The 115,343-nt window shown below is 47.4% G+C and carries 105 protein-coding genes (2 of these 105 running past the window's edge); 43 read left to right on the top strand and 62 right to left on the bottom strand.

What is annotated here, in order from left to right; genetic code table 11:
• The 5 genes from H7F15_RS00720 to H7F15_RS00740 form a co-directional block, all read left to right on the top strand.
• Positions 1–991 carry the 3' portion of a DNA replication/repair protein RecF gene (locus H7F15_RS00720; protein WP_185195030.1) on the top strand. The gene continues 116 nt to the left of window position 1, outside the view, so only the last 991 of its 1,107 coding nucleotides appear in the window; its start codon lies beyond the left edge, outside the window; the stop codon is at positions 989–991.
• 56 nt (positions 992–1,047) lie between these two features.
• Positions 1,048–1,326, top strand: a complete 279-nt coding sequence (locus H7F15_RS00725; RefSeq protein ID WP_185195031.1) for a hypothetical protein — start codon at positions 1,048–1,050, stop codon at positions 1,324–1,326.
• A 142-nt stretch (positions 1,327–1,468) separates the two neighbouring features.
• The gene (locus H7F15_RS00730) at positions 1,469–1,792 is read left to right on the top strand and encodes a DUF721 domain-containing protein (protein WP_185195032.1); all 324 of its coding nucleotides are present in this window, start codon (positions 1,469–1,471) and stop codon (positions 1,790–1,792) included.
• A 49-nt stretch (positions 1,793–1,841) separates the two neighbouring features.
• On the top strand, positions 1,842–2,405 hold the full coding sequence (locus tag H7F15_RS00735) for an acyl-CoA thioesterase (protein WP_185195033.1): 564 nt from the start codon (positions 1,842–1,844) through the stop codon (positions 2,403–2,405).
• A 151-nt stretch (positions 2,406–2,556) separates the two neighbouring features.
• A complete protein-coding gene (locus H7F15_RS00740) occupies positions 2,557–3,939 on the top strand; it encodes a M20/M25/M40 family metallo-hydrolase (protein WP_185195034.1) in 1,383 nt (460 codons plus the stop codon).
• Positions 3,940–4,086: 147 nt separating this feature from the next.
• Here the strand turns inward: H7F15_RS00740 and H7F15_RS00745 are convergent, their stop codons facing one another.
• The 6 genes from H7F15_RS00745 to H7F15_RS00770 all read right to left on the bottom strand — a co-directional run bounded on the left by H7F15_RS00745 (position 4,087) and on the right by H7F15_RS00770 (position 10,370).
• Positions 4,087–4,806: a head GIN domain-containing protein gene (locus H7F15_RS00745; protein WP_185195035.1), complete on the bottom strand. Its 720-nt coding sequence runs from the start codon at positions 4,804–4,806 to the stop codon at positions 4,087–4,089.
• A 387-nt stretch (positions 4,807–5,193) separates the two neighbouring features.
• Positions 5,194–5,562 carry a hypothetical protein gene (locus H7F15_RS00750; protein WP_185195036.1) on the bottom strand — a complete coding sequence of 123 codons (369 nt, stop codon included), beginning with the start codon at positions 5,560–5,562 and terminating at the stop codon, positions 5,194–5,196.
• 4 nt (positions 5,563–5,566) lie between these two features.
• Positions 5,567–5,761 (bottom strand): zinc-ribbon domain-containing protein, encoded by a 195-nt coding sequence (locus H7F15_RS00755; protein ID WP_185195037.1) that lies wholly within the window; start codon positions 5,759–5,761, stop codon positions 5,567–5,569.
• A gap of 605 nt (positions 5,762–6,366) precedes the next feature.
• Positions 6,367–6,879, bottom strand: coding sequence for a hypothetical protein (locus tag H7F15_RS00760; protein WP_185195038.1), 513 nt, complete (start codon positions 6,877–6,879; stop codon positions 6,367–6,369).
• A gap of 16 nt (positions 6,880–6,895) precedes the next feature.
• On the bottom strand, positions 6,896–7,738 hold the full coding sequence (locus H7F15_RS00765; RefSeq protein WP_185195039.1) for an energy transducer TonB: 843 nt from the start codon (positions 7,736–7,738) through the stop codon (positions 6,896–6,898).
• Between the two features lie 10 nt (positions 7,739–7,748).
• Positions 7,749–10,370 (bottom strand): DUF3857 domain-containing protein, encoded by a 2,622-nt coding sequence (locus H7F15_RS00770; RefSeq protein ID WP_185195040.1) that lies wholly within the window; start codon positions 10,368–10,370, stop codon positions 7,749–7,751.
• A gap of 157 nt (positions 10,371–10,527) precedes the next feature.
• Between H7F15_RS00770 and H7F15_RS00775 the strand changes: the two genes are divergently transcribed.
• Positions 10,528–12,381 carry an ABC transporter ATP-binding protein gene (locus H7F15_RS00775; protein WP_185195041.1) on the top strand — a complete coding sequence of 618 codons (1,854 nt, stop codon included), beginning with the start codon at positions 10,528–10,530 and terminating at the stop codon, positions 12,379–12,381.
• Between the two features lie 174 nt (positions 12,382–12,555).
• On the opposite strand, the gene H7F15_RS00780 is transcribed toward H7F15_RS00775, so the two are convergent.
• The 13 genes from H7F15_RS00780 to H7F15_RS00840 form a co-directional block, all read right to left on the bottom strand.
• Positions 12,556–13,005 carry a hypothetical protein gene (locus H7F15_RS00780; protein WP_185195042.1) on the bottom strand — a complete coding sequence of 150 codons (450 nt, stop codon included), beginning with the start codon at positions 13,003–13,005 and terminating at the stop codon, positions 12,556–12,558.
• 40 nt (positions 13,006–13,045) lie between these two features.
• On the bottom strand, positions 13,046–13,900 hold the full coding sequence (locus H7F15_RS00785; protein ID WP_185195043.1) for a glycerophosphodiester phosphodiesterase family protein: 855 nt from the start codon (positions 13,898–13,900) through the stop codon (positions 13,046–13,048).
• 3 nt (positions 13,901–13,903) lie between these two features.
• Positions 13,904–14,374, bottom strand: a complete 471-nt coding sequence (locus H7F15_RS00790) for a fasciclin domain-containing protein (RefSeq protein WP_185195044.1) — start codon at positions 14,372–14,374, stop codon at positions 13,904–13,906.
• Positions 14,375–14,461: 87 nt separating this feature from the next.
• Positions 14,462–15,088, bottom strand: coding sequence for a rhomboid family intramembrane serine protease (locus H7F15_RS00795; RefSeq protein ID WP_185195045.1), 627 nt, complete (start codon positions 15,086–15,088; stop codon positions 14,462–14,464).
• Between the two features lie 126 nt (positions 15,089–15,214).
• Positions 15,215–16,189 carry a polyprenyl synthetase family protein gene (locus H7F15_RS00800; protein WP_185195046.1) on the bottom strand — a complete coding sequence of 325 codons (975 nt, stop codon included), beginning with the start codon at positions 16,187–16,189 and terminating at the stop codon, positions 15,215–15,217.
• An 8-nt stretch (positions 16,190–16,197) separates the two neighbouring features.
• The gene (rnr, locus tag H7F15_RS00805) at positions 16,198–18,501 is read right to left on the bottom strand and encodes a ribonuclease R (RefSeq protein WP_185195047.1); all 2,304 of its coding nucleotides are present in this window, start codon (positions 18,499–18,501) and stop codon (positions 16,198–16,200) included.
• Between the two features lie 972 nt (positions 18,502–19,473).
• Entirely contained in the window at positions 19,474–21,303 is a 1,830-nt protein-coding gene (locus H7F15_RS00810) for an ABC transporter ATP-binding protein (protein ID WP_185195048.1), read from the bottom strand.
• A gap of 50 nt (positions 21,304–21,353) precedes the next feature.
• Entirely contained in the window at positions 21,354–22,118 is a 765-nt protein-coding gene (locus H7F15_RS00815) for a hypothetical protein (protein ID WP_185195049.1), read from the bottom strand.
• Positions 22,119–22,272: 154 nt separating this feature from the next.
• A complete protein-coding gene (locus H7F15_RS00820; protein ID WP_185195050.1) occupies positions 22,273–22,890 on the bottom strand; it encodes a lipoprotein signal peptidase in 618 nt (205 codons plus the stop codon).
• 153 nt (positions 22,891–23,043) lie between these two features.
• Positions 23,044–26,394 (bottom strand): isoleucine--tRNA ligase, encoded by a 3,351-nt coding sequence (ileS, locus tag H7F15_RS00825; protein WP_185195051.1) that lies wholly within the window; start codon positions 26,392–26,394, stop codon positions 23,044–23,046.
• A gap of 231 nt (positions 26,395–26,625) precedes the next feature.
• Positions 26,626–26,781 (bottom strand): hypothetical protein, encoded by a 156-nt coding sequence (locus H7F15_RS00830; protein WP_185195052.1) that lies wholly within the window; start codon positions 26,779–26,781, stop codon positions 26,626–26,628.
• 155 nt (positions 26,782–26,936) lie between these two features.
• Positions 26,937–28,043: a sorbosone dehydrogenase family protein gene (locus H7F15_RS00835; RefSeq protein WP_185195053.1), complete on the bottom strand. Its 1,107-nt coding sequence runs from the start codon at positions 28,041–28,043 to the stop codon at positions 26,937–26,939.
• Positions 28,044–28,628: 585 nt separating this feature from the next.
• Positions 28,629–30,131, bottom strand: coding sequence for a glycine--tRNA ligase (locus H7F15_RS00840; RefSeq protein WP_185195054.1), 1,503 nt, complete (start codon positions 30,129–30,131; stop codon positions 28,629–28,631).
• A 199-nt stretch (positions 30,132–30,330) separates the two neighbouring features.
• Here H7F15_RS00840 and H7F15_RS00845 point away from each other — a divergent pair, with 199 nt between their 5' ends.
• The gene (locus H7F15_RS00845) at positions 30,331–31,467 is read left to right on the top strand and encodes a hypothetical protein (RefSeq protein ID WP_185195055.1); all 1,137 of its coding nucleotides are present in this window, start codon (positions 30,331–30,333) and stop codon (positions 31,465–31,467) included.
• Between the two features lie 80 nt (positions 31,468–31,547).
• On the opposite strand, the gene H7F15_RS00850 is transcribed toward H7F15_RS00845, so the two are convergent.
• The 12 genes from H7F15_RS00850 to H7F15_RS00905 all read right to left on the bottom strand — a co-directional run bounded on the left by H7F15_RS00850 (position 31,548) and on the right by H7F15_RS00905 (position 45,768).
• Entirely contained in the window at positions 31,548–32,006 is a 459-nt protein-coding gene (locus H7F15_RS00850; RefSeq protein ID WP_185195056.1) for a hypothetical protein, read from the bottom strand.
• Between the two features lie 75 nt (positions 32,007–32,081).
• Positions 32,082–32,585 carry a DUF4385 domain-containing protein gene (locus H7F15_RS00855; protein ID WP_185195439.1) on the bottom strand — a complete coding sequence of 168 codons (504 nt, stop codon included), beginning with the start codon at positions 32,583–32,585 and terminating at the stop codon, positions 32,082–32,084.
• Positions 32,578–34,638 carry a cation:proton antiporter gene (locus H7F15_RS00860; RefSeq protein ID WP_185195057.1) on the bottom strand — a complete coding sequence of 687 codons (2,061 nt, stop codon included), beginning with the start codon at positions 34,636–34,638 and terminating at the stop codon, positions 32,578–32,580. Before H7F15_RS00860 ends, H7F15_RS00855 begins: the two co-directional genes overlap by 8 nt.
• A gap of 664 nt (positions 34,639–35,302) precedes the next feature.
• A complete protein-coding gene (locus tag H7F15_RS00865) occupies positions 35,303–36,913 on the bottom strand; it encodes an Ig-like domain-containing domain (protein ID WP_185195058.1) in 1,611 nt (536 codons plus the stop codon).
• Positions 36,914–36,989: 76 nt separating this feature from the next.
• The gene (locus H7F15_RS00870; protein WP_185195059.1) at positions 36,990–37,877 is read right to left on the bottom strand and encodes a class I SAM-dependent methyltransferase; all 888 of its coding nucleotides are present in this window, start codon (positions 37,875–37,877) and stop codon (positions 36,990–36,992) included.
• A complete protein-coding gene (mnmG, locus tag H7F15_RS00875) occupies positions 37,878–39,740 on the bottom strand; it encodes a tRNA uridine-5-carboxymethylaminomethyl(34) synthesis enzyme MnmG (RefSeq protein ID WP_185195060.1) in 1,863 nt (620 codons plus the stop codon). It abuts the gene before it with no gap.
• A 65-nt stretch (positions 39,741–39,805) separates the two neighbouring features.
• The gene (ybeY, locus tag H7F15_RS00880; RefSeq protein WP_185195061.1) at positions 39,806–40,234 is read right to left on the bottom strand and encodes an rRNA maturation RNase YbeY; all 429 of its coding nucleotides are present in this window, start codon (positions 40,232–40,234) and stop codon (positions 39,806–39,808) included.
• A complete protein-coding gene (locus H7F15_RS00885) occupies positions 40,218–40,643 on the bottom strand; it encodes an ATP-binding protein (protein ID WP_185195062.1) in 426 nt (141 codons plus the stop codon). The genes ybeY and H7F15_RS00885 overlap by 17 nt, the downstream gene beginning before the upstream one ends.
• 33 nt (positions 40,644–40,676) lie before the next feature.
• Positions 40,677–43,988, bottom strand: coding sequence for a DUF4175 family protein (locus tag H7F15_RS00890; protein ID WP_185195063.1), 3,312 nt, complete (start codon positions 43,986–43,988; stop codon positions 40,677–40,679).
• 146 nt (positions 43,989–44,134) lie between these two features.
• Positions 44,135–44,896 carry an exodeoxyribonuclease III gene (locus tag H7F15_RS00895; protein ID WP_185195064.1) on the bottom strand — a complete coding sequence of 254 codons (762 nt, stop codon included), beginning with the start codon at positions 44,894–44,896 and terminating at the stop codon, positions 44,135–44,137.
• Positions 44,897–44,993: 97 nt separating this feature from the next.
• Positions 44,994–45,338 carry a hypothetical protein gene (locus H7F15_RS00900; protein WP_185195065.1) on the bottom strand — a complete coding sequence of 115 codons (345 nt, stop codon included), beginning with the start codon at positions 45,336–45,338 and terminating at the stop codon, positions 44,994–44,996.
• A gap of 82 nt (positions 45,339–45,420) precedes the next feature.
• Positions 45,421–45,768 (bottom strand): carboxymuconolactone decarboxylase family protein, encoded by a 348-nt coding sequence (locus tag H7F15_RS00905; protein WP_185195066.1) that lies wholly within the window; start codon positions 45,766–45,768, stop codon positions 45,421–45,423.
• 78 nt (positions 45,769–45,846) lie between these two features.
• On the opposite strand from H7F15_RS00905, the gene H7F15_RS00910 reads away from it, so the two are divergent.
• Positions 45,847–46,533 (top strand): ComF family protein, encoded by a 687-nt coding sequence (locus H7F15_RS00910; RefSeq protein WP_255481017.1) that lies wholly within the window; start codon positions 45,847–45,849, stop codon positions 46,531–46,533.
• 485 nt (positions 46,534–47,018) lie between these two features.
• Here the strand turns inward: H7F15_RS00910 and H7F15_RS00915 are convergent, their stop codons facing one another.
• The 3 genes from H7F15_RS00915 to H7F15_RS00925 form a co-directional block, all read right to left on the bottom strand.
• Complete coding sequence (locus H7F15_RS00915; protein ID WP_185195067.1) at positions 47,019–47,498, bottom strand: DUF4265 domain-containing protein; 480 nt, start codon at positions 47,496–47,498, stop codon at positions 47,019–47,021.
• Positions 47,499–47,563: 65 nt separating this feature from the next.
• Entirely contained in the window at positions 47,564–48,805 is a 1,242-nt protein-coding gene (gldJ, locus tag H7F15_RS00920) for a gliding motility lipoprotein GldJ (RefSeq protein ID WP_185195068.1), read from the bottom strand.
• A gap of 63 nt (positions 48,806–48,868) precedes the next feature.
• A complete protein-coding gene (locus H7F15_RS00925) occupies positions 48,869–49,882 on the bottom strand; it encodes a PorP/SprF family type IX secretion system membrane protein (protein WP_185195069.1) in 1,014 nt (337 codons plus the stop codon).
• 181 nt (positions 49,883–50,063) lie between these two features.
• Between H7F15_RS00925 and H7F15_RS00930 the strand changes: the two genes are divergently transcribed.
• Positions 50,064–53,087, top strand: coding sequence for an AsmA-like C-terminal region-containing protein (locus tag H7F15_RS00930; RefSeq protein ID WP_185195070.1), 3,024 nt, complete (start codon positions 50,064–50,066; stop codon positions 53,085–53,087).
• A gap of 254 nt (positions 53,088–53,341) precedes the next feature.
• On the top strand, positions 53,342–54,142 hold the full coding sequence (locus tag H7F15_RS00935; RefSeq protein ID WP_185195071.1) for a DUF4382 domain-containing protein: 801 nt from the start codon (positions 53,342–53,344) through the stop codon (positions 54,140–54,142).
• Between the two features lie 339 nt (positions 54,143–54,481).
• On the opposite strand, the gene H7F15_RS00940 is transcribed toward H7F15_RS00935, so the two are convergent.
• From H7F15_RS00940 to H7F15_RS00965, 6 genes are all read right to left on the bottom strand, one after another.
• The gene (locus H7F15_RS00940; RefSeq protein WP_185195072.1) at positions 54,482–54,958 is read right to left on the bottom strand and encodes a DinB family protein; all 477 of its coding nucleotides are present in this window, start codon (positions 54,956–54,958) and stop codon (positions 54,482–54,484) included.
• A gap of 7 nt (positions 54,959–54,965) precedes the next feature.
• On the bottom strand, positions 54,966–55,334 hold the full coding sequence (locus tag H7F15_RS00945) for a hypothetical protein (RefSeq protein WP_185195073.1): 369 nt from the start codon (positions 55,332–55,334) through the stop codon (positions 54,966–54,968).
• Between the two features lie 97 nt (positions 55,335–55,431).
• Positions 55,432–55,809 (bottom strand): diacylglycerol kinase, encoded by a 378-nt coding sequence (locus H7F15_RS00950; protein ID WP_185195074.1) that lies wholly within the window; start codon positions 55,807–55,809, stop codon positions 55,432–55,434.
• A 248-nt stretch (positions 55,810–56,057) separates the two neighbouring features.
• On the bottom strand, positions 56,058–56,597 hold the full coding sequence (msrA, locus tag H7F15_RS00955) for a peptide-methionine (S)-S-oxide reductase MsrA (RefSeq protein ID WP_185195075.1): 540 nt from the start codon (positions 56,595–56,597) through the stop codon (positions 56,058–56,060).
• 20 nt (positions 56,598–56,617) lie between these two features.
• Entirely contained in the window at positions 56,618–56,926 is a 309-nt protein-coding gene (locus tag H7F15_RS00960) for a peptide-methionine (R)-S-oxide reductase (RefSeq protein WP_185195076.1), read from the bottom strand.
• 6 nt (positions 56,927–56,932) lie between these two features.
• Positions 56,933–57,334, bottom strand: coding sequence for a methionine-R-sulfoxide reductase (locus H7F15_RS00965; RefSeq protein WP_185195077.1), 402 nt, complete (start codon positions 57,332–57,334; stop codon positions 56,933–56,935).
• A 213-nt stretch (positions 57,335–57,547) separates the two neighbouring features.
• On the opposite strand from H7F15_RS00965, the gene H7F15_RS00970 reads away from it, so the two are divergent.
• The gene (locus H7F15_RS00970; RefSeq protein WP_185195078.1) at positions 57,548–58,411 is read left to right on the top strand and encodes an SDR family oxidoreductase; all 864 of its coding nucleotides are present in this window, start codon (positions 57,548–57,550) and stop codon (positions 58,409–58,411) included.
• 355 nt (positions 58,412–58,766) lie between these two features.
• On the opposite strand, the gene H7F15_RS00975 is transcribed toward H7F15_RS00970, so the two are convergent.
• The 7 genes from H7F15_RS00975 to H7F15_RS01005 form a co-directional block, all read right to left on the bottom strand.
• Complete coding sequence (locus tag H7F15_RS00975) at positions 58,767–59,714, bottom strand: TerC family protein (protein ID WP_185195079.1); 948 nt, start codon at positions 59,712–59,714, stop codon at positions 58,767–58,769.
• Positions 59,715–59,985: 271 nt separating this feature from the next.
• The gene (locus tag H7F15_RS00980; protein WP_255481020.1) at positions 59,986–60,780 is read right to left on the bottom strand and encodes a glucose 1-dehydrogenase; all 795 of its coding nucleotides are present in this window, start codon (positions 60,778–60,780) and stop codon (positions 59,986–59,988) included.
• Between the two features lie 224 nt (positions 60,781–61,004).
• Positions 61,005–62,009: a helix-turn-helix domain-containing protein gene (locus H7F15_RS00985; protein WP_185195080.1), complete on the bottom strand. Its 1,005-nt coding sequence runs from the start codon at positions 62,007–62,009 to the stop codon at positions 61,005–61,007.
• Between the two features lie 110 nt (positions 62,010–62,119).
• Positions 62,120–63,517 (bottom strand): class II fumarate hydratase, encoded by a 1,398-nt coding sequence (gene fumC, locus H7F15_RS00990; protein ID WP_185195081.1) that lies wholly within the window; start codon positions 63,515–63,517, stop codon positions 62,120–62,122.
• A gap of 226 nt (positions 63,518–63,743) precedes the next feature.
• On the bottom strand, positions 63,744–64,790 hold the full coding sequence (locus H7F15_RS00995; RefSeq protein ID WP_185195082.1) for a hypothetical protein: 1,047 nt from the start codon (positions 64,788–64,790) through the stop codon (positions 63,744–63,746).
• A 779-nt stretch (positions 64,791–65,569) separates the two neighbouring features.
• Positions 65,570–66,286 carry a hypothetical protein gene (locus H7F15_RS01000; protein WP_185195083.1) on the bottom strand — a complete coding sequence of 239 codons (717 nt, stop codon included), beginning with the start codon at positions 66,284–66,286 and terminating at the stop codon, positions 65,570–65,572.
• 21 nt (positions 66,287–66,307) lie between these two features.
• Positions 66,308–66,790, bottom strand: a complete 483-nt coding sequence (locus H7F15_RS01005) for a DUF962 domain-containing protein (protein ID WP_185195084.1) — start codon at positions 66,788–66,790, stop codon at positions 66,308–66,310.
• 219 nt (positions 66,791–67,009) lie between these two features.
• Here H7F15_RS01005 and H7F15_RS01010 point away from each other — a divergent pair, with 219 nt between their 5' ends.
• The 6 genes from H7F15_RS01010 to H7F15_RS01035 all read left to right on the top strand — a co-directional run bounded on the left by H7F15_RS01010 (position 67,010) and on the right by H7F15_RS01035 (position 77,115).
• Positions 67,010–69,931: a CHASE domain-containing protein gene (locus H7F15_RS01010; RefSeq protein WP_185195085.1), complete on the top strand. Its 2,922-nt coding sequence runs from the start codon at positions 67,010–67,012 to the stop codon at positions 69,929–69,931.
• A gap of 151 nt (positions 69,932–70,082) precedes the next feature.
• Positions 70,083–71,462 (top strand): DNA repair protein RadA, encoded by a 1,380-nt coding sequence (gene radA, locus H7F15_RS01015; RefSeq protein ID WP_185195086.1) that lies wholly within the window; start codon positions 70,083–70,085, stop codon positions 71,460–71,462.
• A 145-nt stretch (positions 71,463–71,607) separates the two neighbouring features.
• A complete protein-coding gene (locus H7F15_RS01020; protein WP_185195087.1) occupies positions 71,608–73,029 on the top strand; it encodes a TlpA disulfide reductase family protein in 1,422 nt (473 codons plus the stop codon).
• An 803-nt stretch (positions 73,030–73,832) separates the two neighbouring features.
• Positions 73,833–75,023, top strand: coding sequence for a hypothetical protein (locus H7F15_RS01025; RefSeq protein ID WP_185195088.1), 1,191 nt, complete (start codon positions 73,833–73,835; stop codon positions 75,021–75,023).
• 97 nt (positions 75,024–75,120) lie between these two features.
• Positions 75,121–76,143, top strand: a complete 1,023-nt coding sequence (locus tag H7F15_RS01030; RefSeq protein ID WP_185195089.1) for an SPASM domain-containing protein — start codon at positions 75,121–75,123, stop codon at positions 76,141–76,143.
• A gap of 39 nt (positions 76,144–76,182) precedes the next feature.
• Complete coding sequence (locus H7F15_RS01035) at positions 76,183–77,115, top strand: mechanosensitive ion channel family protein (RefSeq protein ID WP_185195090.1); 933 nt, start codon at positions 76,183–76,185, stop codon at positions 77,113–77,115.
• A 57-nt stretch (positions 77,116–77,172) separates the two neighbouring features.
• On the opposite strand, the gene H7F15_RS01040 is transcribed toward H7F15_RS01035, so the two are convergent.
• From H7F15_RS01040 to H7F15_RS01065, 6 genes are all read right to left on the bottom strand, one after another.
• Positions 77,173–77,511, bottom strand: coding sequence for a hypothetical protein (locus tag H7F15_RS01040; RefSeq protein ID WP_185195091.1), 339 nt, complete (start codon positions 77,509–77,511; stop codon positions 77,173–77,175).
• Positions 77,512–77,710: 199 nt separating this feature from the next.
• Positions 77,711–77,902: a FeoB-associated Cys-rich membrane protein gene (locus H7F15_RS01045; RefSeq protein WP_185195092.1), complete on the bottom strand. Its 192-nt coding sequence runs from the start codon at positions 77,900–77,902 to the stop codon at positions 77,711–77,713.
• A 34-nt stretch (positions 77,903–77,936) separates the two neighbouring features.
• Positions 77,937–78,740 carry an inositol monophosphatase family protein gene (locus H7F15_RS01050; protein WP_185195093.1) on the bottom strand — a complete coding sequence of 268 codons (804 nt, stop codon included), beginning with the start codon at positions 78,738–78,740 and terminating at the stop codon, positions 77,937–77,939.
• Between the two features lie 38 nt (positions 78,741–78,778).
• The gene (lnt, locus tag H7F15_RS01055; RefSeq protein ID WP_370523356.1) at positions 78,779–80,461 is read right to left on the bottom strand and encodes an apolipoprotein N-acyltransferase; all 1,683 of its coding nucleotides are present in this window, start codon (positions 80,459–80,461) and stop codon (positions 78,779–78,781) included.
• The gene (rsmI, locus tag H7F15_RS01060) at positions 80,427–81,113 is read right to left on the bottom strand and encodes a 16S rRNA (cytidine(1402)-2'-O)-methyltransferase (protein WP_185195094.1); all 687 of its coding nucleotides are present in this window, start codon (positions 81,111–81,113) and stop codon (positions 80,427–80,429) included. The genes lnt and rsmI overlap by 35 nt, the downstream gene beginning before the upstream one ends.
• A 121-nt stretch (positions 81,114–81,234) precedes the next feature.
• Positions 81,235–81,489, bottom strand: a complete 255-nt coding sequence (locus H7F15_RS01065) for a 4a-hydroxytetrahydrobiopterin dehydratase (RefSeq protein ID WP_185195095.1) — start codon at positions 81,487–81,489, stop codon at positions 81,235–81,237.
• A gap of 130 nt (positions 81,490–81,619) precedes the next feature.
• On the opposite strand from H7F15_RS01065, the gene H7F15_RS01070 reads away from it, so the two are divergent.
• The 8 genes from H7F15_RS01070 (at position 81,620) to rpiB (ending at position 90,628) form a co-directional block, all read left to right on the top strand.
• Complete coding sequence (locus H7F15_RS01070) at positions 81,620–82,480, top strand: SDR family oxidoreductase (protein WP_185195096.1); 861 nt, start codon at positions 81,620–81,622, stop codon at positions 82,478–82,480.
• Between the two features lie 80 nt (positions 82,481–82,560).
• Positions 82,561–82,863 (top strand): hypothetical protein, encoded by a 303-nt coding sequence (locus H7F15_RS01075; RefSeq protein WP_185195097.1) that lies wholly within the window; start codon positions 82,561–82,563, stop codon positions 82,861–82,863.
• Between the two features lie 71 nt (positions 82,864–82,934).
• Positions 82,935–83,162, top strand: coding sequence for a hypothetical protein (locus H7F15_RS01080; RefSeq protein WP_185195098.1), 228 nt, complete (start codon positions 82,935–82,937; stop codon positions 83,160–83,162).
• 90 nt (positions 83,163–83,252) lie between these two features.
• Entirely contained in the window at positions 83,253–83,948 is a 696-nt protein-coding gene (locus H7F15_RS01085; RefSeq protein WP_185195099.1) for a metallophosphoesterase family protein, read from the top strand.
• Positions 83,949–84,467: 519 nt separating this feature from the next.
• Positions 84,468–87,893 (top strand): IPT/TIG domain-containing protein, encoded by a 3,426-nt coding sequence (locus H7F15_RS01090; protein WP_185195100.1) that lies wholly within the window; start codon positions 84,468–84,470, stop codon positions 87,891–87,893.
• Between the two features lie 166 nt (positions 87,894–88,059).
• Entirely contained in the window at positions 88,060–89,334 is a 1,275-nt protein-coding gene (gene glyA / locus H7F15_RS01095) for a serine hydroxymethyltransferase (RefSeq protein WP_185195101.1), read from the top strand.
• Positions 89,335–89,351: 17 nt separating this feature from the next.
• Complete coding sequence (gene tatC, locus H7F15_RS01100; protein WP_185195102.1) at positions 89,352–90,191, top strand: twin-arginine translocase subunit TatC; 840 nt, start codon at positions 89,352–89,354, stop codon at positions 90,189–90,191.
• Positions 90,191–90,628 carry a ribose 5-phosphate isomerase B gene (gene rpiB / locus H7F15_RS01105; RefSeq protein WP_185195103.1) on the top strand — a complete coding sequence of 146 codons (438 nt, stop codon included), beginning with the start codon at positions 90,191–90,193 and terminating at the stop codon, positions 90,626–90,628. The genes tatC and rpiB overlap by 1 nt, the downstream gene beginning before the upstream one ends.
• A 12-nt stretch (positions 90,629–90,640) precedes the next feature.
• Here rpiB and H7F15_RS01110 read toward each other — a convergent pair whose 3' ends face one another.
• Positions 90,641–92,023, bottom strand: coding sequence for a hypothetical protein (locus H7F15_RS01110; RefSeq protein ID WP_185195104.1), 1,383 nt, complete (start codon positions 92,021–92,023; stop codon positions 90,641–90,643).
• Positions 92,024–92,126: 103 nt separating this feature from the next.
• Here H7F15_RS01110 and rbfA point away from each other — a divergent pair, with 103 nt between their 5' ends.
• The 8 genes from rbfA (at position 92,127) to H7F15_RS01150 (ending at position 101,445) form a co-directional block, all read left to right on the top strand.
• Complete coding sequence (gene rbfA / locus H7F15_RS01115) at positions 92,127–92,540, top strand: 30S ribosome-binding factor RbfA (RefSeq protein WP_185195105.1); 414 nt, start codon at positions 92,127–92,129, stop codon at positions 92,538–92,540.
• Between the two features lie 21 nt (positions 92,541–92,561).
• Positions 92,562–93,371 (top strand): bifunctional 2-polyprenyl-6-hydroxyphenol methylase/3-demethylubiquinol 3-O-methyltransferase UbiG, encoded by an 810-nt coding sequence (locus tag H7F15_RS01120; RefSeq protein WP_185195106.1) that lies wholly within the window; start codon positions 92,562–92,564, stop codon positions 93,369–93,371.
• A 104-nt stretch (positions 93,372–93,475) separates the two neighbouring features.
• Complete coding sequence (locus H7F15_RS01125; protein ID WP_185195107.1) at positions 93,476–94,699, top strand: ABC transporter permease; 1,224 nt, start codon at positions 93,476–93,478, stop codon at positions 94,697–94,699.
• Positions 94,700–94,884: 185 nt separating this feature from the next.
• Positions 94,885–97,809: a DEAD/DEAH box helicase gene (locus tag H7F15_RS01130; RefSeq protein WP_185195108.1), complete on the top strand. Its 2,925-nt coding sequence runs from the start codon at positions 94,885–94,887 to the stop codon at positions 97,807–97,809.
• 240 nt (positions 97,810–98,049) lie between these two features.
• On the top strand, positions 98,050–98,490 hold the full coding sequence (locus H7F15_RS01135; RefSeq protein ID WP_185195109.1) for a hypothetical protein: 441 nt from the start codon (positions 98,050–98,052) through the stop codon (positions 98,488–98,490).
• 64 nt (positions 98,491–98,554) lie between these two features.
• Positions 98,555–100,027, top strand: coding sequence for a 1-hydroxycarotenoid 3,4-desaturase CrtD (crtD, locus tag H7F15_RS01140; protein WP_185195110.1), 1,473 nt, complete (start codon positions 98,555–98,557; stop codon positions 100,025–100,027).
• A 3-nt stretch (positions 100,028–100,030) separates the two neighbouring features.
• Complete coding sequence (locus H7F15_RS01145) at positions 100,031–100,714, top strand: carotenoid biosynthesis protein (RefSeq protein WP_255481022.1); 684 nt, start codon at positions 100,031–100,033, stop codon at positions 100,712–100,714.
• Between the two features lie 122 nt (positions 100,715–100,836).
• Positions 100,837–101,445, top strand: a complete 609-nt coding sequence (locus H7F15_RS01150; protein ID WP_185195111.1) for a TetR/AcrR family transcriptional regulator — start codon at positions 100,837–100,839, stop codon at positions 101,443–101,445.
• Between the two features lie 67 nt (positions 101,446–101,512).
• Here the strand turns inward: H7F15_RS01150 and H7F15_RS01155 are convergent, their stop codons facing one another.
• On the bottom strand, positions 101,513–101,755 hold the full coding sequence (locus tag H7F15_RS01155) for a hypothetical protein (RefSeq protein WP_185195112.1): 243 nt from the start codon (positions 101,753–101,755) through the stop codon (positions 101,513–101,515).
• Positions 101,756–101,757: 2 nt separating this feature from the next.
• Positions 101,758–102,078: a thioredoxin domain-containing protein gene (locus tag H7F15_RS01160; protein ID WP_185195113.1), complete on the bottom strand. Its 321-nt coding sequence runs from the start codon at positions 102,076–102,078 to the stop codon at positions 101,758–101,760.
• Between the two features lie 298 nt (positions 102,079–102,376).
• Between H7F15_RS01160 and prfA the strand changes: the two genes are divergently transcribed.
• From prfA to H7F15_RS01175, 3 genes are all read left to right on the top strand, one after another.
• Complete coding sequence (prfA, locus tag H7F15_RS01165) at positions 102,377–103,453, top strand: peptide chain release factor 1 (protein WP_185195114.1); 1,077 nt, start codon at positions 102,377–102,379, stop codon at positions 103,451–103,453.
• A 189-nt stretch (positions 103,454–103,642) separates the two neighbouring features.
• Positions 103,643–105,019 carry a right-handed parallel beta-helix repeat-containing protein gene (locus H7F15_RS01170; RefSeq protein ID WP_185195115.1) on the top strand — a complete coding sequence of 459 codons (1,377 nt, stop codon included), beginning with the start codon at positions 103,643–103,645 and terminating at the stop codon, positions 105,017–105,019.
• Between the two features lie 249 nt (positions 105,020–105,268).
• Complete coding sequence (locus H7F15_RS01175) at positions 105,269–105,691, top strand: secondary thiamine-phosphate synthase enzyme YjbQ (RefSeq protein WP_221626955.1); 423 nt, start codon at positions 105,269–105,271, stop codon at positions 105,689–105,691.
• Between the two features lie 8 nt (positions 105,692–105,699).
• On the opposite strand, the gene H7F15_RS01180 is transcribed toward H7F15_RS01175, so the two are convergent.
• From H7F15_RS01180 to gpmI, 3 genes are all read right to left on the bottom strand, one after another.
• Positions 105,700–107,211 carry a M43 family zinc metalloprotease gene (locus H7F15_RS01180; RefSeq protein WP_185195116.1) on the bottom strand — a complete coding sequence of 504 codons (1,512 nt, stop codon included), beginning with the start codon at positions 107,209–107,211 and terminating at the stop codon, positions 105,700–105,702.
• Between the two features lie 112 nt (positions 107,212–107,323).
• Positions 107,324–107,896 (bottom strand): hypothetical protein, encoded by a 573-nt coding sequence (locus H7F15_RS01185; protein WP_185195117.1) that lies wholly within the window; start codon positions 107,894–107,896, stop codon positions 107,324–107,326.
• Positions 107,897–107,901: 5 nt separating this feature from the next.
• Positions 107,902–109,428 carry a 2,3-bisphosphoglycerate-independent phosphoglycerate mutase gene (gene gpmI / locus H7F15_RS01190; protein ID WP_185195118.1) on the bottom strand — a complete coding sequence of 509 codons (1,527 nt, stop codon included), beginning with the start codon at positions 109,426–109,428 and terminating at the stop codon, positions 107,902–107,904.
• Positions 109,429–109,642: 214 nt separating this feature from the next.
• Between gpmI and H7F15_RS01195 the strand changes: the two genes are divergently transcribed.
• The 7 genes from H7F15_RS01195 to H7F15_RS01225 all read left to right on the top strand — a co-directional run bounded on the left by H7F15_RS01195 (position 109,643) and on the right by H7F15_RS01225 (position 114,139).
• Positions 109,643–110,044, top strand: coding sequence for a DUF4783 domain-containing protein (locus H7F15_RS01195; RefSeq protein ID WP_185195119.1), 402 nt, complete (start codon positions 109,643–109,645; stop codon positions 110,042–110,044).
• Positions 110,045–110,107: 63 nt separating this feature from the next.
• The gene (gene nadC / locus H7F15_RS01200; protein ID WP_185195120.1) at positions 110,108–110,971 is read left to right on the top strand and encodes a carboxylating nicotinate-nucleotide diphosphorylase; all 864 of its coding nucleotides are present in this window, start codon (positions 110,108–110,110) and stop codon (positions 110,969–110,971) included.
• A gap of 76 nt (positions 110,972–111,047) precedes the next feature.
• Entirely contained in the window at positions 111,048–111,632 is a 585-nt protein-coding gene (locus tag H7F15_RS01205) for a hypothetical protein (RefSeq protein WP_185195121.1), read from the top strand.
• A 110-nt stretch (positions 111,633–111,742) separates the two neighbouring features.
• Positions 111,743–112,066: a hypothetical protein gene (locus H7F15_RS01210; protein ID WP_185195122.1), complete on the top strand. Its 324-nt coding sequence runs from the start codon at positions 111,743–111,745 to the stop codon at positions 112,064–112,066.
• Between the two features lie 175 nt (positions 112,067–112,241).
• Positions 112,242–112,979, top strand: coding sequence for a cyclopropane-fatty-acyl-phospholipid synthase family protein (locus H7F15_RS01215; RefSeq protein WP_185195123.1), 738 nt, complete (start codon positions 112,242–112,244; stop codon positions 112,977–112,979).
• 8 nt (positions 112,980–112,987) lie between these two features.
• Entirely contained in the window at positions 112,988–113,740 is a 753-nt protein-coding gene (locus tag H7F15_RS01220; protein WP_185195124.1) for a ZIP family metal transporter, read from the top strand.
• 66 nt (positions 113,741–113,806) lie between these two features.
• Positions 113,807–114,139, top strand: coding sequence for a DUF962 domain-containing protein (locus tag H7F15_RS01225; protein ID WP_185195125.1), 333 nt, complete (start codon positions 113,807–113,809; stop codon positions 114,137–114,139).
• A gap of 5 nt (positions 114,140–114,144) precedes the next feature.
• On the opposite strand, the gene H7F15_RS01230 is transcribed toward H7F15_RS01225, so the two are convergent.
• From H7F15_RS01230 to H7F15_RS01240, 3 genes are all read right to left on the bottom strand, one after another.
• Positions 114,145–114,504, bottom strand: coding sequence for a hypothetical protein (locus H7F15_RS01230; protein ID WP_185195126.1), 360 nt, complete (start codon positions 114,502–114,504; stop codon positions 114,145–114,147).
• Between the two features lie 118 nt (positions 114,505–114,622).
• Positions 114,623–115,042 carry a septal ring lytic transglycosylase RlpA family protein gene (locus H7F15_RS01235; RefSeq protein WP_185195127.1) on the bottom strand — a complete coding sequence of 140 codons (420 nt, stop codon included), beginning with the start codon at positions 115,040–115,042 and terminating at the stop codon, positions 114,623–114,625.
• 11 nt (positions 115,043–115,053) lie between these two features.
• On the bottom strand, positions 115,054–115,343 hold the end of the coding sequence (locus tag H7F15_RS01240) for an alpha/beta fold hydrolase (protein WP_185195128.1). Its footprint extends 424 nt past the window's final position; 290 of the gene's 714 nt are visible here — the last part of the coding sequence; its start codon lies off the right edge, out of view — the gene reads right to left on this strand; it ends in the stop codon at positions 115,054–115,056.

The following is a 115,343-nucleotide window of genomic DNA, read 5'->3' on the forward strand; positions in this document are numbered from 1 at the left end:
GCTCGATGCCATACATTACCTTTCGCTTACCAAAAGCGCTTTTAACAGCTCCGATGCGCAAAGCATAAAGCAGGGCGAGGAGTTTTTTATGGTAAAAGGCCGCTTTATAGTTGATGATACCAAACATACCGTGCAGGTAAGCCTGAAGCAAGGCCAGAAGAAGACCGTAACGCATAATAAAGTGCTGTATGAGAAGATGAGCGAGCATATAGGCCGTTTCCCGGTGGTGCTTATTTCGCCTTACGATACCGACCTGATCCGCGAAGGCAGCGAAGAACGCCGAAAGTACTTTGACAGCCTGATCTCGCAGCTGGACCATAGTTACCTGGAAACGCTGATACAGTTCAACTATATTCTGAAGCAGCGCAACTCGCTTTTAAAGCAGTTTGCCGACCGCAACTACTACGACCGCGATTACCTGCACATCCTGAATGAGCAACTGGTGCCACTGGGCCAGCAACTGGCGCGGGAGCGCGAGAGGTTCCTGGAAATGTTTGTCCCGGTCTTTCAGAAGCATTACCGCCACATCTCCGACAGCTCCGAAACAGTTACGCTAACTTATAAGAGCCAATTGTTAGGTTCTGATTTTGCCCAGCAATTACTACAGCACGAGCGCAAGGATATGGCGCTGCAACGCACAACTATAGGCCCGCACAAAGACGATTTTGTGTTTCTGATGGATGGTAACCCGGTGAAGCATTTTGGCTCGCAGGGGCAGCAGAAAAGCTATGTAATAGCCCTGAAACTGGCGCATTTTGAAGTAATGGCCGAACGACAGCACCACAAGCCCCTGCTCCTACTCGACGATATCTTCGACCGCCTGGACGAGAAGCGCATCACCAAACTCATGCAAATGGTAGCCGCCCACACTTTCGGACAGATTTTTTTAACAGACACCCACTTAGATAGAACCGACAAAATACTCGAAGGCCTCTCCGAAAGTATCCGTAGATTTGATGTGAAGGATGGGGTGGTGAAGGTGATTGGGTAATTGTTGATGGTTAAATTGTTGATCGGGTAATTGTATATCATTCGTAGCGGAAATAAATGCCAATAAATATCTATAATAAGGTAGATTTTGAAAGTATAGTTTATCTATGTGATGATGTTTGGGACTTGCCTAGCCTGATTGATTCACTTGAGAATTGGCTTAGAAAAAAGGGTAAGAATTTACCAAAAGGATCTTATGTAGCAGATATTGGATTTGATATCAGGAAGGATGCATCTGGAGGCGGTGGAGTAATCAATTCTGAATCTATGAGAATAATGGGAGAAATCGGCATGGAAGTTTACTTCTCAGAGTACCCGGGTACCATGACAAAATAAAGTCAGAGAATCATGTAATTATGTTCTTTAGGATTTGCAATCCGAAAGAACGACAAAGAACAACGAACTATAAGAACCTAATTATTAAATTCATTCAATCACCTATTCATAATTCATCATTACTAATTCATAATTACAAACTGTGCGCTACTACAAGAAGAAGGAAGAGATCGCGAGACGAAAAGCGGACACCCAGCCGATCGGGGATAGTATAAAAGCGCTGCTACAAGCTTACCGCCTCGAAGGCAAACTGAACGAAGTTAACCTGATTCAGCGCTGGGAGGAATTTATGGGCAAACCCATCGCCCTTAAAACGCAGGAACTGTTCTTTAGGGACGGAAAACTGTTTGTACGCTTAACCTCTGCCCCACTCAAGCACGAACTCAACATGAGCAAAAGCAAGGTGGTAGAGCTGCTGAACCGAGCAGCCGGCCATGAGGTAGTAAAGGATGTGGTGTTCCTATAGTTTAAACATGGTGCTATAGTTACCGTATCTTTTTCGAAAAATATAAACTATGACCACCACCCCCGCTTACCGGCCTGTCTCCTACTCCCGCACTACCCTGACGGAGCTTATGATCCCGAGCTATGCCAATTTTGGCGGTAAAATACATGGTGGCATTCTACTTTCTTTAATGGACAAGGTGGCTTATGCCTGTGCAGCCAAGCATGCTGGTAATTATTGCGTTACGGTTACGGTGGATGGTGTGCACTTTTTACAACCCGTAGAAGTACAGGAACTGGTGTCGCTGATGGCCTCGGTAAACTATGTGGGCAATACATCGCTGATGGTTGGCATAAAAGTGATTGCTGAGAACGTGAAAACCGGCTTGGTAAAGCATACCAATACCTGCTATTTTACCATGGTAGCCAAAGGCGAAGACGACAAGCCAACCCAGGTGCCCGGCCTCCTGCTGGAAAACCATGACGATACCCGCCGTTTTCTGGAAGCCATTAAGCGTCGCGAACTGGCGAAACGCTACCAAACAGAGTTCGCCGAAGCCAAAACGATACTCTCTGTAGAACAGGAACTATACAAACTACAAGGCGAACGCTGCAAACTGGCCTACCAACTATAGTTGCCCGATACCACTCGCGCGAGCCTTCCGCTTATGGTTAAGCTATAGTTTGAGCTCTTACCAAACAGCAGCATAAACTATAGCCTACCAAACCAGATAATGCTTTTCTGATATTCTTATTTATATTTAAGGTCTACACCTATTACACATCATGACCTTAAAACTTAACCTCACCCGCTTACTGGCTTTGCTAACCATAGCCGCCTTATACCTTACAACTATACCCGCCACTTTTGCGCAAACTATAGTTCGCCAGGACGACGAAATTAAAAAGATGGTAGATGAAATATCTGCCCAAAACCTGGAAGCCCTAGTTCGCAAACTGGCTTCTTTTGACACCCGTCACTCGCTGAGCACCATTAAAGACAAGAAAAAGGGCGTTGGCGCTGCCCGCGAATGGGTAAAATCAGAGTTTGAAAAATATGCGCAGGCATCGGACGGGCGCATGACAGTGGAGCTTGACAAATACCAGGTAAAAGCCAATGGGCAGCGCATTCCGCAGGATGTGGAACTGGCTAATGTAATGGCTACGCTTAAAGGCACCGACCCGAACGACGACCGCGTACTGATCATCAGCGGGCACATGGACTCGCGCAACACCGATGTGATGGATGTAAAAGGCAGGGCGCCGGGCGCTAACGACGATGGCTCTGGCGTAGCAGCCGTGATGGAACTTGCCCGTATCATGGCTTCACGTCAGTTTCCGGCAACTATAATTTTTGTAGCTGTTACCGGCGAGGAGCAGGGGTTATTAGGTGCCCGCCACCTGGCCGAAAAAGCCAAAGCCCAGAACTGGAACCTGATCGCGATGCTGAACAACGACATGATCGGCAACTCCTCATCCGACGAAACAGAACTGCGCAACAACATGCAGGTACGCATTTTTAGTGAAGGTGTGCCCGCCCTTGAAACCGAAGACCAGGCCCGTATGCGCCGCTCTACCAACCGCGAAAACGACAGCGAAAGCCGCCAGCTGGCCCGTTACATGAAAGAGACCGGCGAGCGCTATGTGGACCAGCTGGAAGTAAAACTGGTATACCGCAACGACCGTTTCCTGCGTGGTGGCGACCACACGCCGTTCAGCCAGAATGGTTTCCCGGCTATCCGTGTTTGCGAAATGAACGAGAACTACAGATACCAGCACCAGGACGTGCGCGTAGAAAACGGCATCCAGTACGGCGACCTGCCCGAGTTTATAGACTATGAGTACATGCGCAAAAATGCGGCGCTTAATCTGGCTTCGCTGGCAAACCTGGCCTGGGCACCGTATGCACCAACCAAAGTAGGCGTAAACATCAAAAACCTGACAAACAAAACCGACCTGCAGTGGGAAGCGCCGACAAAAGGCAAAAAACCAGCCGGCTATTATGTACTGATGCGCGAAACCAGCAGCCCTTTATGGGAAAAGAAATTCTTTGTGAAGGACACAAAAGTTACCCTGCCTTACTCTAAAGACAACTACTTTTTTGCTGTGCAGTCTGTAGATGCCGAAGGCCACGAAAGCATCCCGGTTTTCCCGGTGCCGGTGCGCTAACTATAGCTAAACTATAGCCAGAAGGCAGAGACTAAACTATAGTTTCTGCCTTTTTGCTTTTTATGCTACCCGCCGCCAAAACTATAGTTGAAACAAAAAAAGCAGCCATAACAGGCTGCTCTTTCCAAGGTGTGTAATTGTATTCTCTTAAAGTTTCGATATACGGCTGGCTGCCGTTGTTTCTGCTTCTATTTTAGGAGAGCCGGCATACGCCACATGCGATGCGCCCGATGCATTTACCACCAGGTTATCGGTAGCGTGCACTTTTACACTGCTGGCGCCACTGGTACTTACTTTCACCCGCTTAGCTATTAAATCCTGCGTATTTACCGATGATGCTCCGGACATATCCAGCTTTAATTCGTCGGCACGGCCTGTCAATACCACTTTGCTGGCGCCGCTCATATTCGAAAATATTTTCTTAGCCTCTATATCCAGCTTCACATTAGAGCCACCGCTCATATCCAGCTGAAAATCACCAGCCTTTAATTTAGATAAGCCCGTCACTTTAACACCACCGCTAATATCGATCTTGTTCAGATCCTTTACAGTTATATAAGCCTTCATTCCTTTTCTGGAGTTAATGCTTCCTTCAGTGTAAATGTGCAGCACGCCATTCTTTACCTGGGTTTTGATGTTATCCATCAGGTTCTCTTCGGCTTCAATTTTAAGGCTTTCGGTGTTGCCCTGCTCTATTTCTACAGCAAAGCCGCCGCTAACTTTTATACCGTTAAAATCAGACACCTTGCGGGTTTGGGTCTGCAGGTTACCGTTTCCTTTTACCTGGGCTATTGCAGCGCCATTCAGTAATACAAAGGCCAGCAGCAGGGCAAAGATCGTAAGAGGGCGTTTGGTAGAGTTGTCCATAGTTTTATTCTGTTAGTTTATCTTTAATTCAGTTTCTTCCTGTCTGATTCTGACTAATAGATGCCCGAAATCCGGAAAGGTTGCTTCGGGCAGAAAAAATTTTTCTGTTTTTTTTGATGCATGATCTTTAAGCAGCTTCTCTGTTGATGTCAGAAATCGGATCATTGGTCCGGCAGGACTTGCTGTCTATCTAACAGGCAAAACTATAGCGGCTAAACTGGTATTTATAGTATAATTTTGTAGCACAAAAGGGCATACTAAAGTACGTCGCACCGGCGTTCTGACATTGTAGACAACGCCTTATAGTTAAGAGTTAAAGTTTAGTGAACGAGTGTTGTTTGTTGTTTGCAGCGGCAGGTGTTTAAGGCAGCACCTGCCGCTTTGCGTTTACGGCTGCACAGCCCGGTTCAGCGGCTTATTTACAGTAACCTGAAATATCAGGGCTCCCAAACTATAGAAGACCATATCCAGCGCATCGGCGGTGTATTTACTTGAAAAAGCGGGCAATACTAACTCGAAGCAGATACTGAACAGCACCACAGCTACCACACTATAGACAGGCGCAAATACAAAAGCAGGATTCCGGAAGTACAACCGCTCGGCTGTTAGTGCAATGGTCAGCACTACCGGCATACACAGCAGGTCGTCGAGGTAATGGGCGAGCAGTTTAATGTGCACCTGCTGTAGTTCGAGCACCTGGTTGAGCAGAAAAAGCAGCAGGCTGCCTATAAATACCGGATGAGTCAGCGTTCGCAAGGTGTTATACTGCTACCAGCCCTACCAGCAGCATCATTCCCCCTAATATCATCAGGAAGATCTCTGCCGCATTCAGGCCCTTTAAACTATACCATTTGTTCTTTTTTACTGGCGCTCCGCAGTTAGGGCATAAAGCAGCACCGGCAGGCAGCACAGCATGGCAGGAAGCGCATTGGGCGGTCGTTTCTGTTTGTGTCAATTTAAATCTGGTTTGTACTCTAACAGCGTTGCAGCAACTATAGTTTGCTTTCCGGTTTTAAGGCTATAGTTGGCGGCGCCGGCACAAAGGTAGCCCCTGTTGGTACAGTCTCAAAAAACGGGCACGGGCTATAGTTTAGCCAAGCTATGTGGTGTTATGAAGAAAAGGCGAGTACAGATGCAGAGCAAATGCAGGTTTTTACACCAAACCACCCGGATTTAGCTGCCAATCTGGGATGAGGAATAAAAAAATTCAGGGATAAAAAGTGGCTTTGCAGGCTGTAAACGGGCTTTTCAAAAAAAACAAAAAAATATCTGCCTGTTTCCTTGCTTTTAGAAAACAGTACTCATAATTTTGCACCCGAATTGAGAGGGATATATGTTTGGAAAGCTAATATTGAGATAAAAATTTAGAGTTCCAAATCCTGATACATTTTTTTCGTGCCCGGTAATTTATTTTCTGCCGGCCACCAGCTTTTAAGATAGAAAAATACCCTTTGCGGGTTAAAGATAAGGTTAGTTAAAGTTAGATTAGTTTAGTTTGTTTTAAGGTGAGAGAAAGCCCAGTCATTTTGACGGGGCTTTTCTCATTTCAGGGGGTTTGGTTTACTTCAGATACGCTGCCGGTATGGGTTGTTTTTCCGTTTCCGGGGTAAACAGCAGGCTGGCTATCCACCAGCGGCCTTTGTCATACACCAGCTGGTATGTGTTTACGCCACGTGCTTCTACCTTGCCATCTTTGCCATAACGGGTCTCATAGGTCTGGAAGGCAGTGGCCAGGTTACCGAAGCGCTCGATGCGCAGCCCCAGTACATTTTCATAAAAGCCCAACGCTGTATAAGCCGGTCCGTTGCGCTCCGCAAATTTTGCAACGGTAGTTATCCGCACAAAGCTGCTGTCGCCTTTATAAAACACGCCGCCCATCTGCGCCTCCGGTAAAAACAGCGCCTTAAATTTCTCCATGTCGCGCTGCTGCCCTTTCGGCCCCGAGATGATCTTTAAGCCGGTAGCCGTAATGGCTTCGATCGTCCCTACCTCGGCAGGTGTAAGTTTAGTTTGCGCCTGGGCAGCTATAGTTACCGTTGCGCCAAGCAGGAGTGTTAACAAAAGTTTTCTCATAGTTATAGTTAAGGAGCTATAGTTTATTATTCCATTTGGTACTGGCATGGAACCGGAACGGCAGGGTAAAGGCCATGTCTTCGGGTTCGCCTTCTATAAGGGCCGGGTTCCAGGCTGGCAAGGTTTGTACCACACGCACAGCTTCAGCATCCAGTTCCGGATCAACGGGCTGTACTACTTCTATATATTTAATAACGCCGGTCTTGCTTACTACAAAGGCCACCATCACAATACCGCCAACGCCTCTTTTGTAGGCCGACTTAGGGTAAACCGTATTCTGGGCGAGGTGCCTCATTAATTGCCGTTCGCCGCCTTTAAACTCGGGCATTTCCACCATCCTGAAAAACTCCAGCTCCTTGCCATCCCTATCAAACAGTTTCCCTGAGACCAATTCGTTCTGGTTATAAACTTCTATGCGACGCAGCTCACCGGTTTCGTACCAGGCTTTCAGGGTATCCTGTAGTTTATAGTTCTGGTAGTGCTGGATATAATGCAGCTGACCGCTTTGGTACCAGGTTTTAGACGGCCCGTGCAGCTCGCCTTTCACATAAACAGCTTCTGTTTGCAGCTTCCCGTTCGGGTACCACTCATAATACATGCCTTCCAGCACGCCCCGTCCTAAGAGGCCTCCGTTTAAATTGCTATAGTTAGCCAGGCTTACTTTTGAACTGTCAGACACAAGATAGCGCGTCCGGGTGCCTCCCCAACCCTCCTTGTTTTTCTCTTCCACTTCAAAATAGTGCGCTTCCGTAGCAGGCACTTCCGAGCGGCCACTTTTGCTTAGGTATTTTATAGTTTGTGCAGAGCTGTAACTAAGTGTAAAAAGGATAACTAAGGCGGTAAGTAAACTTGATCTCATGGATGATAGGCTATGCTATTACGATCTCTTCAACTTCCTCTGCTTCGGGCTGGTAACGCCAGGCCGGATGCAGCCGCTCCACAAAAGTAGCTTTTACCCTGTGCGACAGATTGAAGTAAGGCACCCAGATAGCAGCTGCTATAAATGCCTGCGCAATTTCTTTTGCTGTGTCGGCTCCGGTTCCTGTTCCCAGCCCCATCAGGCTGATCAGGGCATAATCGAGTACTATAAACGCAAAGTTGGCGGCGTAAAAAATTACCATAAGTCTTGGCACACTGCTACGGCGCTGAAAGAAAAGGTAAATCAATAGTAAACTGAACACCAGGTATGCTACGTTCACCACCAGTTCCATAGTTAGTATGCCCGCCAGCGCTGGGGAATAAACCCCGGAAGAAGTATCCAGTATGTTTTCCCACACGGCAGCATCAAAGTAACGTTCGCTGAGTATGCCAAAAACCAACCTGAAAGGGGTACCTACCAAACCAATAGCAACCAGAACCAGCCAGCCGCCAATGCTTCTGCTATCTCCCATAGTATAGTTTTCCGGCAGTTGCGGATCCCAGTGGTATAGTTTGTAAGCCCCAAACCCTGCAGCCAGCAGTGCTATAAGCGCAAAACCAGCCACAGGCCAGGCCGTACCGCCTTTGGACCCTATGCCTTTATGGTAAGTAAGGCCATACGAAAGCGCATCGAGCATGCTTTTCTGTTTGCGCACATATTGGCTGGTAGCTTCGGCCGGTACGTGGTCCTGTTTGGTTTTGTAGGTATAGGTTAGCTCCAGCTCTGTGCCCGAATTGCTATACTTCTCTGATTTTGTGAAAAGAAAAGCGTCATCTTCTACCGTCAGTTCATCGTTGCTCACGTTCCAGGTTTCCGGCAGGAGTATGTTTATAGTTTGCTCTACGTGCACCGGGTAACCAATGGCCAGTGGCATGGTACGCTTGCTGGTTTTTGGCTGGCTGATGTAGCTACGCAGCACCTGTGGTGTAAACCAGGCTTCTATCACCTGCTCGTTACCGGCCTGATCGGTCCAGAAATTCGGGATGGTGTATTTCTCAAAAACTGTAAAGCTGTTTCTGTATATATCGTCCTCGTAGCTGATCTCCACATCAGATTCTATTTCAGGATAGGTGTTGGCGTAAAAGTTAAGGTAGGTTTTTCCAATATCTTTTATGCTGGTAGTTGAGAAGTGCCGACGCTGGTAATCTGCCTCTGAGCCGCTATATTCTGTCCGGACCTCTAACTCCACATCGCCTGAGAAATCATTGATATAGTAGGTCTCCTTTACCTTTACTTCCGGCTTGTCGGCGGCAGTGCCTGTTACAGTAGCCAGTGCTTTGGTGTTGGGTTTAATCAGAAGGGCTTTGCCATAGTTAGGCAGGTAAATGTTTTTATAGTTACCGCGCTGCTTGCTGATGGTGGCATCATACCAGTAAGTTTTACCGCCCAGTAACTCTACCTGCACAATGCAATGGTTAAAAGCATAAGGCGATGGCAGCAGCTCTGAAATGTGCCCTTGTGTGTTTGAGTTTACCAACGCCGGGTAAGCTTTTATATCCATCTGGCGCAGCATGGCACACAGCAACTGCGCTTTATCTTTACAATCTCCGAAACGGTTGGCATACACCTCTGATGGCGGACGGGGCTTGAAACCACCTATACCAGCCTCAAAACCCAGGTAACGTACTTCGTCCTGCACAAAGCGCAGTGCTGCTGTCATACGGTCTTCGTCGCTGCCGTAGGTGTTCTTTATACTGTCTATGCTGGCTAAAAGCGGTTTGCTTAGCTTCTGGTTAATTTCGTAAAGCGGCAGCGCCCAGTCTACTACTTCGGCCCACGAATTAAACTCCGACAGATACACACCGGGATAAGGATCGTACCACGATGGGGTGCCATCGTCTACTACCGTGCCCGGCAGGTTTTTCAGGTGCCAGGTGTAAGTTGTGCTGCCGTTAGCAGTTGTAATGGCTGGTTTTTTGTCGGTCAGGTAGAGTTTATAGTTTAGTTTGCGGCTTTCGGGCATTACAATGCGCAGCAGGCGCTCATCCATAGGGTCGTAGCCCTGCAGGTTAAACGAGTTAAAGAAGCGGCCGCCAAACACCGGGTTACTCCCTTTTATGGTACAGGCATATTCCACCACATCGCCCACCCTGATATCATCCAGCACCAATACCGCCGTAAGGCTTTCATCATAAATGCCCTTGTCCATGCCGCTTTCGCGCTGCAGCACTTTCACTTTGTTCAGGTTCAGCTTATCAATGGGTTTGCCGTTGCGCCACACAATTACTTTATGGAACTGCAGCTGCTCGTGGTGCGGATCAAAAGAAAGGCGGATTTCCGATGAGTTCTGTACGCCTTCTTCGGTAGTAATTTTATAAATGCTATGCGAATACACTTCCTGGCGGGCCACCTCGTACTGTTGGTCCATGAGCAGGAAATGGTAGCCGCCGTTTACCTCATTAATGTTGATGTTGGTCTCGGTACGGTGCGGAAGTTTTTTGATCCAGGCAGGTTCGGGTGCCTGCGACACATTGCGCCGGGCAGCTATAGTTGCGTGTTGCCAGATAAGGGCTAAAAAAAGCAAGGCAACAGAAAGACTTCTAAGTTTGTTTTCAGGGTAAAAATGTTTCATACTATCTACTTAATAAACTTTTAAATATAGTACATTTTGTGTTATAGTTTATATATCTGCCTGCTGCTGAAAAATTTGTGCAATTTTCACCTTGTTGCTGGCGCCTGAACATTCTGCCTTATCAGTGGTATAGTTATTGTTGAGTTTGAATTAATAGATGAAGATTTTCCGAGATAAACCTGCTGCTGCTCCCAAAGCAGCTGATGATAAAAAAACCCTGAAAGAACAGGTAGGCGCGCTAAAGAACCTGCCAAAGTTTTTCCGGCTGATCTGGGAAACCAGTCCGGCCATGACGATCGGTAACCTGGTACTGCGCCTGGTAAAGTCGGCCCTGCCCCTCTCGATGCTGTATATCGGCAAACTGATCATTGATGAAGTGATCCGGCTGATAGACGTAACCGGCGAGAAAGACCTCTCTTTTCTGTGGATGCTGATAGCAGCAGAACTGGGCCTGGCTATAGTTTCAGACCTGATAAGCCGCGGCATTACTTTGCTGGATAGTTTGCTGGGCGACCTGTTCTCCAATAAAACATCGGTACAACTGATAGAACACGCAGCCACCCTGGACCTGACCCAGTTTGAGGATGCCACCTTTTACGATAAGTTGGAACGGGCTCGCCGGCAAACGGTAACACGTGTGGTGCTCATGTCGCAGGTGCTGTCGCAGTTGCAGGATATTGTAACCATAGGCTTTCTGGCGGTTGGTCTGATCGCGTTTAACCCGTGGCTTATTCTGATACTGCTGATCGCGGTTATCCCTTCGTTTCTGGGCGAGACGCATTTTAACGAACGTACTTACTCCCTTTCCCGCTCCTGGACTCCAGAGCGCCGCGAACTGGACTACCTCCGTTACATTGGCGCTTCCGACGAAACAGCCAAAGAGATCAAAACCTTTAACCTGTCCGGCTTTCTGGCTGATCGGTTCAGGGTACTTTCAGATAAATACTACCTACTCAATAAAAGCCTGATCGTGAGAAGGGCTGTATGGGGAAGTGCTTTGTCTGGTTTGGGTACGCTGGCCTACTATGGCGCTTATGTGTTTATACTGGTGCAAACGGTGGCCGGTGCCATCACTGTGGGTAGCCTTACCTTTCTGGCGGGCTCGTTCAGCAACATGCGCGGTCTGCTGCAGGGCATCATGACCCGTTTCTCGCAGATAGCGGAAAGTGCTTTATACTTACAGGACCTGTTCGACTTTCTGGAACTTAAACCACAGATAACGCCGCCGGTTAATCCACTGCCCATACCACGACCCATACAACACGGCTTTACGTTTGAAGGTGTAGGCTTTAAGTACCAGAACAGCGAAAAATGGGCTGTGCGTAACCTGAGCTTCCACTTAAGAGCTGGCGAAAAACTGGCTTTGGTTGGCGAAAACGGTGCCGGTAAAACCACACTGGTAAAACTACTGGCCAGGCTATACGAACCAACCGAAGGCCGCATTCTCTTAGATGGCATCGATCTTCGGGACTATGACCTGAACGACCTGCGCCACCAGGTAGGCATCATCTTTCAGGATTATGTGCGCTTCCAGATGTCGGCTTCCGATAACATTGCCATTGGCCAGATCAGCAACATCCGCGACAAAGACCGCATACAGGGATCAGCACAAAAAAGCCTGGCCGACCCAGTTATCCAGCGCCTGCCCGATAAGTACGACCAGGTGCTTGGCAAGCGCTTTAACAAAGGTGTGGAGCTATCGGGTGGCGAGTGGCAGAAAGTGGCCTTGGCGCGTGCTTATATGCGCGATGCTCAGCTGCTGATACTGGACGAGCCAACCTCTGCCCTGGATGCCCGTGCCGAGCACGAAGTGTTCCTGCGCTTTTCGGAGCTGATAGCAGGCAAAACAGCCGTACTTATCTCCCACCGCTTCTCGACAGTGCGTATGGCCGACCGCATCCTGTTCCTGGAGCAAGGGCAGTTAAAAGAACTGGGCTCGCACGATGAATTGCTGGCACAGAACGGCAAATACGCCGAGCTATTCCATTTACAGGCCAAAGGGTATTTGTAAATCGTTATTCGTTGATAGTTATTCGTTAATAGTTTGATATCAGAACTAAGAGCTTCAACTGTATAGCGTACATGAGGAAATAACCCTGCTAATCTTTTAATCCTGAAAATCCTGATCCCAACAATTAACTACCATCAATCAGCAATCAACCCTCTCCACGTGGAACATAATTGCTTAGTTAAGCGATGCTTGCCCGTGCTGGTTAAGCCAGGTTTCGGCTTCTTCTACCGAGTTGAAAGTGCGGTAAGGTAAGGTAGAGTTGGTCTTAAAAGAATTCAGCTGTAAGTGCGCTATCTTATCGGTGGGCATGACATGGGCTACCTGCCTTACACCTGAATCTATTATTATTTGTTGAGCAGCCATGTGCAGCTCGTTCATTTCCTGCGGATGCGTGATCATGGTACGCATGTCAGTCAGAACTGTAAAGCCCGGCTGTGTTAATGCTATTATCTTTTTCCAGTCGCCGAGTAGGTCCGGTACGGCACTTTTGCTTTTCCAGTAGCCGTGTATGGTAAAGTAAACCCTGTTCCTGGCTTTATCTACAGACAGGTCATAGCACGAGTTCTGCGCTACCTGGTGGTAGGTGCTTTCCGGAACATCGCTATATTGGCTGGCTGTATACATTACCGACTTTTACGAAATTGTACTCCCTGCGCCTTATACTTTATGAAGTTTTATTAGCCATGTAGTAACTTTTTACCTCCCTCAATACCATATCCGGGTAATCTGATATGATACCATCTACTCCGGCGTTCAGCATTTTTAGTACTGTTTCAGCATCGTTTACGGTCCAGGCAAAGCATTTTATACGTTCCTTTTGCAGCAGTTGCATCAGGCTGCCATCTATCAAACTATAGTTGGGGTTGTAGGCGTACGGCATAAATCCTAACTGGTCCAGGCGTTGTTCGGGCGGCGTGTTATCTTCGGTAAGTAACCCCAGTTTTATAGTTGGTTTTAAGTGGTGCAGCACCTGCAACGGCCTCACATCAAACGACTGGATCAGGGACTGCTCCGTCAGTTTATAGTTTGCCAGCACCTCTAACAGCAACTCTACAAACAGCTCCGGCCTGGGGTGGAAAATCTTATCGCCGGCTATAGTTGATTTGATCTCGATGTTGAAATACGGACAGGCTATAGTTTGCTGCGCACAATACGCCTGTACTGCTTCTATAACTTCGGATAGCAATGGCTTGTGTGCAACCTGGTTTTGCTGCTTTGGGAAGCGCGGATGTGTTTTGGAACCGCAGTCGTATTGCTTTATAGTCTGGTAGGGCAGCTTGTAGATGTTATGCTGCAATTCATCAGCCGGAGCTATAGTTGTGCCATCGGGTTTCAGGCAGTATTCTGCAGCAAACCAAGGCTCATGCGATACCAGTACCTGTGCATCTCCTGTTATCACCACGTCCAGTTCCAGGGCGTGTGCTCCCAGTTCAGTTGCTTTCAGAAAGGCGGGTATGGTGTTTTCCGGTAAGAGGCCGCGGCAGCCTCTGTGCCCGTGCACTTCTATTGCTTCGGGCATCTGCTAATACGTGAGGGTGCTGCTCAGATCATGAACCACACCGTTTTTAAGCTCTGTATCGGCTTTGGTAATAGCTACCCCGTTAACCAGGGTATTGGTTTTGCGGCAGATGGTAATGTTCTGTCCGTTCAGGGTTTCCAGCTTGGCTCCGTCTTTCAGGTCTTTTTCGGTGTACTTTCCTTTTACAATATGGCCGGACATCACCAGTTTCACTTTATCTGCAGGCTGACCTTTCAGCGCTTTCAGGGCGGCTTCGGGTGGGGCAAATAGGGTGTAAGGAGCATCGCCAGAGAGTACGGGCAGCAGTCCGGCAGTGGTCAGGAGTTCTACCAGCACCGGGCGTTCTTTCACAGCATACTCAACTATAGTTGCCCGAGAGGTGGCAGCAGATGCCAGGTCCTGGGCATGCAGGTTTATAGTTGCAAACAGGAAGGCAAGCAGGGTGAGTTTTATAGTTATATGTGAGGGGCGCATACGTAAAAGTGTTTGTTTTCAAACCCTTATACGTGCAAACCCCACTAAAGTAACTTCTCTCCCGAAAATCAGTGCAATTCCGGTTACTTAGCTAAACAGCCTCCAGCTGGCAATTTCGTTTATAAAATGCGGCCCTGCCTCCGGAACTATAGCCAGGCTAACTATAAACCCATACAGGGCACCGTACAAGTGGGCATCGTGGTTTATGTTGTCGCCCATGCGCTTACCCGAAAAGTAAGAATAGATCAGGTATAAAACCCCCAGAATAAAGCCCGGCACACAAAGCACGGCATACAGGCAGATATCGGCTGTGGGGTAAAACAGGATGCTCGAAAACACCACGGCTGCTACCCCACCCGATGCACCCAGCGCCCGGTAGCCCGGATCGTTGCGGTGCTTGATGTACGTGGGGATATCAGAAACTATAATGCCGCCGATGTAAATAAGCAGGTAGATCAAAATGCCGTTTACCTCCCCGAACCAACTTTTAAACGTGTACTCCACATTGCTCCCGAAGAAATAAAGCGTAAACATGTTAAAGAACAGGTGGGTAAAATCGGCGTGCAGGAAACCTGACGTGATAAAGCGGTACCAGGAGTTGTCGCGGTTAACTGTGTACGGATAAAATATCCACTTCTCCATAAGAGAATGGTTACTAAAGGCATACCACGAAATAACCGCAGTAAGGATGATCAGAATAATGGTAACGCTCATGTTTAAAGTTAGAGATTTAGAAAGTTGAAGAGTTAAAAATAAAGAAAGTTGTAGAGACGCAATATTTTGTGTCTTAAACTATACCAGAGCTAACAATTCAACCATCAACAATTTAACAATCAGCAATTAAGAATCCCGCTCCATTAGCTGCAGGGCCAGGCCGCGCAGGGTGGCTTTGCGCTCGTCCGGTACGGCAATGGCATCGAGGTGGCGCAGGGCTTCTTTAAAATACAGGTCTATCTGTTCTTCTGTCTGCTGACGGATGCTTAGCTGGTCGTAAACTGTTGTAATGGCCTGTACTTTGGCTTCGGAAGTGTGATTCTGGGTAATGTTGCGCCAGCTTTTTATAGTTTCCAGCTGCTCTCCGGTTGCCTGTTCCAGCGCTGTCAGCATCAGGAAGGTTTTTTTATCGGACAGTATATCGCCGCCCACCTGTTTGCCGAATTTGTCTTTATCGCCATACACATCCAGCAGGTCATCGCGCAGCTGGAAAGCAATGCCAATATTGTTACCAAACAGCCTCAGGTGCTCGGCATCTTCATCGGGCGCGCCCTGTAAAATAGCACCAAGCTCCAGGCTAAACCCTACCAGCACGGCAGTTTTCAGCGTAATCATCCGGATGTATTCCTGTATGCTTACCTCGGTGCGCTGCTCAAAATTCATATCCAGTTGCTGGCCTTCGCAAACCTCGGCGGCTGTATTGCTGAACAGTTCCAGCACCCGCGCCAGCTTGTCCGGCTCAGCCTGTGCCATCAGTTGGTAAGCACGCACCAGCATTACGTCGCCGCTCAGTATGGCAATGTTGGCATTCCATTTCTCGTGCACGGTTTGCTGCCCACGACGCAGCGGCGCCTTGTCCATTATGTCGTCGTGCATGAGCGTGAAGTTATGGAAAACCTCTACCCCTGCGGCTGGCAAAAGTGCCTTTTCAATATCATCATCAAACATTTGAGCCGACAAAAGCACCAGCATGGGCCGGATGCGTTTGCCACCCAGCGACATAATGTAACGGATGGGCTCGTATAGTTCGGATGGTTGCTCGCCGTAGCGAAGCGTTGCTAACGTATGGTTTAATTTTTCGGACAGGATGCTAATATCCACGAGGTATTCTATTTTTTCAGTGTCTCAATCAGTTCCAGATCGATGGTGCGCTCGGCCAGGTTGGCGCTTACAACTTCAACTATAACCTCGTCGCCAAACGAAATGATACGCTTGCTTTGGCGGCCAATAATTCTATAGTTGTCGGCATCCAGTTCGTAGTAATCGTCATTCAGCGTAGAGAGACGTACCATGCCCTCGCACTTGTTTTCTTCGATCTCCACAAATATACCCCATTCTGTAACACCAGACACTATACCTTTGTATTGGTTACCAATCGTGTCCTTCATAAACTCTACCTGCTTGTACTTGATAGAGGCACGCTCGGCATCCGCAGCACGTTTTTCCATTTCAGATGAATGCTGGCATCGGGCTTCGTAATCTTCCTTGTCCGTAGACGGGCCGCCATCCAGGTAATGCTGCAACAGGCGGTGCGCCATCATATCGGGGTAGCGGCGGATAGGCGATGTAAAGTGCGAATAATGCGCGAATGCAAGACCAAAGTGGCCTTCAGGCTCGGTGCTGTACTTGGCCTTCGCCATCGTTCTGATAGCCAGGTTCTGCAGTACGCTCTGCTCCGGTTTGCCTTCGGTTTCTTCGGCCAGGTTATTCAGTTCTGATGAGATGTTTCCTTCCGGGTCTACTTTATAACCAAATTTGCGGGCAAAGATCGAGAAGGTACTCAGTTTATCAGGGTCCGGGGCGCCGTGGGTACGGTAAACCATAGTTGGACGCTTTTTGCCTTTGCCCAGGTTATATACAAACTCTGCCACCTTTTTATTGGCCAGCAGCATAAATTCCTCGATCAGTTTGTGGGCATCCTTGCGTTCTTTTACATAAATGTAAAGCGGTTTGCCGTTGTCGTCGAGCTTAAACTTTACTTCTATCGTCTCGAAGCTGATGGCACCGTTTTTAAAGCGTTTGTCTTTCAGATTTTTGGCGATGCCGTTCATGATGTTGATCTCTTCTGCAAAGTCGCCTTCGCCGGTCTCAATGCGCTCCTGGGCTTCTTCGTAAGTAAAGCGGCGGTCGGAGTAGATAACGGTGCGGCCAAACCATTCGCTGTATAGTTTGCCGTTATCGTCCAGCTCAAAAACTGCCGAAAATGTTAGCTTCTCTTCCTGCGGGCGCAGTGAGCAAAGGCCGTTTGAGAGCCTCTCAGGCAACATGGGCACCGTTCTATCCACAAGGTAAACCGAGGTAGCTCTGTGGAAAGCTTCCTTCTCCAGCAAACTTTTGGTGTCTACATAATGCGTTACATCGGCAATGTGCACGCCTATTTCCCAGTTACCGTTATCCAGCTTCTGTATCGAAAGGGCATCGTCAAAGTCCTTGGCATCGGCAGGGTCAATAGTAAAAGTGGTTACATCCCGGAAATCGCGGCGTTTGTTGATTTCGGCCTGCGTAATTTTATCTGAAATGCTTTCGGCTTCTTCTTCCACAGACTCCGGAAATTCAAATGGTAAGCCGAATTCCGCCATAATAGAATGGATCTCGGCTTCGTGCTCACCAGCCGGGCCAAACACCCGCGTTATTTCACCGATCGGGTTTTTACCTGGTTTATCAGGCCACTCGGTAATTTTTACCAATACTTTGTCGCCATTCTCCGCTCCGTTCAGGCCGCGTTCGCCTACAAAAACATCGAAGTATAGTTTCTTGAAATCCGGAACTACAAAACCGAAGTTCTTCGATAATTGCAGAATGCCTACCAGTTCTTCGCGCTTGCGCTCCAGTACTTCTACTACTATGCCTTCGGCACGGCCGCCCTGGTAGGTTGGCAGTACTTCCACTTTCACCAGGTCTCCGTCCATGGCGTAGTTCAGGTGCTCCCTAAACACACGCACATCGTCTTCTATTCCTTCGGCTACAATGTAGGCGTATTTGTTATTGGCCATGTCTACCCTGCCGGTAATAATATCTACCTTCAGGTTCAGGGTATACTTGTCTTCGTCTATAACTATAACTCGGTTCTCGCGCTGCAATACACGCAGCATGTCGTTCACCAGTTCACGGCCTTTTTTATCTACCACCCCTAAGCGGCGGTAAATCTGGCGAAGTGTAAATTCTGTATCAGGGTTTCTGGAGAACAGCTCCAGCACCATGCCTTTTGCTGATCTGTCGCGACCACCGTCTCTGCGGCCCGATCCTTCTCTCCTATCACCTGATCTGCGGCTGCTACCACCTGTTGCTTCTCTTCTGGATGAGCTGCCACGTGGCGCTCCGTCTCTTCTGGATGATGACTCGCCACGGCGGGAGCCACCTTTTTCGCTGCGGCCTTTTTCTCTGCCGCCTTTGGTATCTCGTTTACTTCTCATGTTTTATTTTGTTGGTATACAGCTTCTTTGGCTGCATCCGGTAATTTTTAGCCTTTATAGATTTGATACTATACGCCACCTACAGTGGTTTGGCTAACCTATAGTTGCAATTATGGAGTAATTTATAGATAAAGCGCTATATAATGTACTTTGTTTGAAATTAAGTTAGTGTTATGATCGTAAAATCTGTTTGGTAAAGTGTGTAATAGAGGCTGTTTCTTTACTGGCGCGAGCTCCTGACTCAACTGGCTCCATAGGGACATATTTACCAGTATCGTTGGCTATAGTTTGTAAGCTAAGTTCTTCTTTTGTCATTCCGAGCGAATTCGTCTATAGTTACTTAAGTGTAATGTCGAGCATTCTTGAGAAGCGAGTCAAAGAGAGCCAGCGTAGCTGTGAGAAATCTTATATGTCTTATAGCTTCTTTTCTGTCATTTCGAACAACGTGAGAAATCTATCTCGGCTTATAGTTGATACTCATGAGCTATAGTTCTATAGTTGACTTTGCCTACTGCTGGAACCAAGCCGTTGTACTATAGTTACCTATCACCCTGGGAGCTCTAAGTACCTACAGTTCTATAGTTTGGTTGGCTCCCTCCTGGGCCGGGAGGCCCCGTCTTCGGGCATCGCGCTGCTGCCTTCTTGCTATCCTCCTGCGTCGGATTGCCTGACGGCACCGCAACAAGTCAAAGGCGCTCAACCCAAAGACTGTAATCAGTTCGATAGCTACGACTATGGCTGTAGTTGCTGTTCTTGCTTTGGCTTGAGTAGATCGTTTTTCTCGTGGCTATAGTTCCGTAGGGGACAGGTAAAACCTGTCCTGTTCACAGGCTGTAACTATAGCACTGTAGCATAAACTATAGCAGTATCAGAGTTCCCCTCCTTGGATAAGGAGGGGCAGGGGTGGTTTGAACCGCTGCAACTATAAAACTATAAATCAAACTATAACCACAGCCTAAATCCTGATCCAGATTATAGTTGTCCTGCCTTGAGAAGCTCGCGTTTCTGCTGGGCTTGCAGAATGTCTTCTACTTCGCCTTTCGGGATGGCATTGATGAGGGTGCGGGTGTATTCTTCTTTCGGGTTCAGGTATAGCTGCTGCGGTGTTCCACTCTCTACAATCTGGCCTTTGCTCATCACCAGTATGCGGTCCGACATATACTTAGCTACCGACAGATCATGGGTGATAAAAATGTAGGTCATCTGGAATTCGTGCTTCAGCTTGTTCAGCAGATTTAGTACCTGCGCCTGTACCGATACGTCGAGCGCCGAAACGGATTCGTCACAGATAATACATTTTGGCTGCAACACTAAGGCTCTGGCAATACTGATACGCTGCCGCTGGCCACCCGAAAACTCATGTGGATAACGTTGAAAGTGCTCAGCCGTAAGCCCCACCTTTTCAAGCAGTTCCATCGTTTTGGCTTTGCGTTCGCGGTCGTTGGCGTATAGTTTATGCACACGCATGGGTTCCATAATCGTCTCTCCTACGGTATGCATCGGGTTCAGCGACGCATACGGATCCTGGAAGATCATCTGGAATTCGCGGCGGCTTTTGCGTAATTCTTCTGAGCTAAGTTTTGCAATATCACGCCCGTTGAAGATAATGCTGCCTTCTGTGGGTTCTACCAGCCTAAGCAGCGCCCTACCCAGCGTAGTTTTTCCACATCCCGATTCTCCCACCAATCCTATCGTTTCGCCGGGTTTTACTTCAAAACTAACGCCATCCACTGCCTTCACATAATCCGTAGTGCGGCCAAAGAAGCCTTTCTTTATCGGGAAATATACTTTCAGGTTCTCTACTTGCAGCAGTGATGGTTTCTGGCGGTTTTCCTGCTCATGCTTGATATCTGTAACAGTGCTTACATAGTTGTTCACTACATCAACAAGTGATGGCTCAACAACTTCTTTCTTCCGCTCTATAATGTTGCCGTTCTCATCTTCCAGCATAAAATCAGAAACGGTAGGCAGTATAGATTGCGGTTTAGCAGACAGCTTCGGTCGGCAGCCCAACAGTCCTTTGGTGTAAGGGTGTTGCGGATTTGTAAAGATATCCAACACTTTGCCCTGCTCTACCAGCTTGCCTTTATACATTACCAGAATGCGGTCGGCAATTTCGGCAACTACGCCAAGGTCGTGGGTAATAAATAATACGGCTGTGTTTTCTTTTACCCGAAGTTCATCAATTAACTGCAGCATACGCGCCTGCACCGTTACGTCCAAAGCGGTAGTTGGCTCATCTGCAATTAGTATGCTGGGCTCGCAGGCCATGGCCATGGCGATCATCACGCGCTGCTTCTGTCCACCCGAAATCTCATGTGGATAAGCATCGTAAATTTTCTCTGGCCGCGGGAGCTTGGCCTTTTCAAAAAGGGCTATAGTTCTTTCCCTGGCTTCTTTTTCTGAAAGATCGGTGTGCAGCAACAGCACTTCGGCTACTTGTTTTCCACAGGTATACACGGGGTTCAGCGACGACATCGGCTCCTGGAAGATCATCGAAATATCGTTACCCCGTATCTGCTGCATCTGCTTTTCCGGCAATGCAAACAGGTCTACTTCTCCGAACTTTTCTGACTGGAAAATGGCTGTACCACCTGCTATGCGTCCTGGCGGGGTATTTATCAGCCGCATTACCGACAACGACGTTACCGACTTGCCTGAGCCGGACTCTCCAACTATAGCCACCGTCTCTCCCGGGTATACTTCAAACGAAACCTTATCCACAGCTTTGGTAGTGCCGCGGTGTGTGGAGAAAACGGTTTCCAGGTTGGTTACTTTAAGTATAGGTGTCGGTGTGGCCAAGGTAATTCGGGTTATGCTTCAGGTAAAAATAACAGTTTTTGCCGTATTCGCTACTCTATAGTTACATCTATCTGCTTGCCCCTGTAGGTATAAGCATGAATTAAACCGATACCTTCTTTTATGTAAATGCCTTCGACAAAATCCAAAGGATACTTATCAGATCTTGGTTCATTAGCTTCTATGTGAGGTTCTTTTATGTACAGGTGGTATACATTCTCATGCGAAACCCCATTCAAGGTTATAGTTGGTAAAAATTCCTGCATGTAGGTTATCTTATCAATTGTAGTGGTGGTTGCTTCTTCAAACAAGAAATAGCGCTGAGCCGAAAAGCTGTTGATGGTACCCGTTCCGTACGGTACTGGCTCAGGAAAAATGTTGTTATACCCCATTGCAAATTCGATCACATCACCCACAGCATTTTTGTCTGGAATAGTATTGTAGCGTTCCGCATCCGCATCTTTTCTGTATGTTGCTTTGATGCTAATCAGACTTTCGCCCTGAGTTTGGCCTGTGTATACTTTTTCTTCGGCGGTGTAATACTCTTTACACGAATTAGGATCGAATTTGCCAGTGTAGTTCGTTTTTCCGGCAGGGATGATAACCTGTGCATTTGTATTGGGTACAGCATAATTCATCTGCTGTTTACCACTTTCGGATGTTATATAATAGCTTTTCCCTGGAGCAGGTTGAGCTGGCAGAAAAGAAATGAGTGCATTGGTGAACTCCAGTTTGCCCAGGTTCACGTCTTCGCAGTTGTCGCAGGAAAAAAGGCTTACTGACAGCGCTACAACGGCTAAAAGTTTTGGTAATCTCATGTTAGTTAAAAGCTTGGGAAGATAGCTACCGGAAAAAAGGCACGAAATATAAGCTGAAGTTCTGAAACTATAAGCAGCTATTGTTTACAGATTTGAAATAAAAAAGCGGTTGCTCCACATGGAACAGCCGCTTTTCTATTGTTTATAGTTTGGCTTAGAAACCTTGTTGCTGCACAGCCTGGTGCTTTGGTTCCGGGTGCTCGCCGAAAAAGCGTTTCTGATTAAACAGGATCAGTAATACACCAATAAAGATAGCGGCATCGGCTACGTTAAAGATTGGCCACAACGACATAGGTTTGCCACCTAAAAGCGGTATCCAGTGCGGTACAATGCCTTCCCAGATATCCAGGTAGAACATATCGATCACCTGCCCATGGAACCATGGCGTAGAGGAACCATACAGCGCGTTATCGAACCATACACCATAGAACGTACTGTCGATCAGGTTGCCAACGGCGCCTCCTAATATCAGGGCAATACACCAGATCAGACCTGTCGGCGCTTTATGGTTTACCAGGTAGTACAGGTAGTACCCGATACCAAACATGGCTACCAAACGGAACAGTGTCAGCATGAGTTTACCATACTCGGAGCCCAGCTCCACGCCGAAAGCCATACCCGGGTTCAGCGTATAGTGCAGCTTAAAGAAGTCGCCTATAACGTGAATTTCGCCGGGTAAACCCATTTCCATGTTGTAATGCACGATCAGCTTTACGGCCTGGTCAATCAGGATCACAACAAGGCTGAGCAGGTAAAATTTCCAGTATTTCATGTGTGTTTGGTAAGCAGCTTTTTGAGATGTTAGTAGTTAGATATTAGATGCTAGACGTCTTTTACCTTAAACTATAGTATTCTTTTAACTGCAAGTATACTTAATAAAAAGAAACGCACCCGCCAGTATTAGACAGACGGGTGCGTTTATAGTTTAAACTGCTACGTTTTCAGTACGAATCTGCATGTAGATCTGGTACTCGTCCATTTCCAGCAGCGTTCCATCAGCCAGGCCATCCACAATCTCCAGACTCAACGCCTGTGTTTCGGTGCAGATATAATCTCTGAAGTTCTCAACGGCAGCGTTCACTTCCGGAGCCGATGGCTGCATCAGGATATGGATCTTGTCCTGAACTTCCAGGTTAGAATCCTTACGCAGGTTCTGGATACGGTTTACCAGGTCGCGGGCGATACCTTCCTGCTTCAGTTCTTCGGTTATAGTTATATCTAACGCAACAGTCAGTTTGCCTTCGCTGGCTACTAACCAACCCGGTATATCTTCTGAAGAGATCTCCACATCATCTGGCGTTAACACAGCAGTTTCATCATCCGCTATCAGTACTTCGAAACCACCTTCACGCTCCAGCTTCGCGATGTCTTCCTGGTTCATTTGCTGCACAGCGGCTGCAACCAGTTTCATCTTAGGTCCGAACACCTGACCCAGCTTCTTAAAGTTAGGCTTGATCTTCTTCACCAAAATGCCGGAAGTATCATCGATGTACTCCACATGCTTCACGTTCACTTCACTCATGATCAGGTCTTCTACAGCCTGAATCTGGTGACGTGTGTGCTCGCTTAGTACTGGTATAAGTATACGCTGTAATGGCTGACGAACTTTTATCATGTGCTTCTTGCGCAGCGAGTGTACCAACGACGATACCGACTGTGCCAGCGCCATGCGCTCTTCCAGGTCCTTATCTATAGCTGCTGTACTTACTTCAGGGTAATAAGCCAGGTGCACAGATTCTACTTTGTTTTTACCGCTCACGCTGTTCAGGTCACGGAACAATTGCTCGGTGTAGAATGGCGCTATCGGCGAAGCAAGCTTGGCTATAGTTTCTAAACAGGTATAAAGTGTCTGGTAAGCAGCGATCTTATCTTCGTTGTACTCGCCTTTCCAGAAACGTTTGCGGTTCAGGCGCACGTACCAGTTACTCAGGTCATCGGTCACAAAATCCTGGATAGCACGGGCCGCTTTGGTTGGATCGTAGTCATTGAAGTATGCATCTACGTCCTGTACCAACGTATTTAGTTTCGAAATGATCCAGCGGTCGCTTTCTGTTCTGCGTTCCAACGGCACATCGGCTTCGGCATACGTGAAGTTATCCAGGTTAGCATACAGCGCGAAGAAGGAGTAAGTGTTCTGCAGCGTTCCGAAGAAACGGCGCTGTGTCTCTACAACTCCATCTGCGTTGAATTTCAGGTTATCCCAAGGTGGCGCATTCGCGATCATGTACCAACGCACAGCGTCCGGACCATATGTACCGATCATGTCAAACGGATCGATGGCGTTGCCTAAGCGCTTGCTCATCTTGTTTCCGTTCTTATCCAGCACCAGTCCGTTTGCGATCACGTTCTTGTAGGCCACGCTGTCTTCCAGCATTACAGCCAGCGCATGCAGCGTAAAGAACCAGCCACGTGTCTGGTCAACACCTTCGGCAATGTAATCTGCCGGGAAGTTCTGCTCAAAGATATCTTTGTTCTCCAGTGGATAATGCCATTGTGCATAAGGCATCGCGCCAGAATCAAACCAAACGTCGATAAGGTCTGGCTCTCTGTACATTGGCTTGCCACTTGGGCTTACCAATACGATGTTATCCACGTATGGGCGGTGCAGGTCGTTTATTTCAATGGCCGCACTCATGAAGCCTTTGTTAACAGCCACATCCATGCGCTCGCTTAGTTCTGCAATAGAGCCAACGCAAACTTCTTCTTCCCCGTCTTCGGTTCTCCAGATCGGTAGCGGTGTACCCCAATAGCGTGAGCGCGACAGGTTCCAGTCTACCAGGTTCTCGAGCCAGTTACCAAAACGGCCTGTACCCGTAGATTCCGGTTTCCAGTTGATCGTCTTATTCAGCTCGATCATTCTTTCCTTTACAGCTGTGGTTTTAATGAACCAGCTATCCAGTGGATAGTATAATACCGGCTTATCGGTTCTCCAACAGTGCGGGTAGGTATGCTCGTATTTCTCTACTTTAAAGGCTTTACCTTCCTCTTTCAGTTTGATGGCGATTAGTACATCCGTCGGTTTATAGTCTGGTGCAGACTCATCCTGACCGTCGTAGTTCTTCACGTACATGCCGGCAAAGTCGGTTACTTCCTTTACAAAGCGACCTTGCTTGTCTACTAGCGGCATTGGCTTGCCGTTCTCGTCCATTACCAGCAGCGCCGGTATGTCGTTCTGAGCAGCAACTCTAAAGTCGTCGGCACCAAACGTTGGCGAGATATGCACGATACCGGTACCATCTTCCGTCGTCACGAAATCACCAACCACTACTCTGAAAGCTGGCTTGTCCGGCTGCACGTATGGCATCAACTGGTGATACTCCACTCCTGCCAGATCAGCGCCTACAAACTCTTCTACCACTTTAAACGGCACCAGTTTATCACCCGGGTTGTAATCTGCCAGGGCAAGGTCTTTGGCTTTGTCGTTGAAGTAGCGGCTTACCAGGTCTTTGGCAAGTATAACTGAGACAGGCGCGTAAGTATACGGATTGTAGGTTTTCACCTTCACATACTTTATACCTTTCCCAACAGCCAAAGCGGTGTTAGCCGGAAGCGTCCACGGGGTTGTCGTCCAGGCAAGGAAATATACCTGCTCCTCCTCGTTATCAAACAAGAACATGTTGCGGGTAATCTTCTTCAGCTCAAACTGCGCTACAATGGTGGTGTCTTTTACCATCTGGTAGCAACCCGGCTGGTTCAGCTCATGCGAGCTCAGACCTGTACCAGCACCAGGCGAGTAAGGCTGGATCGTGTAGCCTTTATACAAATACCCCTTATCGTACAGGCGCTTCAGCAGTGCCCAGCACGATTCGATATATTTGTTTTCGAAAGTGATGTACGGGTTGTCCAGGTCTACCCAATAACCCATTTTCTCGGTCAGGTCGTCCCACTGGTCTTTGAAACGCATAACCGTTTCGCGGCTGCGCTGGTTATACTCTTCTACCGTTATCTTCTTACCGATATCTTCTTTGGTAATACCTAGTTCTTTCTCTACCTGCAGTTCTACCGGAAGGCCGTGTGTGTCCCAGCCGCCTTTGCGGTTTACCTGGTAGCCTTTCAGGGTTTTGTAGCGGCAGAAAATATCTTTAACCGCACGCGCCATTACGTGGTGAATACCCGGCGTACCGTTTGCAGATGGCGGGCCTTCGTAAAACACGAAATTGTCGTTGCCCTCACGCGTCGCTACCGATTTTTGGAAGATGTTTTGCTCTTTCCAGAAAGCCAGTACGTCTTCGCCAAGCTTGGCGTAATTCAGATTTTTATACTCGTTATACTTCACCGTTTTCAGGTTTATCTTTATCTCACGAATGCACTGATAGTTAAACTATAAACTATAAGTTTTGAAGCTATAGTTGGTAGTTTACTTATAAGCCGGTAAAGTTAGGGATTTTTGCTCATTCTTATAAACTCTAAATGCTCACCGGCTTCTGTTAAGTTAACAACAACTATAGCAGATAAGTGCTGTAACAAAAAAGCCCCGTTTTGGCGGGGCTTTTCTGAATTGATTCAGTTAGCTTTTCTTTTTTGATGAAGAAGACTTGTTTTCTGGAACGCAGTTTGGCACCTGTTTACCGTCTTTGTTCTTCATGCCTACCTGCTCGTAGCCTTTCCAGCACGGATCTTCACTACCCGATTTGCTGCTACCCGATTTTGATTTGTTTGTCATAGCTTTTAGGGTTTGGTTGTGTAGATAATTAACAGCCAACCCGCAGCTATAGTTTTGTTCCCTGTGGAACGGCAGTAGCAGTCATAGTTGAAAAGTAAACTATAAAACGCTCCTAACTGCAGTACTAAAGCATAAATGGCCTAATTTGTCAACAGTTAGTTACTACGGCTGATCTCTACAATTTTGTCATTAGAGCCATTGCTGGTTGCCAGGTACACTTTTCCGTTTGGCGCTACCAACACATCGCGCAGGCGGCCATGCGCATTGCGATAGAATTCCTTTGTTTCTATGATCTCATCGCCGGCTTCGTTCAGTTTAAACTGGTAAAGCGTTTTGTCTTTAAGCGTTGCTACCAGCAGCGAGTTCTTCCATTGTGGTATCTGCTTGTTATCATAGTAGTCCATGCCACTTACGGCTATAGTTGGTGTAAAGCTTTTCAAGGGTTCTACCATGTTATATTCTTCACAAACGGCTGTCTCGTTAGGGTCGCAGAAGCCACTCAGGTCAGGCCAGCCATAGTTGCGGGCTTTCAGAATAATGTTGATCTCATCGTCAATGTCGGGTCCGTGTTCTGAGCTGTACAGGATATTGTTTACCATTACCAGCCCTTGCGCATTCCGGTGACCAAAGCTCCACATCGGGTTACCACTTATCGGGTTATCGGCAGGTACAGAGCCATCCAGGTTAATGCGTAGCACCTTTCCGTTTAAGTTGTTCGGGTCCTGTGGCGCGAAATAGTTGAAGGCATCGCCGGTAGTTATAAACAGCTTCATGTCCGGAGAGATCAGCAGACGGCTTCCGTTGTGTACGTTGGTAGCTGGTATGTTATCGAGCAGCACTACCGGGTTGGTAAGCGTAGTACCGTTGTATCTGAACTTTACTACTTTCTGGGTATAGGTGCCTGCTTTATCATAGTTATACACCAGAAATACATCAGGTGTAGCACTAAAATCAGGGTGCAGCGCCATGCCCAGCAAACCGCCTTCTCCCCTTGCATCCACTTCATCTAAATCGACAACTATAGTTACAGCGCCGGTTTCAGGGTTTAACTTGCTTACTTTGCCATTTCGTTCTGTAAACCAGATCTGGTTGTCCGGGCTCCAGGCCAGTTCCCATGGCAGGGTCAGGTTTTCAGCAAGCACTTTATCTGCCAGCACGGCATCGGTTAATACTTCATCGGGTGGGGTTGTTTCGTCATCGTCCTTGCATCCAACGGTAAATACCAACAGCGATGCCAGGGCATAAGTAATCCATTTGTTCATAGTGTATAAGTTAATAAGGGTAACATGCCTTGTAACTTAAGCTATGCTAAAAGGTTGGGGTCTAAATACAGAAAATTCTATACTTATCGGAGATTTGGTAAACTATAGTTCGGTGGAGAGTTTATGCTGCAAATGTGGTTTAGAAGCATTACTGCAGGATCTTGGTTTGATTTTCCACAGGATTCGTTTTGCTCAACATGCCGCAAGTTTAGCGCCAGCGCAACTTGTGGTGAACTATGGGGCCAGTATGAAACTGGCGTTCTGCGCCAGCAGAAAACTATAGTTAGTTAAGCCGTGCTTCCTGCTTTTTCGGACATCAGTGTCCGAAAGCCATCTGCCGGGGGACATCCTTGTCCCTGTATAGCGAATAACGCGTACTTGGAAGTCCTGAACAGCGGATGCAACTATAAACTATAGTTTAACACGGCCAGAGTCCGTTTGTAACTCACACTCGCGGGACGCGAGCGAGGGCGTAAATCACGTTCAACTATAGTTTCCACAGGGAACATCTGAACTATAGTTGCTGAAAATAAAAAAGCCGAAGGCTTTACAACCTTCGGCTTTTGCTCAAGCTATAGTTTATAGTTAGGCCAGTTTTTCCAGGATGCTACGGAAGTTAACGGCTTTATCTATATAAGTTCTAAGGTCTGCAATTGGCATACGTACCTGCTCACGGCTGTCGCGGTCACGAACGGTAACAGTGTTATCTTCCAAAGTCTGGTGGTCAACGGCAATACAGAACGGTGTACCTATCAAATCTTGACGCGTGTAACGCTTACCAATGCTGTCGCGCTCTTCGTAGATCATGTTGAAGTCGAACTTCAGCGAGTTGAAGATCTCGGTCGCTTTCTCTGGCAGGCCATCCTTTTTAGTTAACGGAAGGATAGCAGCTTTAACTGGCGCCAACGCCGGGTGCAACTTCAGGAACGTACGGGTTTTGGTCGCTTCGCCTTCGGTAATTTCTTCTTCCTGATAGGCGTTGCAAAGCGTCATCAGGAACAGGCGGTCAGCGCCGGCCGATGTCTCGATCACGTAAGGAATATAGTTTCCATATGGTTTGCCGTCTGCATTCAGGTCGTTGTCGAAGTACTGCATTTTTTTGCGGCTCAGTTCCTGGTGCTGGGTCAGGTCGAAGTCGGTACGTGAGTGGATGCCTTCTACTTCTTTAAAACCAAACGGGAATTTATACTCGATGTCAACGGCAGCGTTTGCATAGTGCGCCAGCTTTTCGTGGTCGTGGTAGCGCAGGCTTTCGGCCGGAATGCCAATGGCCTGGTGCCATAGTTTACGGGTTGCTTTCCATTTCTCGTACCACTCCATTTCGGTGCCAGGGCGTACAAAAAACTGCATCTCCAGCTGCTCAAACTCGCGCATACGGAAGATGAACTGGCGTGCCACGATCTCGTTACGGAAGGCTTTCCCAATTTGCGCAATACCGAAAGGCACTTTCATGCGGCCGGTCTTCTGTACGTTCAGGAAGTTAACGAAGATACCTTGTGCTGTTTCCGGGCGCAGGTAAATGGTTTGTGATTCTTCAGCCACAGAACCCACCTGTGTCGAGAACATCAGGTTAAACTGACGAACTTCGGTCCAGTTGGTAGTGCCGGAGATCGGGCATTTAATGTTTTCACGAACGATCAGTTCGCGTACGCCGTCCAGGTCTTCTGCTTCCAGCAGCTTGCCCATTTCGGCCAGCAGTGCGCCGGCTTCTTCTACTTTGCCTTCGTTCTCTAAAGCAGCGGCTTTTTCTTCTATCAGTACATCGGCACGGTAACGCTTCTTCGAGTCTTTGTTATCGATCATCGGGTCGTTGAAGCTGTCCACGTGGCCGGACGCCTTCCAGGTAAGCGGGTGCATAAAGATGGCTGCATCCAGACCAACTACGTTCTCGTTCAGTTGGGTCATGCATTTCCACCAGAGCTGCTTTATGTTGTTCTTCAGCTCCACACCCATCTGGCCATAGTCGTAAACGGCCTGCAAACCATCGTAAATCTCGCTGCTCGGGAACACGAAACCGTACTCTTTTGCGTGCGAAATGATGTCTTTTAACTGGGTATTTTCTTCAGTAGTCTTCTCTTTTGTTGCCATAGTTGCAAAGATAGCTTTTTTAGAATTGCTTCTGCCAAACGTGTTCTACAGTTTTTATAGTTGGTTAAATCTACTATAGTTTACAGCAGTGCCCGCTTTTTGGTATGTTAACAATTTGATAACATTAGTAACATTAACCTAACATTGGTTTCTGTTTAACTTGCGCCGCTTTTTTATTTTTCCACTTTTAGACACTACGATGCCTAAATCAAAAAAACTCCCGAAGCACGTTCTAACAGGGCAGCCTCACAAATTTGTTAAGCGCTATAGCCTGGTAGATGTAGTTCTTCAGAAAGAGAAGAAGTTCTTATACTTCATTGCTATTTCACTGATATTTGCCGGCGCTGTTTACCCTTACCCAAGTATTGCGATGTGGGTAGGTTTTGCTTTTGCCGGTTACTCTGCTATTGCCAACGATAGTATTCAAACTATAGGTACATTTATCGGCTCTAACGAAGACAAGAAGTGGTACTGGCAATGGCTCTTTATGGGGCTGATCTTTATTTTTACAGTAAGCTATAGTTGGATTGTGTTTGATGGCGACGTTTCCTATCAGCGTTTGGCCACGCCTGGCCTGGATAAAACTCCGACAAGCTTTGTATACCTGCAGCTGGCCTCTCCCATCATTCTGCTGCTGTTAACCAGGTTCCGCATTCCGGTGTCAACAACCTTTATGTTGCTTAGTGTTTTCTCGGCTACAGGCGGCACTGTTGTAAGCATGGTTAGCAAAAGCTTTGTTGGTTATGTGCTGGCATTCGTTTCTGCCCTTATTATTTACCTGCTGCTTTCTAAAGCCATTAAGCGGTTTATAAAAGGCGAGGCACACGCTTTCTGGACAGTTGCCCAATGGCTGATCAGCGGTTTTCTGTGGTACATCTGGCTGGCGCAGGACCTTGCCAACATTGCAGTTTATCTGCCACGCCAGCTTAATGTGTATGAGTTCCTGGCTTTCACGGGCTTCATTTTCCTTGGCTTAGGTTTCCTGTTCTATAAAAAAGGCGATAAGATCCAGAACGTGATTAACGAGAAATCGGAAGTGCGTGACGTGCGAAGCGCCACCATAATTGACCTGGTTTACGCCCTTATCCTGTATTACTTTAAAGAAGTGAATAACATCCCGATGAGTACAACCTGGGTATTTGTTGGTTTGCTGGCCGGCCGTGAGTTAGGTATGCGCCTGCGTGCCCACGACAGCGGCGAAAAGTTCGCTAAAACTTTCCGTTTGATCGGTAAAGATATTCTCTCTGTAACGATCGGTCTGATCATATCGCTGATCCTGGCCATTGCCATCAACCCGGTAATGCAGGAAGAGGTAAAGCACTTCTTCTTTAAATAAGAACTATAGTTTACCAAAACAGAAAAGGCGCTGCAGATTTACTGCAGCGCCTTTTTTATAGTTTATAGTTAAGTTCCGGCTTATTTTTCAGGCCACTTTACTTCCAGGTTGTCGTCAATAAACACACCGAAGTTTACGGCTATCAGCTGGTCCTCATCAAAGTACAGGTCGATCATTTCCTTTTCGTAGGAGATACGGATCTCGCCGCCTTCCATCTCTTCCACTTCCGGGTTTGTGATGTCATGATCTGCGAAAAGCGCTTTCAGCTGGTCCTGGCTCATTTCAAAAATGCGTTCATCCCACAGCTGCACTTCGCGGTTAGCTGTCTCGATGCAGCTCAGGCGGTAATCATCCTCCTTGTCGAAATAAAGCGAGTAGCCATCTTCCCAGTAGTTCCAGGCTTCATGCTCAAACTCATCGTCCTCATCCGACTCCTCCACCTCTTCCGGTTCGCCAATCAGTTCTTCTACCTCGTCTCTTGTCAGGCCAAACTTGATCTTACCAAGTCCTTTGCCTAACCTGATGTCCTTATTGATCATTTTTATGGTTGTTTCTTTTTTACAAAGATATGTGAATTACTCTTTTAGCGATATTTCGGTTACATGTAAAATTTTTTATCCTTCGTACCTGGCCTTAAACGCTTCTTTTTGCCGGATATAGTCGGTATTCTGTTTTGCCAGGTCCCATTTCTTTTTAAAGATAGCAGCCGATTCGGCTTTTACCGGGTCTATATCGCGCGGCAGTTCCTCGCGTCCGTGCGCTCCGCTTTGTCCTTTTTTGTCGTCGGGTACGGGGCCGTCGTATTTTTTACCGGATCTGTGGTTGGCATAACGGCGGCTGCGGGTGTAGCCCATCTGCAGAAACTTGCGTGCCATATCTGCTCCTACAAAATCCTCCTGCTGCAGGTACTCCAGAAACAAACTATAGATCTTATCGGCCGACTCGCGTGCTATGTCCGGTGTCTTAAAGCGCCAGTGCGGCAGTATCTCCGATTTGTAAGGCTCTACCAGCAACACGCCCTGCTCGCCCTTGCCCACGCGGTATAGTTCGGGCTGTTTCCTGAAATCTATAGTTTTAAAGTCCAGGCTATAGTCAAAGGCTTTGTTATTTTTAGGCATCCCTGCCATACGCAATGTTTATGTACATGTTGTCCTGCTCGGTTATGGGGTTCTGTTCCGGGTAAACTATAATAAAGCTGTTCTCTTTATAGTCTCTCGAGAGCACTCTTGGTACATAGTCCATGGTGTGGTTATAGGATACAGTTCCTCTTCTGCCTGATACCACCACGATCATATCATCTTTGGTGAGACTAGTCTTCATATCCCCGAACTCATTGAAATTAGAAAGCGGTTCATACTCTGCTTCCACAGCTGGTTTAGTAGTGGCCAGTGTCTGCCTGATCTTGTTCAGGGTTCTTCTTCGGCCCCGGAATATGATTTTGGCACCTAACTGGCTCGATAGTTTTTTAACGGCCCTGATCCATCGCAGATACCCTCTTTCCAGTTCGGCATTGATCGGAACTATAACTATGATGCGGCGGGTAGTGTTCAGCGGCTCCACGATCTTGCACACCAGTATCATCTGTTCCGTTTTTTCCAGCAGGTTATCCAGCACCGTCCCGAAAACTCTGTCGCGTGTGGTTATCTTTCCGTTCCAGCCAAGTACCACCTCAGTTATCATCATTTCCTTAATAGCCCGCAATATCCCGCTTGAGATGTTCATGTCTATTTTAGAAACCAGCTGTACGTCGTGGTCTGTAGCCGAGGCATGTTTGATAGCCTCCTGCAGCATTTTATTCTTTTTGAAGATCTCTTCCTCGGCATGTTCGTTATCTATCACTACTGCCAGCGGATAAATCGGCTCATTGTAATCCGGGTTCTTGAGCATGATAGAAAGGTCTATCAGGTTTTCTATAGTTGCCGGGTTGGCAATAGGTACCAGAATACGGTCTGGCTTTTCGCTCAGGTCCGGTTTTCTGCGGCTTTCAATAATGGCCAGGGCACGACCGGCTCTTTCTGTAATAAAGGAGCTTACAAGGCTTGTAGCCAGAATCAGAACTACAGTCAGGTTCAGCGCGAATTCTTCTACGATGCCTATTTCAAAACCAACCAGTATTACCGCCAGGGTTGCAGCTGCCCTTGCAGTACTTAATCCGAAAATCAGGTTCCGCTGTGTTATGGAGTAGCCGTACAATTTTTGAGTTATATAAGCGGCAATCCATTTTGTGAGTATAGCCAGTACAATTACGACAACTATAGTTGCCAGCGCTGCCCAGCCCTCAAACAACACGCTTACATCAACCAGCATCCCCACGCTCAGCAGGAAGAACGGAACAAATATATTGTTCCCCACAAACTCCAGCCTGTTCATGAGTGCTGATGTATGCGGTATGAGTTGGTTAAGCGCCAGACCCGCCAGGAATGCTCCCAAAATAGCTTCTACCCCAGCCAGCTCCGCCAGAAATGAAGCAGCAAAAACCATTGCCAGTACGAATATGAACTGGGCTCCTTTTTCGCTTTCAAGCTGTTTGAATATAGCTTTAGCTATCACCGGAAACAGGAACAAAACTACGGCTACAAATGCTGCCAGCTTAAGCGCCAATATTATCCAATAAGCCATGCTCACGTTGCCTTCCATCGAGCCAACTATAATTGCCAGCACGATCAGCACAGCCGTATCGGTTATAATGGTTCCGCCTATAGTTACTGTAACAGCCTCGTTTTTGGCCAGCCCGAGTTTAGAGATGATCGGGTATGCCAGCAGTGTATGTGAAGCAAACATACAGCCCAGTAAAACCGCTGACTTGAATTCGTAATCAAAAAGGTAAAGGAAGGTAAGCGCTCCTATCGTTATCGGTACAAAAAAGGTAAGAGCACCATACATAATGCTCCTTGTCTTCGTCTTTTTGAAACCGACCATATCCATTTCCAGCCCAGCCAGAAACATGATGTAAAGTATCCCCACTGTGCCGAACAGGATCATGCTGGCATCGCGCTCCATTATCCCGAAACCGTTTGGCCCCACTATCACACCGGCTATGATCAGCCCTACAATGCCCGGTATCTTTACCCTTTTCAGAATTATGGTGGAGACCAGTATTATAAAAAGTACCAGCGTAAATATGAGTACAGGATCTTCGAATGGCAGTGTCAGTTTCAGCGCTAATTTCATTCAGTTTTATTTTGTTCTACTTCTTTTTCTCTCCTTAAAGATATTCCTTTAAATTTTTTTCCGGCGATTTTTCTTCCTGTTCCACACCTTTCCACACAATCAACCTTCTAATTATTTTAAAAAGATTAAATTTTAAATCTCTTCTTCTTTCATCATTAGGGCTGTTTATAAGTGCATAAGTTTCCTATTCCACGCCCTTGTTTTATAAGTTGTGTATGGGTTTCTGTTTCTTCCACAACTGTTCCACACTATTCGGCTGGGCATCATTTTATAGTTCAGTAGCTTAAATGGCTTATCCACTTTTACATGCTTTTTGTGAATTTCTTTTTGCACAGTTGTTCCACGCGTGGAAAACTTTTTTTTCTGCTGTTAATTATGAACCTCTATCCACTTTTTGCGTGGAACATGGCCTTTTTTCGTGCAGGTGCCTCCGTGGGTGTTGATGTTTTCAATACGTTACCCACTTTTATCCACAGTTATACCCCCGCTTTCTGTGGATTTCTATTACCAACTTTCGTTTTCAGACTTTTGTTTTGATTTTCCGGGCTCATCAGCCGTTTTTTTCGATTTCTGCTGCCAGTGGAACAGCTTTCTGCAGAACTATACGGAGGGCTGTAACTCTGCGGGCATAAAAAAAGGAGACCATTACAGTCTCCTTCGTTTGCTATAGTTGTATCCGGATGTCTTCCAGATCCCAGTTGGCCCTTATTTCTATCAGGTCGGGGTGCATGTATATCTGTTCCGGTTCTTTTTTAAAGTCAGCGCTTCCCTGGTCCCATTTCCCGTTGTTGTTTTCGTCGCGTATCACGCGCAGTTTATAGGAGTTGGGCGGCAGATCCGTGAAGTGGAAGTTGCGCTGGTTCCTGACTTCTTTTAGCACTTTGTTCTGAGTGGTCAGGAGTTGGAGTATAAAATTTTGCTGGTTACCAGCTATAGTTCCTTTTACGCTCCCGAATCCCTGGGCCTCTGCTATAGTTAGTGGGATTGGCTGTATCGGGAATTTTTTGTTGTGCACCGGCACCAGCTGCGTGCTGTCTATTACTATGGAATAAGGTTGTTGCCGTGCCGCAAGTTTAGGAACTGTAAAGGTGAGTTCGGTTTGGGTCTTGTCCAAGTTTATTTGCTCCGGATACTTCAGGCTGGTTTTGTTTACCGAGTCTGCCTGAATGCTGATCGGGTTAGCGCCGTTAATTTTTACCTGGCCCTGTAAAGCGATGGTTAGTTTTTGTCCTGGTCTGTAGGTCTGTGTCTGCTGATTTCCATTGATAACCTTCAGTTGCGCTCCCTGCACGCGCTGTGTATAATCTGTTCCGAAATCTACCTGAATCGTGTCTAAGCTGCTGTTTCCCGCTGAATCGAGTACGGCTACCAACAGTTTTCCACCGTTAAATTTCGGGCTTCTGAACAGTTCGGCTATCTTTCCGTCCGGGGCAATTTTACTGCTCACTGTATCGGCGCTCCCTATTGTTTTAGCTGTAATCCTGCTGATGCCTTCGGTGTAGGTGATGGCAAATCTGTCGAGGAACTTCTGGCGCTGCAAGCCAATTGGTTTTTTGGTATCGATGCGGGCAGTTTGTAACACCACGTACTGCGAGTCCGGCGTTACCGTTATCGGTTCTGCTTTAAAACCGATGCGTTCAATTTCTTCGTAGAGACTGTTGGTGTTGGCATCCTGAAGCGCAAATATTTTATAGGTTCCTTCCTTCACGTTTTCCAGGCTGTATTCTCCCTGCGCATTTGCCTGTATCTGGTAATATGGCCTGCTTTTACGGATGTCCAAGGTATCGTTTGCGCGGTATAGCGCCACAACTGCGTCCTTCTCAGGTTCCTGTGTCAGCAGGTTCAGCACTTTGCCACTCACCCTGCTCGAATCTATATAGCTGCCGGTACTGAACGAAAGGCGCAAGCCTTTGGCCACGTTCTTTTCCGTTATATCCGCTATGCCATTTCTGAAGTTAAAAATATAGGTAGTGCTGTCCTGCAATGGTTTGTCAAATATCAGGCTCAGGTTATTATCCTTAAACCGGATGCGGTATTTATTATCTGTAAAGGGCGTTATCAGCAGTTCCTTCTGCACGCTGATCGGCTGTACATTTTCATTAAATTCCAGGCTTATTGTATTGGTGTTTACATTTAGCTGCTGGTTGGTCGGGTTGCTGCTTACCAAGGTTGGCGGTGTAGTATCTTTTGGCCCGCCTTCCGGGCTGCCTACGCTGGCGCACCCTGCAGTAACAAGTGCAGTTGCGGCGGCCAGAGCTGTGTTGATAAATCTCATGTGTTTGTGCTTATAAATGAAAATAGGCAAACTTTCGCTTGCCTTTTCCACGGTATCGTTTCAGTTAGTTCTATCGTTATTTACGCTTCGCAACATAGATCAGGCTGGAATAATCATTGCCGTTTTTCTCGGCATAGTTGTTCGACTTAAACCCGTTTACTACACTGCTGATCATTTTGGTTTTACCTTCTTTATGTTTTTCACTCAGCATGCTCACATAGTAGGCATCAAACTTCATGGGCAGCACTTCTTTCAGTTGCATTTTGTGCTTCTTTAAAAAGCGTTTCATGGTTGCCTGGGTAAAGTGGTACAAGTGCCTTGGTACGTCATAAGCCGCCCAGTTCTCCTTGTACTGCTGTGCATCATGCGAGTCAGCATTTGGTACCGCTATGATCAGGGTGCCGTCTTCTGTCAGGTGCGATATTAGTTCTTTTATCGTTTCGTTCAGGGTATGGATGTGTTCCAGTACGTGCCATAGCGTAATTACCTTGTATTTTTCGTCGGGTAGTTCGGCTATAGTTGTGGCTATAGTTGTACCTGTAGTTTCAGCAGCCAACTCGCGGGCCCGGTCGCTGGGTTCTACTCCCCTTACCTGCCATCCATCTTTTTTGCAGGCCGTCAGAAATACGCCGGTGCCACAGCCATAGTCCAGTATAGTTCCTTTGCCCGGAGCATGCCGGTTTATGAGCTCCACTTTTTGCTTGGTTGTAATAGAGCGCACAACGTGGTACGCTCTGTTAATGATGCCGGTCTTTGTATTGGTGTGCGAGATGTAGTCTTCCGACTCGTAATAACTGCCTATAGTTGTTTCATCCGGACGTGGATTTGTAAACTTAAAGGTGCAGTTCTCGCACTCCACAATCACAAAGCTCTCTTTAGAAACTGAGTTATCCTTTACTACCAAAAAGTTTTTGAATTCTTCCTTGCCGCAGATCGGGCAATGCTCCAGTCTTTCGTAGCTCATTTATTTTCCAAGGTATACCATCAGTACCGAAATATCTGCCGGAGATACGCCACTGATTCTGGATGCCTGGCCAATTGTTTCTGGCTGCACCTTCAGCAATTTTTCGCGCGCTTCCGCCGATAAGGCCGGTATGTTGCGGTAGTTGATTTTGTCTTTTATGATATAGTTTTCGAGCTCGCCCATTTTTGCTGCCATCGTATGTTCTTTCTCAATGTAGCTTTCATACTTCACAGCAATTTCGGCCTGCTCTACACTATCTACCTTAAACTTACTTAAATATTCTTTAACAGCAGGTATCGCTTCGGCTATATGATGGATTTCGATGTTCGGTCGCTTGATCAACTGGCCGGCGCGTTGCTTTTCAACTATAGGAGCTGAGCCTAAACTCTCCAGCATGCTGTTGATATCTCCGGGTTCGATCGGCTTATTATTTAAGTACGCGATGATTTCTGCCGTTTCCGCTATCTTCTTATCCACAGCTTTCAATCTGCTCTCATCAGCCAAGCCAAGCTCATATCCAAGCTTAGTCAGGCGGATATCAGCGTTATCTTGGCGTAACAAAATACGGTGCTCGGCACGCGACGTGAACATACGGTATGGCTCCTCGGTCCCTTTATTTACCAGGTCATCTATCAGTACGCCAATATATGCTTCCGATCGCTTCAGTATAAACGGAGCTTTTTCATTTATCTTGTTGTGCGCGTTTATACCCGCCATCAGTCCCTGGCAAGCGGCTTCTTCGTAACCGGTTGTTCCGTTTATCTGGCCGGCAAAGTATAGGTTCTCTACCAGCTTTGTTTCCAGTGTCAGGTTCAGCTGGGTTGGCGGGAAAAAGTCGTACTCGATGGCATAACCCGGGCGGAACATTTTGGCATTTTCAAACCCTACGATCTTGCGCAGCGCTTTTAATTGCACATCTTCCGGTAACGAGCTGGAGAATCCATTTACATAAACTTCTACTGTGCTCCATCCCTCCGGCTCCACAAAAATCTGGTGACGGTCGCGCTCCGCAAAGCGGTTGATCTTATCTTCTATAGATGGGCAGTAACGCGGACCTAACCCCTGAATTCGTCCCTGGAACATCGGCGACTTTTCGAAACCGGTCTTCAGGATCTCGTGTACGTCAGAGTTGGTATAGGTTATAAAGCAGCTGCGTTGTTTGGCGAGCAGAGTAGTTTCGGTGTAAGAGAATTTTGATGGGTTCTCGTCTCCGAACTGTTCTTCCATGCGGTTATAGTCCAGCGAGCGGCCATCCACACGTGGCGGTGTTCCGGTCTTCATACGGCCTGCTTCAAAGCCTAAACTCACCAGCTGTTCAGTCAATCCCTTTGCTGATTTTTCTGCTGAACGACCACCGCCTAATTGCTTCTCGCCGATGTGGATAATACCATTAAGAAACGTGCCATTCGTTAAAACAACGGCCTTTGCCCGTATAGTTATCCCCAGGCTGGTACGTACGCCAACGGCTCTCCCCTGCTCTACTTCAATGGCTGTAACCATCTCTTGCCAGAAGTCTACATTCTCGGTTTGCTCCAAGCTCAGTCGCCAGGCTTCGGCAAAACGCATGCGGTCGCTTTGGGCACGTGGGCTCCACATAGCAGGGCCTTTCGATTTGTTCAGCATACGGAACTGGATCATAGTCTCGTCGGTAATGATACCGCTCATGCCACCCAGTGCATCTACTTCACGAACGATCTGGCCTTTTGCCACGCCCCCCATTGCCGGGTTGCACGACATCTGGGCAATGGTGTTCATGTTCATGGTGGCCAGCAAAACCTTCGAACCCATTTTAGCTGCTGCAGCGGCGGCCTCGCAACCTGCGTGGCCTGCCCCTACAACTATAATATCATATTCTGGAAACATGTATTTCTGAAATTAGAGATGTTTCACGTGAAACATCTACAAGAGATTGGTAATTCCTTTTGCGATTAAAATTTTCGCAAAGATAAGCAAGAATCTTCTTGTTTGCGCATTTGTGCTTCCTGCTCTTCGGTCTTGTCTTTGTAGCCAAGCAGGTGCAGCACGCCATGAATGAGAACGCGGTGAAGCTCGTCCTCGAAAGGTATTCCTAAAGTCTGGGCATTGTCGCGAACGCGATCTATACTAACAAAAATATCACTTTCAATCACGCCTTCTTCATCGGCATTGTCGAAAGTGATAATATCGGTAAGCGTATCGTGATCTAAGTATTCTACGTTTATCTGATGCAGGTAATCGTCAGAACAGAAGATGTAGGTAAGGTTTGCTAATTCGTACTCGTGTTGCTCAACTATAGATGCGATCCAATCTGCAACCTGCTCCGGGTTCGATAGCGAAAACTCTACGTCTTCGCTATAAAACTCAATTGGATGATCCATTCTGTCCTGGTACGATGTTAAATTTCAACTGAACTTTCTTACCCTGATCAAAGAAGTTTACTTCGTCGCAAAGGTTACGCATCAGGAAAATGCCACGGCCACCCGGGTTCTCCAGGTTTTCAGGAGCAGTAGGGTCTGGCAGGTTCTCGTAATCAAATCCCGGACCTTCGTCTTCCACTTCAAACAGCAGCTGGTTATCTTCTACCTGCAGCGTAAGGTAAACGTTCTTGTCTTTGTCGAATTTGTTTCCGTGGCGGATAGCGTTATTCACAGACTCAGTTACAGCAACCATGATGTTGCCATAAATATCATCTTCAAACTCGAATTCTTCCTTTGAGTTGTCTATAAAACTTTCAATTACGCGGATGTTTTCGATTAAGGAAGGAATCTGAATTTTAACTTGATTCATATTTTAATCTAACGTGTGTAAAATAGGTGCTTCTTAAAACTTTACATTCTGGAAATACTCGCTAACCTTTTGCTTATAGTACGGAGACAAAGCAGGTGGTACTGTTTTGAGTAATTCTGTCTGTTTCTCTTTTGCTTTAATGTATTTGTCAAACGATGGTGGAAGTTTACGTGCAATGTCCTGTGCGGTTTTGGCTTCACGCTTGTTATCCAGCTCCCGCTCTTTCATTGATTTCTCTGCTTCCAGTAACCGGGTCAGGATCTCGCGCTGGCGCATGATCGTTTGCTCAGTTAACCGTTTATTAACGAGATCAGTCTCGCTTTGTTCCATCATCCGGCTAATATTTCCCAGATCGCCCTGTTTGCCCTTTTCGCCAGGTTTGGTACCCTGTTTCTCCATTTCCCGAAGCGCGTTCCGGAGAGCCTCCTGCTCCGCAGCTAATTTAGCTAATTCTTCAGACAGTGCCTTACCTGTTTTGCCACCTTTTTTCAAATCTTCTATTTTTTTATTCAAAGCATCCTGCACTTCTCCTAAACCGCCCGGTTTTTTCTGATTTCCCTTCTGTTTTCCGGCCATGCCGCCCTGCATATTCTGCATGGCCTGCTGCATTTGCTTCAGGGCGTCGTTCAGCATTAGGGCCAGGTTATTCATGCTGGTCATGGCGAGTTGTTGCTGGGCGGTGGCTTTGCCAACATTGCGGTCGCGGAGCTCCTTCATGCTGTTGTCCATGCTCTGGTTCATAGAAGCAACTTCGCGGGTAACAAACGACTCTATCTGGAATACTTTTTTAGCGAGGGAGTACAGGCTGTCTTCAATTACCTTGGCATTGTCGCGCAGGTTAAGCTGCTCCTGTGATAAAGCGATAAAGCGTGGGTCGCTCTGGTTTACCGTCCTGAAAGATTTCATCAGCGCTTCCTGGTCGAACGACAGCTTGATCAGGTTCTCCAGGATGTCGCGTAGGTTATCGAGGTTTTGCTGCATGCCGGCCATGCTCATAGAGTTCATCATCTGCTCCATGTTCTGCGCCATCTGCTTCATTTGCTTACCTGCCTTCTGCTGGCTTTCGCTGGCTTTTTTGTTTTGCTGTTTTTGTAGTTGCTGCTGACTTTGCTGCATGTTCTGCTCTATCTGCTGCTCGCCCTGCTCCTGCTGTTGCTCGTCCATCTGGTTCGGATTTTCGAGCTTGTCATTCATCTCCTTCAGCTCATCCAGCTGCTCTTTTACTTCCTCAAACTGCTCTTGCAGCTCTTTCTGCTGCTCCTGTAGCTTCTTGTTTTCTTCCTGCTTCTGTTCGGTTTTCTGAGCGAGTTTTTCCTGTTCCTCCCCCATTTCCTTCAGCTTCTCTGTTATGTTGTCCAGCTTCTGCTCAAACTGTAGTTGCTTGAAAAGCTCTAGTGCCCGCTCCAGTTCCCGCTCCAGGTTCTTCTCGCGGTTGTCTAGTTTGCTGAGCAGTTTCTGTAGTTCCGGGTCGTTGGCCTGTTTCTCCTGTAATAGTTTTTCGAGCTCTTCGTATAGTTTCTTGGTTTCCGGGTCCAGCAGGTCGTTCATGAGCTTCTGCAGTTCATGTGCTTTTTCGGCCAGTTGCTTATCCTGTTCGGTCAGCATATTCTGCTTTTTGTTGAGCTCATTAAACATTTCCTTCATGGCGGCCAGGTCCTGCTCCAGTTGCTTCTTCTTCTCTACCAGGTCTTCCAACTGCTTTTTGTCCTGCCAGTTCAGGTCGCGTTTTGTCTTCAGCTTTTCTTCGTTCTTCGCCAGTTCGTCCTGTAATTTGTTTGCCCGCTCCAGTGTCTTGCTTATCTGGCTGCCTACCGACTGCGCATTGCTGTTCAACTCTTTCTCCAGATCGCGTTTGCTTGGTACCTTTAGCTCAAAGGTGCGGGTGCGGGCACTTTTCGGACCGTGGATGCCATCGTTATCCCAGACCTGCACAAAATACTCCAGCTGGTCGCCGGGCTTCATGTTAAGGGCCGCAGTGTTCCATTGGTAATAATAGGCCTGGCTCAACTGCTGTGGCGCAAGTGGCAATGCTATTGTTCTATAGTTCGCCTTCGGGTTGTTCTGGTTGCTGATGCGGTAATGAATGGCCAGGCGCGATAACCCATAATCATCCGATACATCGCCGCCCAGCACCAGGAAACTATAGAGTGCTGTGTCCTGGAACTGCTCCACGGTAATAAGCGGGTGCTTGTCGGGGATGGCTGTGATCTGGTAATTGATGTTTTCTTTGTTGGTGCTGTACTGGTTTTTAAGTTTAATGCTATAGTTCAGACTTTCGCTGATCTTTTTGCTTGCCGTAAAGCCATCAGCTGCTTTTTTTGCCTGTAGTTGCTCCGCAGGTTTATCAAAATCCAAAGCTATAGTTTCAGTTTCGGAGGCTTTGAAGTTCCACGTGAGCGTGCTGCCTTCGGGCACGGTAGCATTACCGGTATTTTCGATCAGTTCGGGCTTGCGTTTCAGGTAGGCCGGGTATTGTACCTGTAATTCAAAGTCTTTCAGGTTCGGGCGTGAGAGTAGTTCTAAAGTATAGGTGTCGGAAGTAAAACCGGATCCTTCCAGCTCAAAATCTATGCTTTTCAGGGGTTGCTTGAAGGTGTAACTATAGTTTCCGTTTGCTACTTTTTGCAACGGTTGCCGACGGCCGTTATAGTTGATGAATACTTCTTTGGGCAGCATCTCCCCTTCTACGGCCACCTTCAACTCAAAATCCTCTCCCCGGAAAGTCTGTAGTTCATCGTTCTGTACCTTAAAAGTAAAGGGAGCAACCGGTGCATAGGCCTTTTTATAGTTGAGGATGCGCTCGGTGCCCTGCACGAAGATAGCTGGGTAGACCATGGCAATAAGGAGCGCAACTATAGCCGGAAGGGCCACATATTTCAGGATAGGCTTGTTTTCTTTGTAGGTAACGGCATCGGTAAACCGGAACTGCAGCAAATGGCCGGATCGCTGGTTTATACTGGCGGCTATCAGCTCGTTGGTTCTATCCAGGTTGTTTAACTGGATGGCATTCAGGAGTTTGTCTTTTATTTCGGGGTAGTGGTGACCAACTTTTACTGCCGCCTGCTCATCAGAAAGTAACCTGCTCAGGTTAGCCAGAGCCGCTACGGGCTGCGCTATCCAACGGATGAAGGCATAAACAACTATAGCTATAAAAGAGAAGAGAAGGATAGCCCGTACGGTTTGCGGAAAATAGAAAACGTACTCTAACAGGCTGTAAATGATGTAGATAGAAAGCAACATGCCGATAGCAAATAAGCTACCACGCAGCAACAGGTTCAGGTAAAATTTCTTTTTGAACTCCTGCAGCTGATGCATCAGTTGGGTAAGTGCATCCTGTTGTTTCATAGGTGTTTGCTACTTTAACGCTGGCAATGCCGGGCGGTTACAGCTATACGTAAAGCAAAAGCACCTAATTATCTGTATCTGAAACTATAAGATCAATCAGGTGCTTTAACTATAACTATAAAATCAGGCATTTTCGTATGCCGTTTTTACTCAATTTCGAGCAATACAGGGCAGTGGTCTGAGTGCTTAGCTTCGGTCAGGATAGCCGCGCGTTTCAGTTTGTCCTGCAGGTTAGCGGTGGCCATGTTATAATCGATACGCCAGCCCAGGTTCTTGCCTCTTGCACCGGCCCGGTAACTCCACCATGTATAGTTGTGTGGCTCTTTGTTAAAATGCCGGAATGAATCTACAAAGCCACTCTCAATAAACTTGCCCATCCAGGTGCGTTCTTCCGGCAAAAAGCCAGAGCTATTCGCGTTCGATTTCGGGTTATGAATATCGATTGGCTGATGGCAGATATTATAGTCGCCGCTAACTATAAGGCCCGGTAAAGTTTGCTTCAGATCGCCGATGTAGCCATAGAAGTCATCCATCCACTGAAACTTAAAGTTCTGGCGCTCCTCCCCGCTCGAGCCGGAAGGCATGTATACGCTCATTACCGAATAGTTATCGTAATCGGCACGAATTACGCGGCCTTCAAAATCGTAACAGTCCATGCCGCAACCGATCTGCACATGGTTAGGCTTGGTTTTAGAAAGTATCGCCACGCCGCTATAGCCTTTCTTCACGGCCGGGTGCAAGTATACATTATAACCTAAGTCTTCAAAAATGGCGCGGTCAAACTTCGACTCGTCGGCTTTTATTTCCTGCAGGCACAACACATCGGGGTTTGCTGCTTTCACCCAATCCTGAAATCCTTTGCTTATAGCAGCCCGGATGCCGTTTACGTTGTAGGTAATTATTTTCATTATTTTAAAATAGACTTAAGATATTAGACACAAGATTCAAGATTTTACACATCAAAAATCTAATGTCTAACATCTAGTATCTCATATCTTATTAAATTTAATCCAGCTGATTGAAATACTCCAGGATGTGCCACTTCAGCATTTTTTCTTGCTCTTTCAGGTTAGCAAACGGAATTGGTTTTACAGCTTTATAGTGCGGCCAGCCTTCTTCGTCTACCTTCTCCAGTTCGTAGTATCCCGACAAACTGAAAACCTTGCAGGTAGCAATGTGCATCAGGTCCTGCTTTTCTTCTTTAGTAAACTCGGTAATGCCTTTACCCAGCTCCTGTATGCCTATCAGAAACAGTATGGCATTCAGGTCAGGCTTCTTTCCGAATTGCTTCATCAGCAAAGCCCGCAGCTGTACCCATCTATGATCTAAATTATCTGATTCTTCTATCATAAGATAAATTGCTGCATGGCTAAATTGTTAAATGGTTATTCTGAAGAGAAATCAACAATTTAACCATGCAACCATTAAACAATTAACTTTTTTGCGCTTTCAGTTCTTCCCAGTACTCTACTGCTCTGCGGAAGTGCGGTATCACGATGGAGCCGCCTACCAGGTTGGCGATCGAGAATACTTCAAATACTTCTTCGTCGGTAACGCCTTCTTCAAAACTTTTACCCAGGTGGTATTTAATGCAGTCATCGCAGCGCAGCACCATAGAGGCCACCAAACCCAGCATTTCCTTTGTTTTTACATCAAGGGCGCCTTCCGCATACGTATTGGTATCTAAGTTAAAAAAGCGTTTGATCACTTTATTGTCGTAAGACATAATGCGCTCGTTCATGCGCGAGCGGTACTCGTTGAATTCTTCTATCTGACTCATTGTTGTGATTAAATTCTGAACTATAGTTATAAAATTACGGCAAAAAAATTACAAAACCTTAACCCCAAAGGCGCTACTATGTTTGACGACCTGCTGGCCTTATTTTTTCCGGAGAGTTGCTTTGCCTGCGATGGCATTTTGGCCCGCGGCGAGAAATTTATCTGCACCGAATGCAATGTAAAGCTGCCGTATACTGATTATCATGCGCATGGCGCTACGGAGCTAAACCCCTTGCAGCGCAGGTTCTGGGGTAAAGTGCCTGTCAGGTTTGCCTTCTCCTATTTTACCTTTCAAAGCAAAGGAAGTGTGCAGCGATTGTTGCACCATTTAAAGTATAAGGGCGCCAAAGAGTTGGGCGAACACCTGGGCCACCGCTATGGTAGTGTATTAAAAGATTACCAATACCACGAGCAGTTTGATCTGATAATTCCGGTACCATTGCATAAACAGAAACTCCGCAAGCGCGGCTATAATCAATCGGAGCACTTTGCACTGGGCCTCGGAGCGGCAATGGAAGTGCCTGCCTTAACCAATGTGCTTATCAGAACTATAAACACCAGCACCCAAACCCGGAAAGACCGCCTGAACCGATGGCAAAATGTGGAGCAGGTTTTTGAGGTGAAGAAACCCGAAACTATAGATGGTAAACATGTACTTATAGTGGATGATGTACTGACGACCGGGGCCACCTTAGAAGCCTGCGCGGTAGCGTTACTGGATGCCGGTGCCGAGGAGGTAAGTGTAGTAACTATAGCTGCCGCTTAATTTTATGGCAAGGGATTTTAGACAAAGGATAAAACAGCGAAACTATAGATTTCTTTTCGTTGCCCTCGCTCGCGTCCCGCGAGTGTGCGTTATTATACGGTCTCTGGCCGTGTTAAACTGTAATTTGCTGAAAGCTATAGTTGGAAAAAGCTATAGTTGCGATAGTTAACATGGCGGGGCGTCCTCGCTTTTGTCAAACTATAGTTGGGCCTCTGGCCCAGTCGGACTACAAATCCGACTTTGTAAGTATGTCCCTGATCTCAGATCCGCGCCAGTGTAATTGAGTTAGGAATAACCTATAGTTCTATAGTTACGGCAATGGGTAATCCTTGCTTTTTCAAAGCAAGGCCAGTTACAAACTGGCTCCAAACCCAGCCACAAGTTGCGCTGTTGCTAAACTTGCGGCATTTTATAAACTATAGTTTAACGCGGCCAGAGGGTGTTAAGGCTCTAATATCAAATACTCCTTTGTCAGGAAATTTAAACTATGATTCTGTTTGTTTGCGGTGCACGTCTGACAGGCTTGGCTCGGCATATTCAATTTCTTCTTCGGCTTCCAGTCTGTCCAGCTCGGCTTTTACCTGCTTATAGTCTACATCCTCCGGAATATCCAGTACAAAAAAGTCCTCGTTCACTACTTCCGATACACAACGCATCTTACTGAAGATCTCCCGGATCTGGTCCATGGCCATTGCTTCGTCGTTCAGTACCACCTGTACAGTAGAGTGGCCGCTATAGTTTACCGTTTTCTGATATACCAACTGCTTCGTTTTCGGGTCGAGGTCGGCAAACACGATGTCGTTGGAGGCGATGAGCGAGGTATAGAACGGGATGCTGTCGATCTGGTACAGGCGGTTCTCTTTGTCCAGCACAAAGGCCCAGAGCTGTTCTTCAATGTCCCGCTCAAACATATCACTATAGCTTCTGACAATGATCTGTACGTGTTCGGTGGTTTCTTCTTTCATGGTTGTTATAAAAATATAAAGCCCGGATTTGTGGTCCGGGCTTTAAAACTATAGTTAGGTAGTAATTATCTGTTTGAGCCAGCGTTGATCATGGCGCAACGGAAACCGATTGTTGCAGTTGAAGAGTCCTGCGTCATGAAGCGGCGTGTACCTGGCGATAACCAGTAAGCCACATCTTTCCAGGAACCACCTTTGTAAACACGAACTTCGTCGTTGATCAGTGAGTGGAAGTCTCTGGCATCAGTACCGTTGGCATAGTTCTCTTTCTCATCCTGGTAACCATCTCTACGGAACGGGTTCAGGTCTTCCATATCCTGGTAAGACAGCGGACGGTACACGTCCTGCACCCACTCGTTTACGTTACCAGCCATGTTATACAGACCGAAGTCGTTTGGCGGATAAGCATAGATATAGTCTGTGATCATGGCACCGTCGTTCAGGGCACCGGCAATACCGGCATAGTCACCACGGCCACGCTTAAAGTTAGCCATAAACTTACCCATTTGTTTGCCATACGGGTTACGTACCTGGTGGCCATCCCAAGGGTAAAGTCTGCGGTTGTTCTGGTTCTCGTCTTCAGAGTACTGTGTACCGATCATAGCCTGTGCAGCATATTCCCACTCAGCCTCTGTTGGGAGACGGTAGTTCGGAAGCACATAGCCCGACTCGATAGATGGTTTTTCGCCTTCAGCAGGAGCTTCGTCGCCGCCTTTTTTGCCAAACAGGCCTCTGCGGCCGCGGCCGCCATTCGCTTCTTTGGCCAGGTTTTCGTTAACCTTAGCAGTACGCCAGATGGCATAGTTATTAGCCTGTAACCAGCTTACACCGACCACCGGGAAGAAGCGGAAACCTGGATAGCGCAGATAATACGTTACGTAAGGGTCGTTGAACGAAAGCTGACGGGACCATACGGTTGTATCCGGCAGGGCAGCCTGGTATACTTCCGGCACCGAATCCTGCTTAATGTAGTGCAGATACTCCAGCCAGTGGATGTTGGCAACTTCAGTCTCATCCATATAAAAAGAAGCTACAGTTACCGTACGCTCGATATTGTCGCGCGTCATGGCAATGTCTTCTTCCATAGAACCTAAAACGGTACGGCCACCTTCTATAAAAATCAAACCCGGACCACCCTGTATATCAGCATAGTCTTCTACAGCAAAGGCTTTTTCGTCCTCGCCGTATTCTATACCTGTAGCAGTACTGTAGTCGCCGGGGTTTGTGCTGGTAGGGTTGCCTCCCCTGTTGCAGGCAGTAAGGAGTAAGCCTCCCATAACCGCAGCCGATAAATACTTAGCAAACTTCATAAAATAGCACCCAATTTAGATAAGGTTCTTGTAACGTAATTTAATGTGCAATTATAAATAAAATTAGAATGCCGGACAAACAATGCGCTTGCTTATTTTTGACCCGGAACGACCTCGCAACACATTATTTGTTGTAAGTCGTTCAAAAACCAGGGAAATTTCGGTTGCGCCCCCGTTTTGCCGGGTAAAGTCTGTAATTCCAACATCGTGGCTAAACCCGATTTTAAGCTGGTTTAGCTGTAGCCCTGCTATTACGGCAAGCGCCTGCTCGTGGTTGGCACCGCCTGTTACCGGTACTCCTTTATATATTAAGCCTAACGACAGCGGCGTATAATTAGTGTATAAACCCAGGTCCAGGCGTGTAAAATTTTCCTGATGTATAAAGGTGGCAACCGGCGATACGCTGAACTCTGCTTCTCCGTTTGAGCTTCGGTAGCCGTTAACGTAAAATTTGTAAACAGCGTTTGCCGTAAATCGTATGGGTAACCGTGTTTTTTCGCCGAAGCCATAGGTGGGCCTGTTTAAATGCGAGGCAGCCAGCCCTAACAGCAACTCTTCGCTATAAAGCAGCAGCCCGGTTGTAAAGCTCAGGTACTTAGTTGGTTCAAATGTGTTCGCCTCAGCCGATGTAAGCGCCACCTGGCCATTATCCGTCAGCTGGTCGCCAAACACAAGGTTGCTATAGTTTACGCTTAAAGAACCAATAGTGCCCTGCAAACCAGCCGACAAACTATAGTTTTTGGTTAGCCGGATGTGGTGGGCATATCCGGCCGAAGCGTGCAGTTTTTGTAATCCGCCAATACCGGACTTGTCCTGCTGCACTACCAGGCTAATTGCACTATTTGTATTTGGCAGCAATAAATCGGTGGAGAGCTGGTTAGTTACGAAGGCGCCGTTAAGCGCAGGCCACTGGGTGCGGTGGTGCAGGCTTACGCTCCAGTCGTGGCCGATGCCGGCAAAGGCAGGGTTATAGTACAGGCGGCTGGCATACTGCTGCGAAAAAAGAACATCCTGCGCTGTTGCAGCAACGCCACATAGCCACAAGGCAAGGCACAGGATCAGTTTTTTTAATCGCATTCTTTTACATCTATACTATAAACTATAGTTAAAAAGTGCAGTTAGTTATCCTCACTTTTAAACTTTTGCATAGTATTGGCTATACTTTTGCAGTTAGTGAATTTAATGTATGTTTAAACGCTGACTTGGTGCAGTAACGTGTACCATACACTTATAACCAGATATCCTTACCTATCCCTATATGAAAAAAGTAGTTATTGGCTTCTTTGTGTTCCTGGCGGTGCTGCTGGCAGTAGCGGCGCTGGTGCCTGTTTTGTTCAAAGATAAAATCAAACAGACCCTGGACAAAGAGATCGCAAAGAATATTAACGCCAACGTCATTTACCAGACCGATGATGTAAGCCTGTCGCTGTTCCGTGATTTTCCGGATGTTTCGCTGGGCGTAGAGAACCTGGCTATAGTTGGCATCGACTCTTTCGCGACTGACACGCTGGCGCAGATCCCCTCCTTCCGGATGGGACTGGACCTGATGAGCGTAATTGCCGGCGACGAGCTGGAAGTAAACTCTATTACGATGGACGAGCCAAAGATCAGGCTGATAGTTCTGAAAAGCGGCAAAGCCAACTGGGACATCATGAAGCCTGACACGGCTGCCGTAACTCCTGCCGACACCGTAGCCAGCGATTTTGCCATGGCCATTAAGAAGTGGGAAGTAAATAACGGCACCCTGTTTTACGACGACCTGAGCATACCTTTCGGGATGGCAGCTTACAACGTTAACCATACCGGCTCCGGCGACTTTGCCAAAGATGTGTTCGATATGAAATCGCAGACAACATCAGACCGCTTTACCATGACCTATGATGGCGTAAACTATATAGAGAACGGAAAGCTGGATGCCGATGTAACCATGGCGATGGACCTGAACAAATCGCTTTACACCTTTAAGGATAATAAGATACAGCTGAACGAACTGCCTTTCACCTTTGCCGGAACAATACTGATGCCCGACGAGGCCATGGACTTTGACCTGACCTTTAAAGCCACGGAGACTGATTTCCGGAATGTGCTGTCGGTGGTGCCGGGTATGTATACAGAGCAGTTCAAGGATATAAAAACGGAAGGTAAACTCAGCTTTGATGGTTACTTTAAAGGCCGTATGATCGATACGCTGATGCCGGGTTTTGGCACAGAGCTGAAGATCATCAACGGTTACTTTAAATACCCTGACCTGCCACAGGCTGCCCGCAACATTAACGTGGACATGCGCATCGATAACAAAGATGGCAACCCGAACAACACAACTATAGATGTACGCCAGCTGCACCTGGATCTGGGCAAAAACCCTGTTGATGCCAAAATGCTGGTAGAAGGCCTGGAGCCAATGAAGCTGGATGGCAACGTGAAAGCCAGCATCGACCTGACCGAAATGACCAAAGTGTTCCCGATTGAAGGAATGACGCTGCGTGGCTTGCTGAAAGTGGATGCCGATGCCAAGGGCGTTTACTCCAAAACAAGTATGCCGGTAATTGATGCCGATATGCGCCTGACCAACGGTTACGTGAAGTCCAAGGATTTCCCGGCCCCGATCGAGAACCTGAACATGGTGACCAACATCCTGAACAAGACCGGTAACACCGACGATACCCGCATCAATGTACAGAACTTTAATATGACCCTGGATGGCGAACCGCTTTCAGGCCGCGCCCTGATTGCAGGAATCGACAAACCATCTTTCGACTTTGATATCAGAGGTATCCTCGACCTGACCAAACTGACCAAGATCTTCCCGCAGGAAGGCATGACAGTGTCGGGCAGGATAAATGCCAACGTAGCGGCGAAAGGCAAACTGAGCGATGTGGAAGCGGAGAAGTATAACAACATCTCGGCAAACGGTACCATGGGCATTACCAACCTGAACTTTGTAAGCACCGACCTGCCGCAGGGTATCAAAATAAGCAAAGCCGATGCTGTGTTCAATAACGAGCGGATAGAGCTGAAGAACATGAGCGGCCACCTGGGTAAAAGCGATATCCAGGCAAATGGTACCATTTCGAACTACCTGGGCTATGCGCTGGCCGATAACCAGAGCCTGCGCGGTAACTTTAACCTGAGCTCGAACAACTTTAACGTGAACGAGTGGATGGTGGAAGAAACCGGCGAGCCCGTGGCCAGCACCGAGGCAGCAGGTGTAGTAGAAGTGCCTGCCAACCTCGACATAACGCTTAATGTAAATGCCAAACAGGTTGCCTACGATAACCTGAAACTAAACAACGTGAATGGCCGCGTGCTGGTAAAAGACAAGATCGCGAAGCTGGACAAGGTTACCTTTAACACCTTAGGGGCCACCTTTGCCACTAATGGTAGCTACAACACACAAGACCTGACCAAACCGCTGTTCGATATGGCGCTGGACATTCAGAACCTGAACTTCCGGCAGGCTTTTAATGCCTTTAATACGATAAAGGCATTGGCACCTATAGCTGGCGTGCTGGATGGTAACTTCTCTACCAACTTTAAGTTTGCCGGCGAAATGTCCCCGGATATGACACCTGTATTTAAAACGCTGGATGGCGCCGGTATAATAAAAGTGCTGAAAGCCTCGGTGCGCGATGTAAAGATTGTTGACAAAATTACCAGCCTGACGCACCTGGAAGAGCTGAAGAACTTTGTGATCGAAAACAAGATAATAGATGCGCAGATAGTGGACGGCAACCTGGTGATAAAGCCATTTGAGCTGAAAGTAGGCGATGTACAGATGACCGTAGGCGGCAGCAATAACGTGGAAGGCCACATAGATTATGTAACGGCCCTGAACGTACCGACCGGTAAAGTTGGCCAGGAAATAAACTCCCGCCTTGCCGGCATGATAGGCGGTACGCAGTTAAAAGCAGCAGAGCGCGTAACGCTTAACCTGAAAATAGGCGGCACCCTGACCGACCCTAAAGTCAGCCTGGCAGGTGGAAGCGTAAAAGAGCAGGCATCTAACCTGGTAAAAGAAGCGGTGCAGAACAAGTTAGATGACGCCAAACTGAAACTGGACCAGCGCAAACAGCAGGCAACCGATAGTATAAAGAATGAGTTGAACCGCCGTAAACTGGAAGCAGAACAGAAAGCACGCGAAGAGCTGGAGAAGAAACGTAAAGAAGCAGAGCAGCAGCTTAAGAAACAGGCAACAGATAAGATATCGGATTTCCTGAAGCCAAAAGCCAAGCCAGCAGCCAAACCCGCACCTGCCGATACCACTAAGGTTGGAACAAAATAATGCAATTTATAGCAGTACCTTGATATAAAATTGTTGTATTCATAGAAAGATGCCCGAAGTACCTGCTTCGGGCATCTTTCATATATAGGCTTACGTAATTTCCTGCGGTTATCAGCGTTCTACCCTTGTACATGCCAGCCGGGCATGCTGATAACGCCGGAGCTCAGGTAGTAAAGTTGAAGCATTTTACAATCTTCATGTTGCCTTCATCTTTGCATCAGATATTTGAGCCGTAACATTTAAGTACAATAAATATGAAAAGAAAACTGATTATCCCTTTCCTGCTGAGCGGCTTTGTATGGTTCAGTGCCTGCGACAGCGACTCTGACAACAACGGTGCCGGAACTTCCCAACTACAGGTGCGCATGACCGATGCGCCTGGCGACTATGAAGAAGTGAACATCGAGATCGAATCGGTACAGGTGCACAGAGAGAACACGGACAGCGAAGAAGGCTGGGTAACATTAGATGAGATCAACCCGGGCATTTATAACCTGCTGGACTTTGCAAACGGAAAGGATACCCTGCTTGCCAGCGCCGAGCTGCCTGCCGGTTCCATCTCACAGATCAGGCTGATACTGGGTGATGAGAACACTTTGAAGCTGAAAGACGGAACTATAGTTGACCTGAAAACGCCAAGCGGGCAGACATCAGGTGTAAAACTACAGGTTAATGCCGACCTGGAAGCGGACGTGACCTATGTAATGCTGCTTGACTTTGATGCTGCCAAATCGGTAGTGCCGAAGGGCAATGGCGGTTACAACCTGAAGCCGGTTATCCGTGTGATTTCGCAGGCTGTGGCTGGTGGTATTAAAGGTGTAGTAACTCCTGCCGAGTACAAACCAGGCATTTATGTGATCTCAGCTGAGAGCGACACCTTAGGAGGCTTTGCCGATGACAATGGTAACTTCCTGATTAAAGGTGTGCCGGCCGGTACTTACACGGTTAAGTTTTATACCGAAGGTGGCGCCCACGATACGCAGGTTGAAAACGTAACTGTATCGCAGAACGCCATTAAAGACCTGGGAACTATAGAATTGCCTGATGCTGAATAACGAGATTTGAGCCGGCCTGAAAACCGGTATCAACTATAGATAATTAATTTGTGAACCCCTCCATGTAAAAAGGAGCTCCACCTGGAGCTCCTTTTTATTTGTAGTAACTATAGTTTCGTGTTTGAATAGGTACCCACCCCTAACCCCTCCGAGGAGGGGAATTGCGTTCTGAACTATAGTTTAGCTGCAGTTTTATAGTTCCTACAAATTGTCAACTATAAATCTATAGTTTAAACTATAACACAAGTATAAATTCCCCTCCTCGGAGGGGTTAGGGGTGGGTAATTCCTACTTTTACTTCGTTAAAATTCTTACTTCTAACCTCTTACTTCAAACTTCCTAATACACCTGGCCCATCAGTTCGCGCACGTAGGTCACGTAGTCGGTGTTGGGTGGTGTGTGGCCGTTTTTGCGCAGGTCGGTGGCTACCTGGGCGCGGTGGTAGGTAGCGTGGTTAAACGCGTGCGTTAAAATATCCAGTACGCGGGTGCTGTATTTGTTGCCCTGGCTGTTGGTATAATCTATCAGGCGGTTAAATTCGGTTTCGTCGGCGTTGGCTACCAGTTCGGCAATTTTATAAGAGGCTGATTTGTGCAGCTCCTTTAATTGCTCCAGGTTGTGCTCCTGCCACACTTTTACCGGACTTTGCGTGCCGGTGATGCGGGCGATCCAGATGGCCTGTGCGTTCAGGGCGTGGCTCATCAGGCGGGCTGCGTTGTTTGGTACGCTTGGTAAGCTGCTGAAAACATCCAGCATGGTCTGGTTTGCCCAGATGTTATATTCTGATAAGTTCTTTAGTACGTCGTTTCCTGTCATTTCTAAATTAGCTTTCGCGTTTATCTTCCCAAATTATAGTTTCGTTTGTGCGCTTCTCAAAAAAATCAGGGCAGCGGCCATCTCCTTTTCCGGTTATACCGCCATCGGGTTCACAAAGCTGGTTTCCATCCTTATCAAACAGTTTGCTGGGTATGTCGCAGCAGCGGCCTGTCAGGTAGTATACTTCCTGGTTGTTATAAGTATAGCGGTAAATTTTGGCAGGTGGGTTGGCAGGTGCTTCCTGTTCCAGTTGCTGTATCAGGTCAGATAACCAGGGAGCCTGCGGATTTGTTGCCTCAGGCGCATCAGTTGGTTTGCAGGATATAGCCAGGCAAAACAGAACTATAGTTAAAAGGCGGGTCAGTGTTGTATACATATCCGTTTTTTGAAGCGGCTGCAAAGGTAACTATTTTAATTCTGAATAAAGAAGTACGGATAAACTATAGCGAAAGGTGTTTAACGGCTATAGTTGGCTACCAAGCGTTTAGCAGGTCCAGCAGGTAAGGGGTGAAAATGATGAGCCCAACTATAGCCGCCGTGATAGCAGCCACCAGAACAGCCGCCGCGGCCAGGTCTTTGGTTTTGCCGGCCAGCGGGTTGTGCTCCGGCGATACCAGGTTGGTAAGTGTTTCGATGGCGGTATTGAAGATCTCAGCGGTAATGACCAGGCCTATACTCCCGGCCAGCAGGCACCATTCCGTTTTGGTAACATCAAGCAGGAAACCGGCAACTATAACCCCGATAGCTGACAATATGTGCAGGCGCATATGCGGCTCCGATCGCACAGCCGAGTTCAGGCCCTGTAAGGCAAATTTAAAACTGTTGTAACGCTTCTTAAAGTAGCTGTCCAATCAATTAAGAATTACGAATTAAGAATTAAGAATTACGAATTAAGAATTAAGAATTACGAATTACGAATTACGAATTACGAATTACGAATTAAGAATTACGAATTACGAATTAAGAATTACGAATTAAGAATTACGAATTAAGAATTAAGAATTAAGAATTGATTTTGCTGCCTAACTATAGTTTGCGAAGGTTCCGGTGCATACGAAACACGATCAACCAATAACTAATAACCAACAACCAATAACTATCAACTATACTCCGGCTTCAGTTTGTCTTTAAATACTTTCCTGAATTTATCAACTTTGGGGCGAACTACAAAAGTGCAGTAAGGCTGGCTTCCATTTCTCAGAAAATAATCCTGGTGATACTTCTCAGCGGGGTAATAGTTGGTGAGCGGTTCTATAGTTGTCACGATCGGATCATCGTAAGCGCCGGATTCGTCTAAGGCCAGTTTATAGTTTTCGGCAAGCTGCTTTTGCTCTTCGTTGTGGTAAAATATAACAGAGCGGTATTGCGGACCAACATCGTTACCCTGGCGGTTTAGCGTAGTTGGGTCGTGCGTTTCCCAGAAAACCTGTAGCAATTCGTCATAGGTTATTTGTTTTGGATCGTAGGTTATCCGGAGCACTTCTGCGTGGCCGGTAGTAGCGCTGCAAACCTGCTCATAGGTCGGGTTTTCCACATGGCCTCCCGCGTAGCCCGACTCTACTTTTTCCACACCTTTTAACTGTTGAAAAACTGCCTCTGTGCACCAGAAGCATCCATTCCCGAACGTTGCTGTTTCCATTTATCTGTGTTCTTATTAAGCTATAGTTTATAGTTCAGCGCATCGGCATTTATGCAATAACGCACTTTGGTTGGTGTACGGCTATCGTCAAACAAATGGCCCAGGTGCTGCCTGCACTTACTGCACAACAGCTGAATGCGGTTTCTGCCATACGTATCTAACGGGTTATGCTGTATGTTCTCCCCTACCTGTTTCCAGAAGCTCGGGAAGCCGGAGCCAACTTCAAATTTATATTTTGCTTCAAACAAAACCTGTCCGCAACCAGAGCAGGTATAAACACCTTGCTCCTTTCCTTCCGCATCTATCTTCTGATTGCGTACGAATTTCATCTATAGTTACGCTCCTTTTTCCAGTTCTTCTACGGGCACAAACTTCATCGAGAGAGAGTTTACACAGTGGCGGATGTTTTTAGGTGTCAGATATTCGCCTTCGAACACGTGGCCCAGGTGCGCTCCGCAGTTGGCGCATACGATCTCGGTACGGCGGCCATCGGCATCCGGCACACGCTTTACAGCTCCGGTTATCTCGTCATCAAAACTTGGCCAGCCGCAGCTCGACTCAAACTTGTATTCTGATGTATAAAGCGGGGCGTTGCAACGGCGGCATAAGTACACGCCTTCAGCTTTGTTAGTATAGTACTCCCCCGTGCCCGGGTATTCAGTGCCTTTGTGTACTATAATGCGCTCTTCTTCGGGGGTAAGCTTGTTATATTCTGATGGGTCTTTCGCGATTTTCATAAGCTATAGTTCTGTTGTTTTCCTGTTTATACGTGTGGTTTTAAGAACAGCGGAAAGGTAAGAAGGTTTCAGAAACTATGGGGCCAACTATAACCGGAAATGGCCACCCACTGGCAAAGAGCCGCTACCTATAGTTTGATAACCTTCTCTGTGCTTTCCTGTTGTATAAAAATAACGTAATCAATACATCGACAACCTAAATTAGTAAACAACATGAAGATAGGAATAACCGGAGCCACAGGGCAGCTTGGCCGGCTTGTAATCAGTAAGCTAAAAAATAAAGTATCAGCAGATAACATAGTGGCCCTTGCACGCTCGCAGCAAAAAGGTGCAGACTTAGGTGTAACAGTGCGCGAAGCCGATTATACAAAACCGGAAACACTGAACAGCGCACTGGAAGGTATTGACACGCTGTTGCTGATCTCATCGAGTGAAGTAGGGCAACGTGCCACGCAGCACCACAACGTAATTGAAGCAGCAAAGAAAGCCGGCGTTAAATGGATCGTGTACACCAGCCTGCTGCATGCCGATAGCTCGTCGCTGAGCCTGGCCGAAGAGCACCGCCACACAGAAGCAGAGCTGAAGCAATCCGGTATTCCGCACACTATCCTTAGAAACGGCTGGTACACTGAGAACTATGCGGGCTCTATACCGGGCGCACTTGCCGGTGGTGCTTTTATAGGAAGTGCCGGCGAAGGTAAAATCTCATCTGCCTCGCGCGAAGACTTTGCCGATGCGGCCGTTGCTGTGCTGACCGGACAAGGCCACGAAGGAAAAGTTTATGAGCTGGCCGGCGACGAAGCTTACACGCTCAACGATCTGGCCGCAGAAATTTCCCGCCAAACCGGGAAAGACATTCCGTACAAAAACCTGCCCGAAGCAGATTATGCCGCAGCGCTTGCCGGTTTTGGCTTACCGGAAGGTCTGGCACATGCTATTGCCGGCTGGGATGTTTCCGCATCAAAAGGTGATCTGTATGACGATAGCCGCCAGCTATCCAAACTCATCGGCCACCCGACCACACCTATGAAAGAAACAGTAGCCGATGCGCTGAAAGCAACCTCAAAGGCCGGGTAAGTTTATAGTTGAACTATAGCCACACGTTGGTTACTAAAAAGCTACTTCGGTAGCTTTTTGCTTTTATACCGTAATCTCAAACTATAGCTGCAACTATGAACATTCTAAAGCAGCTGGTACCATTAGCTTAAGGGCAACTTTTATATGTTGTCATTTCGAACAGTGTGAGAAATCTATTTAAGCTATACTGAGGTTGTTTTAAACAGATCTCTCCTTTCGTCGAGATGACAATTTTTATTTAAGTTGATGGCATTCTAAAGCTAACTCACAAACTGTAGTTAAAGGCAATAAAAAAATCTGGCAGCAACTATAACTATGGGTTACGCTGCTGCTAGATCTATAGCAAAAGTTATCTTTAAATGTTCTGATTCCCCTGGCCGTTTATTCTGTTTTCCTTTCTGGTTTTCTGGAAAGACAGTACCACACTAACCACCAGGATCAGCGCAATTACAAGTAGGGAGATGAACGTAGGGATCTTGTAAATATCAACCATCACCATCTTCAAGCCTACAAATACAAGGATAATGGCCAGTCCGTACGACAGGTAAACAAAGCGGTCTACTACGTGGGCAAGGGCAAAATACAGCGAGCGCAGACCCAGAATAGCAAATACGTTGGAGGTATAAACGATGAACTGGTCCTGCGTGATGGCAAGGATGGCCGGAATACTGTCTACTGCAAAAATAAGGTCAGTGGCTTCGATCAATATCAGCACCAGGAAAAGCGGAGTTGCAAACCGTTTGCCGTCCTGCTTTACAAAGAATTTATCGCCATGTAATTGATTGGTTACCGGCATTATCCTTCTGAAGAACTTAATAACCGGGTTGTTTTCCGGATCTATAGCTGCACCCTTCTCGGTAAACATTTTGTAGCCGGTATAGATCAGGAAGATGCCGAAAATGTAGACGCTCCAGTGAAATTTCTGGATAAGGGCGACGCCGGCGAAAATAAAGATGACCCTCATGATAAGGGCACCCAGTATACCCCAGAACAGGATCTTGTGCTGATACATGGCCGGTATCTTGAAATAGCCGAACACAAGCACGAATACGAAAATATTGTCGATACTCAGGGATTTCTCGATCAGGTAACCGGTCAGGAACTCTACAGCTTTGGCCTCCCCGAACCAGTAATAAATAAGGCCGTTGAAAATTAAGGCAAGACTGATCCAGACACCCGACCAGGTTAGTGCTTCTTTTACCGATACGACGTGCGCCTTCCGGTTAAAAACACCTAAGTCGAGCGCGAGCATAAGCAGTACAAATACATTAAATCCTATCCAGAAGGCAGGTGTTACTTCCATAAAGTGTTGCTATAGTTTGATTTAGTTACAGTACTTATAAGGTGTTTGTTATAAGTAAGACCTGTTTTAATTTACAAAATTAATCAGATCGGGCTCTAAGAAGAGGCTGTTTTCAGCGATAGGCCTTAAAACAAGATAGAAAACACGAAAAGCAGCCCAAACAGCAGCTGCTTTTCCGTTAACTGTAGTCCGTGTACAGGTTTCTGAAATAGTTGCCGGCATTAGTTCAGGGCCGCACCGCTATTAGTAAACTTGGTTTTCAGGTGCCCGCCTAAGGATTGCCGTACATATTCGACTCGCCGCCGTCAATTGCTATAGTTTGTCCATTTACATAAGAAGCTGCTTCGCTTAACAGAAACGCTACTACTTTGGCTACTTCTTCGGGCAGGCCTAAACGCCTGGTAGGGTTTCGTTGGGCATAGTCGGCCTCGGCAGCTTTGGGGTCATTGGGGTTTACTTCTCTGAAAGCCTCGGCTACCATAGGCGTAAGTATGGCGCCCGGCGCAATGGCATTGGTTATGATGCCGTCCTTGCCGTATTCCAGGGCCGCGTTTTTTGTCATACCGGACACGGCGTGTTTGCTGGCTACATACGCTACCTGGTTCAGCACGCCCCGTATGCCCCCTACCGATGCCACATTTACAATACGCCCGTACTTCTGCTTCTGCATTACCGGAATTACATAGCGCATGCCGTAATACACACCCATCAGGTTAATGTCGATCACCTTTTTGAACACGTTGATGTCATACTCGATCATGGGTGCCTGCTTGCCCTCAATGCCGGCATTGTTGTACAAACCGTCTATGCGGCCAAAGGCTTTCTCCGTTTCAGAAACATACTTTTTAACGTCCTCTTCACTGGATGCATCCCCTACTACCGTTATGATCTTTACACCTGAAAATTCCTTGCTCAGCTCGTTAGCCGCATCCGTAAGCTGGTCTTTGTTGTAATCCATCAGGGTAAGGTTAGCCCCCTGGTTTGCCAGTTCTTTTGCCGCCGCCAGCCCCAGGCCCATCGCAGCACCCGTGATAATAATAGATTTTTGGTCGAATGTTTTCATCATAGTTTATAGTTATGTGTAGAACTCAGTAAATATGACAGGCTCCTTTTATCTGCTTTTCAGAAGTACAGTGTAGAAGCCTGAAAATAACCTGGGGTGATGAAGGGAAGCAGGGAAGTGTGAACTATGGATTATACGGCGGAAGGTGGGTTTCCGGTGGAGCTAACTATAGATGGGTAGCTATGAAGCGTATTTGTGCTATAAGCTCGTACTAGCGGTGGTGATTATTATAGTTGTGTTGGAGTATTGTACCAATTTATTATGTCTTCTAGCTTATAGTTTTCTCGAATTATTCTAGGTGCTCTTTCATATATTTCTTCGAGAAAGGTCTCTTCAGAAGCAATTTTATGTTCTTTAAAGATACGTTTTGACGCCCATAATATTCCTTGAAATTGTTCTCTAGCATATGTAATTTCTGGATCTTCAATATTCAAATGATCTAATATTGAATTCAGCTTCCAAGCTAAATTGATTATATTCTTATCTACTGTTGCTAATTTATCTTTTACATCATAATTAATTTCGATGTCCTCTTTTAACTTATGTGTACTCTCAGACATTTCACGATAAAACTCTTGAATGTTCGCTTCAGCGGATTCTACGCCAGCATAGACATCATTAAGCATGTCTCCAATATTACTTACAGCTTTTTCAATATTTGTTTCAGTTTCAACTGCCGTCTCCCACATACTATTCATTAAGGCATTGTTTTGTTCATTTAGTTCTTCACGTAATTCGACAGTTGCCCTTTTGAAATTGCTCAAGAAGTTATCAGATTCCTTTTCTAAAAATATATGAAACAGCTCGTCTGGGAGTAGTGCTTTGTTTCTTCCATCCTTTCTGATCTTATAAATTCCACTCTGAGTACAGTAGGGCTTGCTTTTACCGGACGGAATCTCTATTCTATAAAATGGTATACCTGAGATATTCTCAGCATGTATAGAAATTTCTATATGTGGTATACAGCTATAAGCCTTAGCGTTTATTTTTTGTTTATTTTCATCATTTATAGTACACCCTCTAATGTTAGTGTATTGCCTACTTTTTGCATCTCTGAGTTCTTCAATTCCTAGGAGAAGAGTACCTCCAGTATCAGAATTGGCAAAAGCAACTAGGTCTTCCGAATCGAGTTTAACTTCACTCTTGAAATCAACATCTAAGTTCTCTTCTTTGGCAAGAAGAGCCTTGGCTCTGGGAGAGATTCCTTTATAGGTAGGCTGTCCAAACATCATGTTATTCTAGTTTATTCTTATAAATATACTAAAAGCTGCATTATATTTTATAAAACAAAAAAGCAGCTCCAAACGGAGCTGCTTTTCCTTTATCTATCAAACTATAGTTCTTACTTCTTCAAGCTGCCGATCATGTCTTCCGGCTTCACCCACTCGTCGTACTGCTCGTTAGTTAGCAGTTCAAGGGCGATGGCTGCCTGGCGAAGGGTGGTACCTTCTTTGTGGGCTTTCTTCGCGATCTTGGCCGCGTTGTCGTAACCGATGTGCGGGTTAAGGGCCGTTACCAGCATCAGCGAGTTCTCTAAGTTCTCTTTAATGCGGGCAGTGTTTGGCTCAATACCAACCGCACAGTGCTTGTCGAACGAGTCGCAGGCGTCACCGATCAGCTGGGCGCTCATCAGCAGGTTGTAGATCATTACCGGCTTAAACACGTTCAGCTCGAAATGGCCGTTCATGCCACCCACCGAGATAGCCACGTCGTTACCGATCACCTGTGCGCAAACCATGGTCATAGCCTCGGCCTGCGTTGGGTTTACTTTACCTGGCATAATAGAAGAACCCGGCTCGTTTTCCGGAATCAGGATCTCAGCGATGCCCGAACGCGGACCAGAAGCCAGTAAACGGATGTCGTTGGCAATCTTCATCAGCGATACAGCCAGTTGCTTCAGCGCGCCGGATGTCTCAACTATAGCATCGTGTGCAGCAAGTGCTTCGAATTTATTAGGAGCTGTGATGAACGTGTGGCCTGCAAACTGAGAGATCTTCTCGGCTACCAGTACATCGTAACCAGCTGGTGTGTTAAGGCCGGTTCCTACCGCAGAGCCACCAAGGGCCAGTGTGCTCAGGTGCTCCAGTGTATTGCGAAGCGCTTTCATGCCATAGTCCAACTGGGCTACGTAACCCGAAAGCTCCTGGCCCAGTGTAAGCGGCGTAGCGTCCATCAGGTGCGTGCGGCCGATCTTCACCACATCCATGTAAGCTTCGGCTTTGCTGTTCAGGGTATCGCGTAGTTTTTTAACCAACGGCAGGGTGTGCTCTACCACTTTTTTGTAAGCGGCAATGTGCATCGCTGTCGGGAAGGTGTCGTTCGAAGACTGTGACTTGTTTACGTCGTCGTTCGGGTGAATCTTCTTTTTCTCGTCCATTAAGCTGCCGCCCAACAGTACGTGTGCGCGGTTAGCAACCACTTCGTTCACGTTCATGTTAGATTGCGTGCCCGAACCTGTCTGCCAAACTACCAGCGGAAACTCGTCAGCCAGTTTACCTTCCAGTATCTCGTCGCAAACCTGAGAGATGATGTCAGCTTTATCCTGCGCCAGTACGCCCAATTGTGCGTTGGCCTGTGCAGCCGATTTTTTAAGAATAGCGAAAGCTTCGATCACTTCCTTCGGCATCAGTTGGCCACCGATGGTGAAGTTTTCTTTTGAGCGCTGTGTCTGAGCACCCCAGTATTTGTCTGCAGGCACCTCTACAGGGCCCATCGTGTCTTTCTCTACGCGAACTTGCATATCGATTTATGTTTGGTTTAAAGGATCAGTTTGATTGCGGCAAAACTACGAAAAAGAGTTAAAAGTTAAGAGTTAAGAGTTTTGAGTTATAGTTTGTTTGTTATTTCTCCCTCTTTTGTCATTTCGAATGTAATGAGAAATCTTATACAGCTTTTATCTGAGATAGACCTCTCCTATCGTCGAGATGACATTTAGGTAGATTTCCATTTCTAACCCATAACTATAGTTACTCCCCGAAAACAGGGACTTGCCGCTGCTCTATCTTAACAGGTTTGCGCACCTGTTTGTTAACGTACTTCTTTTCCTGCTCAAAGGCTACGATTTTTAAGGTAATATCCAGACCGGTTACCGTGTTGCTGTTCCGGAAAGTAGCGTACAGGGTGCCGTCAGTAGTTTTAGGTGTTTCAGAAAACAATACCTTTTTATAGTCAGAGATAATGTCCGTGCCCTGTGCGAAGGTATAAGGTTTCCAGCCCTCTTCATCGGCCACAAACTTATCTGCCGATTGCTTATTCATGAAGTAATAATCGATGTTCCCGCTGGCATTTACCTGTGGCAGGCTCGGGATCAGGCCAAGTCCGAAACCGACTACCGGACTTACCGTGGAGGAAGCAATGACAGAAGCGCCTTTCGTTACCAGTTTGGTCACGTTCTTCAGGTCCTCTACCGACTGCTGCCCTACGCCTATCCAGTACACCCAGTGCACGGTATTGGCCGGCAACTTAAACGGCACCGACACCCGGCTTGGGTTCAGGTTCGCCATAGAGGCAACCCGGAAGGTCTTATCCACTATAGTCACCGGCGTGAGTTCGCTTTTCACCAGTACTTTTTCAGTTGTGGTTGCCCAGGTGGTATCGGCTATAGTTTGCCAGGTGATGTTGGCGTTAAAGTGGCGGGTCTCCTCTTTCTCGGGCAAGCGTTTAATGCTTAAGCGGGCTGAAATGGCTTTATCAGAAGTGGATGAAACTATAAACTTATAAACCAGCTTTTGCGGTATGGTCAGTTTCAGTTCTTTTACCTTTTTTACCGGCTGCGAACTGTAAACTATAGCTCCAGAAGTATATTCCTGCACTTCCAGGTTTACCGTTTGTCCGGGCTTGTCCGGTTCTATGGTGATTACTGCCACATCGCCCTTCTGGAAACCATAAAAGTACATCGCCTGCCGGCCTGTGGCTGGTATCGTTATCGTTTGCTCGGTTACCGTAATTGCTTTCTTCTGTGCTATAGTTGCAGCGCTCCATAGCAGCATCAGTACCAGTAATTTATATTTCATTTTATAGTCTCAGAAATCCGGGCGCAAAGATAAGAGGAAGGAGTTTTAAGATGGAAATATTTTGAGATTTACCTCAGTCCGGCTCTCAAAACAGGAGAGGGAGATTTGATGCAGTGCTATAGTTTGGGTTATAATTTTATAGCTATGGTTTTAACACACCCCTACCCCTCTCAAGAGGGGAATTTCTGCTATAGTTATAGTTAGGCTATAGTCTTATAGTTGCTGTAATCAAACCACCCCTGCCCCTCCTTATCCAAGGAGGGGAACTCCGTCTTTGCTATAGATTGAATTTTAGTTTTATAGTTACAGCCTGTGAACAGGACAGGTTTACCTGTCCTCTCGGAATTACAACCGCGAGTACAACCGATCTGCCCTAACTAAGAGCAAGCAAAGAAACTATAGCTAAGGCAAAAGCTATCGAATTGCTATCAGTCTTTGGGTTGAGCGCCTTGTAGATTTCCGGTGCTGAAAGCATTGCGACGATAGGAGCAAAGGAAATGTACACCGCGCGATGCCCGAAGACGGGGCCTCCCGGCCCGGGAGGGAGCCAACGAAACTATAAAACGATAGGTAAGTAGAGCTCCCAGGATTAGAAGCAGCTATGAAAGAAAAAGCTTGTGTCGAATAGTAGGCAAAGTCAACTATAGTACCAGACGCTAGCAGGAGCTGCGCACGCTGCTAGGTCTTTATCAACTATAAGCTGAGATAGATTTCTCGCTACATTCGAAATAACAAAAGAGAAACTATAGGATTATCCTAAAATATCAACCTATAACCTGTTATCGAATTACTTTCTTGCCTGATTTTTCAGACAACAGCGCGATCATCTCTAATTGCACCGGCTTCAGGTAAGTTGTGTTAAGGTTGGTGTTATCGTTAAACGTAATAAGATACTCCCCTTCTTTGCCAAGGTATTCGATTTTGGCTATATCCGTCATGGCATAGGTGCGATCAGTAAAAAGCTCATTTACTTTTACCTGGTCTTCGGTTATAGTTACATGCCATTGCAGCGAAAGCCATACAACCGCTGCCGACAACGCCAGCATAACATAAAACAGAATGCGCCAGATGCGGATAGAGCGTTCTCCTTCGGTTTGCAGCAGGTAGTTTTTATAGAGCGGGTAGTCGTGGTGGAGCAGGGTTGGCTGTGCCAGTCGTAGCGGTATAATGGCCAGGGTTATGCCCAGCAGCAGGCCGGGCGCAAACAGGGCAGTAAAGTTAGGTGTAAGCAGGTGCTGAAAATTGTGGGAACCTGAGTGAACAATGCTGGAAACCATAGCCAGTGCACCGGCACTGAAAACAGCCAGAATACAGACAAAAAAGAAATAAGCCCAGATCAGTTTCCATTCCTGTTTCTGCATGTAAGCCATTTCTTCGGAGGTAAGGGCCGTTTGGGGGCGGCCTGTCAGCAGACGCCTTACAGCAAAACGAACAACAGGCAACAGCAGCGCTACAGCAAAAAAGGTGATCAACAGGTTTCGGAAAATCTCGAGCATAGTCAGGTATTTTCCACAAAGTTAATAGGGTATGCCCAATTTCCGGTAAATAAAACCTAATAACCAGGCCGGCCCGATCAGCAGGAACTGTACATCCTTCAGGAACGACGGTTTTTTGCCTTCTACTTTATGCCCGTAAAACTGCCCGATCCAGGCCAGTACAAACACCACCAGGCTCACCAGCCACAGCGGGGCCTGCAGGTAAGTATCTACCAGGTAAACAAGCCAGAGCACTATAGCGCAAACTATAGCCATGCCTACAAACATAGTAGTTGACAGGCGCAGGTAAAAGAGCAGCCCCAGCACAACAACCACCGTCCCGAAATGGATGAACGGCTGCCAGGCTTCCGGGAAAGGAGCTTTCAGGAACCCGCTGGGGATACTTGCCAGCAACCCGATAATGCTGAAGAAGATAAGCGGAACACAGATCCAGTGGATCAATTTATTTGTTTCGTTCTGATGACTTTGTCCGTATTCATCGAACCAGTGTTGGATTGGTTTCATGGCGCTATAGTTGGAATGCCTCCTTTAAAGTTACTGTAATTATATAAAAATTACAATATGCCAGCAGCCCGGAATTGGGTAAAATGCAGCGTATATTTACATATTATAACTTGGTGTGCAAGCGGTTTTTTGTATATTTGGCTATACTATATCCGTATGGATATGGTAACCATTCATAAAACAAGCTACCGCACAAAACCCCTGTTTTAACCCCGGTTTATGAGATTTGCTAAAATTGTTTCTTTTCTTCAGGACCATTTAATAGCTGTCTCTTCTTTCCTGCTTATTTTTCTGGTAACCGTTTTTCTGTACTCCGAGACCCGCAATAAGGCACAGGAGCGAACCGAAAAGCTGTTTGAACTGCGGGCGAACCAGGCATCCGAAGCCATACAAACCCGCCTGAACGACTATATACAAGTGCTGGTAGGCGCCAAAGCCCTGTTTGTAGCATCTGATACCGTGGAGCGGGCGGCCTGGCACACATATTACAAAACACTTAATTTAGAGAAGAACTATCCGGGCATACAGGGAGTTGGTTATACGCACTTCATCAGGCCTGAGGAGATGGAGGCGCATGTAAAACAACTACGCGCCGAAGGGTACCCGCATTACAAGGTAAGGCCGGAAGGCGAGCGGCCTATCTATAGTTCCATTATTTACCTGGAGCCATTTACAGACCGGAACCTGCGTGCTTTTGGCTTCGATATGTTCAGCGAACCGACCCGGCAGTCGGCCATGCGTATAGCCCGCGATACCAAACAGCCTGCCCTCTCGGGCAAGGTGCGCCTGGTGCAGGAAACCGGCCTCGACCTGCAGCCCGGCTTTCTGATCTACCTGCCTGTTTACCGCAACAACGCCGACCCTGAATCCATAAAGGACCGCCAGTACCTGATAAAAGGGTTTGTGTACAGCCCCTTCCGGGCAAAAGATTTTATGGAAGCCGTGCTCAGCGACGACTTTAACGACATAGACATTGAAGTGTATGATGGCACCACCATGGATGAGGAATCGCTGCTTTATAGTACAGATTCTGTACAGCACCTGCACAGCAAAAGCCGCCAGGCACTCAGCAAAACCAATACGCTAACTATAGCCAACCATACCTGGCGCATCCACAGTACAGCCAAGCCGGCCTTCGCACAAACATCCGATGCCGGCCTGCCTTATTTTATATTGCTGGGCGGTAGCATCATCAGCTTCCTGATGTTCTTTATCATCTGGTCGCTGTCGAGCACGCGCCGCTCTAACCGCCTGAAACAAACAATTACCGATAATGCCACCGCAGCGCTTTTTATGATGGATGCCAATGGCTACTGCACCTTCATGAACCCGGCGGCCGAAGAAATGACGGGCTTTACCTTTGATGAGATCGGCAGAAAACCCCTGCACGAAATGATCCATCATACCCACCCCGATGGCACCCCATACCCACGCTCGGAATGCCCGCTCGACAGAGCGCTGCTCCTGAACGACGGCATGCGGGCGCACGAAGATGTATTTATCCGGAAAGATGGGACCTTTATTGATGTAACTGTAGCTGCCAGGCCAATTATTGAGAACGGCGTACCTACTTTTACCATTATTGAAGCGCGGGATATAACCGATGAAAAACGGGCCCAGCAAACGATAATAGAGAGCGAAGCCCGCTTCAGAACCATGGCCGACAACGCCCCGGTAATGATCCGGATAACAGACGCAGAACGGCAGGTACTTTACGCAAACAAGCAGTGGACCGACTTTACAGGCATTACGTTCGAGGATGTGGTAAAGCATGGCTGGCACCATATTGTGCACCCCGAAGACCGAGACCGGCTTGAGGCTGCCTACACAAAAGCCCTGGAGGACCAGACTCCTTTCAGAGTGGAATACCGCCTGCTGCGCCGCGATGGAGAATACCGAAGTGTGGTAGGTACCAATACGCCCCGCTTTGGCGCCCACGGCGATTTTTTAGGCCACATAGGCTCTATTATAGATATCACCGAAATAAAGGATGCCGAGCGCAAGGTAAAACAGAATGCCGAACTGCTGCAGAAGCTCTTCCTTGAAGTGCCGGCGCTGGTGGGCCTGGTGCGCGCCCCGGATTACCAGTATGTGCTGGCCAACCCGCCGTACCGCAAACTATATGGCAACCGCCCGCTGGTAGGCAAAAACATTTACGAGGTGCACACCGAGGCCGAAGGAGCAGGCTTTTTTGAGAAACTACGCGAGGTATTTACCACCGGTAAGCCGTTTACGGGCCGCGAAGTGCCGGTTATAGTAGAAGAAAACGGTCAGCAGGATCCGGCTCCTGCCTATTTTAACCTTGTTTACCAACCACTGATAGACAGCCGCGGGCAGGTAGAAGCTGTGCTTATTTTTGCCATAGAGGTAACCGAACTGGTGGCAGCCCGCACCAAACTGTTGTCGGCAAACGAGGAGATGAGCGAGAAGAACGTAGAACTGCTCCGCATCAACAGTGACCTCGATAACTTTGTATACACCGCCTCGCACGACCTGAAATCGCCGATAGCGAACATGGAAGGCCTGGTAACACTGCTCCGCGACATACTGCAGGGCAAGCTGGAGCCCGAGGACGAACAACTGCTGGACATGGTAAGCAACGCCATCAACAAGCTGAAAGGAACAATAGCCGACCTTGCCGAGATAACCAAAGTGCAGAAAGACCTGCAGTCGAAGGTGGAGCCGCTGAAGTTTGAGCAGATACTACAGGATGTACTGACCGATATAGAAGGCCTGGTACAGGAAACAGACACTAAGCTGGAAACCAATTTTGAAGTAGAGGCGATTCTGTATGCCCGCAAAAACCTGCGCAGCATTATTTATAACCTGGTATCTAACGCTGTAAAATACCGCTCCCCGAACCGCACCCCTGTGGTAAAGGTAAAAACCTACCGCGAAAAAGACTATGTGGTACTGGAGATAGCAGATAACGGACTTGGCATTAAAAAAGAGCACCAGCACAAGTTGTTCAGCATGTTCAGGCGCCTGCACAAACACGTAGAGGGTACCGGCATTGGCCTGTATATTGTGAAGCGCATTATAGAGAACAACGGCGGCCGTATAAGCGTGGAAAGCGACCAGGATGTGGGTACTACATTTAAAGTGTACTTTAAACAAACGCCTGCCGAGGTCGGCGCATAAGCCTTATCTGAAGCAAAATCTACCCGTTAACAGCCCATAATTTACCTGTTTTAAGGCGGCTTTTTTTGACCGTTTTATACCCGAAAGTTGTTGTAACCAGACAGAGAAATGACTCTGAAAACGAACAACACATAACGACCAACGATTATACATGGCTAAAATAAAAACCTCTTACTTCTGCCAGAACTGCGGTGCCCAGTCGGCCAAATGGATTGGCAAATGCCCGGCCTGCGGCGAGTGGAATACCTACGTGGAAGAAGTAGTACAGCGCGAGGAACTCACCCCTACCAGCATCTGGAAAGTAGGCAGCAGCTCGGCCCAGGTGGCCAGCAAACCCAAGCCCATTGCCGATATCTCTTTTCAGGAACAGCAGCGCATTTTAACGACAGACCAGGAACTGAACCGGGTACTGGGCGGCGGCATTGTGCCGGGCTCTATGGTACTGATTGGCGGCGAACCAGGCATTGGTAAATCTACGCTGATGTTGCAGATTGCCCTGAGTTTGCGTGGCCTGCGGGTGCTGTACGTAAGCGGCGAAGAAAGCGAACAACAGATTAAAATGCGTGCCGAGCGCATAGGGGCCGCCACCTCCGACTGCTTTATCCTGACTGAAACCGGTACGCAGAACATTTTCAAGCAAATAGAACAACTACAGCCGCAGGTACTTATAGTTGACTCTATCCAGACATTGCATTCATCATTCATTGAGGCGGGTGCGGGCAGTGTGAGCCAGGTACGTGAGTGTACGGCTGAGTTGCTAAAATTTGCCAAAGAAAGCGGAACGCCGGTTTTCCTGATCGGCCACATCACCAAAGAAGGTAGCCTGGCCGGACCAAAGATACTGGAGCACATGGTAGATACCGTGCTGCAGTTTGAAGGCGACCGCCACATGACATACCGCATTTTGCGCACTACTAAAAACCGCTTTGGCTCTACTTCTGAGTTGGGAATTTATGAGATGATGGGAGCAGGTCTGCGCGAAGTTAGTAACCCGTCAGAGATCCTGATATCGCAACGCGAGGATGCTTTTAGCGGCATTGGCATTGGGGCTACGCTGGAAGGTAACCGACCGCTACTGATTGAGGTGCAGAGCTTGGTAACGCCAGCCACGTATGGCACGCCACAGCGCACCAGCACCGGTTTTGATGGCAAGCGCCTGAACATGCTGCTGGCCGTTTTAGAAAAACGTGGCGGCTACAGGTTAGGCGCCCAGGACGTGTTCCTGAACATAGCCGGTGGCCTGAAAGTGGAAGACCCTGCCCTGGATTTGGCGATATGTGCATCTATCTTATCATCTTTTGAAGACATGCCAATACTAAGCACGGCCTGTTTTGCGGCTGAAGTTGGCCTGGGCGGCGAGATACGGGCTGTAAACCGGGTAGAGAACCGCATCACCGAAGCAGAAAAACTGGGCTTTACCGACATCTATATCTCCAAGTATAACAAGAAGGGGCTCGACTTCAGTAAATTCAATATTAAAGTGCACGCCTTTAGTAAGCTGGAAGATGTTTTCGGGGAGCTGTTTGGGTAAAAGGTTGCAGTAAAGCAGGAACAACTATAGAATTTCTGCAAATCTGTGTGGCTTCGGAATTTATAGTTAGTAAATTGATGTTCAGTTGCATAGTTCTGAAAACAGGACTGCTGTAGCTGAACATTTTTATTTTCCTGACCTTTTTATGAAGCGAATCCAATTACTGCTGTTGCTGGCGGCGCTGCTGCTGGTGTATAACACGTTTGGGCAAAATAAAGCCACCCTTACCGGTAAAATTACCAACCCGCTTTCCGACGACATTACGGTCATCACCTACCCTAACCCGCTTATCCCGGAAGAAAAAGAAACGACTGTAGCGCTAACCGGTAATACCTTTAAACTGGAGATTCCGGTGACGGAAACTACACTGGCCGAGCTGGTGCATGGCAACGAGGTAGTGCCCGTTTACCTGGAGCCCGGCTATAGTTTAACCCTGAGCTTTAACGGCGACAAGTTTCTGAAAACGATAAAGTTTGAGGGCAAAGGCGCCAACGAAAACAATTACCTGGCCCAGTATACCCGCCGTTTCGATGAAGTGGAAGACTACCAGGTACTGCCAGACAATATTAAGCTGAATGAAAAGGAGTTTACCGAATTTCTGGAGTACCGCCGGAAAGACCAGTTGAAAAACCTGGAGAAATACAACAGTAAAAATCCTGTGTCAGATGCCTTTAAAGCCTTTGCGCTGTCTGAGATAAACTATGGGTTTGCTAATGATAAAGTAACCTACCCGGCCTTGCGCCAGCGTGTAGGAGCCAGCAAAACCTATGTGTCGCCATCGGCAGGGTTCTATAGTTTCCTGACCGAACTGGAGGTAAACAATGGGGTAGCTATCAGCCCGGCCTACCTTGCTTTTCTGCGCAATTATGCAGCCCACCTTGCCAAAGCCACCGGCCTCACCGAAACCGACAAACTATACTATAAAAAGAGTTACGAGCTTATCTCAGATAAACTGCAGGGTACAGCACGTTCCATGGCGCAGGCACATATTCTCAAGCAGTCCATTCAGCAAGGGCACATCGGGTATTCTGAAGAGATCCTGAACAACTATAAAACCAGCGGCGCAGAGCCGGAAGTAGTAACCTGGCTGGAAAATTACCTGTCACAGAACAGCAAAAATGCCCTCGGCAGCCTTGCTCCGGATTTTAAGCTTAAAAGTATAGATGGCACGGAGGTAGCGCTGAGTGACTTTAGAGGCAAGATCGTTTACCTGAACTTCTGGCAGGCCGGCTGTGGCTTGTGCCAGATAGAGTTGCCGCATCTGCAGGCACTTACCAAACAGCTGCAGGGTAAAAATGTGGTGTTTCTGAACGTAGGCCTGGATGATGATGAAGCCAGATGGCGCAAGACCGTCACTACCAAACAGCTGCTGGGCACACACCTGTACCTGAAAGGGCTGGAAAATGACCTGGTAAAACGCTACGACCTGAAAGATGTGCCGGCTTATTTTCTGATAGATGAGGAAGGCAGATTTTTAACGATAAAAGCCCGGCGCCCTAATGACCGCGAAGCAGCCAAAGACATCCTGCGCCACCTGAACCAACAAGGCCAGGCCAGTACCAAATAACCCAACCAACCTTTTAACCCGTTCAACCGCCCGGCGCCTCTGGTACCGGGCGGTTTTTTGTTTGTCTGAATCAGGATTTACAGGATTAAATGATTTTCAGGATTCAGGCCGTTTCTGTAGTTAATGACTATAGTTTCATAGGTGCGGTTTGTCCAACCACCCCTGCCCCTCCTTATCCAAGGAGGGGAACTCTGACTTTGCTATAGTTTCAACTATAGTTTTATAGTTACAGACCAAGAACAGGACAGGTTTACCTGTCCCTAAGGAACTATAGCCACGAGAAAGTAACCGATCTGCTTTAACTAAGAGTTTGTAAGAAACTATAGCTAAGACTATGGCTATAGAGCTTGCTATCAGTCTTTGGGTTGAGCGCCTTTGACTTGTTGCGGTGCCGCAGGCAATCCGAGGTACGAGGATAGCAAGAAGGCAGCAGCGCGATGCCCGAAGACGGGGCCTCCCGGCCCGGGAGGGAGCCAAACAAACTATAAAACGATAGGCTCTTAGAGCTCCCAGGATTGGTAGAAACTATAGAAGAACAGCTTGGTTCGAATAGTAGGCAAAATAAACTATAGAACTATAAGACACATAAGATTCCTCGGCTAACGCTTGGAATGACAAAGAAGCAACTATAGACTAAGATAGATTCCTCACTACTTACATCATAGCACTATAAACCATCATCAGTATAACCCAAAATAACCGTTGCAATAGCTACTGCGTACTTAAATTTCACACCTCCGTTAATTTAACGGGGATTTTGAAATCAAACTACTACCGAAAACAATACTTAAAAGGCAAAGCATATGGCATTAATCCACAAAAAAGACATTGAGAAACTACTTAATGTGCAGAACAACACACAGAATGCACTGTGCATCTCCATCTTTATCCCAACGCACCGCGCCGGACACGAAACGCTGAACGGCAACGACCAGATTCTCTTCAAGAACAAGATAAGAGAAGCCAAAGCCTTATTAGCCCGCCACGATGTACCGGAAGCAGAAATAAGCGAATACCTGAAACCGGCCGAAGACCTGCTAAGTGATGGGAATTTCTGGCGACACCAGGCGGAAGGGTTGGCTGTATTTATCACAAAAGGCTTTTCGGCACACTACACGCTGCCCGTAACCATGCCCGATGTGGTGTATGTGCTGGACCAGTTCTACTTTACGCCGGTAATACCTTTGCTGAGCCAGAACGGACGCTTCTTTATACTTTGCCTGAACCGCGAAAAGATCGGTTTCTTTGAAGCCACCATGGACAGGATACGCCCGATAGATGTGAGCTCTTTCGTGCCGGAGACCATGACCAAAGCCCTGAAATTTGATATAAAAGGCAAGGACCAGGATTTCACGAACTCAACAACTACTGTAAACGGCTCTAATATTGTGCATGGCGCTGGCTCAACCAAAGGCGATGAAGAACATGAGCGTGTGCGTGAGTTTATGATAGAAATAGACAACAGCCTGCAGCAGATACTGCACGACGAGCATGTACCGCTGGTACTGGCCGGTGTAGACCATTACTGCAGCATTTTCAGGAACCATAGCAAGTACAAGAACATTGTGCCGCAGAATGTGCCTGTAAACGAGAATGCTGATATAAGCAACAGCAATGCGCTGCACGAAAAAGCACTGGCTGTTATAAAACCGCTGATGCAGCAGGCGCATACCGAGTCGCTGGAAAGATATGAGAATGTGGCCGGAACCGGCGTGACCTCCGAAGACATTGCCACCGTAGCTGCCGAAGCCGTGCACGGCCGTGTAGAGACACTGTTTATTGCACCTGGCCAACCGGTGTGGGGGCGCTACGATGCTAAAAATGCCGTGGCCGAGATACACGACGAATACCACCGTGGCGATGATGACCTGGTGAACCTGGCCGCCACTAAAACACTGGCACAGGGCGGACGTGTGTTTGTGAGCAGCTACAATGGCCTGAGCGAAGCCGCAGATGATGGCAGCGCCAATGTAAAAGCCTTGTTCCGCTATTAACGCACAACTATAGGTTAGGCTTTTTTAGCGATAACGTATAACTTAGGGGCAGCCGGTTGGTTGCCCCTAACTTTTGCAGCCTGTTTCAGCACTCCCCATGACACCACACCTCACAGACGTGCTTAATTTTTTGTCGAAGATGACGTGGAAGCGTGCGTTTAATGCACTGCAGGTGGTAAGCAGTTATTTGTATGCGAAGGTTACAGGCAAAGCGGTGCACTGGGGAATGCCGGTCAGTATATCCCTGGAGCCAACCACCTCGTGTAACCTGCGCTGCCCCGAGTGCCCCAGCGGGCTGCGCTCCTTTACGCGCCCTACCGGCATGTTGCAGCCCGAACTATACCGCCACATTATTGACCAGCTGCACAGCAAGCTTTTATACCTCATCTTTTACTTTCAGGGCGAGCCGTATCTGCACAAACAGTTTCTGGAAATGGTAAGCTATGCCAGTCAGAAAGGTATTTACACGGCCACATCAACCAATGCCCATTATTTAGACGATGCTACCGCCCGCAAAACGGTGGAATCCGGTCTGGACAGGCTTATCGTTTCGATTGACGGCACCACTCAGGAGACCTATAGTTCTTATAGAATTGGGGGCAAGCTGGACAAAGTGCTGGAAGGAACACGCAATGTGGTGAAGTGGAAAAAGGAGCTGAAGTCGAAAACGCCGCATATTATGTTTCAGTTTCTGGTGGTACGGCCAAACGAGCATCAGCTGGGAGATGTAAAGGCCCTGGCAAAAGAATTGGGTGTGGATGAAGTAGTGTTCAAAACTGCACAGATCTACGATTATGAACACGGCTCACCGCTCATCCCAACTATAGATTATTACTCCCGCTACCAAAACAACGGCAACGACAACTATAGCATCAAAAATAAACTGCTGAACCACTGCTGGAAAATGTGGCACTCCTGTGTGATTACCTGGGACGGCCTGGTAGTGCCCTGCTGTTTTGATAAGGATGCTGAGTATCGGTTCGGAGACCTGAAAGAAGACACTTTTACAACCGTATGGCGCGGCGCAAACTATAGCCGGTTCAGGCAGACGGTGCTGCGCTCGCGTGCAGAAGTAGAGATGTGCCGTAACTGTACCGAAGGAACAAGAGTATGGGCATAAATACCGGGTGCTAAACCCTGTAACTGAGCCCTACTCCGTATGAACGACATCGACAAAGCCCTTGAACTGCTGCTTACCAAGCTGGAACTATGGGGCCGGCACCTTGTGCTGATGCTGCCCAACCTGTTTCTTGCACTGCTTATTCTGGTCATCACCTTTTATGTAGCCCGCCTCATCCGCAAAGGACTCGAGAAAGTAATTGCCCGCTTCTCGCACAGCCCTGCCCTGAACAACCTTATTTCCACGCTGCTTTACCTGGCTATCGTCATGATCGGTTTCCTGCTGGTGCTGAGTGTGTTGAAGCTGGATAATGTGGTGGTGAGTTTGCTGGCTGGTGTGGGTATAGTTGGTCTGGCGCTGGGCTTTGCGTTTCAGGATATTGCGGCCAACTTTATTTCGGGAACTATCATAGCGGTGCAGAAACCATTTGGCGTCGGCGACATGATCGAAACCAACGACTACTTTGGTGTGATCGAACGCATCTCGCTCCGGACTGTAAATATCAGGAAAGTGACCGGTGAACTGGTGATGCTGCCCAATAAGATGGTGTTCGAGAACCCGGTTACCAACTACTCTTTTCACGGTATCCGGCGCGTAGATTTGGATGCGCGCATCTCATACGACGAAGACCTGGAGCAGATACAACGAATTGTTATTGAAGCGCTGCAGGATGTAAAGAACCGCGTAAAGACCCGCGATGTAGAAGTAGTTTATGATAAGTTTGATGAGAGCTCCATTAACTTTAAAGCCCGTTTCTGGGTAACCTACACCCGGCAGTTTGATTACGTAAGTGCTAAAAGCGATGCGATCATCCGCATTAAAAAAGCATTCGACGAGCGTGGTATTGTTATCCCGTATCCTGTTCGGGTGCTGGACTTTAACACGAAGCACAGCGAAGCGTTATCAGACCAGCTGGGTGCTATTAAAGTGGCTATTAAGAATGATGATAAGGAAGATAAGCAAAGAGACTAAGCTGCAACTATAAACTATAAAACAGAAGAGCCGGCTACATTTGGCCGGCTCTTCTGTTTACTTATCTCTTTTATCCAGGTTCTTACCTAAATCCTCTACCTGTTTCAGGAAGCTGTCTACACCGGTATCGGCATAGGGGCCATACGAGTTAGAAATGGTACCTTTCATACCGCTGGAGGTTTCAATTGCATACAGTATCGACATATCGTCCGGGTTGCTTTCCCCTTCAAAACGATAGAAGTCCACGATACGCACCTGGTCGGCAGCAAACTGCTCTTTTTCTTCCATAGTGCACAATTTACCTTCTCCGGATACTTTAAAATCGTACTTATAGCCGTCCTTGCGCAGGCGGTTCAGCACGTTTACCAAAGATCTTTCTTCTACTTTATCTTGCATGATATTTTACGTTAAGTTAATTCAGTTCTAGCATTATAAGTTGGCTATAGAACTATACGCAAATTATGGCTTTGGTTATGTGCACAACTATAAATTATGGGCGTAAAATGCCCTTTCTGTACGCTCAGGTTGCCTGTAAAAAGAAAAGCGCCACCTGTTTGGGCAGCGCTTTTTATCGTTTATAGTTGCAGACTATAGTTTATATTTTAGGCAGTGCAGCTTGTTTTCGCCGCTCCATCTCCTGCTCTATCTTTTTAAAATCGATGCCACCGCAGGCGCCGCAGCTTTTGGCACAACCTTCGGCTTTGCTACTGAAGGTGCGGTACAACATACGGGCGATATAAGCTACCGCCACTACAAAAAGTACGAGAATGATGATTTGCTGTACCATGATATTGTTACAACTATAAGCCGGTATAAAAAGTTTAAGACAGCGCCTGTTTCCAGTGCAAAGCTATGGTTTTAAGCATCTCGTTGTGGATGTTGCCGTTACTTGCCACAATCTCGCGTCCGAAAATATAGTCGCCCCCATCCGTAAATTTAGAAAGTTTTCCGCCTGCTTCTTTAACTATAACTACTCCGGCTGCTACATCCCAGGCATTCAGGTTGTACTCAAAAAAGCCTTCGAAGCGGCCAGCGGCTACATAAGCCAGATCCAGCGCAGCCGAACCAATGCGGCGCACACCATGCGAGGTTCCCATAAAAGCCCCCAACACCTGCAGATACTGCTGTGTCAGGTCGAAATCGTAGTACGGGAATCCGGTCGCGATCAGAGAATCCTTCAGCGCCGGGGCATCCGAAACATGGATCTGTTTATCGTTCAGGTAAGCACCATTGCCTTTGGTGGCGTAAAAGCATTCGTTGTGCATCGGGTTATAGATCACGCCCAGCACTACTTCATCGCCTTTCATCAGACCGATGCTTACGGCAAAGTGGTGCAGGCCGTGGGTAAAGTTGGTGGTGCCATCCAGCGGGTCGATGATCCAGTTATAGGTTTCTCCTCGTTCGGTAGCTGTTTCTTCTTCGGTTATAAAGCCGGCTTCGGGCAATGCTTTGCGCAGGTCGTCTACCAGTTGCGCTTCGGCCTGTTTATCTACATACGACACCAGGTTGTTGAAGCCTTTCATCTCTATCTTAGAACGGTCGAAGTTTTCGGCTTCGTGTTTTATAAAGTCTCCGGCGTGGCGGGCTATCTCAATTACGCGTTGGCAAAGTTGCTGCAGATCCATAGTTTATAGTTATGTGGCAAAGTTTATAGTTACGCAGGTTAAACGCGGCTTGCTACTTTTGCCTCGGGTTTTTGTTTGTTTCTGTTGATGACAGCGCCAACTATAGCTCCCGCAAAAAGCAGCAGCGCCAGCCATAAACTGGAGTGGCCAATGTATTCGCCGTGGCGGGTATAAAAGGTCAGCTCAGTATTAGCCAGTATAGTTTGCGACAGTACATCCTGCACCCACCACTCGGAGCGGTCGGTTATCTCGCCTTTCTGGTTGATGAAGCCTGAAATACCGGTATTGGCCGACCGGGCAATGCTTCTTCTGGTTTCTATAGCGCGCAAGGTTGCGTATTGCAGGTGTTGCTTGTAACCCGGAGAGTCGCTCCACCAGCCGTCGTTGGTGATCACAAAGATCAGGCTGGCTCCGTTCTTCACATACTCCGACACATATTCGCCATAAATAGACTCGTAGCAGATAACCGGCGCGGCGCTAAAGGTACTGTCCAGAGCGTGGTAAAACACGTCGCGCGTATCCTGGCTGCCCTGGCTACCTACAGTGCCACCTAAATCTATCGCCAGCGGTCCTAAGAATTTAAAGACTTCCGGGTAAGGCAGCTTTTCTACGCCCGGCACCAGTTTCGATTTATGATAAATATCGATCTCGCCGTTGCGGTTAATGTGCATGCCCGAGTTAAAGGAGTCGTAATAGCCAAAGCCTTCAAGGTGGCGGATAGTAGGGCTGGCATCTTTGTTATCGCCGTAAAACGTGTAGCTGTCGAGCCCGGTAACCAGTTCTGTTTGCGGGTGGCGGTTCACAAAATCCTTCAGCTCCTGTATGGATCGATAATTATGGAGTTGCTCTTCCCAGTAGCCCTGGTCCTGCCGCAGCGCAGTTTCCGGCCACACTACAAACTTTGTATTCTTCGTGATCTTCTGTTCCGACAGGTTGATAAGGCGTTGCTGCTGCTCTTCATAAGGAATAAAGTTTTCGTGGCCTGAGAATTTTTCGCGGTATGGGTCGATGTTTGGCTGCACTACCACCACTTCGGTTGGCGTGCCTTTCTCTTCGTAAGTGGCCAGTATGCCAAATGATATAACGATAGGCGCAACTATAAGCACCAGTGGCAACCACAGTCTTTTAAGCTCCACACGTTCCTGCGGGTAATTCTTGATCACTAGGAAGATGAGTACATTTACCAGCAGCACCCATACCGAACCGCCTAAAAAGCCAGTGTACTCGTACCACTGCACCCAGGTGTTAAGCGTGGCAAAGCCATTACCCAACGTCAGCCACGGCCACGACAGATCCCAGTTCAGGTGGAACTGCTCAAAAGCTATCCAGTAAACTATAAAAGAAATGTAGCCAATGGTGTTGCCCAGGTATTTGCGGGTAAAGTAAAAAGCCATTAACGGAATACACATCAGGGCTGCATTGAACAACACTGCTGCTATACCGCCCGGCAAGGTAGAGTGCGACACCCACCAGGTAGTAAAGGCGTTCCACAGCACCATAGCCACATACGACCACTTAAAGAATGTAAAGCCCGGCGACTTGTGCTTGCCGCTCTCAACTATAGCTTTCTCCATGTATAGCAGCGGCACAAACCCCACAAACAGGAAAAAAGCCAGCGGTTTGGTAGGCCAGCCCAGCCATAGTAAAAGCCCCGTAAGGAGCGCTGAGAAAGGAACTATATAAGGGCTATTTACTACCCTGTACAACAATGACGAATTCACCTTTAATTGCTTTGGTTGTAAAAGTTTGTATCAGTTCGTCGAGCGTACCATTTAGGGTCTCTTCAAACATTTTAGATATTTCACGTGAAACAGATGCCATGCGCTCGCCGCCGAAATACTCTTTAAACTGTGTTAGGGTCTTAAGTAGACGGTGTGGAGATTCATAAAAGATCATCGTGCGTTCTTCTTCGGCCAGGCTTTGCAGGCGCGTCTGGCGGCCTTTTTTTATAGGTAGAAATCCTTCAAACGTAAACCTATCGGTACTAAAACCTGATTTAACCAGCGCCGGCACAAAAGCAGTGGCTCCAGGTAAGCACTCCACTTTCAAGTCATGCTTCAGGCACTCGCGCACCAGGAAAAACCCCGGATCCGAAATGCCCGGCGTACCGGCATCCGAGATCAGTGCCATTACTTCGCCGGCTTTCAGTCTGTCAACTATATGGGCGGTGGCTTTGTGCTCGTTGTGCAGGTGGTGGCTGTGCATGCGCTTCTCAATACCCAGATGCTGCAGCAGTTTGCCGCTGGTGCGGGTATCTTCTGCCAGTATCACATCTACTTCTTTCAGTATCCGGATAGCACGCAGCGTAATGTCTTCCAGGTTGCCGATGGGGGTGGGTACCAGGTATAGGTTTGTTTTTTCAGGTTCCTGCATGCTGCAAAGATACTATTTTAATTGCTGATTGTCAGTTGCTGATTGTTTGTACGTTCAACTATAGACGCTTGTCAGGCACCAAAAATCATAGGCTCTATTCCTAACAATCAACTACCAGCAATTAAAGTTCAGAAGCGGTTATCTGATCGTAAATTTCGTCGATGCGACGGGCCAGCTTAATATCTTTCTCGGTAACCATATTGCCCGCATCGTGGGTGGTGAGCTCGATTTCGATCTTGTTATACACATTGCTCCACCACGGATGATGGTCCATTTCTTCGGCTACATCGGCTACCTGTTGCATAAAGTGCATGGCCTGTTTAAAATCCTTGAATGTAAGGCTGCGGTGCAGTTTATGACCTTCTTCTTTCCACATAGTTTCTCGGGTTATAGTTGCTTATACTTCATAAAGGCGTTTAACGATGAGCTGACAACGCATTAAAAATGGCTGGCGTATAGTTTAAAATTGTAATGATTACAGCTACAAACCTAAAGCTACCAAAACTATGAAAAACAAACCGAAGAAATTGCCGGCACAGGAGCAGAAAACCCAACCTGGGAAAGAACATAAAATGACACCAAAACCCGAGTACATCCGGGAGAACTATAAAGGCAGCGACAAACTGAAAGGTAAAGTGGCCCTGATAACCGGTGGCGACAGCGGCATTGGCCGGGCTGTAGCCGTTCACTTTGCCCGCGAAGGCGCCGACATAGCTATAGTTTACCTGAACGAAGACCGCGACGCCGAAGAAACTAAGGACTTTATAGAGCAGGAAGGCCGTAAGTGCCTATTGCTTTCCGGAGATATCGGAGACGAAAAGTTCTGCCAGCAAGCGGTAGCGCAAACTATAAAAGAGCTGGGTAAGCTGGATATATTGGTAAACAACGCTGCCGAGCAACACGAGCAAACCGACCTGACAGACATCTCTAAAGACCAGCTACAGCGCACCTTCCAAACGAATATCTTTTCGATGTTCTACATCACCAAAGCAGCCCTGGAACACATGAAAGAAGGAAGTGCTATAGTTAATTCTACATCGGTCACCTCTTACCGCGGCAGCGATCATTTAATGGACTATGCCTCTACCAAAGGTGCTATAACGGCCTTCACCAGATCGCTGTCGGCTAACCTGGCTGAGAAAAAGATCCGTGTAAATGCCGTAGCTCCCGGACCCATCTGGACACCGCTCATCCCAGCTTCGTTTGATGCGGAAAAGGTTAAAGAATTCGGGCAGAATGTGCCGCTCAAGCGCCCCGGGCAGCCATCCGAAGTTGCGCCAGCCTATGTTTTTTTAGCTTCTGATGATGGCTCTTACATAACAGGCCAGGTAATCCATGTAAACGGTGGTGAGCAGGTAGGATCGTAGCAATTGCCCAACCATAACTATGGAAATGGAGTAAAAAGGGTAATGCTATAGAGTAGCAGAGAACTATAATATTAACAGTTATGGCTGAAAATAAAGAAGATAAGAACTCACTAAAAGGGCAGGCTCCGAATGAGCGGCCTGTGCGGGTGATCGAAGAAGATACAAGTGAACTGGAAATGCGTGCCGGACATATTATACCAGGTGCAGATCCGCCTAAGAACGAGCATCAGCGTGGTGGCTTCGGTAACCGCGACGGCAAAGAAGGCTTCGGTAGCGATACCGCTTCGGAAGGACCATCTGCCACCGGCGTGAACGATTTTGCCGATGACGGTACGCCGCCACCGGATAACATGCGCACCGAGGACGAAGGAAGGGGAACCTGATAACACCTGCAGTATTTAACTTGCTGAAAAGTGGCAAGAAGTTGTTTAATAATTTAGAAAAGGAGGATAAGATGCCATCATATAAGCATACCCAGCCTGGCGGCGAAAATAAAGGAAACCCGACAGGCAGAGGACAGGATAAAGCCGGTGTAAAACCAACCGGCGAGAAAAATGAAGCGTTACGTAATAAGTATACCGAAGGCGCAGATGAAAAACCAGCCAACACCGGTAATGTGCTTAAAAACAACGATAACCGAAATACAAACAAGCCGGATTTGGACAAAGGCAAGTACAATTAACTATAGCCGGCCCAGATAAAAATAGCACCTGCTCAACACAGGTGCTATTTTTATGATACTTTTGCCAAACTATAGTTTAACCAATCAACAATGGCTCGTTACGCCCTTACGGATGTTCATGGCTGTGCACAGACACTCAAAGCAATGGTGTTGGAGCAGCTTTCTCTGCAAAAGACCGACGAGCTTTACATTCTGGGCGACCTTGTAAACAAAGGACCTGACAGCAAAGGTGTAATAGATTTTATAGTTCACCTGCAAAAGCAGCACTACAAGGTACACTGCCTGCGAGGCAACCACGACCAGATGCTGCTGAAAGCTGCCAGCAAAGGAGACGCTGCCCTGAACCCCACTTCTATCGAGAAAGAACTACTACTTCAAAGTTTCGGCATCCGCGACCTGGAGCACCTGCCTTCCAAATACAAAGCTTTTCTGAAAGAGCTCCCCTACTACTTGGAACTGCCGGATTACTTTCTGGTGCACGCCGGCTTCGATTTTAAACAAGCCGACATTTTCAAAGACAAAGAGGCTATGCTCAACATCCGGGGTTACAAACCAGATCCGGGTAAACTCAATAATAAACGATTACTGCACGGGCACACACCTACCGCGCTACATACTATCAAGAAAGCTGTGGCCCATTCCAATTATCAGGTAAACTTAGATGCCGGCTGTGTCTATTATAAAAACGCCAGTTATGGTAATCTGGTAGCTTTAGACTTAGATTCACAAGAGCTGTTTGTTCAGCCCAACCAGGACAGACCTTACCCCGTCGCCCGCAAAAGCTAATGGCAATGTACGAATTGAAATTTCACTTCTGAGTGACAATTCTGTTACCCTATATTGCATATTTTAAATAACCGATTGTGTTTCTGCCAAGATGCTATCCTCATAAGTGGGTAGAATTCTTGCCTTCCCTCCAGTCATTCCAACTACTTATTTTCCAATTATATATTCAGAAACACAAACGATCTTTTTTTTTGTACTTTTAATGTTTCGTTTTGTGAGAATTTTCTTTGAAAATAGTTTTAAGGTATTCTTATAGTTTTTATTTTAATTAGATTATACTTGTTAAGAAGCTGTAATACAGTGGTTTGTGTGATTGATATAGAGCGCATATTATAAGGTTGCAATATTTTGAAAAATGCATATTATATTTTGTAATTTATCATGTTTGCAGTTGAAACTATAAAAAAATAGTTATAAAGGTGTTGTGCAAGTGATGGATAAATTATCTTATTTTGCATATAACTTTCAAGTTGCAATAAGCTTACTTACAATATTTTAACAAGCTACCGATTTCAAGCTATGGCACGTTTCTACCCTTACCCTTATAGTTCAGCGCTTATAAGAACGTTGCTGCTAATTTTTTTGCTGGTATTTATAGTTGCTGGGTACGCGCAGGCACAGACAGCCCCTACTATTTCTAATTTTTCTCCAATATCCGGACCAGTAGGGACAGAGGTGGTTATAACTGGAAGTGGGTTTGCTACAGCCAATATGGTTTATGTTGGTAGTGAGGCAACTCTCGCTTTTGAAATTTTAAGTGATACCCAAATAAAAGTAAGCGTTCCGGCAACAGCATCAAATGGCAGGATACAGGTACATACAAGTGTAGGGGCTGCCTCCAGTTCAACTAACTTTACCGTTAATGGTGCACCAACTATAAGCAATTTTGTTCCCACCACAGGTCCGGTAGGTACGCCTGTAACTATAACAGGTACTAATTTAGAGGGTGTAACTTCTATGTCAATAGCTGGTGCCACTGTTACAGATTTTATTGTTGTCAGCAATACAGAGATCCAATTAACTATTCCGACTGATGCCTATAGTGGTGGTGCAAGAGTAACTGCCAATCATGGTTCGGCAAGCGGTTCACAAAGTTTTACAGTAACTGGTACACCAACCATTGTTTCTTTCGATCCTACCTCAGGTCCAGTAGGTACTACTGTAATAATTAAGGGTACAGGGTTTGATAATATTTCTTCCGTAATAGTAGGAGGAGCCGCAGTATCAGGCTTTACAAGAATAAGTGCCACAGAAATCAAAGCAACTGTGGCTTCAACTGCTGCTGGCGGTACAGTACGCGTAATAACGAGTGCAGGTGCTGGTGTTGGTTCTGGAAACTTTAATGTAACGGGCACTCCAACTATAACCTCTCTCTCAGCAAGTTCTGCACGTGTAGGACAGGAAATTACCATAAATGGCTTGGGTTTCTCAGGTGCATACAGAGTATATTTTGGCAGCGGCTACACAGATGAAGTAACTATTATAAATGGTGATCAAATTAAAGCAGTTATACCTAATACTGCTTCAACGGGTAAGGTAACAGTTTATACATCTATAGGTCGTGCAACAAGTGCAAATAATATTTCTATTGAAGGCGCACCTGTTATCAGTTCTTTCTCTCCAACTTCTGGTAACGTAGGAACTGTCGTAACGATTAGGGGCAAAAATTTTACAGAAGCAAATACGATAGTGTTTGGGTCAGGTTCCACAACTAACTTTACTGTTATAAGTGACACAGAGATAGAGGTGCTGGTACCATCTGTAGCTTCTTCCGGTATCGTTAGAGTTTATGCGAATAGTGGCCGTGCTTTAAGTTCAGGTCAATTTATACTAAATAACGCGCCGGTTATTACTTCTTTTTCGCCTACGTCAGGTCCTGTTGGTACAGTGGTAACAGTATATGGTGAAAAATTTACGGGTACCAGTTCAGTGTATGTTGGTAGTGGCTCTACTACAAACTTCACAATCGTAAATGATAATGAGTTGCAAGTGACAGTTCCAGCAACAGCTACAACAGGTAAAGTTTTGGTCAGAACTGCTACAGGTCAGGTTTATAGCACAGACGTCTTTAACCTTACTGGTGCACCAGAAATATATTCTTTTACGCCACAGTCAGGGGCTATTGGAGATGTAGTTACCATTAAAGGTATAAATTTTACCGGAGCTACATTAGTCTACTTTGGTAGTGGAAGCACAAATACTTTTACAATAGTTAACGATACAGAAATTAGAGTAGCAGTACCAACTTTAGCATCTACTGGTAAAATACAGGTTCATACACCCAATGGAAAAGCGTATTCCAAAACTAATTTCACGGTCACAGGAGCACCAGTCATTACATCTTTTACACCACACTCTGGCCCTGTAGGAACAGTAGTGACTGTTTATGGGGCAAATTTTACAGGTACGAGCGTAGTGTATATAGGTAATGGCTCTACTACTAACTTTACTGTTGTTAATGATAATGAATTGACAGTAGTAGTTCCAACGCTTGCTACAAGTGGCAAAATTTTAATAAGAACGGCTACTGGTCAGGTTTACAGTACAGATATTTTTAACCTAACTGGTGCGCCTGAGATACATGCTTTTAGCCCTACATCAGGCCCTGTAAATACTACTGTTACTATTACAGGTAAGAATTTCACTGGGGCAACATTAGTTTATTTTGGTAATGGCGGCACAAGCAAATTTGATAAAATTAGTGATACTGAGATAATAGTTAGAGTGCCAACTGCTGCTTCTACTGGACCTGTGCAGGTTCGTACGCCAAACGGTAGGGTATACTCTTCAACAAACTATATTGTAACAGGGACACCTGTAATTAGCTCATTTACACCTCTAGAAGGGGCTATTGGAACAGAGGTTATAGTTACCGGATCTAACTTTATAGGTTTGAGCAGAATATATGTTGGAAATGGTTATACTACAAATTTTACGATCCTGAGTAACTCCCAGATTAAATTCGTAGTTCCTGCTAATGCCAATGATGGTAAGGTAATGTTAGAATCAACAAATGGACGTGAATACAGCACACAAAACTACAATGTAACTGATCCTTACCTAAACGTAACCAAACCCGACATTACCTTCAACCGAGGCCAATCCTCTACCCAAGAATACCAAGTTAGCGGACTCGGCCTCAAAAATGGTCAGGCAGTTACGATTAATGTAGGTGAGGCTAGTCCATTTACTATTTCTCTAAACCCGGGAGATGGCTTTGGGAAAACTATTACGCTTAATTCTGTAGCAAATAATAGATTAAATGACACTCCTGTCTATGTAAAGTACACAGCTACTGAAACTGATACAGAGGCTGAGTTTGAGGTGCAACATGTGCAAACATCTGTTGCGCAAAAGGCACTAAGAGTTGCTATAATTACCCCACTTCCAGTTGAACTAACATCCTTTACGGCGAAGTTGACCAATGGAACAGTGCGGTTGGATTGGAGTACAGCATCTGAAAAAGATAACTCTCACTTTGAGATTGAGCGGTCGAGCGGGAATATGAGCAACTATAGAAAAGTGGCAAGAGTGGATAGCAAAGTGGGCACGAGCGCGATCACAATAAACTATAGCATCTTGCTGAACTATAGCAGCAACGGGCAGACAGAGTACTATCGGTTAAAACAGGTAGATTTTGACGGAACGGCTACCTACAGCAGGTCGGTGGCAGTAAGGCCTAATATGGTTGCCAAGCCAACGCTTATAGCGCCGAACCCAATAGCAGCAGACTCCAAAATTTACCTGACGGCACAGCAGGCCGGAACAGCCATTGTAAGGGTAACATCTATCAGAGGCAAGCAGATTTACTTTGAGCAGATGCCGGTACAGGCGGGAGAGAATGCGCTTCCGCTTAGCAAATACAAAAACCTGATGGCTGGTATCTATATTGTAACAGTAGAGTTCGACGGCAAGCAGGAGTTTATAAGAATTATGAAGAACTAATTCTTCAGCCAATGTTACTAACAAAAGCCAGGTTCCGGAAGGACCTGGCTTTTGTTTTGACCATTTATAGTTGGGCAGGTGGTAAGTGCTTTATATAAACCCGTTAAACATTGGTTTATTTCGGGGCATACGTTAATTTTGGATAATTATCATTTGACTAAATAAGATGCAGAAAGATACCGCTATATTCGACCTTATTGCAAAAGAAAAAGCCCGCCAGTTGCATGGCATAGAGCTGATCGCTTCCGAGAACTTTGTATCGGAGCAGGTGATGCAGGCTATGGGCAGCGTAATGACCAACAAGTATGCAGAAGGCCTGCCGGGCAAGCGCTACTATGGCGGTTGCGAAATTGTGGACCAGTCTGAGCAGTTGGCTATAGACAGGGCAAAAGAGCTGTTTGGGGCAGAATGGGTGAACGTGCAACCTCACTCCGGAGCGCAGGCGAATGCAGCGGTAATGCTGGCTGTATTGCAGTCAGGCGATAAAATTCTTGGTTTCGACCTGTCGCATGGCGGACACTTAACACATGGGTCTCCGGTAAACTTCTCAGGTAAATTATATCAGCCTTCTTTTTATGGTGTAGAGCAGGAAACCGGCCTGATCGATTTTGACAAAGTAGTAGAAACAGCCAGACGCGAGAAACCGAAGTTGATTATCTGCGGAGCATCGGCTTACAGCCGCGACTGGGATTATAAAAAGCTGAGAGCTGCCGCCGATGAAGTTGGTGCGCTGCTGATGGCTGATATCTCCCACCCTTCCGGTCTTATAGCAAAAGGACTGCTGAACAATCCATTTGAGCACTGCCATATTGTTACTACTACCACCCATAAAACTCTGCGTGGTCCTCGTGGCGGTATGATTATGATGGGCAAAGACTTTGAGAACCCGTTTGGCTTGAAGACACCAAAGGGCGAGACACGTATGATGTCGTCGGTATTGGACGGTGCGGTGTTCCCGGGTACGCAGGGTGGTCCGCTGGAGCACGTGATTGCTGCCAAGGCCGTGGCTTATTACGAAGCACTTTCAGATGACTATATGGGTTACATAAAGCAGGTGCAGCAAAACGCACAGGCGATGGCGAAAGCTTTTGTAGAGCGTGGCTATAACATCATTTCAGGTGGTACTGATAACCACATGATGCTGATCGACCTGCGCTCTAAAGGCCTGACCGGTAAGATTGCTGAAAATACACTGGTGAAAGCCGATATTACGATCAACAAAAACATGGTACCATTCGATGATAAGTCACCGTTTGTTACATCTGGTATGCGCATCGGAACAGCCGCTATCACAACCCGTGGTCTGAAGGAAAACGATATGACGCGTATTGTTGAGCTGATTGATAACGTGCTGACAAATCACGATAATGAAACCAAAATTACTTCGGTAAGAAACGAAGTAAACAACTGGATGCAGCAATATCCGCTGTTCGCTTACTAATTACAGGATTCTAATTGATGGATCAACAATTTCTGGATGAGGAACCGAAAGAGATGTCCTTTGTGGACCATCTGGAGGAACTGAGATGGCATCTTATACGTGCGGTAGCCTCGATCTTTATTTTTTCTGTTATTGCTTTTTTAGCCAAAGGCTTCGTTTTTCATGATATTATTCTTGCGCCGGCTCGCCCTGATTTCCTGAGCTACAGGGTAATGTGCGAGCTGGGCAACGCGCTTGGCATGGAAGCCTTCTGCATTGATGAGCTGGGCTTTACCATTCAGAGCCGGCAAATGAGCGGGCAGTTCTCTATGCACATGCTGGTATCCGTAGTGCTGGGGCTTGCCTGTGCTTTTCCGTATGCGTTCTGGGAAATATGGCGATTCGTTAGCCCGGGTCTGTATCCGCAGGAGCGTAAAAGCTCACGTGGGGCAGTGTTCTTTGTATCGGTGCTGTTTATGATGGGCCTGCTGTTTGGATATTACGTGGTGTCACCTATATCCATTAATTTCCTGGCAGGCTATCAGGTCGATCCTTCCATCGTGAATGAGTTTGACCTATCGTCTTACATTTCCACCCTTACAACTCTTTGCCTGGCCTGCGCGCTTATGTTCCAGATGCCGGTAATCGTTTATTTCTTTACAAGGGCAGGGTTGCTGACACCGGAAGTTATGAAACTATACCGCCGGCATGCCATTATCGTTATACTGGTGATAGGTGCTATTATTACACCTCCGGATGTTGTCAGCCAGCTGCTGATCTCTATTCCGCTGATGCTGCTGTACGAGGCAAGTATAATTGTATCGGGCTCTATCCGTAAAAGTGATCTGAAGAAGTTAAATCAAAACAATACGATCTGATGGCTTACAACATTGCAATTGGCGGCGACCATGCCGGCTATACGTATAAAAGCTTACTGATAAAGCTGCTGAAAGAGCTTGGGCATGAAGTACAGGATTTTGGACCGGGCTCTGAAGCGTCGGTTGACTACCCCGATCATGTGCACCCATTAGCAAAAGCTGTTATTGCAAAAGAGGCTGATTTTGGTATCCTGATTTGCGGAAGCGGTAACGGCGTAGCCATGACGGCCAATAAGTACAAGGAGATAAGAGCTGCCTTGTGCTGGCAACCGGAACTGGCCAAGCTTGCCAGATCGCACAACGACGCCAACGTACTTTGCATACCCGCCCGCTTTGTGTCGGAAGAGGTAGCTGAAGAAATGGTGAAGGCTTTTCTGAGCACCGATTTTGAAGGGGGCCGCCACCAGAACAGAGTAAACAAGATAGCCGCCTGCTAAGCGGCTATTATATTATTGTTTTAGCCGGTAAATGCCTGCCTTGTCGGTAAGGCTATAGTTGCTGAAGATGGCAGGAAGCTTATACTGCAATTGCTGCATCAGTGCTTTGTCTACTATAATATAGTCTGGCTGTTCGGCCTTAAAATTCTGGTAGATATTGAATAGCGCACTATAGGTATCTAACCTTCCAAAGTCGCGTTGGGCTAGTTGCCAGTCTAAATAAGGGGTGGCTGGTTTGTTTTGTATATAGTAGCGCGCGTCCGGCCCGAGCACAAGCACGCGTGCATTTACAGGTGTATCCGGTATAGTTTCTTCAGAAATAAGCGGTGTGCTTAAACCCAGCACATCGCGGTAGCGGATAAGCAGCGCAGCAGTAAATAAAAGCATAAAGGCGAGGTTCATGATCCAGCGCTTCATGTTGCTTGTAAAAAGAAATACACCGAAGTAAGCTATAGTTGGCAGCAGCAGAATAAATGTGTTGGCCGATATCTCGTCGCGGGAAATGGACAACAGCACAGCTACCAGCAACCACACCCACATTACCTGCTGAAACTTAACCTGGAATACCAGCCGCTGCGGCAGAGACAGGGATGAGAGCAGCGAAAATACCAACACAAGTACAGGCAACAGCATCAGTTTGGCCAGGTCGGCGGGCGGCATGGCAAACGCTACCTTAAACTGCCAGGGCCGGAACAAATGCATCACCAGGAACTCGTCAAGCGTGTCAGTATAGAAATAGAAGGTAAGCAGCACCGCATACGGAAACAGAAATCCGCACAGCATCAGCAAAATGCTCCTGAATGTGTTGGAGGCAAAAAGCAGCACTGCAAAAATTCCCACCAGCAGGTACAGGCCGAGCGGCAGGTAACACAAGGCGGCAAGCCCCAGTATAAATCCGCCTACAAACAGGCGGTTGTTCTCAATCCCCTCCCGCGAAACCGTGATCAGGTATGGCATTGACAGGATAACAAAAGTATGGCCGATCAGCAGGGGCGTCAGCATGCCAAACTCATAGGTTACACTGCCCAGCACTAGGTATAAAAGTGCAGGGATATAGTTTTTCGTAGCGAACGCCTGGTAACGGTTAAGAATAGAGTTAAATGAAAGTGCCTGCAGCAGCAGCAGGGCAATGGCTACCAGTCGGTACGTAAGTATAGAGCGGCCAGCCAGTAAATCCACCAGCCAGTAAACCATAGCCGAAATGGGTGCTGTGTCGTCGTATAGTTGCCTGTACATGGCAAAGCCATCTGCCAGCCGCTCTCCCACCAGCATAAAGTATAGTTCCTGCACGGTGCCCCCTGTAAACAGCAGGTACAGCGGCAATTGTATAGCCAGGAAAAGCAGAATAAGCAGAAAAATTCGGGAAGGCAGTATGCTTCGGAAGTAACTTACCAAGGAAAGAGTGAGTTAGAGACTACTATAAACCAATTGGCACCTGAAATGAATAAGGCGCTTTTGGGGTAAAAATGCAAAATAAATATGATATTTGCATCTTCGTATGGAAAGTAAAAGACAACAGAAATTCTCACGCCTGATACAGAAAGAGCTGGCTGAAATCTTTCAGAGAGAGACTACGCACCTTTTTGGCAGCGCCTATATCTCGGTTAGTGCAGTACGTGTATCTCCGGACCTGGGGATTGCTAAAATATACCTGAGCGTGATGATGGCTCCTAACAAAGAAGAACTCTTGCAGGAGATCCGCATCAATACCAAAACATTACGCCACTTCCTGGCGCAGCGTATTAAAAGCCAGGTGCGCATTATACCGGAGCTTATTTTTTACCTGGATGACACGGCCGATTACGCTGCCAAAATAGATAAACTGTTTGACGGGATCGAGATTCCGCCAGCCGACAAAGATTACTACGACGCCGACGACTACATCGACGATACCGACAACGATCATAAATAGCCATAGTTTCGCTTCACCCTTATGCAATACGACCCGATAAAGCGGGTACTGGGCGACGTTTTTAACAAAACGCCCTTCCTGCGTCGTGTATTTTTTAATTTACTGGACCTGTTGCTGCTGCGTACGTGGCATGTACATAAAGAGCTCCGCAAGTGGGCCGAAAGCCGCCGTGGCCAGGAACAGAACATTTTAGATGCCGGTGCCGGCTTCGGGCAGTACACCTACTACCTGTCTGGCATGAGCTCGAAGTGGAACATTCTGGCTGTGGACGTAAAAGAAGAGCAGGTATCGGATAACAACCGGTTTATGCGCGCCCTGAACAGGCACAACGTCCTGTTTAAAATAGCAGACCTGGTACATTTCCGCCAACCAGAGACCTACGACCTTATCCTTTCTGTAGACGTGATGGAGCATATCCTGGAAGACGTGGATGTGTTCGAAAACTTCTATGCCTCGATGCGTCCGGGCGGGATGCTGGTTATTTCTACTCCATCTGACCAGGGAGGCTCCGACGTGCATGGCGACGACGAAACATCTTTTATAGAAGAGCACGTACGCGACGGGTATAACATAAACGAGATACAGGAAAAGCTGCGCACTGCAGGTTTCAGCAAGATAGAAGCCCGTTATTCTTATGGCAAGCCGGGGCAGATCTCCTGGCGACTGTCTATGAAGTACCCGATGCTGATGCTGAACACATCAAAACTATTCTTTATAGTGCTGCCGTTTTACTATCTTGTTACATTCCCGTTCAGCCTTGTACTTAACTGGCTGGATGTGAATAACCGCCACACATCCGGCACCGGCCTTATAGTTAAAGCCTGGAAGTAATTGATGGTTGATTGTTAAATTGTTGATTGTTGTATCAGTATGTAACTATAGTTCGATTAAACAAGAAGTTAAAAACAATTAACAATCAGCAATAAGCAATATAAATGAACGTCCCTTTTCTCATAGCAAAGCGCTACTTCTTCTCTAAAAAGAAGCGGAACATCATCAGCATAATTTCCAATATTGCGATGATAGGCGTAGCTGTGGGCTCTATGGCGTTGATTATAGTGCTATCGGTGTTTAACGGGTTAGAGGATCTGATCCGGAAAATTTACTCGAGCTTTGACCCGGACCTGAAGATAACGGTGGTAGAGGGCAAGGCTTTTGAGACCGATACCGAATTTATGAACCGTATCCGCCGCTTGCCGGGCGTAGCTGTGGTATCGGAGGTGATTGAAGACAATGCCCTGCTCCGCTACAACGACCGCCAGATGGTGGTGAAAATGAAGGGCGTAAGTGAGAACTTCTTTCAGCAGAACGAGATAGACACATCGGTGGTGGAAGGCCAACACGAGCTGATTCGCGATGGACAGTATTATGCGTTGGTGGGCCGCGGTGTGCAATACCAGTTATCTATAAAGCCCGGAAACCAGTTTGTGCCCATGCAGTTCCTGTATCCGCGCAACACCAAGTTTAACCCCATGAACCCCGAAGGCGCTTTCAACAGTTTGCCTATACTACCGGGCGGAGTGTTTGCCATTGAGCGCCAGTACGACGATGCTTATGTTTTTGTGCCCCTCAATTATGCCGCCGAACTGCTGGAGTATGGCCGTAAGCGCACTGCCCTGGAAATAAAGGTGGAAGATGGCTACCGCATTGAGCAGGTAAAACAATCGTTGCAGCAACTATTGGGCGATAAATTCAGGATACAGAACAGCGACGAGCAACACACCAGTTTGCTACGGGCCGTAAAAGTAGAGAAGCTGTTTGTATTCGTAACATTCGCCTTTATACTCTTCATAGCGTCGCTCAACATCTTTTTCTCCCTTTCGATGCTGGTTATCGACAAGAAGAAGGATATTGCCATACTGGCTTCGATGGGCGCCACGGCCACTACCATCCGGAACATCTTCTTATTTGAAGGAGCGCTGGTTGCTTTTATCGGGGCTGCCTACGGGCTGTCGATGGGTATGCTGGTGTGTAACCTGCAGCAAACGTTTGGTCTGGTAAGCATGGGCATGGCCACATCGCTCATCGAGGCGTATCCGATCAAGATGAAGATCCAGGATTTTGTATTAACCGGAGCAGCTATCGTTATCATTACCTTGTTGGTTTCTATCAGGCCGGCACGCAAGGCTGCTGCCATGTCGGTAACCGAGAATATTTAACTTTTCCAGCCCTGCCCCAACTAAAGTTCCGGGGTATTTTTCCTGATTTATGTTGTGTTATAAAACATTAGCCTGCTACTTCGGGTTATTGCCTGAAATTACGCGTGCATACCAACGAAAAGCCTGATTTTAATAGGTTCTGACCATAATTAGAGGTAAATTCGTAGTCCGAAATTGTATCTGGCATGAAAGTTCACACTACTCAGCCTTTTCAGGTAGTTTATTCCTTGTTCGAGCACGAATACCTCGGCTTCCTTTTTGAATCTTTTGTAGTTCAGGTGAACTCGCGTGGGCAGCTCACTTTTCAACATCAGAACATCTCCGCAAAGAACGCCGAAGAGTTTGGCGCACGGCTCGATGCTAATGATTTTAAGCTGGTGCAGCTCATGGACCAGATACAGCAGGATGCAGTCCTTAAAAAGTTCTCGCCTAAGAAGATGTCGCCTGCTGATTTTTTCCTGAAAGTTTACGACCCTGAAAAAGGAGACAAGCCGCTGCAGGAAAGAATAAGCCAGCACATGCAGTCGCGGATGAGCAAAATACTGGATATGTTGCCGGGTAAGCAGACCTATATTATGGGCAAGGACGGCGAACCAACCTGGAAGAAACTCACCTTTGCGCCAGAGAAAGCATCGGTGCTGTTCCATTTCCGCCGCAACGAAGACAATACCCATTACTTCCCGACTATAAAATATGCCGGCCAGAAGCTGGAGTTTATGTATAAGGGGGCCTCGCTGCTTTGCTACGAGCCAGCCTGGCTGATGCTGAACGATACTGTCTATAGTTTTGACAAGCCGATAGATGGTAAAAAGCTGCAGCCTTTCCTGAACAAGAAGTTTATAGCTATTCCCCGCAACTTAGAAGAGAACTACTACCGCAAGTTTGTAACCCAGCTGGTGGAGTCGTTTGATGTGTATGCGAAGGGCTTTGATATCAACACCGATAAGTATAGCCCGCAGCCGTTGCTGCAATTCTCCGCTATAAAAGCAGCAAACGTGCCGGAGCTTTTTGCCAAAGGTTACTCTGAAGCAAAAGCAGACCGCGAGCCGGATAAGATCCTGTTTGAGCTGAACTATAGGTATGGGCAGAGCGAAGTACCGGCATCTGAAAACAAGAAAGTAAGCGTACACCTCGAAAAAACAGCTGAATCTTACATCTTCCACAGGCTGAGCCGCGATACCACCCGCGAAAAAGAGATCTGTAAAGAACTAAGTAAAACCGGACTGGAGCTGAAAGCCGGGAAAGCCGTGCTGGAAAAAGGCGAAGCATTTGCCTGGCTTGGTGCCAACATACCGGTGCTGGAGGCCAAAGGCTACTCTATAAAACAGTTAGACAGGAGCAACAAGCATTACTTTGTGGGCGATGTGGCCATAGAAGTAGGCATTACGGAAAACAACGACTGGTTTGATGTGCACGGCAGTGTGCGTTTCGGCGAGTTTGTTATCCCGTTTATAAAGCTGAAGCACCACATCCTGACTAAAAACAACGAGTTTGTGCTGCCTAACGGCCAGGTAGCCATTATTCCGGATGAGTGGTTTACGCAGTACATAGAGCTGTTCGCGTTCTCGGAGGGCGATGAGCAGATGACCTTGCGCAAACACCACATGGCCCTGGTAAACGACCTGCAGAACGGCAACCTGGCGCAGGTAACTATGAGCCGTAAGCTGGAGAAATTGCGCGAGTTTGAGACAATAGAAGACCATCCGCTGCCGGCCGGTTTTATGGGAGAGCTTCGGCCTTACCAAAAGGCGGGCTACAACTGGCTGCATTTTGTGCAGAACTATAAGTTTGGTGGTTGCCTTGCCGATGACATGGGCCTTGGTAAAACCGTGCAGACGCTGGCCATGCTGCAACACCGCAAAGAACATGGTGCTGAGGCGGCATCGCTGCTGGTAATGCCTACTTCGCTGATCTATAACTGGATGCACGAAGCACAGAAATTTACGCCAAACCTGCGTGTACTGACTTACACCGGCACCTATCGCAACAAAGATATCTCGCAGTTCCAGGACTACGATGTGGTGCTGACCTCGTATGGCATTGTGCGCCTGGATGCAACGCTGCTGCAACAATACTACTTCGACTATATTATTCTGGATGAGTCGCAGGCTATTAAAAATCCGGATTCTACTACCTCCAAATCGGTAAGGGCGCTTAAGTCGAAGCACAGGCTGATACTTACCGGTACGCCCGTGGAGAACAGCACGATGGATTTGTGGTCGCAGATGTCGTTCATTAACCCGGGTCTGTTGGGTAATCAGCACTTTTTCAGAAAAGAGTTTCTGAAACCGATAGAGAAGCTGAAGGACGAGCAGAAAACCCGTAAGCTGCATGCGCTGATCAAGCCGTTTATTCTGCGCAGGCACAAGTCGCAGGTGGCTAAGGAGTTGCCCGAAAAAGTAGAGCACACGACTTTCTGTAAAATGACGGAAGAGCAGGAGCACGCTTACGAAGAGACCAAATCGTATTACCGCAACAAGATATTAAAAGACCTGGAAGAGAACGGACTGGCCAATACACAGTTTGTGCTGTTGCAGGGCCTGATGAAGCTGCGCCAGATTGCCAACCACCCACTGATGGCCGACCCGAACTATGAAGGCGAATCAGGGAAGATAAAGGAAGTGCTGCGCTTAACCCGGAATGTGGTGGGCAAAGGGCATAAGGTGTTGATATTTAGTCAGTTTGTAAAGCACCTGGAAATTGTGCGTGCTGCCCTGAACGAGCGCGATATAAAATATGCGTACCTGGATGGCAACACTAAAAACCGGCAGGCCCAGGTAGAGCTTTTCCAGAAAGACGAAAGCATACAGGTTTTCCTGATCTCGATGAAAGCCGGTGGCGTAGGCCTTAACCTGACAGCTGCAGACTATGTGTTTATCCTGGACCCATGGTGGAACCCGGCCGTAGAAGCACAGGCCGTAGACAGGGCGCACCGCATCGGGCAGCAGAACACGGTATTTACCTATAAGTTTATCACTAAAAACTCTGTAGAAGAAAAAATACTGGCCCTGCAAAACCGCAAACTGCAACTGGTAAACGACCTGATCTCGACTGACGAGAACGTGATCAAAAGCCTGACCAAGGAAGACATAGACAACCTGCTTAGTTAATTGTTGATTGCTGGTTGTTAATTGCTGACCTGGTAAGGATTAAAAGCCGCTGCATTTATAGTTGCAGCGGCGTTTTTATTGGCACAAACTATAACTTTTATAGTTGTCTATAGTTTACCTTCAAACACAATCTATTGTCATCCCAACGTCTGGAGAGATCCGTCTTAAGCTGTGACAGATTTCTCGATAGGCTCGAAATAACAATACAAAGTTTACCAATCAGCAATCAACAACCAAACAGTGCAGCTACATCTTAAGACCAATGTCAGGCAGAACTATAGGCAGGTGTTTGATGCATTTGATGAACAGCTGTTCCGAAAACTGGCACCGCCCTACCCTAAGTTAAAGCTCATTAGGTTTGATGGCTCTGAACCCGGTAATGTGGTGGAAGTAGAACTACAGACAGGCATAAAATCCTATAGTTGGACCAGCCTGATAACCGAGCGAACTATAACCGACACCGAAGCCTGGTTTATAGATGAAGGACAAATCCTGCCGCCCCCACTCAAGCGATGGCACCATAAACACCTGGTAACGGCAAATAAAAGCGGCGCTACCATCCACGACATTATAAACTATAGTTCGGGTAATAAGATGTTAGATCTGGCGCTTTACCCGTTTATGCTGGCAGGCTTTGGCATGCGCAAACCAATTTACCAGAAGGTGTTCGGTAAAGTATAAGTCACGAAAACCTTTCGGGGAGATTTGAGTTTAGTGCACAGGATATATAAACGTACCCCAACGCATGGCGAAAGCGGCAATTATCGGAGCAGGTATAGGTGGCATTGCAGCAAGCATACGGCTGGCTGTAAAAGGCTATGCTGTTACGGTTTTTGAAGCCAACGAGAGCTTTGGCGGTAAAATGCACGAGTTCTGGCTGGGCAACTATAGGTTTGATGCCGGCCCCTCGCTGTTTACCTTGCCGCACCTGGTAGATGAACTGTTTACCTTAGCCGGCCGCAACCCATCAGACTACTTTACTTATACCCGGTTAGACCCGATCACACATTATTTCTGGCCGGATGGCAGCCGTGTAAAAGCCTGGGCCGAGCCGGAGAAATTTGCTGCGGAAGCCGAACAACAGTTGGGCGTGCCGAAAGATGCCGTACTGAAAGCCTTAGCCAAAAGTGCCCGGCTCTACAAAGGCACCGCCGATACCTTTCTGCACAAATCGCTGCATAAACTTAATACTTACCTGAGCCCGGATGTGCTGAAATCGCTGCAATGTTTGCCGGACCTGGGGCTGACCACCACCATGCACGATGCCAACTATAGTTTGTTTAAAGACCACAGGTTTGTGCAGCTGCTCGACAGGTTTGCGACCTACAACGGCTCCGACCCTTACCAGGCACCGGCCACACTTAACATTATCCCGCATCTGGAGCATGGCATCGGCGCTTTTTACCCGAAGGGCGGTATCTATAGTATAGCAGCCAGTCTGGTAAAGTTAGCCGAAGAACTGGGTGTGCAGTTTAACTATAACGAGCCGGTCGAGCGGATTGTGGTGCAAAATGGCAAAGCAACGGGCGTACAAACTATAAAAGGCAACTATAGCGCAACTATAGTGGTGAGCAACATGGATGTAATGCCAACTTACCGCAAGCTAATGCCCGACCAGCCGGCACCGGAAACCACACTAAGACAACCACGCTCCAGCTCGGCGCTTATCTTTTACTGGGGTATAAAAAAAGCATTTCCGGAGCTGCACCTACACAACATCTTCTTCAGCCAGAACTATAAAACTGAGTTTGAGCACATCTTCCAGCATAAAACCATCAGCCCCGACCCGACGGTGTACGTCAACATTACCTCTAAGCTGGAACCTGCAGATGCGCCAGCCGGTAGCGAGAACTGGTTTGTGATGGTAAACGTTCCGCACAACCAGGGGCAAAACTGGGCAAAGCTTACCGCCGTTACACGTGAAACAGTAATCCGGAAGCTGAGCCAGATGCTGCAAACCGACCTGGAACCGCGGATAGAAGCAGAACAGGTGCTGGATCCGCTGACGATAGAAGCACGTACTTCGTCGTTTGCAGGGGCTTTGTATGGCAGCAGTTCCAACAACCGGATGGCAGCTTTCCTGCGTCACCCAAACTTTAGCAGTAAACTGAAAGGGCTGTATTTTTGCGGCGGCAGTGTGCACCCTGGTGGCGGCATCCCCTTGTGCTTGTTATCTGCTAAAATTGTGGCCGACCTGGCTCCTGCCCCTAAACTATAGCTTATGAACATGACCGAAACGATACAGGATAGAACGACACTGGCCGCGCCTAAAACAACGATAGGTTTTTGGGTAGCGCTGGTAGTGCTGGTTATTTTTCATGCCGTAGGTTTCTGGGGGCTGCAGTTTAGCGGCAAGCCTGTCTATTTTCAGGAACTTACGCCGTTAAACCTTATTCTTACCAACATTCTGCTTTTTAGCCTGCACCGCCACTGGAACCTGACGTTTATAGTTTTTGCTTTTGTGGTAACTATAGTTGGGTTTCTGGCAGAGGTGCTGGGCGTGCACACCGGCTTGCTTTTTGGCAACTATAGTTATGGCAACGCGCTTGGCACAAAACTATGGCAGGTGCCCCTGCTTATTGGCCTGAACTGGCTGCTGCTGATCTATAGTACCGGAACAATAACCAACCGTTTAAATCAGCCTATAGTTGTAAAAGCGCTGGCCGGCGCAAGCCTGATGTTGCTCTATGATTTTTTTATGGAGCCGGTAGCTATGCAATATGATTTCTGGGACTGGAAAAACAGCCACGTGCCATTCTCTAACTACCTGGGCTGGTTGGGGTTGGCTTTTGTACTGCACCTGTATTTTCATACCTCTGCCTTCTATAAGCAAAATCCGCTGGCACCTTTTGTGTACATGGTGCAGCTGCTGTTCTTCGTAGCTTTATTTCTGTTCCTGCGCTAAATAAAAAACTATGTATTAAAAAACTATCTATAATTTTACCAGTGCAAACGTATTATCAATTGGCACTTACTTTGATAAAGTACTGTCTGTGATATAAAGCGTGTTCTGGATAAAATTAGTAGATGACATTTTTAGAAACCATACTGGAGGAGTTGCTGCAGCTGTTTAAGCGCGAAGGGATAGAAGCAAACTCAGATACAGATATTATCCGGAAACTGGATATACGGCAGTCCACATTTAAGGAGCTGTTTGCCAACCGGCAGGACATGGTACTGCAGGTAACCCGCTATGATTTGGAACAGCAGCAGCACCAGCAGACCATTATGCTCCAGAAAGCTTCGAATCCTGTTGAGGAGATCATGATGATACTGCAGGATGGGATCAGGAGGATTCGTGAGATAAACCCCGTTTATATTGCAGATATGCAGCTGTACCCCGAAGCCTGGCAAGTTAGCATGAACTACATAAGCGAAAATAACCAGCAGGTAAACGCCGAAATACTGAACCGTGGTGTGGTGCAAGGCTATTTCCGGAAGGACATAAACCTGCAACTGGTTACCAAAATTATTCTGGAGCAGTTCTTTATGATGGTGAACCCTGTTGTTTTCCCGCCTAACAAATACGACCTGGCCGAAGTGTTCCGGAGCATTTACCTGTACTACGTGCGCGGCATCTGTACCGACAAAGGTGGCAGGCTGGCTGAAGAATTTTTTGCGAATAATAATATCTAAAACAAAGGCCCGGGCACTTACGTCCGGGCCTTTGTTTTATAAGGTACTTATAGTTTAAACTATAGTTTTAGCTGATAGAAACGCGTACTTTCTGGGTATAGGCACGCAGTGCTGTTTTAAAATCAGTACCGTTATCGTTCATTTCGTTCAGGATCCAGACAGCGGCAAGTACGTGTGTCAGTTGCTCGCCTTCGTCGTCTCCTTCTACTTCTATATTCAGGGGCTGTTCCTCAACTATAGCTGCTTCGGCAGCCATCAGTTCGTCCAGCTTATAGTTTTCTACCAGTTTTTTTATGGCGGGTATCTTCATAATTAAGCATCTAATTTATGGATCAGTTCACGAACGGCTTCTTCTTTGCTGGCAGCTACAGAGTCTACCAGCTGTCCGTTCTTAAAAATAGCGAAGAAAGGTAGGTTCGTTACGCTGGCCAGTTTGCGGGCTTCCGGGCTTGTTTCGGCGTTCACATCTACAAAAGCTACGTTCGCAAAAGCTTCGTCGTCAGACATACGCTTGAATTTCGGAGAAAATAAACGGCAGCTGCCACACCAGTCAGCATAGTATTTCACTACCACCTTCTGGTTCGAGTTAAGTACCTGTGTAAAATCGTTGTCAGTTGCTACTATTACAGCCATATCATTATTGTTAGTGATGTACAGATTTAGTTTTGTCTCTTGTAATAACTACTGTCAAAAGTAAATGTTTCAGCCGACAATAGGGCAATAGAAGCTATAGATTTAATTTATTCGTTTATAGGTTTTGTTTATAATGTTGGCTGCAATTTTGCGCTGCGCCCACTGAAACTATAGTTACAGCTTTAAAGTTATAGCTTAGAACAGATTACGGCTTATAATTATACCGGAGCGGCAAAAAGGAATACTAAAATCTACATGCCAATTTTGTATCTTTGCAGCCTAAAACCAGAAAAGCACGATGTTAGATAAGTTAGAAGCCATTAATCAGCGTTTTGAAGAAGTAAGCCAGTTGCTTATTCAGCCGGATGTGGCCAGCGACATGAAGAAGTTCAAGGCGCTGAATAAAGAGTATAAGGATCTGGATAAGATCGTAGTTGAATATAAAAAGTATAAGAACATCCTGAGCAACATCGACAACGCCAAGCAGGTGATTGCGACAGAGAAAGATGAAGACTTCCGCCAGATGGCAAAAGAAGAGCTGGATGAGTTACTACCTCAGCGCGATGCCATGGAAGAAACCCTGAAAGAGCTGCTGATCCCGAAAGACCCGAACGACAGCAAGGACATTATCATGGAAATTCGTGCCGGAGCTGGTGGCGACGAGGCTTCTATTTTTGCCGGCGACCTGTACCGCATGTACAGCCGTTTCGCGGAAAAGCAGGGCTGGCGCATGGAACTGATGGATGCCACAGAGGGTACTTCAGGCGGTTACAAAGAGATTATAGTTGGTGTATCGGGCGAGGACGTGTATGGTAAACTGAAGTTCGAGTCTGGTGTGCACCGCGTGCAGCGTGTACCAGCGACCGAAACACAGGGCCGTATCCATACCTCGGTAGCATCGGTAGTGGTTTTGCCGGAAGCCGAAGAGTTTGATGTGGAAATAGACATGAACGACGTGCGCAAGGACCTGTTCTGTTCGTCAGGCCCGGGTGGTCAGTCAGTGAACACGACGTACTCAGCTGTTCGTTTAACGCACATCCCAACTGGTATTGTGGCGCAGTGCCAGGACCAGAAATCGCAGCTGAAGAACTTTGACAAAGCATTGGCGGTACTTCGCTCCCGTATTTACGAAGTAGAGCTGGCCAAGAAAAACGAAGCCGAAGGTGCCCAGCGTAAAAGCATGGTAGGCGGCGGCGACCGTTCCGATAAGATCCGTACCTATAACTATCCGCAGGGCCGCGTGACCGACCACCGTATTGGTTACACTGTGTATAACCTGCCTGCCGTAATGGATGGCGGCATCGACGACTTTGTAGAAGAGCTACGTATTGCTGAGAACGCTGAACGACTGAAAGAAGGCGCTACAGCAGAATAATAAAGCACCTGCTTAAATTTATGCAAAGGATGCAGCCGGCGAAACAGCCGTAACTGCATCCTTTTTTGTTGCTTATAGTTTAATTGCTGAGATGTTTACTGGCTAAATAGCTAAATTGCTGAACTGTTGCGTGCATAGCCAGTATAACGATTTCCAACCATCAACAATTTAACAACTAACAATTAATCCTTGAGATACCTGCTCGCCATATTGCCCCTGCTGTGCCTACTATCTATAGTTGGGTGTGAGCCGAAGGATGAAGTGCTGACAACAGACCCGGGCGCCATACTCGAGTTCTCGCAGGATACGGTACTGTTTGATACGGTTTTTGTAACGCAGGGCAGCGTAACCAGGCGACTGAAGGTGTATAACCGCAACAATAAAGCGGTTCGCATCAGCAACATTACCTTGGCCGGTGCCGAGGCATCTCCCTACAACCTGATCATCAACGGCCAGGAAACTATAGTTAAGAACAACCTGGAGTTGCGCGGGCAGGACAGTCTGTACATTCTGGTTAAAGTCAATATCAACCCTTCTGATAAAAACCTGCCTTTCCTGGTAGCGGATTCTATCCTGTTTGATACAAACGGGCAGCGGCAAACTATAAAACTGGTGGCTTACGGGCAAAATGCAGTATTCCACCGCAAAGAAACGATAGGCACTACTACCTGGACAAGCGATCTGCCGCATGTGCTGCTTGACACTGTGTTTCTGCCGCAAGGCGCCACGCTAACTATAGAACCCGGCACAAAAATATTTGCAGGCAGCAAAGGCGTGTTGCTGGTAAACGGTACTTTAAAAGCGAACGGCACACCTGAAAACAGGATCTCATTCAGCGGTTACCGCCGGGAGCCGGAATACCAGAGGGCACCGGGCCAGTGGGAAGGCATCCGAATCCTGACCCAAAGCAGCGACAACAGCATTAAGTATACTGACATACGGAACACAACCTACGGGCTGCGTATTGGTAACCCCGGCAAAAGTGGTACGCTGGTAGAAGGCTGTATCATAGCCCATGCTTTTCTGGATGGTATTATAGCCTTCACGTCGGATGTGCAGGTGGTGAACACGCTGATCTATAACTGCGGGCAATTTGGCTTTGGCGGACTGGGCGGCGGCAACTACGAGGTGCTCTACTCTACTATAGTTAACTATAACAACACATTGCCGCGCCAGAACCCGGCTTTTGTAATAACAGACTACATTCCGGAAACCGAGATAAAAGACAAGCCTACCAGCCTGCGCCTGATCAACTCTATCGTTTACTCCGATGATTATAGTATGGAGGATGAGCTGCTGCTGGATGTGGGTGCCACTGCAACTATAGAAATAGCCAATAACCTGCTGCGCACCGCCCTGTACGCCGATGAGCTGAAAGACACAGACAACATCCTGAACAAGGAGCCGAAATTTAAAGAGCCGGGCAAGTATAACTTCCAGCTCGATACGCTGTCGCCGGCCAGTGGTGCTGCCCGTGTATTGCCAACTATAGGTAAAGACCTGACCGGCAAAACCCGCAGCACTACCAAACCCGACATCGGCGCCTACGAACGCATAATTGATTGAGCTATAGTTAGAAAGTTAGAAAAGTATAAGTTAGAAAGTTTTAACACAGCAATTGTCTGGTTTATAGTTTAACCACACTAATTTCATTAACTCGTAAGACCTTTGTCATTGGTTGTTTTTCTACCACTAATTCAGGTAACCAACTTTATAATTAGTGGTGAAAACACACAGCAAGGTCTTAAACTCTGTAACTACGTAACTATAGCTCACTTTCTAACTTATACTTTTCTAACTTTCTAACTGAAAACTATGATTTGGTCCCAGAAAGAGATACGATTACCTGCTGTAGCGCGGGGTTTCCATTTGATCACTGATCTGATAACGTCGCAGTTGCCGGAGTTGGAAGACATAAAAGTGGGCATGGCGCACATCTTTATTAAACACACCTCGGCCAGCTTGACTATAAACGAGGATGCAGACCCTACCGTAAGGCAGGATTTTGAAAGCCACTTCAATAAAATGGTGCCCGAGAACGCCCCTTATTACCGGCATACCTCCGAAGGCCCCGACGACATGCCGGCACACCTGAAAGCTGCTCTTTTGGGGAGTTCGGTTACCGTGCCCATCACCAATGGTAAATTTAACATGGGCACCTGGCAGGGCATTTACCTGTGCGAGCACCGCAACCATGCCTCTAAACGCTGGCTGGTAGTTACCCTGATGGGCGAATAAACTATAGCTTACCTGATGATGGTGACTTTCCTGGTCTCGGTGCCTTCGGAGCTGGTTACGCGCAGGATATAAACGCCACTTGGTATGCCTGTTGTGCGAAGCTCTGCTGTACGCGTGGTAACTTCCTGCTTAAACATAACCTGTCCCAGTCGGTTTATTAGTTCCACGTGGCGCAGAGTAACTGTAGCCGGTTGCTCGATCATAATGTAGTCTGAGGCCGGAACGGGGTAAACCGTAAGTTGGTTCGGTGTTACCTCTATGTACTGCTCCCGGGTTTCGGTGCTGCTCATCTGGCTGTTGGCTATTGTAAGCGTAACTTTGTATTTGCCGGGCGTGGTGTAGCTTACAGTTGGGTTTTGCTCGGTAGATGTTGCCGGAACGCCACCTTCAAACTCCCACAGCCACGAGGTTGGCCTTACCCCTATCGATTTGTCCTGGAACGTAACAGCGCTGCCCGGCCTCACAAGGGTTTCGGTAGCAGCTTCAAAGCCGGCCACCAGGCCACCGGTACATGCCGGTGACTCCAGTATGTTGCTTCGGGATGAACTGAGCATCGCCTGCATATAGGCTATCTGGCCATTGGTAAACAGGTTCATGCAGGCATCATCGCTATAGTCCATGTAGTTCTCCGACATGTCGCCGTAAGGGCCGTTGTTGCAGCTTATGTTCACAGCAGAAGGGCAGCCGTAGGTTGGTTTGTACTGGTTTGGAGTGTCGGCTATGCCATCAGAGTCGGAGCAGGAAAAATCTGCGTCGCCCCAGATGTGGCGCAGGCCCAGCCAGTGGCCAATTTCGTGTGTGGCAGTACGGCCTTTGTTGTATTCCCAGTTGGTTTTGTTGTAGGGTGCAGCGCCTACCGTTTTGTAGTGCAGTACCACGCCATCGTTCTGTGCTGAGGAGCTACCCGGAAAGGTGGCCCAGCCCAGTATGTCATCTTCGATGTTGCCAACCCAGATATTGAGGTACTGGTTACGGTCCCAGGCGCTGGCTCCGCCATTGTCGGCACGCTTGATACGGTTATTGGATGCACTGAAGCTTTTGGCAGCGGTAAGTGTACGGGTAATGCCATTGGTTGGCAGGCCGTCCGGGCCTGTGGTAGCCAGGCAAAACTCTATACCTGCATCGCCGGCCAGTGCAGCAAAATGACTGGGTGTGTTAATACGGTCCTCGTTGGTTCTCCTGAAATCAGCATTCAGCACAGCCAGTTGCGAAAACAGCTGCTCATCCGGGATGTTCTGTTCCTCTGTGTTATAGATCACATGGAAAACAACCGGAATGGTGATGACACCGGCACGGCGCATGGCTTGCCCCTTTTCGGGATGCCGGCTCAGGTACTGGTTAGCTGCTTCGCGGGCTTTTTGTTGCTGTAGTTTGGTGCCCGGCTCCAGGCGCTCTAATGTTTCCTGGTACAGGTCTGTGGCGCAGGTACGACCGGTTTTATGCGTAGCAGAGGTTGCAGGCTGGCACCATGCCGGCACCGACAACAGCAGGGCAAGGCTTAAAAAAGCTAATAAACGCATAAAACAACGGGTAAAAGTATAGACTATAGTACGCTTACAGGTAAAGTAAGATAAAGTGCAAAATTACAAAAATAAGTTGTTGTAATGCGTTAAGGCTAAGCCTTTTATTTGCTTATAAGTTTACCTGTACACTATAGTGCAGCGAATCGCTGAAGACAAGTTTCTGCACCCCGTTGATGTGGTAGCTCTGCAGGTGTCCGCTCAACGGGTCAGCTTCCAGTACAGCCTTACGGCGCGAGTAAAAAAGCAGGTTCTGGTCCTGCAGGGTGGCTTCCAGGCGCTGCAGCTTGTTTTCGGGGCTCAGGTGCAGGTACAAGCGCTCTATCGGTGCTTCGGCGTCCGGCAGCCGGTTAAAGGTAATGGCCTTGCCACCTTCCGGTAATACTTGCTCCTCCCGGCTATAATATTCCTTCAGGGTAGGTTTGTTGATGTCGGCTTCTTCAAAAACGGCAAGCTCTTCGGCCCACTCTACCCGTTCCAGCTGTATAGTTTCGGCAGGCTCGTTCTCCGTTCTGACCGATTTAAGTACAGCCGGCTGGCGGGTCTGCAGGCGCTGGATTTCCTGCTGCACATACCCTGCAACATCAAAAGTGCCGTCTGCGCTGCTGTTGCGTGGCACCGGCTGCTCGCAGGCAACCAGTGCCACCAACGCTATTGCTATACAGGCTATACTATAGTTTCTCACCAGGTTTAGTGTTTTATCAGCGATGTTCCGGTCATTTCAGGCGGCTGCGGTATGCCCATCAGTTCCAGTATTGTCGGGGCGATATCGCCTAACTTACCTTCGTGCAGCTCGCCTTTAAAGGTATTGCTTACCAATACGCAGGGAACAAGGTTTGTGGTGTGTGCCGTGTTTGGTGTACCGTCTTCGTTTATCATGCAGTCGGCGTTGCCGTGGTCGGCTATCACTATAATGTCATAGTTATTTTCAAGGGCTGTATTTACTACGGCGGCGGCACATTCGTCTACTACTTCGCAGGCTTTTACGGCAGCTTCAAACACGCCGGTGTGGCCTACCATGTCCGGGTTGGCAAAGTTCAGGCACACAAAATCAGCGCTTTTCTGTTGTAGTTCCGGTATCAGCACATCGCGCAGGTCGTAGGCACTCATTTCCGGTTTCAGGTCGTAGGTGGCTACTTTTGGCGATGGGCACAGCAGGCGTTTCTCCCCTTTAAACTCGGTTTCGCGGCCCCCTGAAAAGAAGAACGTTACGTGCGGATATTTTTCGGTTTCGGCTATGCGTATCTGTGTTTTGCCGGCTTTCTCCAGCACCTCGCCCAGCGTATTGTTCAGGTTATCCTTGTCAAATATGGGTGTTACGTTTACAAACGTATCATCATAGTTGGTCATGGTAACGTAGTGCACGTTCAGTTTGTGCATGTTCTGCTCCGGAAAGTCGTGCTGTGTTAAGGCCTGCGTTATTTCGCGCCCGCGGTCCGTTCTGAAGTTGAAGCAAATCACCACATCACCGTCTTTTATAGTTGCTACAGGCTCTCCGTTGCCATCCACCCGAACGATAGGTTTGATGAACTCATCGGTAACGCCATTGTTGTACGACTCCAGTATAGAGCTGATGACGTTGGTAGAAGGAGTGCCATTGCCGTGCACCATCAGGTCATAAGCCAGTTTTACGCGCTCCCAGCGGTTGTCGCGGTCCATGGCATAGTAGCGGCCAATTACCGAAGCTATAGTTCCGGTAGTCTTATCAATGTGCTCGCTCAGGTCGTTCATGTATTTTACGCCGCCTTTCGGGTCGGTGTCGCGGCCATCGGTAAAGGCATGGATAAATACATCCTGTATGCCCTCATCAAAAGCAACTGTGCATAAAGCTTTCAGGTGGTTGATGTGCGAGTGCACGCCCCCATCCGACACCAGGCCGATCAGGTGCACCGGTTTTTTGTTCTCCTTCGCGTACTGGTAAGCATTGGCCAGGGCAGGCATGTTTCTTAGCTTGTGCTCTGCTATCGTTTTGTTTATCAGCACCAGGTCCTGGTACACCACGCGGCCGGCGCCAATGTTCATGTGTCCCACTTCAGAGTTTCCCATCTGTCCGTGCGGTAAGCCCACGGCCTCGCCGGATGCCTGTAAACTGGTATGCGGATATTTATGGATAATAGAATCGTAGAAAGGTGTGCTGGCCTTCTGGATGGCCGAAACTGCTGGGTTAGTGGCTATTCCCCACCCGTCCAGGATCATTAAAAGTACCTGCTTATTCATGCTGCAAATATAGGTATAATCTTGTAATGGCTGCGTGGCTGTGCTTAACTATATAAACTCCTGCGGAGTGGCATAAAGTATAATTTACCCGGGAAACTATAGGCCACGCCGGATTGCGTATATGCTACAAATAATGTTAACTTTAGGGACTGATACCGGGTGCATTAGTTGGCATAGTTTTAGCTTTAAGTGTGGCGGGTTACAAATAATATGTATGAAAAATTTTAAACAGTTTGCAGTAGTATTCTCTTTGGTTGTGGCGGTGGTGTTTATGGCTACAGGGCAGGCAATGGCGCAGGGCGGTGTAATGGAAAACGTGAAAGCCGCAATGAAAGCCGGATCGTCCAAGGACCTGGCCCGTAACTTTAGCGGCACCGTAGAGCTGGCGCTTGATGGCAAAGAGGCTACCGGATACAGCAGCACGCAGGCCGAATTTGTGATGAAGAACTTCTTCAGCAAAAATGCCCCTGTCGACTTTACGTACAGCCACCAGGGCTCGTCTGATAAAGGCCAGCAATACGCCATCGGTACCTATACCTCTAAAGGCGGAACCTACACAGTATTAGTACGAATGAAAGAATCGAAGATACAATCGATGAATTTTATAAAAGATTAAGTATAAAACGCATATTTTTACAAAGGCCCGGGTTTATCCCGAGCCTTTTTTTATTTTTGCACCGTGAAACCGACTTACCTTACCCAGAAAAGTATAAGCGATTTTATCGCGATGGCGCTGGCCGAAGACATTGGCGACGGCGACCACTCTTCGCTGGCTTCTATTCCGGCGGATGCGCAGAACCAGGCGCGCCTGCTGGTAAAAGGAGATGGCATACTGGCGGGCGTAGAGCTGGCCGGTTACATTTTTAACGCCGTGGACCCGGAGCTGCAGGTAGAAGTATTGTTGCAGGATGGGGCCAGTGTAAAATATGGCGATGTAGCCCTGACCGTGAAAGGCAAAGCACAAAGCATACTTACAGCTGAGCGCCTGGTGCTGAACTGCATGCAGCGCATGAGCGGTATTGCCACCTACACGCACCACCTGACAGAGCTGATAAAAGGTACCAACGCCAAACTGCTGGATACCCGCAAAACAACACCAAACTTCCGGATTATGGAGAAATGGGCCGTTGTGATCGGGGGCGGGCACAACCACCGCTTCGGCCTGTTTGATATGATCATCCTGAAAGATAACCACGTGGACTATGCTGGCGGTATTAAAGAAGCTATAGTTGCCACACAGCGTTACCTGCAGGAAAAAGGCAAGGACCTGCGCATAGAAGTAGAGACCCGTAACCTGGACGAAGTAAGACAGGCCCTGGAAACAGGAGGCATCCACCGCATAATGCTGGATAACATGACGCCGGACATGATGCGCGAAGCCGTAGCCATGATTGGTGGCAGGTATGAAACGGAAGCATCCGGCGGAATAACCGAAGCAACTATACGGGCCGTAGCCGAGTGTGGCGTGGATTACATTTCGGTAGGGGCGCTAACCCATTCCATTAAAAGTCTTGACCTGAGCCTGAAGGCTTATAAACTATAGTTTTGGCCGCGCCCTGCAGCCAGAGAACAGAAGCAGTAGAAGCAACGGCAGGGCAACAACTGATTAAACAAGTATAATGCAGCAATTAAACCAAAGATTTCGTGCACCACAGGGGGCAGCTCCGGGCACCATCCGCACAAAGAAATACCAGTTAGATAAAGACCTGTTCACCAAAGTGGCGCTAGGCAAAGTGTGGCGCCGTGAGTGGTGGTATGCGTTAATACCCTTTGCATTGTTCATGCTGCCGGCTGTTTTCAGCTTTTCGTGGTGGTGGGTAGCAGGTGCCGTAATTGTTACGCTTATTTTTGTGGCCCTGCGCTCGGCTCAGATCGTGGGTGTTACACGCGTGGAGCAGGGCAACCCGCTTTTCGAGAAACTGAATTACGAGATAGATTCACGCCAGATTGTGATGAAGCGCAACGAGCGCGAAGGCATGACCATGACCTGGGACATGATCGAAAAAGCAGAGCGCTCTGACGATGCCTTTTTACTGTGGCTGCAGCCGCCAACAAGCGCACAGCTGCCAGGCGGCTGGAAAGGCTGGGTAGCACGTACTTTTCAGGCGCCTGTTTTTATACACATGCCTTATCGTATATTTGTAGGGGCTAATGATGTAAAACTGATGGAAAGCCTGTTGCGCCGCAAAAACCTGCTGGCCTAACGGTGCTATAACCTAAGCTCTCACAGCTGTCGTAAACTATTAAAATATAACAAGTTGGCTGTTTGCCTGTTGGCAAAGCAACTATAGATCAAGTATAAAAACGTACAAAAATGAATAAGAACGTAATAGCAGTATTTGCCGCGGTTTGCGGTTTGTTTATGGCTTCCTGCGATGCGCCAAAGGATTATAGACCAGGCGAAAAAGTGTCTACTGACTATGTAGAGCCGGGAACCCGCAAAACGTTTAACGTATCCGATGCCGGAACTGAAGAAGTAGCTGCTGATGGCACGGTGCAGGAAGAAGTAACACACGAGGAAGTAATGCCAAACCATGATGCAGGCGCAAATACCCTGCAGCCGAAGGATAGCATTAACGAAGCTGCTGAAACAAACACTGCTGCCGGCGCTGTACAGCCAGGCGCTAAAAAGCAATAAGTTTAACAGCTTTAGGCATTAAAAAAGCCTGCCGCTACAAGAGAGCGGCAGGCTTTTTTTAATGATTTAAAACTATCGCTGCTTGTTATAGTACCCTGCCTGTCGTTATCCGTATATCCACGATCAGATATTTTAGGTTATATTTGCACTCAATTTGCTATTAGAATAAACTGCGATGGCCCAACAGGAACAAGAGTGGTTCAGTACCTGGTTCGACTCCCCCTATTACCATATATTATATCAAAACCGAGACGATCAGGAAGCACAGCAGTTTATGGATAAGTTGCTAACCTACCTGCACCCCAAGCCACACGAAAAAGTACTGGACCTGGCTTGCGGCAAAGGCCGTCATTCGGTTTACCTGAACCAGAAAGGCTACGATGTTACCGGCCTGGACCTGTCGGAGCAGAGCATTGCGTATGCAAAACAGTTCGAGAACGAGCGGCTGCATTTTGCCGTGCACGACATGCGCGAAGTCTATCAGCCCGAGTCCTTCGATTTTATTCTTAATCTGTTCACCAGCTTTGGCTATTTCGAGAACGAGACGGAGAACGTGGTAGCCCTTTGCGCGGTAGCCAGTACCTTAAAGCACGGCGGCAAACTGGTGATCGATTTTATGAACACCAACCTGACCATTGCCAACCTGGTAGCTGAAGAAGTGAAGGTGGTGGAGGGCATTGAGTTTCATATACACCGCGGGGTAGAGAATGGCTTTATCGTTAAAACCATACGCTTCTCGGATAAAGGCGAAGACTACTGTTTTGAGGAGCGGGTGAGAGCATTGCGCCTGGAAGATTTTATGGAATACTTTGGAATGGCACAGCTCCGCCTGGCAGAAGTATTCGGCGATTACGACCTGCATTCGTTTAAGCCGGAAAGCAGCGAACGCATGATATTTGTCCTTAAAAAATAAGTGCCCGCATGATTGTAGCTATACTTGTCCTGTTTTTTACGGTAGTACTGTCGGGCTTTCTGGTAAAGCTGTTTCCGCCGGACAATGTGCGGTGGCTTAAAATGGCGCTGGCCTTTAGCGGGGCCTACCTGTTTACCATTACTATAACCCACCTGCTGCCTGATGTGCTGGTCACCAACAAAGAGCCGCATATAGTAGGTTACTGGGTATTGGCCGGTTTCTTTCTGCAGCTTATTCTGGAGCTTTTCTCGCATGGCGTAGAGCACGGCCACATGCACACGCACACGCATAACCACCACACCGATGCTGTTCCGTTTCTGCTGCTGGGCTCTTTATTTGTGCACTCTTTTCTGGAAGGAAGTATTCTGATAGAGCAGGATTACAGGGCGGTGGGGCACATGCATCACCAAGGCAGCTTTTACTCGGTATTGCTGGGCGTGGCGCTGCACCATGTACCGGCAGCTTTTGCCTTAATGTCGGTGTTGCTTTCCAGGCTAAAGAATTTCAGAAAAGCGTTTGCGTGGCTGCTGGTGTTTGCAATAGGCTCGCCGCTGGGTATTTTGGTCAGCAATTCGCTGCTCGCCCACGAGTCGCATGGCGGGATGGTGTACACGGCGCTTACCGGGTTGGTAGCGGGTAATTTTCTGCACATCTCCACCACCATCCTGTTCGAGACAAGCCCTGAGCATAGCTTTAACCGCAACAAGCTTATCGCTACCATGCTCGGCCTGGTGCTGGCCCTGCTCACCGATCTCATATAAACCAGGGCCGACTATAGTTGATACTATAGCTGTTATTCCGTAAGTTAAGGTGTAAAAACTATAGTTATGGCTGATACACCTGACCCCAAGCGCTATACTTCTCTCAAAGAGTTTTATCCGTACTATCTGTCCGAGCATCAGCAAACCACTACGCGGGTGCTGCATTTTATAGGTACAGGCTTACTTATAGTGGTAGCAATAGTAGCTATAGTTACTGGTAAGTATTTGTGGCTGTGGGCAGTGCCCGTTATTGGCTATGGCTTTGCGTGGGTAGGGCATTTCTTTTTCGAGCGCAACAAACCCGCTACGTTCAAATACCCGTTCTATAGTCTGGCATCAGACTTTATGCTTTTCTTTGATATACTTACAGGGAAACAGGGCTTCCGGAGCTGGAAGTAGTAGGATTAAAGTACTGTAGACAGAAGCGTGGCCACCAGGGCTTTTACAGTGCTAAGCAAGGCAGGTGCTACCTCGTTATCTGATTTTTCGTCTTCCGGCGTAAAGGCTTCTTTAAAATAGGCAAGCGGGCTATCCAGCACATCCGCATCCAGTACGGACTTGTCGCGGGTTCTGGCAGCGGCGGGCTTGGTTTTGGATTTGGCAGCAGCAGCTTTGGTGCCATCAGCTTCCAGTGCGGTAGCAGTAGTTACACTCTGGGCTGAACCATTGTTATTGGCAAGCGCAACCGGGCATGGCAACGACAGCAGCATTGCGATTGCTGCTACAGGTAAAGAAAGCCGGAAAAGTTGCCAGAAGTTTTTCACACCCAAATATATGGTAATAATTACGGATTCACAATTAATATATTGTATAATTTAGAGAACGATTGTTTTCTTATTGTTAACGGATAAAATTGCCGGGTAAGTATATGGTAAACGCTATTTATTTTTTTGCTGCCGCTCTTATCACTTTCATTTTTACAGGTGCTACCCCGTCGTCTATCATGCCTACACGTTTTGCTGCCGCTTCTGAAAGGTCAATGATCCTGCCCCTCACAAATGGCCCGCGGTCGGTTATCTTCACTTTTACAGATTTGTTGGTAACGGTATTGGTAACTTTTACTTTGGTGCCAAAAGGCAGCTTTTTGTGCGCAGCCGTTAGTTTGCCTCGGCGATACGGATCACCGTTAGCCATTTTACGCCCCTGAAACTTACGGCCATAGTATGATGCCTTGCCTTCTTCGGTGTAGCCACGCTCCCCGAAGCTGGCTTTACTGCCTGCGCAGGAAAAAAGGCTCAGGCAAAGGGTGATAACGATAAGGGTAGAGAAAAAAGATCTGGACTTAAATAAAACGGAACGCATAACTCGCATAACTATAGAACAGGTATTGATGCCGGAAGGCTGGCAGTAAAAAGGTTTATTTCGTGTTGTAAACGGTCGGTGGCCACTGTTTCGAGTGGATGGCGGGTGGCAGGCAGCACCAGGAGCCTCGCGTTTGGCAACTGACGGTAAGCTGCTGTGGTTTCTTCTATGGTTACCATGTTATCCCGGTCGCCTACGGCTACCTGCACCGGCTGCTGTATGGTGGCAAGCACGTCAGCGGTAAGCACAGGCGCTTTGCCGAGGCCCAGCATCAGGCCGGCGGTCTGGTGCATCACCTCTT

The sequence above is a fragment of the Pontibacter sp. Tf4 genome, assembly GCF_014212495.1.
GTDB lineage: Bacteria > Bacteroidota > Bacteroidia > Cytophagales > Hymenobacteraceae > Pontibacter.

Coding starts and splice junctions, on each gene's coding strand:
- prfA (WP_185195114.1), top strand. CDS start 102,377: ATGTTAGATAAGTTAGAAGCCATTAATCAGCGTTTTGAAGAAGTAAGC.
- mnmG (WP_185195060.1), bottom strand. CDS start 39,740: ATGTTTCCAGAATATGATATTATAGTTGTAGGGGCAGGCCACGCAGGT.
- H7F15_RS00885 (WP_185195062.1), bottom strand. CDS start 40,643: ATGAATCAAGTTAAAATTCAGATTCCTTCCTTAATCGAAAACATCCGC.
- H7F15_RS00935 (WP_185195071.1), top strand. CDS start 53,342: ATGAAAAGAAAACTGATTATCCCTTTCCTGCTGAGCGGCTTTGTATGG.
- H7F15_RS01040 (WP_185195091.1), bottom strand. CDS start 77,511: ATGCAAGATAAAGTAGAAGAAAGATCTTTGGTAAACGTGCTGAACCGC.
- H7F15_RS01000 (WP_185195083.1), bottom strand. CDS start 66,286: ATGCTCGAGATTTTCCGAAACCTGTTGATCACCTTTTTTGCTGTAGCG.
- H7F15_RS00855 (WP_185195439.1), bottom strand. CDS start 32,585: ATGCCTAAAAATAACAAAGCCTTTGACTATAGCCTGGACTTTAAAACT.
- H7F15_RS01220 (WP_185195124.1), top strand. CDS start 112,988: ATGATTGTAGCTATACTTGTCCTGTTTTTTACGGTAGTACTGTCGGGC.
- H7F15_RS00815 (WP_185195049.1), bottom strand. CDS start 22,118: ATGAGATTACCAAAACTTTTAGCCGTTGTAGCGCTGTCAGTAAGCCTT.
- msrA (WP_185195075.1), bottom strand. CDS start 56,597: ATGGAAACAGCAACGTTCGGGAATGGATGCTTCTGGTGCACAGAGGCA.
- rsmI (WP_185195094.1), bottom strand. CDS start 81,113: ATGCAGGAACCTGAAAAAACAAACCTATACCTGGTACCCACCCCCATC.
- H7F15_RS01145 (WP_255481022.1), top strand. CDS start 100,031: ATGAACATGACCGAAACGATACAGGATAGAACGACACTGGCCGCGCCT.
- H7F15_RS00865 (WP_185195058.1), bottom strand. CDS start 36,913: ATGAGATTTATCAACACAGCTCTGGCCGCCGCAACTGCACTTGTTACT.
- H7F15_RS01005 (WP_185195084.1), bottom strand. CDS start 66,790: ATGAAACCAATCCAACACTGGTTCGATGAATACGGACAAAGTCATCAG.
- H7F15_RS00910 (WP_255481017.1), top strand. CDS start 45,847: ATGTTTGACGACCTGCTGGCCTTATTTTTTCCGGAGAGTTGCTTTGCC.
- H7F15_RS01025 (WP_185195088.1), top strand. CDS start 73,833: ATGGCATTAATCCACAAAAAAGACATTGAGAAACTACTTAATGTGCAG.
- H7F15_RS00930 (WP_185195070.1), top strand. CDS start 50,064: ATGAAAAAAGTAGTTATTGGCTTCTTTGTGTTCCTGGCGGTGCTGCTG.
- H7F15_RS00940 (WP_185195072.1), bottom strand. CDS start 54,958: ATGACAGGAAACGACGTACTAAAGAACTTATCAGAATATAACATCTGG.
- H7F15_RS00980 (WP_255481020.1), bottom strand. CDS start 60,780: ATGATGAAAACATTCGACCAAAAATCTATTATTATCACGGGTGCTGCG.
- H7F15_RS00895 (WP_185195064.1), bottom strand. CDS start 44,896: ATGAAAATAATTACCTACAACGTAAACGGCATCCGGGCTGCTATAAGC.
- H7F15_RS01225 (WP_185195125.1), top strand. CDS start 113,807: ATGGCTGATACACCTGACCCCAAGCGCTATACTTCTCTCAAAGAGTTT.
- H7F15_RS00790 (WP_185195044.1), bottom strand. CDS start 14,374: ATGCGCCCCTCACATATAACTATAAAACTCACCCTGCTTGCCTTCCTG.
- H7F15_RS00740 (WP_185195034.1), top strand. CDS start 2,557: ATGACCTTAAAACTTAACCTCACCCGCTTACTGGCTTTGCTAACCATA.
- H7F15_RS01070 (WP_185195096.1), top strand. CDS start 81,620: ATGAAAAACAAACCGAAGAAATTGCCGGCACAGGAGCAGAAAACCCAA.
- H7F15_RS01010 (WP_185195085.1), top strand. CDS start 67,010: ATGAGATTTGCTAAAATTGTTTCTTTTCTTCAGGACCATTTAATAGCT.
- H7F15_RS00975 (WP_185195079.1), bottom strand. CDS start 59,714: ATGGAAGTAACACCTGCCTTCTGGATAGGATTTAATGTATTTGTACTG.
- H7F15_RS00970 (WP_185195078.1), top strand. CDS start 57,548: ATGAAGATAGGAATAACCGGAGCCACAGGGCAGCTTGGCCGGCTTGTA.
- H7F15_RS00840 (WP_185195054.1), bottom strand. CDS start 30,131: ATGGCAACAAAAGAGAAGACTACTGAAGAAAATACCCAGTTAAAAGAC.
- H7F15_RS01130 (WP_185195108.1), top strand. CDS start 94,885: ATGAAAGTTCACACTACTCAGCCTTTTCAGGTAGTTTATTCCTTGTTC.
- H7F15_RS00765 (WP_185195039.1), bottom strand. CDS start 7,738: ATGAGATCAAGTTTACTTACCGCCTTAGTTATCCTTTTTACACTTAGT.
- H7F15_RS00775 (WP_185195041.1), top strand. CDS start 10,528: ATGAAGATTTTCCGAGATAAACCTGCTGCTGCTCCCAAAGCAGCTGAT.
- H7F15_RS00995 (WP_185195082.1), bottom strand. CDS start 64,790: ATGAAATATAAATTACTGGTACTGATGCTGCTATGGAGCGCTGCAACT.
- H7F15_RS01210 (WP_185195122.1), top strand. CDS start 111,743: ATGAATAAGAACGTAATAGCAGTATTTGCCGCGGTTTGCGGTTTGTTT.
- H7F15_RS01205 (WP_185195121.1), top strand. CDS start 111,048: ATGCAGCAATTAAACCAAAGATTTCGTGCACCACAGGGGGCAGCTCCG.
- H7F15_RS00830 (WP_185195052.1), bottom strand. CDS start 26,781: ATGACAAACAAATCAAAATCGGGTAGCAGCAAATCGGGTAGTGAAGAT.
- rbfA (WP_185195105.1), top strand. CDS start 92,127: ATGGAAAGTAAAAGACAACAGAAATTCTCACGCCTGATACAGAAAGAG.
- H7F15_RS01150 (WP_185195111.1), top strand. CDS start 100,837: ATGACATTTTTAGAAACCATACTGGAGGAGTTGCTGCAGCTGTTTAAG.
- H7F15_RS01120 (WP_185195106.1), top strand. CDS start 92,562: ATGCAATACGACCCGATAAAGCGGGTACTGGGCGACGTTTTTAACAAA.
- H7F15_RS01195 (WP_185195119.1), top strand. CDS start 109,643: ATGAAAAATTTTAAACAGTTTGCAGTAGTATTCTCTTTGGTTGTGGCG.
- ybeY (WP_185195061.1), bottom strand. CDS start 40,234: ATGGATCATCCAATTGAGTTTTATAGCGAAGACGTAGAGTTTTCGCTA.
- tatC (WP_185195102.1), top strand. CDS start 89,352: ATGGATCAACAATTTCTGGATGAGGAACCGAAAGAGATGTCCTTTGTG.
- H7F15_RS00870 (WP_185195059.1), bottom strand. CDS start 37,877: ATGAGCTACGAAAGACTGGAGCATTGCCCGATCTGCGGCAAGGAAGAA.
- H7F15_RS00890 (WP_185195063.1), bottom strand. CDS start 43,988: ATGAAACAACAGGATGCACTTACCCAACTGATGCATCAGCTGCAGGAG.
- H7F15_RS01235 (WP_185195127.1), bottom strand. CDS start 115,042: ATGCGTTCCGTTTTATTTAAGTCCAGATCTTTTTTCTCTACCCTTATC.
- H7F15_RS00925 (WP_185195069.1), bottom strand. CDS start 49,882: ATGCGATTAAAAAAACTGATCCTGTGCCTTGCCTTGTGGCTATGTGGC.
- H7F15_RS01030 (WP_185195089.1), top strand. CDS start 75,121: ATGACACCACACCTCACAGACGTGCTTAATTTTTTGTCGAAGATGACG.
- H7F15_RS01090 (WP_185195100.1), top strand. CDS start 84,468: ATGGCACGTTTCTACCCTTACCCTTATAGTTCAGCGCTTATAAGAACG.
- H7F15_RS01075 (WP_185195097.1), top strand. CDS start 82,561: ATGGCTGAAAATAAAGAAGATAAGAACTCACTAAAAGGGCAGGCTCCG.
- H7F15_RS01080 (WP_185195098.1), top strand. CDS start 82,935: ATGCCATCATATAAGCATACCCAGCCTGGCGGCGAAAATAAAGGAAAC.
- crtD (WP_185195110.1), top strand. CDS start 98,555: ATGGCGAAAGCGGCAATTATCGGAGCAGGTATAGGTGGCATTGCAGCA.
- H7F15_RS00785 (WP_185195043.1), bottom strand. CDS start 13,900: ATGCCCGAAGCAATAGAAGTGCACGGGCACAGAGGCTGCCGCGGCCTC.
- H7F15_RS01215 (WP_185195123.1), top strand. CDS start 112,242: ATGGCCCAACAGGAACAAGAGTGGTTCAGTACCTGGTTCGACTCCCCC.
- H7F15_RS00770 (WP_185195040.1), bottom strand. CDS start 10,370: ATGAAACATTTTTACCCTGAAAACAAACTTAGAAGTCTTTCTGTTGCC.
- H7F15_RS00795 (WP_185195045.1), bottom strand. CDS start 15,088: ATGAGCGTTACCATTATTCTGATCATCCTTACTGCGGTTATTTCGTGG.
- H7F15_RS00900 (WP_185195065.1), bottom strand. CDS start 45,338: ATGATAGAAGAATCAGATAATTTAGATCATAGATGGGTACAGCTGCGG.
- rnr (WP_185195047.1), bottom strand. CDS start 18,501: ATGAGAAGTAAACGAGATACCAAAGGCGGCAGAGAAAAAGGCCGCAGC.
- H7F15_RS01125 (WP_185195107.1), top strand. CDS start 93,476: ATGAACGTCCCTTTTCTCATAGCAAAGCGCTACTTCTTCTCTAAAAAG.
- H7F15_RS01155 (WP_185195112.1), bottom strand. CDS start 101,755: ATGAAGATACCCGCCATAAAAAAACTGGTAGAAAACTATAAGCTGGAC.
- H7F15_RS01065 (WP_185195095.1), bottom strand. CDS start 81,489: ATGTGGAAAGAAGAAGGTCATAAACTGCACCGCAGCCTTACATTCAAG.
- H7F15_RS00905 (WP_185195066.1), bottom strand. CDS start 45,768: ATGAGTCAGATAGAAGAATTCAACGAGTACCGCTCGCGCATGAACGAG.
- H7F15_RS01045 (WP_185195092.1), bottom strand. CDS start 77,902: ATGGTACAGCAAATCATCATTCTCGTACTTTTTGTAGTGGCGGTAGCT.
- glyA (WP_185195101.1), top strand. CDS start 88,060: ATGCAGAAAGATACCGCTATATTCGACCTTATTGCAAAAGAAAAAGCC.
- H7F15_RS01020 (WP_185195087.1), top strand. CDS start 71,608: ATGAAGCGAATCCAATTACTGCTGTTGCTGGCGGCGCTGCTGCTGGTG.
- H7F15_RS01180 (WP_185195116.1), bottom strand. CDS start 107,211: ATGCGTTTATTAGCTTTTTTAAGCCTTGCCCTGCTGTTGTCGGTGCCG.
- H7F15_RS01175 (WP_221626955.1), top strand. CDS start 105,269: ATGATTTGGTCCCAGAAAGAGATACGATTACCTGCTGTAGCGCGGGGT.
- H7F15_RS00735 (WP_185195033.1), top strand. CDS start 1,842: ATGACCACCACCCCCGCTTACCGGCCTGTCTCCTACTCCCGCACTACC.
- rpiB (WP_185195103.1), top strand. CDS start 90,191: ATGGCTTACAACATTGCAATTGGCGGCGACCATGCCGGCTATACGTAT.
- H7F15_RS01160 (WP_185195113.1), bottom strand. CDS start 102,078: ATGGCTGTAATAGTAGCAACTGACAACGATTTTACACAGGTACTTAAC.
- H7F15_RS00915 (WP_185195067.1), bottom strand. CDS start 47,498: ATGAAAGAAGAAACCACCGAACACGTACAGATCATTGTCAGAAGCTAT.
- H7F15_RS00850 (WP_185195056.1), bottom strand. CDS start 32,006: ATGATCAATAAGGACATCAGGTTAGGCAAAGGACTTGGTAAGATCAAG.
- gldJ (WP_185195068.1), bottom strand. CDS start 48,805: ATGAAGTTTGCTAAGTATTTATCGGCTGCGGTTATGGGAGGCTTACTC.
- H7F15_RS00780 (WP_185195042.1), bottom strand. CDS start 13,005: ATGTATACAGCCAGCCAATATAGCGATGTTCCGGAAAGCACCTACCAC.
- H7F15_RS00985 (WP_185195080.1), bottom strand. CDS start 62,009: ATGATGTTTGGACAGCCTACCTATAAAGGAATCTCTCCCAGAGCCAAG.
- H7F15_RS00965 (WP_185195077.1), bottom strand. CDS start 57,334: ATGAAAATCGCGAAAGACCCATCAGAATATAACAAGCTTACCCCCGAA.
- H7F15_RS01085 (WP_185195099.1), top strand. CDS start 83,253: ATGGCTCGTTACGCCCTTACGGATGTTCATGGCTGTGCACAGACACTC.
- H7F15_RS01035 (WP_185195090.1), top strand. CDS start 76,183: ATGAACGACATCGACAAAGCCCTTGAACTGCTGCTTACCAAGCTGGAA.
- H7F15_RS00845 (WP_185195055.1), top strand. CDS start 30,331: ATGCCTAAATCAAAAAAACTCCCGAAGCACGTTCTAACAGGGCAGCCT.
- H7F15_RS00760 (WP_185195038.1), bottom strand. CDS start 6,879: ATGAGAAAACTTTTGTTAACACTCCTGCTTGGCGCAACGGTAACTATA.
- H7F15_RS00945 (WP_185195073.1), bottom strand. CDS start 55,334: ATGTATACAACACTGACCCGCCTTTTAACTATAGTTCTGTTTTGCCTG.
- radA (WP_185195086.1), top strand. CDS start 70,083: ATGGCTAAAATAAAAACCTCTTACTTCTGCCAGAACTGCGGTGCCCAG.
- H7F15_RS00835 (WP_185195053.1), bottom strand. CDS start 28,043: ATGAACAAATGGATTACTTATGCCCTGGCATCGCTGTTGGTATTTACC.
- H7F15_RS00960 (WP_185195076.1), bottom strand. CDS start 56,926: ATGAAATTCGTACGCAATCAGAAGATAGATGCGGAAGGAAAGGAGCAA.
- H7F15_RS00725 (WP_185195031.1), top strand. CDS start 1,048: ATGCCAATAAATATCTATAATAAGGTAGATTTTGAAAGTATAGTTTAT.
- H7F15_RS00745 (WP_185195035.1), bottom strand. CDS start 4,806: ATGGACAACTCTACCAAACGCCCTCTTACGATCTTTGCCCTGCTGCTG.
- gpmI (WP_185195118.1), bottom strand. CDS start 109,428: ATGAATAAGCAGGTACTTTTAATGATCCTGGACGGGTGGGGAATAGCC.
- H7F15_RS00860 (WP_185195057.1), bottom strand. CDS start 34,638: ATGAAATTAGCGCTGAAACTGACACTGCCATTCGAAGATCCTGTACTC.
- H7F15_RS01050 (WP_185195093.1), bottom strand. CDS start 78,740: ATGGATCTGCAGCAACTTTGCCAACGCGTAATTGAGATAGCCCGCCAC.
- H7F15_RS00820 (WP_185195050.1), bottom strand. CDS start 22,890: ATGAAATACTGGAAATTTTACCTGCTCAGCCTTGTTGTGATCCTGATT.
- fumC (WP_185195081.1), bottom strand. CDS start 63,517: ATGCAAGTTCGCGTAGAGAAAGACACGATGGGCCCTGTAGAGGTGCCT.